This is a genomic window from Bradyrhizobium sp. USDA 4011 (assembly GCF_054063415.1).
In genome coordinates this window covers 1-114,935 of the sequence record NZ_JBSSGG010000001.1, presented here as the reverse complement: position 1 = coordinate 114,935, position 114,935 = coordinate 1, and the positions used below count along the sequence as shown (strand labels likewise).

The window sequence follows — 114,935 nt, the reverse complement described above, 5'->3', positions numbered from 1 at the left end:
GATTCGGCGGAGCCGCGAACGACAACGGCGCCTCCGGCAACGTGACCGTAAACATCTATAATGCGCCGGCGGGCTCGGATCCGCAGACCAGCGTCAGCCGGACGAACAACGGCAGCCAGGTGGACATCGTGTTCAAGAACGCCGTCACCGGTCTGATGGTGGACGACGCTGCGAAGAATGGCCCGATCTCTCAGGCCATCTCATCCCGTCAGCGCGGCTTCGGGAGCTAAACAATGGCCCTCCCGACCTGGCCGGCGGTCAATTATCGACCGCAGAAAAGCGGCTTCCAGATCCAGAAGCGTTTTCTTGATCCGATCGCGACCGACATGGATGGCGGCAATACCCGCGAGCGGCCGCGGCCCGGCGACAATGTCGGAACGGTTGTGCAGACGATCAACCTGACGCTTGCCGAGCATGACGTCTTCGTGGCTTGGGTCCGCGACACGATCGGCAACGGGAGCGGGCGGTTCACGGCGAGCATCTGGCTCGGATCGGCCTATGTCCCCAAGCCGTGCAAGTTCGCCAAGGGTGGCAAGCCGTCCTACGTTCCGGTCGGGACAAGGTATGTCGCCGTGTCCATGACACTGATGGTGTTTGACCTCTGATGGCGAGTCACAGCGAAGCCTTGCTTGAGGCATATGCGTCGTGTCCGCCGAGCGCGCGCGTCTATCACACGCTCGAGATATGGCAGTCGTCATTCGATGTTCCGGCGCGGGTTGTCGCCAATGTCGGCGACGATATGGCCTTTGGGCTCGAGGCGGGCGCGCCGCGCAACGCCGGTGAGACCGTGACATTCATCGCGTGTCCGTTCCAGGCCAGCTATCCGGAGCAGAAGGAAGGCCAGCCGCCGTCGACCACAATCAAGATCGACAACGTCAACCGCGAGTTGGTGCCGAAGATCCGCGCGGCGCAGGGGACGCGGGAATATATCCAGGTGCTTTATCGCGAGTACCTCGGCAGCGACCTGACCGAGCCGGCCTATGGGCCGATCGAATTCGAGCTGCGCAGCGTGCAGATGGTCGGGGCATCGCTGACCGGGACGGTCATGGTCAAAAACCTGCAGAACAAGCGGTTTCCGCGCGCCACGAAGAATTACGATTACGTGCAGTTTCCGTCCCTGCTCCCCTAGTGGCGGGACGTCCAGCAAGAGGTCGGCTCGTCCTTCGTTGGCGATAGTCTGCTCAAGCCCTGTACCCGTCTTGCTCGAGAATGTCAGTTTGGGGAGCAGCTCAACTTTCGCTTCCGCCGATCAATTTGTCAGGGTCGCCTCATGCTCGACAAGCGTCTGATAGCATTCGCACGACATTCGCTCCAAGGAGCCGCGGTCCAGTATTCTAATTACGCCTCGCGAGTAGGTGATAATGCCTTGATCCTGTATCTTGCGGGCCACCTCTGTCACAGATGTCCTTCGCACTCCCAGCATATCGGCAAGCAGTTCTTGCGTCAGCGTGATGGTATCGCTCGCTGCGCGATCGGCCGACTGCAATAGCCAACGGCAAAAACGTTGGTCGATTGGATGCAGCGCATTACAGGCTGCCGTAATGCGAGCTTGGGTTAAGAGGACTTCATTATAGCGTATGCAGAGGTCTCGTATCGCTTGGCTTGAGGCGACCGACCTCCTGAAAGCGGCTGACGAGATCCTGCTGGCTGTCATTGGCAGTTGAACGTTCACCCGGACGAGCGATTTGTAGAGACCCAATCCCGCCATTGCGCCAATTACGCCTTCGCGGCCGACAGTCGCGGTTTCGATAGCCTTGCCGTCACGCATTACCGCGAGGAACGAAAACATGCCGTACTGAGGGAAATAGACCTGTTCGACTTCGGTGCCTACCTCGTACACAGAAGTGCCTTGCGGCAACACCACGGTCGTCAGATGGACCGCGAGCGCACTAAACTCGCTGGGCGGCAGAGACGCGAGCAGCCTGTTGTCGAGCGGCGTGGGCGAAGGTGCGTGCAACTGCGGTATCCGTACCCGGTCGGTCGGGCGATATACCGCAGGGTGATGGGTGCGAGCTCCGAGGGGACGCTCCGCGCGGGATACGGGTTACATTAAGTGTACCGGCAGTCCGTGTCGGTCCGGTTTCCATCTTAAGCCGACCTTCTGCCGATTCACGCTGAGGTGCCTTGCTGTAAGGTCATGCGTGCTTTCCCGTCAGAAAGCTGGGGTCCGTCAGAGCCTGGTATGTCGGACTTCCGACAATGACATTGACTCAGATACAAGTCGGCTCTGCCGTAGCTCCGCCACTTCTTCTTATGTAATGGGCGCTTCTAGGAACGAAGAGTCAACAACCGAATTGGCCCCCTTGCACCGCCTATGTCCGGTTTCCGACAAAATACGAACAAGGTGAATCTGCGCTTGGATGCAGGTTCGAACGCGATCTGCGATTATTCGACGTTTAGTAGGGGCCGATGCAGCACTTAGCTGGCAGTCGCCCGGTTGTGCTCGTTGTCGAGGACGAGACGCTTCTGCGATGGCATGCCGTGGCAATGATCGAGGACGCCGGTTTCGATGTGATCGAGGCTGGAAACGCGGCCGAGGCTATTTCCGTGCTGGAAGTCCGTACAGACATTCGTGTGATCTTCACGGATATCCAGATGCCGGGTTCAATTGACGGGCTGCGGTTAGCCCACCTGGTGCGAAACCGCTGGCCGCCGATCAAGATCATTGCAACCTCGGGCCTACTGAGGCTTCGAGACTACGAGTTGCCGGAGGGCAGCCGGTTTTTGCCGAAGCCGTATTCCGTCGAGGCGATCACCGGCACGTTGCGGGAGCTATTGGACAAAGGGGCAAGCGGCGCCTAAACCCAACCGACGTCTTACTCCGGCGACCGGAGACCAGGTGACGTAAGCCATTCGTTTATGTGGGATGCCGTGTCCAACTGTCTGATCTTTTTAAGTAGCGCATCCCTGTCGGGACCACTCGCAAGATCGGCAATCTTTTCCTTCAGCCTAGCTCTCTCGGCCGCGATCTGATCTTCGAATTTGTGCGGTAAGGATCGGCGACGTTGCATGACACAAACTCCGACTTACGGCTCCTAATCCGTAGGGTTCGAGGACGGACTTTCCCAAGATAAAAACGCTATCCAAGTCTCGGTTCCAGGGTGATTGCCGAAGAGTGATCTGTCAGTCCGATTTCCGACGCTCCACTGAAATTGGCTGCTGCGGATGCACCGCGGATCTCCGCTATGGCTCAAAAGTGCCCCTTGCGGTCATCAAGCCGACCGACGTCCGCTCTTTCTCAATGAGCTGACCTACCGTCAGTTACCTGCTAAGCCGTTTGGAAAGTAACGTGCTCTTGCCCATTAATCGCTCCTCATTCCTGTCGCCCCTGATCGGCGAGCCGTGGGCCTGGCAGTCCCGCAACTGCTGGGATTTCGCCTGCCATGTGCAGCGCGAGCTGTTCGGCCGCGAGCTGCCGCGAGTGACAGTGCCGGACGGTTTTTCCGCGCGCTGGGCGCTCGAGGAGATCGCCGGGCATCCCGAGCGCGCGCTCTGGCGCGAGGCGCCGGAAGGGCCGGGCGGCCTGGTGACGGCTGCTGACGGCGCCCTGGTGCTGATGGCGCGCCTGCGCTTTCCCGCGCATATCGGCGTCTGGATGCAGCCCGAGGCGCGCATCATTCACTGCGACGGCAAGACCGGCGTTGCCTTCGAGACCGTCCTGGCGCTGCGCCAGATGGGCTGGAAAAAGCTTTCCTTCTTCGAGCCAAGGTAACATGCACAGATCTGTCAAACGATTGCGGGCGCCGGAGATCGGCGCGCCGCGGCCGCGCGCTCGCCGTGCGCGGCGCAAAGCCCGCCAGCCAGTGCTGCACCTCGTGATGCCCGGCCTCGAGGCCGGCCGCGCCGAGCCGCGCCCGCGGGAGACCGTCACGGCTTTCCTGCGGCGGACCGGCTGGGCTGTGTGCGATCGGGAATTCGGCTGGCAGTTCAAGAAAGGCCTGCCGACCGTCCTCGAGATCAACGGCGAGGCCGTGTTGCGCAAGGATTGGCGGTCGCGGCGTATCGGATCGGCCGACGCGGTTCGCTTCATGTCCTATCCGCTCGGTGGAAATGGCGGCGGCAACGCCGTCAAGCAGGTCATCGGCCTGGTCGCGCTGGTCGCGGTTTCGGCGTTCGCCATCTGGGCCGGCCCGGCGCTGTTCGGAGCTGGAACGTTTGGCGCCTATGCCACGACGGCGGCGATCGGCGTCGGCGGCTCGCTGCTCGTCAACGCCCTGGTTGCGCCAAAAGCCGGCGCGACCAATACGCCGTCGGCGACGCAGGACCAGATCTATTCGGTTGCAGCGCAGGGCAACGTCGCCAAGCTTGGCCAGCCGCTGCCGGTCTGGTACGGCCGCGTAAAGGACTATCCGGATTTCGCCGCGACGCCTTGGGGCGAATTCGTCGGCAATGACCAATACCTCAACGTGCTGCTGTCGCCGACCATGGGCAGCATGGAATATGAGGCGATCTATGTCGACGACACGGTCCTGTGGGACTCAACCAACGGGATCTCGGAGACCTTTCCGGGCGCGCAGATCGCGTTCTATGAGCCGGGCGCGACAGTCACGCTGTTCCCGACCAACGTCGACCAGTCCTCCGAGGTGTCCGGCCAGCAGTTGCCCGATGGCAGCGGCACGGCCGGCGGCTTCTTCGTGTCGCCGAGCGCTACGACATCGGGCGCCTGGCTTGGTCCGTTCGCGGCCAATCCGCCTGGCACGCTGGCGCAGTCGATCGCGATCGACTTCGTCCTGCCGGGCGGCTGCGCGACCTTCAACCAGGGCGCTAACGGCGCAAAGATCGGCTACGCCCGCATTCCGCTGACAGCGGAATATTGCCCGATCAACGACGCCGGCGCGCAGATCGGCGCGTTCCAGACGCTGTTCTCCGGCGTATTCCTGTACGGCAGCAGCAGCCCGATCCGCGACAGCCGCAAGGTCGACGTCCCGCCGGGCCGCTATGCCGTGCGCTTTCGCCGCGATGACGCGGCATTCAGCACGGAGCTCGGCAGCAACCAGGCCATATGGGCCGGGCTGCGCGCGTTCCTGCAGGGCAACAATTCGTTTCCCGACGTCTCGACGGTCGCGATCCGCCTGCTGGCCTCGCAGTCGACCCAGGGCGCTTACAAGTTCGGCGTGCTCGGCACCCGCAAATTGCTGGTGTGGAACGGCGCGAATTTCGTGCTGCAGGCGACGCGCAATCCGGCGTGGGCGTTTCTCGACGCCGCGACCAGCGCGCAATATGGCTCCGGCCTGCCGATCTCAAAGGTCGATTTCAACGCGGTCATGAACCATGCTATCGGCTGCGCCAACCGCGGCGACACGTTCGATTATCGCTTTACGACAGCGGTCGCGGTCCCGGATGCGCTCGACAAGATCCTGACGCCGTCGAGGGCGCGGCACTTCTGGCTTGGCGACACGATCTCGATCGTGCGCGACGAATGGCGCGACGTCCCGACCATGATGCTGAGCGATCGCGAGATCGTGCGGGATTCAATGCAGGTCTCGTTCCAGATGCTGGGCGAGGAAGATCCCGACGCCGTCATCGTCGAATATCTCGACGAGGAAACCTGGCTGCCGGCGCAGGTCCAGTATCCGCCGAACGCTATTGGGTTCACTGCGACATCCGCCGAGACCAAGCGCGTCGACGGCATCGTGAACCGCGACCAGGCATTCCGCGAATGTGCGTTCTACTACCTGCAATCGATCTACCGGCGCGAGACGGTGCAGCTCGACGTCGAATACGAGGGCAGGGCGATCACTTATGGCTCCGTGGTGCGGGTGCAGTCCGCGCTGCCGATGGCTTATGGCTATGGCGGCGCCGTTGTGGCTGTCGCCGGCCGCACGCTGACGCTCAATCCCGCGCCTGGCTGGGACGGCGGCCCGACCTATATTCGCTTGCGGCAGGCCAACGGCAAATCGTTCGGCCCGATCCTGTGCACGGAGGGCGCGGACGCATCGCAGGCCGTGCTCGACGCCGGAAGCCTGGCCGCGGCGCAGACCGCGCAAGCGACGACGCTCGGGGCCGTCCTGGCCCGCGAGGATGGCGGCGAAGATCCGTCGTTCGAGATCGGCAGCGGGGACAACCAGTCGCGGCTTTGCGTCGTGCTCAACGGCGCGCCGCATGGCGATCAGTGCACGCTGGGCCTGGTCGTCGACGACCAGCGCGTCCATGCCACCGATCTCGGCAATCCGCCGGTGCTGCCGAGCCCGCAGTTTCCGAGCAACGACAAGGTGCCGCTGATTGCCGGCCTCAATGCCAGTTTCGGGCAGGGCACCGCCGAGCCGATGCTGTCGGCGAGCTGGTTCCCGGCCGCCGGCGCGCTCTACTACATTGCCGATGTCTCCTATGACGCCGGCGCGTCCTGGGCGCAGGTCTATGAGGGCGCGGCGAACCAGTTTGACCAGGTCGTGCAGAACGCGGCACTCCGGCTGCGCGTCCAGGCCGTCAACTCGGCCTTGCGCGGTCCCTATTCGACGGTCGACCTCCAGGCTCCGACCATTGTCATCTCGGATGGCGCGGTCGCGTTGAAATCGCTGCAAGAGGGCATCAAATACGCCGTTACGACCCTGCAGCAGCAGCACGCGCAGGACATCGCGGATCTCGAGACCGCGATGTCCGACCAGATGCGCCAGGTCGCGGCGCGGATCACGCTCGCCAAGCAGGCAGGCAACCAGCAGGCATGGGACCAGCTGCAGCAGGTCGAGAACCTGATCCAGGTGACGGCCGATGGCATCAACGCATCGGTCGACGACGTCCGGACCATTGCCTACGACACCCAGACCGCCTTCGCCGATTACAAGGTCACGGTTGCCGCGCAATTCGGCGACCTCGATGCCTCCGTGACCGAGCAGGCGAGCGCGATTGCGGCGCTCGACGGCATCGTCGGCGCGAGCTGGGGCGTCAAAATCAATGTCAATGGCGTTGTGACCGGCAGCATTCGCCTCGACGGCGGTGCGAACTGGTCCGCCTTCATCGTGCAGTCCGATAAATTCCAGGTCCAGCTCCCTGGCTATAACGGCGGTACGGCGATTCCTGTGTTCACGGTCGGCACACTCAACGGCCAGCCGGCAACCGGCTTGTCCGGAAACCTCTATCTCGACGGTGCCATCTATACCCGCATGATCGGCGCCGGCCAGGTGACGGCCGTCAACATTGCGACGGGTACGATCACGTCAGACAGCGGCGTCATCGGCGCGCTCAGCGTCAAGAGCCTCAGCATCGGCGACAACGCGATCATTACGCCGATCGTGCAGGGCGTCAGTGCAATCGCCGTCGGCGGTTCGACGACGGTCATCGTGGGGACCACGCTGTTCCTCGACACGACCGGGTTGGCCGGCAAGACGATGACGCTCTACTTGAATTGTCCGCTCGTGGTCTATGAGTCGGGCAGCATCTCGACCTCGTGCACGTTTACCGCTTCGCTCAACGGCGCTGTGGTCTCGCAGTATGCATTCTCAGGCCAGAACGTGTCTTTCACTCCGACGCTTTCGGGGTCGGTGCAGATCACGGCAACGGGCGGCGTGATGTCGATCCCTGTCAGCGTGACGATGAGCAATCCAGGCTTTTGGGGCGTCGCATCCGGTTCGATGTTTGTGATGGCGGCAAAGCGATGACGATTATCCACTTCTGCAGCGCGACCGGCTACATCCGGTCGTGGGGAAATGCCGAGCCGATCGACGGCAAGAGCCATTTCCCCGATCACGGCATCCTGCTGACCGCAGGCGATCGCGACATCGATCCGCTCGAGCATATGGTCGACGTCGCGCTGGTCGGGCCGTTTCAGAAGCCGGAGGACGTGATCGTCGCGCGTCCTGCTGTGGAAAAGCGCGCGCTTCTGATCGAGCGGATTGCGCTCGCCGTCGTGCTCGCGGTTTCCGCGGAGCTGGCGTCGACCGATCAATACATGGTGCCGGATCGGCCGGTCCCGAACCGCGATGCATGGGCCGCGTTCCGCCAGGCACTCCGCGGCCTTTCCAATCTGCCTGACGCGCCGACGATGGCGCGCAACTGGCCGGCCCGGCCTGACGCTGGCGCCGCGCCGCCGCAGATCCTCGACCTGTTGGCGCAGATCGATGCGCTCGCACCAAGCTGATTTCGGAGAGACCGATCCATGCCGAACCTGATCTATGCGACTGGCACCGTAGCCATCGGCGCCGGCGGCGTTTCCGTTGCCGGCGCCGGCGGCCCGCTCTGGGCGTCGAACGTTCAGCAATTCGATAAGCTGATCGTCGACGGCTTCGCCGGCGTCGACATTCTCGGCGTGACCGATGACACCCATCTCGTCATCGCCAAGTGGCCGTTTGCAGCGGTGTCGGCCGGGACCACGTACCAGATCCTGCAGACCAGTCCGCTGCGCTTCAATGGCGCGCAAAGCTCGGCCGAGGTCATCCGCCTGACCGGCGCGCTCGAGACTGACGGCTTCTTTGTGTTCGTGCGTTCCGATCGAACGGAGCCCGATCCGTCGAAAGGCGACGAGGGACAATACGCGCGGCAGCCGTCGACCGGGAAGGAGTGGCTTAGGACCGGCGGCGTGTGGGTTTACCAGGGCGTCAACAAGGCGCTCGGACAGCCGGCGCCTTATGATCCCGCGAAAACATACGCCCTCAATGACGTGGCGACGTTGAACGGTTCATCGTTCGTTTGGAGCAATGCGACGCCAGGCTCGGGGCACGCGCCGCCTGATGCGACGTACTGGCAATTGCTGGCAGCCAAGGGCGATACAGGCGCGACGGGGCCGCTGCCGTGGCTGCAGACGGCGACGTGGGCAACGGGCACGGCTTACGTTGTCGGGCCTCCGGCCAGCGTCATCGTTCATCCGGTGACCAGAAACATCTATCAGTGCCTCGTCCCTCATGTCGCGGGCACGTTTGCGACCGATCTCGCCGCCGGCAACTGGCTCCTGATCGGCCAGAGCCTGACCGAAGGGACAAGCACGACTTCAAAAACGATCGGGTTGGGGAGCACTCTATTCGCGACCCAGGCGGGCCTGTCCTATTTGAACGGCGCGCGTTTGCGCGCATCGTCGAACGGTTCGATCGGCAATTGGATGGAGGGTGTCGTCACCTATGATCCATCGACCGGCGCGTTAATTCTATACGTTGACAAGACGAATGGAGCCGGCACGTTCGCCGACTGGAATTTCAATCGTGTTGGTCAACCGGGCGCCGGTGATCTTTCGTCGGCGAACAACCTCTCCGATCTTGGAAGCGCGCCGGCTGCGATTAAAAATCTCGGCATTCCAGGCCTCCTCAGTGGCTATCTTGCCGGATTGAAGATCACTTCGCCTGGCGCCATTTCGACCTTTAGCGTCAGTGCCGGCGTGGCCTGCGATCGAAACGCTGGTGACATGATCGTTCTCAGTGCTGCACTGACAAAATCTAGTGCGGCTTGGGCAGCTGGCAACAACAACGGCTGCCTCGATACCGGGGCGCTCGCGAACGGTTTCTACCATGTCTTTGTCATCAAAAATCCGACGACGTCGGTCGTCGATGTGCTGATGTCCAAGAGCGCCACCGCGCCGACCTTGCCTGGCGGATACACGTTGTTCCGCCGCATCGGCGTCGTGTGGTTCAATAGCGGCGTCAACTTCTCGAACCTCTTGCAGCGCGGCAGGGAGTTTTTCTGGCCCGGCTCGGCGCTGGATGTAAGCACGACGATCGGAACGACGTTGCAGACGTTCGCGCTCGCCAGTTGCCCAACTGGTGTCAGGGTGCAGGCCCTGCTGAACGTCATTGCGTGGAACAGCACTCAAAACACAACGTGGTGGACGCACGAAACCGGTCTGACCGACAACGCTCCAAGCTACTCGATCGGTGCAAACGGTTTGGAAGCCTCTACCGCGACTTCCGGCAACGCAGCCGACCTGCGCGTTTGGACGGACACGTCAGCGCAAGTGTGCGCGCGATCGTCCGCAGCCGGCACGTCATATCGCTGCTTTACGCGCGGATGGTTCGATCCACTGGAGTGATGACATGGGATTTGTACAGCGAAACGGTGATGGCGCCATCGTTGGATGGTTCGCTTGCCAGCAACCGGCGCCGATCGTGACCGAGCAGGTCGCGGATGATGACCCGGCCGTCATAGCGTTTTTAAATCCGCCGGCGCCGGTGCCTGCCTACTGCAGCACGCTCGGCCTGAAACGGGCCTTCGACGAGCTCGGCGTCGGCCTCTCCGACGCGCAAGTCGACCAGCTCTTAATTCGCGCAAACGCCCTGGTCTGATCGGGCCAGCTTCCGTTCTGGCTTTTTCACACCTCACGGCGCTCGGGTGACATGTCGTGCGAATAGCGGGAACGCTCGACCGGGGCTAGCAGGGCGGCCATTTTTAGTGCCTGTGGGTCTCGCTCGCCCTTGGCCGCGCGAGCAAGAATTTGCGAAGCCATATCGGCCATCATCGTCGATGTGCGCTTGGATTGCGGAAGCGTCGCGGCAGCCTCATCGAGGACTGCTTTCATCAACTCGATTAGCTCAGGCTGAAACACTGATCCCATGGCATTTTCCTCACGCTACGCCCCGCCACATTTTGCCTAATCGCTAAGCGTCCGTCTGTCCGATACCGCACAGGTGCATGCGTTTTGCTGCGATGCAACGTCACGCTGGGTTTAGGTGGGGTGACCGGCGCCACCGGACCAAACAAAAGGCAGATACCGAGCGGCTATGCCGTCTTCCTAAGTCCGTCTCTCCAGGTCGATTGATTTCGGATTGGAGGCGAGGATTTGGAATAAGGCCCGATCTCCCGCGTACTTCGCAGCTCGTCGCGTCTTTTCTCGTCCGGCTAGTAATATCTTGCCGGACGGGTCGCGAACCTCCCATTCCCAGCCGCGTCTATGGCGGTCAGTCAAGACGACTTCTAACATTGTCGGAAGCGCCTAAGCCGCGGCTGGTGATGGCCGTCGCGGAACATTCACGGCGCCCAGCGCCGGAAGAAGTATTGACCTCGATAGCATTTCTATCGCGGTCTGCTCCTCCGAAAGGCGCCTTTCCACGTATTGACGCTCAAGTGCGGAGAGCTGGGTTTCGAGCAATCTGCGGTACCGATGGATGTTATTGCGATGGGTCCGCAACAACGCAAAATCTTCGTCGGTCATCGTCGTCATCCTTTGACGGTCGATTAATTCCTTAAAATATGGGAGGGCCTTGCCCGGTCGAAAACTTAGATCACAAGCTTCGACTGTCAAGGCCGGCTTGGGGCGATGAGGCCACGCTGTCGCGGCCGCCCTCACTCTCTGCCAATACTCGGTAGCCGTGCTCCATCGCCGCCAGATAGCGGCGAGTGAAGTCGTCTGTGGCCCGCTCTTTGGCGTTCCGACAGTGCTCGGCTCGGTTCCTGCAATCTTCAGGCGTCATCGTTCCTTCGATCCTTTGCTGTCAACGAGCGGCCTGAACGCCCGTTCCTTTCCTCTCGACTTCCACAACAAGGATTACCCACGATGACCAACGCAGCGGTTTCTGCGAGCGCTATCGATTTGCATGGAATCTCCCGTGCGACCTTTGACTTGATCGTCAGCGCCGAGGTCACCAGCCCGTCCTGGTATTCAAAGCATCTGCGCGGCACGACTTGGCCTGGCGAACAGTCCGGCGTGACGATCGGCTGCGGCTATGACGTCGGCCAGGCGACGCAGCGGCAGTTCCTGACCGACTGGTCCGGCAAGATCCCGGAAGCGATGTTGAAGGCGCTGGCGAAGTGCTGCGGGGTCACAGGGCCGGCGGCGGAAAAGCTGGCGCGCAAGCTGCGCGGCGTCGTCGATATCCCTTGGGACGTCGCGCTCGAGGTTTTCTCGAGCCACGACATTCCGCGTTATCTGGCGATCTGTCGGCGGCTGCTGCGGGGCTTCGACGAGCTCTCGCCGGATTGCAAAGGCGTGATCCTCTCGATCGCCTTCAACCGTGACGCGGGCGGCTTCAACAAGCCGGGACCGCGCTGGTCGGAGATGCGGCAGATCAAGGCCGCGATCGGCAGCGGCGAGCTCGCCAAGATCCCTGGCCTGATCCGCTCGATGAAACGGCTCTGGCCTGACAGCAAGGGCTTGCGCATCCGCCGCGACGACGAGGCGGCGCTATTCGAGCACGGCCTCGCAACGTCGCATCCGCATGAGCATGCGAAGCTCGCGACGACGCCGGCGCCGGTCGATCCGGACGCCGTCGCCTATGTGCAGGGACGGCTGCGGGAGCTCGGCTATTACGACGTCGGCCAGGTCGACGGCGAGCAATCGCCGCAGGGGCGGACCGAGGGAATGATCCTGGCCTATCGCAACGCGCGGGGCCTGCCGCTGACGCCCGCGATCGACGACCAACTGATCGCCGAGCTCGGCAGGCCGCAGGCGCCGCGGCCGGTCGCCGAGACGCGGGCGAGCGCGACCGTCGAGGATCTCCGCGACGAGGGCTCGCAGACCATCGCGCTGACCGATCGAGCCAAGGGATGGGCCGGCAAGATCTTCGGCAGCTCGACCGGCCTCGGCGGCGCCGGCGTGCTCGCCTGGCTCACAGACCGCGCGACGCAGGTCTCGGCCGCAAAGGACGCGGTCGGCGCTCTCGGTCTCACGCCTGGCGCGATCCAGGCGATCGCGATCGGCGTCGCGGCCCTGGTCGTCGTCGCCGGCGTCGGCATCCTGGTCTGGTTCGTCGCCGACCAGCTCGAGCGGCGCCGCCTGGCTGACTATCGCGCGGGGAAGCACGCATGAGCTGGATCGTCGCAATCGTCATGCGCCTGGCGGGCGTCGCCGGCGTCAGCCTCTCGCCCTTTGCCGCCGGCGCGCTGTTCGCCGGCGGCCTGGCCGTCATCGCCGGCGGCGCCGCGATCGCCGGCGGTGCGCATCTCTACAACGCCGGCTTTAGCTCGGCGGATGCCAAGTGCGAGGCGGCGCAGGTCGCCGCGCAGAATGCGCAATTGCAGGCGCGCCTCGCCGAGAAGGATCGCCAGCTCATTTTCGCCAACGCTTTGCAGCAGCGCGACGCCAGGCGCGCCGCCGCGGCCGAGGCGCAGATCCAGTCTAACCAGGGGGCAATCGATGCAACGCCAGCTAATCCCAACAAGTGTTTTACTCGCGACATGTCTCGCCGGGTGCGTGGCGTCCGGTAGCGTCGACAGACTGCAGCCTCCGCCTCCGGACGCGCCGAACATTCCAGCGCTTCCGGCGGACGTTGCCGCCTGCGAGCGCGCGCCGGTCGATCCGCCGGATCGCGAGCTCGACGGCGGCGAGATCGAGCGGCTCTGGAAAACCGACCGCGCGGCGCTGGCAAAGGTCAATGCCTGCCTGCGTCGCGCCGTCTGCCAATACCAGGACGTTCGCGAGGGCATCGGCCGGGTCGAGGGCGTTGCCTGCGAGAGCGCGCCGCCGGCGGAAAAGCCGGCGCACGGTTTCAGCCTGTTCAAGCGAAAGAAGGCGCAATGAGCGACGCGGTGACATGGGGTGCGATCGCGGCTGCGATTGGCTTGCTACTGACGATCATTGGCTTCTGGACGCGGTATTCCGACCGCATCACCAAGGCCGAGGCCGCTGCGGGAGCGGCGGCAACTGCTGCAGCGTCGGCTGCGGCCGCGGCGGCCGAGGTCAAGCGCGAGGCGCGGGAAGCGGCCGAGGAAGCGCGCACGCTCGCCGCAAAGCTCTACCAGGTCGAGATCTGGGCGCGTGACGAATTTGTCCGCAAGACGAGCTTTGAGAACGTGATCCGGCGGCTCGAGGCGGGCTTCGGCGAACTCAAGAGCGACATCGGCGGTCGGCTCGATCGCATGACCGATCGGATCGAGACCATCAAGGCCGGGGCGCACCAATGAATCGAAGCCGCGGTGTTCCGCGGCAAGCAAAAAGTACGCCGCCGGTTTCAGAAATACGGGCCCGGCGGCGTTTATTCCAAAACCTGGGCCCTGAATTCCCAAGCGCGAGCAAACGTCAGAACCCATGCCAGGTTTCATATTTTTTGATCGTCAGGAATGGGCTCACGCGCAAGAGGGGGCAAAGGTTAGTTACGAAGAGCGGGAAAATCCGGGCAAGACTTCGGCCGAAAACCTGCGGGTAGGCTGACGCGGGCTAAGGAACAAGTGACAACGCCAGGAGTCATGGAAAATACTCCCGGCTCTCACACCCCCCACACACCGGTCGGGAGTTTGGAATGGCGACCTCGGCGTGCGTGGGCGCCGGGGTCGTTCTCGTCTCAGAGTACGGTCCGCGAACATCCGCGTTGCGCTCGTGTTGCGTGGATAGCGAGCGCTCCGCGCTGAGTACGCCGAAGCGAGACCTCGGGGCAGGGGGCCATGGGGTGAGGTCTCGCCGTCTTGCGGTAGTTGGGGTTCTCAGCCTTGGAGGAGCTGAGGCGTGTATCGAACCAGCGTTCTGCCCGTCCGTCAATGGTTATGGGCGGCCCTCGAAAAAGACCCCATGTGCATTGCCGCACGTCCAAAAAGGCAATTGTAGCGAGCGCTGCGCGTTGATACTACCCGACCCCACCGATTGCTCCCCCTGAAGGATTTTCTTGATGCGTCTGATTGCTTCGATCGCAGCGATGCTGCTCCTGGCTGGCTGCGGCTCCGACTTCACCTGCTCGTCGACCTCCGTGGTCGAGAAGCTCACTGACTTCTTTCGCGAAGCCCTAGCTCCAGTCGGCATCCCACCCGCATTCGATCCTGAGAAGACCGTCTATCGCTTCGAGGATGTCCGGCAGCAGGGCGGCAACGACCATCAACTCGCCTGCGCGGCCACCTTCTACAGCATCCTGGTTCCGCGCCCGGGCGCGAGCTACGACAAGCAGGCGCTGGATCAGGCCAACAAGATGGGGCAGCCGATCAACTACACCGTCGAAAAGCTCGACAAGGGCGGCGTGTACGTCACCGTCCGATAGCGGCAAGGGCTTCGCCCTCAAGAGCCGCAGTTCCGCTGCGACGCATAAATTCTAGCGAACGGCAGGGCGAGCTGGACGCCGATCTTGCGGGCGAGCTGGACTTCGATGAAGTCCTTCAGGCCGTCGGTGACCACGCGGCCCTCGGCGATCTTCCGCTCCAGCTCGCGGGCGATGTCTTCGCTGGCGTCCCTCGACCAGCCCTCGGCCGGATTGAACGCCACGATGCGCAGCACCTGCTCGTATTGGCCGCTGAGCAGGTCGTTGATCAGGGTTCGGTAGTCGACGTCCTCGTCGGTCTCGCGGAACGCTGCACCGGCCTGAAAGTCCTCTAGGACGAGGTAGAAATCCTTGTCGAGCCGGTCGTTCGGAACAATCGAGGGCGAGGCCATACGCTGGAACTCCACTGACCGAGACATAAGATAGGCGCTGGATCGTCAAGAAGCGAATCCGCCTCGGTCGCAATTCGAGCGGCTGTCGCACGATCCTGGCCATCAATGCCGCCAGCCGTTCTTGACGATGAGCGGTTTGAAACCCTTCGGCAGACGCGGTGTCTCGCGCTCGCCGAGTTGGTTACACTTGCTGCACGGTGCGCCCGCACCTCCGCATTTGCAGGCTCGATCGCCGAATGCCGGTCGATCCGGATGATTCTCACAAACCCATCCAGAGTCGCCACAGAGGACGCAGACCACGGTCATTCGAACCTCCGCAACATCGCTGGGTGGGTTCGGTTTTTGACTTTGATCCAGTTCTTCGATCGCCCGGCCGTATAGCCGCGGTCGCGATGTTTCGAGACCAAGCCTTCGAGGCCCATCAGGCAGGCATGCCGATAAAGTGCGGGGCCGATCTCGCCCTGCTCAAAGGGTGCAAGGTGAATGCCCTCGACACGCCGGGCAAGGATGCGGGCGAGGTTGGTCTTGCGGAGGTGCAGCGGCAGCTTGCGCAGATCGTCGCCTTCGAGCGCGAGAACATCGAAGGCGTAGAGTTGCACCTCGTCGTCATGCTTGCGTGAGTGCAGGCCGTTGAAATCAGAAACGCCGTCGACGCTGAGCAGCACGGCCTCGCCGTCGATGACAAAGCGGTCGCATCGGATGCGCAGCGCGGCCTCACGAATCACCGGAAAACGCTTGCTCCAGTCGTGGCCGTTTTTGGTGAACAGGCGGGCGACCTTGCCTTCGCGTTGGACAATCAGCCGATAGCCGTCCTGCTTGATCTCATGCAGCCAGTCTGCGCCGGCCGGCACGGTCGTCCCCGCGGTCGGAATGCATGGCTCGAACGGCCGGATAGGCATTAGCCCGCTTTGCGTCGCGGCTTGGCCGCAGCCTTCTTCGCCTTGGGGGATTTCGCCGCCGGCGCAGCCTTGCTGCCGTCCTGGATGCTCTGCTTCAAGGCGTCCATCAAATTGAAGACGTTACTCGGCGCGGGCTGTCTCGTAGTTGCAATGGGCTGCCCCTTGCGCTTCTGGTCCAGCAACTCCTGCAGCGCGTGTTCGTAGTGGTCCTCAAATTTATCCGGCTCGAAGTGTCCCGACTTCTGCTCGACGATATGCTTGGCCAGATCCAGCATATCCTTGGTGATCTTCACGTCTTGAATGTCGTCGAAATATTCGCCTGAATCGCGCACTTCATAGGGATAGCGCAACAGCATCCCCACCAGACCCTTGTCGCGGGCCTCCAGCGCTATGACATGCTCGCGATTGGTCAGCACGACGCGCGCGAGGGCGACCTTATCGAGCGAGCGGATAGTTTCCCGGATGACCGCGTAGGCGTCGTGGCCGACCTTACCATCAGGCACAATGTAATAGGGGCGGACGAGGTAGAGATCATCGATCTCCTTCTTCGGCACGAACTCGTCGATCTCGATCGTGCGCGTGGATTCGAGGGCTATATTCTCGAGTTCGTCCTTAGTGACCTCAAGATACTGATCCTTGTCGACCTGATAGCCCTTGATGATGTCTTCGTTGGCGACCTCTTCGCCGGTGTCCGCATCAACCTTGAGGTAACGGATCCGATGGCCGGTGTTCTTGTTGATCTGGTTGAAGCTGATCTTGTCGGATTCAGACGTCGCCGGGAACAAGGCGACGGGGCACGTGACAAGCGATAGCCGTAAAAAGCCCTTCCAATTGGCGCGCTGGGCCATACTCAAAAACTCCACTTGTACTCAATGACCCGAATATAGGCAGGGGCCGCGGGAAGTGGAGTCCGTCGGTCAGCATTCTGGGCAGGTATCGCCGACGCCGCGGAGCACTTCATCAATCGCGGCCTGGCTCTGCTCGGGCGTCGTGCCGGGGAAGGGATGGTTCCAAGCTGCCTCGCGGGCCCGGTTCCGTGCCTCTGGATCTGCACGGTCGATCGCATGGCCGTGGTGTTCGCACTCGCGCACCGCGTGATACTCGATGAGGGTCCCGATCGCCCAGCCCTTCAGGGTGCGATAAGCGGGGCGGGAGGTTCGGAGAGGCAGGCTACGTCGTGCATTGCTCTTCATGATGTGGTCTCGAATCGAACGACACCACTAATCATAGCACCAGGGTCAACGGCTTCTCCGCCGCGACAGCACTTATACCCGCTATGCAGGTTAGGAACCGATGCGGGTGGGTTGTGGTTCCCGATTTGCCGCAAGGAAATTGCGGCTTATTTGGAGGTGTGAATGGCAAAGAAAGTGAAGAAGACCGCCCGCGGTCGCAAGCAGGACCGGGCCCGTGTGGCCGGAGGCCAGGACTATGAGGTCCGCTACGAGGCGAAGAAGACCGGAAAGTCGGCTGCTGCAGTGAAAAAGGTGGTCAAGAAGGTTGGCAACAGCCGCAAGCGTGTCGAGGGGCGCCTTGGCTCTTCGGCGAAGAAAACACGGAGCCGTTAGGCGGCAGGTGCGGGCGGGTCCTCCTTGGCGGACCCGCGCGCAACGATCTTGAGCGCTCCGTCGGGCAACGGCCGCTGCAGCATCTTCGCCTCGTCCCATGGTGCACGCATCCAGACGTCGCGCTCCTCGTCGGTGGTCAGGATCACCGGCATGGCCTTTGGGTGGATCGGCGCGACGATTCCGTTCGGCTCGGTCGTCAGGAAACCATAGACCAGGTGAGGACCGGGGATTGGCTTGGACTTTGTGCCCCGCTCGCTCTTGAACTCGGTCCAGATGCCAGCGAAGGCCGTCGGAGGCTGATCGTCGTTTAGCGCGAACCAAACGACGTCCTTCTTCTTGGTCTCGGGGTTTGGCTCCGGCGCGTACTCGGCGAAGCTGTTGAACGGCACCAGGCAGCGGTTCTCAGGCTTCAGCCAACCGCGCCAGTGCGGCGACGACGTGTTGCGGATGTTGGTGACCGGAGGGCCGCCCGTGCGCGGTGGAGGCGGCATGCCCCAACGCATCAGAACCATCTCGCGCTTGTCACCGACATTGCGGACGACCGGGGCGGGGTAGTCTGGAAACACTCCCGGCATAGGCGCAAGGTTGCCAACGTAGCGGTTGACAACGCGGAACAGATTCAGGATCGCGGCTTGGTTGGTGGTGATGCTGTAGAGGTTGCACATAAAGTTGAGAAGATTCTGCCGAGGTTAGTCTTGGAGACCCATTTTGCGCTCGATCAGTGGTGTGCGCCATCCGACTTTCTTGGGGAGCGATTTGTTCTTTGTGCCGGTATCTGACTGTTGCGGAAGGAGGTTGGGAAGGCCGCGTTTTCATTTTGTTTAGGCGGAGGGAGAGCGCTAATCCTGCTGCATTCTTCTCGCGAGGCACGCAGCCTGCCATAGAGAGCTGCCATAACGGCCTCGAGGCTGTCGAGCCGCATTCGACTGAAGAGACGATCCGACACGCGTAACTTCTTTCTGTCCTTCGTCAACGGAAGCGCAGCGGTTGGGAGAAGGAAATAGTCGCGAATGCTGCTATTGCCACTGTCCATCCGAATCAAGAGCGTAAGTTCGGCCTTTTGGTACTTGAGCTTCCGTACCTCCCATCGGCGAGACCTGGTGTCACCGTCCGAAACGGCGCGCGCCACTGCTACCGATACAGTCAATCCTCCGGAAATCGTAACAAGGTACAGTTCGTGCAAAAATGAGGCGTTTACGCCGCGCCCTCTTAGATTGATGATGATATCATCGACCACCGAGCAGATCGTGCGATCAATTTCCACGGCGATCTCCATAAAGCGGTAACGATTGTCGGGCCTGTAGCCAACAAGTTCATAGGCCCTCATGAGAGACCCAAATCTTTTTGTGTATACAGCGGGGTGACGCACGCCCTTTGCCGCCTGGATGATGTGCACTGACAATCGGCCCTTTCGTCTCAGGAGAGCCGCTAAATCATCAAGCAACTGCTGATCAGTTTCCTTCCTGTTGTTTGCGACTTCAGCGAGCCGCTTTCGTGTCCGAGCGAAAAGGCGCGGATCGACGATGCCTTCGAAAGCGTTGTCGTGGCGGATCCACATTTCAGGCGGGTTGTCGACACGTCGCCCGGCAAGCTTCATTGAGCTGCGATTGAAAACGATATGACCCAAATAAATCTCATTCGCGAGGAGGTTGCTGACAGTCAGCGCGGTCCATCGTTTTCCGCCCGGACTTAATAGGCCTTCAGCGTTGAGTTCCTCCGCAATTTGTGTCCTATTTTTCCTGTGTATCGCGAACGACGAGAAGATGCGACGGACGATCCTGACTTCCGAGCTAGGTCCTCGGACGAGAACGACCCGTTCGGATTTCAAGTTCTTCTGCTGGCCGCGCTCCAGCGCGCCCTTTTGCTTACCGTTCGCGTCGACGAGCATCCGACGCAGCCCGTAGGGTGCCGCTCCGCCCCGCCAGTATCCTCGGTCGACGATATTCGATTGGCCCATAAATGTATTTCGCGACAGGTCCCGGCTGAAGCCAGCAGCCCGCGCGCGCGTCAAATTCTTGAGTATCACTGATGACAGGCTGCCATCGTTTTCAAATTCTTCAGAGCAATAGTGAACCGATATTCCCGCCCGTGTGCAGATGAACTCGTAGAAGGCGCTTTCGTCAGTGTCTTGAAACCGCCCCCAACGGCTAATGTCGAAGACGAGGACACAATCAAAATCCGATCGTCCACTGTCGACGTCATCAATGAGTTCCTGCAAACCTTTACGGCGGGCAATGGTAAGACCGCTGCGCCCTGGATCAGAATAAGTGCGGACGATTTCTATACCTCGGCGTGCTGCGTAGACAGCGATGGCGGCTACTTGAATATCGATCGAGTATTTTTGAGGGTCGGACGACATCCGCACGTATTGTGCTGCACGAAGCGTCGGGGGCGATTGCTGATGTACTTGGACGGCGGTGGTATCTGCAGGCCTTCGCCCGCGCGGCACCGTTGCACGTTCTCTGACCTTCGGAGAAGATGATCGTGGCCTAGGCACTGTCGAAGACCTGCAACCGTGCAACCGCCGCAGGTTGATAATGCCGACAATCCTACATGGTTCCTTGGACAAACCGGCACGAGCAGGCCTATCCCTGCGGTCTCATTCCCAAGTGGTGGCGCAAATGCTGCCATACATGCCCACGAGTCCATAAGGGCGCTGGTGCGCTTTAAACGAGCCTGTCTTTCCCGGCCTGCGTCATTCTGACGAATGTCCCGCTCTCGTGGTACTCGAGCCAGCCGTGGCCGATCGCATGCTGTAGTCCGGCCCAATATTCTGCCGGTGTCGCCTTGTCCTCATCGATCATCGGGCGGTTGATCTTCTCGATGTAGATCCTGCCGTCCTGGATGGGCTCAAAAGCCCGGGCGTGTTCCATGATCCTGCGGGCGGCTTTCTCGGGATTGGCGTAAGGACGATCTGCGGTGAGTTTCATCGGTCGGGAATCACGACTTCCATCCCACACTGAATGGCATCGCGTGACCGACCCTGTCATGCCAATTCGGAACGATGTTAACAGCGCCAGCGGCGCCGCAGACGGTGCACACCAGTCGCCAGCCAACGCGCGACCATGGCTGATCTTGGGGTAGGGCATCCAGCTTGAAATCGACCAACCGATCGCAACCGCCGTGGCACTGGATATTGCAGGTAACGTGGCCGTCCGCGAGCCAATCAGCCGGACTTCCCGGCGGGTAGCGGCCGGACCATTTCGAGTATCGACGCTGGTGCATGGCTGGATGATGGCGCCGATCGCATACGGAGAGAAGCCGCTAGGAATCGGTCGCCTATGGGTGGGGATCACCAAGGGTGGGTCAATCGTCTAGCGCGGTTGGCCCAGATGTTCTTGCGATGTCGTCGAGTGCTCAGAAATCCGCTTGGTCGCGTCGTGCTCCGTAACAAAGCCCTTGATAACTTCCGTTTCGCCATCGGGCCATAGAATATCGATCCTCCAACCGGCGCCGGGATTTTTGCAAGCCATGAAAGCCGGTAGCTGCTCGATCATCGGGGGACTATGCGCCGACGGTGGCCAGCTACAAGCCAGTGATCCTGCCACACTCCGCTTTTTGGCCCCGGTCCGCAAACCGACACCGCCGCGAATATTCGGCGCTGTGGCCTGTTCTGATAGTGGTTGAGTAGCTACACATAGAACATCTCAGCTCCGCCGCTTGGCAATTTACCGGTGACTGCGAGCATCACGCTCCCGCCTTCCACGAGGCAAGAAAGTGCGTCATGCAGCAACGGCATCCTGTCAAACATTCCACGTCGCTTTATCAACGCTTGAACGAAGAAGCGCAGCGCCGGCGCAAAGAGGCAAGAGGAACTCCACCGGGCATCGAGCGCGAACGACTCCTGCGCAAGGCGCGGCAGGCGGACAACGCCTCTCAGATGACTGAGTGGCTTTCATCTCGCGGTTTGCGAGCACCGATGTGATGGTCGATTACCGCTTCACGGCCGAGGCTTGCCCGTAGACGTCGGTGGCTGAGAGACCGAACGCGCTCCCGCCTGCATAATGAGGGAATCCGTGAGCGACTGCTTGATGTGTTCGGCCTGTTCCATCGTCAGTTTCTCGGCGAAACGGCCACCTTTTTCCAACTGCGCCGGTCCCTTGAGTTCTCGATCGTAAACCATCCAGTCGGTGCTTCCTCTTCGAACAATGAATCTGGCGTGTAGAGGTGGGGTGTTGTTCAATGATACCTCCCCGATTGGTCGGGCCGCTGGTCTCAGAATCACACACCAGGCGACAGTTTATTCCTGAACCGGGACACTGAAATTCCCGGCAGCAAGTCTCGTGCACGGTTCGTGCCATCGGCAAGATAGGATCGAGAATGATGCGCAGTCGCATTCAAACCTGCCGGACTTCGGCGGGTTTGTTCGGTTTGACGACTAGGTCAGTTCTTCATCGGCTCTACCGCGCCCCAGGCCACCAGGTCGACGGCGGGTTCATGACGGAGATCTTTGTGGTCCGGAGTGCCACGAGATGACTGCGCTTATACGGGTGGCCCTGCTGGCGGGAGCAGCCCTTGCACCGCATGTAGCGCTCGAGTTCGTGGACCGGCGTCCACTTCGCCGCCGGACGATATCCAGCGCGACAGTCTGGTGGGTCTCGCAGCCGAGGCACTTCACCTCGAGGTATCGGTAAGTCCGTTGAGCGCGTCGCCGAGCGCCGGGGAGGGCTGGGCCGGCCCTGGAAGGAGCATGCGGGCGTTCCATGCCTGGAAGGTCAATATGTCGGCGTCCCAGCGAGCATCGGCTGCCAGCTCGGCCAAATGCCGGACGGTGGCTCCGAACATATACTCACGGGACTTAAAGCCCATGGCGACCAAGGCCCCGCGAGACCAAAACCTTTCGGTCGCTACTGGATTGAGAGGTCGAGTGGTGATTGGGGGCCATGAGGCCCAGATTTTCCAGCAGAATGGATCGGACGAAAAGCCACCAGTAATCGCGGTGCTGATGCTCCGGCGAGCAAGGGATAGGTCAAGCTCCGCGCTTTGGAGGGGGCAGATCATGGCGGCTGGACGGCCTATGCAGCTCCGTCCGTGGGGCCACGAGGAGCAACGTCATGCTGTTGCGCGGCTAGGTTGCTTTTACGACTGCTGGTCGTTAGGAGTCTGATTCTGAAACGTATTTTTGTTCCGATCAGCACTTTGCCCTTGGGTGGCCTGTTGGGAGGATGAAGAATTCCGTTCAGATCTCCAGCTTTCTGCACGTTCAGAGGCTCGGGCTACGTCCCGCGCCAGCCAGCCTGGCCTTAGCTTTAATTCCGACATTGCGATCTCCTTTTGGCCAGAATAGACGAATCACCCAGCGATTGTAGGGTGTCATCCTTCCAATCTGTTGATTATCCAAAGGCGTAATGAATGAGTAATGAGGCAACGGCAACGACAAACCTCAGTTCCAAGGCTCTCTCATCGTCACTTCCCATTGAAGAGCATCCGGAACTTATCTTCGGGTTGGTAGGACCAATAGGTGTCGATCTCGAATCCGTAACCGAATGCCTTTCGATCGCACTAAGTGAGGTCGGCTACCATTCTGAGACGATCAGGATCACGGAATTAATGAAAGAGGTGGCGCTAAGCCTCCCTCTTGATGCAGCAGGCTATATCGATTCGTACCGCCAGCGAATTGATTACGCGAACAAAGTCCGAGAGGTCCTCAAACGCAACGACGCTCTGGCCATCCTTGCAATCAGTGCCATCCGCGAGTTTAGATTTGAGGCTACTGGAAATATCGATGAGCCAAAGCCAAAGCAAGCATATATCATACGGCAGTTCAAAAGACCCGAAGAAGTAAAGCTTCTGCGAAGCGTCTATGGTCGGCAGTTCATCCAGATATCGGCATATGCGCCGACCTCGTATCGAAAGAGGAGAATCGCAACAAAGGAGAGGCAATCAAAACGGAATCTCATTTCGCTTGTTGATGCCGAGAACGCAGCGAACTCTTTGGTTAAGCAAGATGAGATGGAGCAAGATCATGGCTTCGGCCAAAACGTGAGAGACGCCTTTCCGTTTGGCGACCTGTTTATTGAAGCTCCCGATAAAAAGTCTTGCAAGGAAACGGTCACGAGATTTGTCACGGCCCTTTTTGGCGACAATGAAGCATCACCGACTCATGATGAATATGGAATGTACCTTGCCAAATCGGCTTCGCTTCGTTCTTCGGCGCTAACTCGGCAGGTCGGTGCGGCGATCTTTCGGCGTACCGGCGAGGTCATTTCGCTCGGATGCAACGAGGTACCGAAAGCTGGTGGGGGCACGTATTGGAGCGGCGACCCCTCAGATATGCGCGATTTTGTCGGGGGGCGGGATCCGAATGACGAAAAAAAGACAGAGGTCCTTGTCGATCTTGTCGATCGGCTCATGAAACGCCAACTACTCTCGCCGCAATTCGTAGGCAACGAGGACGCCGCCGGCGTCGCGGCGAAACTATTGCTTGACGGCTCGAGGGACGGCGTCCGCGATTCTAAAGTCATGGACCTGATCGAGTTCGGCCGCGATATTCATGCTGAAATGTCCGCGATTACCGATGCGGCTAGAAAGGGGACGTCGATCGAAGGTGCGACGCTCTACTCGACCACGTTTCCCTGTCATCTATGTGCGAAGCACATTGTTGCTGCAGGAATAAAGCGCGTCGTTTATATCGAGCCATATCCCAAAAGCTACGCGGAGGATTTGCATTCAGATTCGATCGAGCTCGATGCTCCAGCGGACAGTAGGCGCGTAAATTTTCAACGGTTCATCGGCATCTCGCCGTACCGGTACCGTGATCTCTTCGAGAAAGGGAAGCGGAAATATCAGACTGGCGAGGCGCGAAAGTGGAGCCGCGGAGAAGGACAGCCAATGTTGGAAGTCATTTACCCAACCTACTTCAAAGCTGAGACTTTCGTCGTGGATCTCTTGAGTGTGGTGCTGAAGAGCGTGCCAGGAGCGACAAGATAGCTTGGCGGAGGGTCCGATTGAGGGCCGCTGCAGGGGCAGGGAGGGCAGGATGCCAGACTTCACAGTGATCGAGGGCAGCGGTCCCGACAAGGAAGAGCGCGAGAAGCAAGAGCAAGAGGCCAAACGGGAGCGCGCCCGTGAATTGGCGGAAAGCCAGTTCTCTTGGGAAGTCCGGGACTGCGCGGCCAATGTGCTGCGCATCGTGCGCGGCGCCGGGAAGAGGGGCGATCCCAAGGCGCTGGCACGATGCTAGTTACCCTTCGCCTTCAGCCCGATCTCGACCAGCCGGCGGATCGCCTCGGGGGAGTTCTCCAAAAGGTCTATCGTGCGCATAGCTGGGCTTGGTAAGTCACGTCCTGGATCGCCGCCAGGTATCGCTTGAGGGCATCAGCAAGATTGTCTTGCGCAACCCGTGCAGCCTCCGAAGCTGTCCTGAACTGCCCCGACGACGCGCGGCTTACGCCGCCCCAATCTAGCACTACTTTGGCAGAATGTGTTTGCGCCACTGTTTTTCACGGATTTTCTTTCGGCAATATGGGCACTGCTGAGGCGGGGGTCGAAGGATGAGATCAACGATGGCGTGACGTACGGCGGGCATGGTTGGCTGAGGCGGAGGCCCGTTGATTCTTTTTTTTCCGCCCCGCGTATGCGAGGCGACGATGTTGCAGGAAGGCGTAAGCAATCATTGTCATCAGGGCATGGCGATGAAGACCCTGCCAGGATCGCCCTTCGAAGTGATCAAGTCCGAGCTCCTCCTTCAACTGCTGATGCGCCTGCTCACAAATCCATCTTGCCTTAATGGTGGCGGCCAGTGTGCGCAGATCCGTCGTCGCAGGGAGATTGGCGAGATAGTATTTCTTTTCCCCCGAGGCACGTTGCTCGCCAATGAGCCAAGCTTCGTCGCCCGGGAGATGCTGCTGACCCTTATCCCATATCCGCTGCGGAGGGCCGTCGGCGGTGCGGACACGGAGAGCAGCAAATCGGGCTTTCAGCCGACCTTTCGTCCCGCTGCGCCAACTCACGGCTTTCCATTTGGCGCTGGCCAACATTTGTTCTGCCGCAATCGATAAGATATCGGGCACGTGGTGCTTTCGTGGTTTCCCGCGGACTTTGGTAATCGGCCAAATGAGCTTCACGTCGACCGGATACACCTTCAGGTGCCGAGGGATGCCGACAGCCCAGGCCAGCCCGCGCTCTGTTAGCCCTTGTCGAAATGGTGCGCTAAGTCCGTATCCTGCATCCGCCAGCACACATCCGAAGCGCACGTTGGCTGCCATCGCGCGGTCAATCTCGGCCAACGCAATTTCCGGCTTGGACCGTGGCGTTCGGTGTTCGACTGGCACGCGAGCGCGCTTCAAACGAGATACGTCGCTTGTCCAACTGTCAGGCAGAAAGAGACGTAACGCGACCATCACTGGCACTTCGCCGCGCGCAAGCGTCAAAGACACCAGCGTTTGGCAATTTGCCGTTTTGCCGAGAGCCGATGCGTATTGAGGCGCAACACCAACCGAGCGTTCGCCCTTCTTCGGCAGTGAGGTGTCATCAATAACCAGCACCGCGTCCCTGCCGCCGACAAGTCGGTCCGCCTGGTTGAGCAACTCCGTCTCCAGCGGCGTCGCGTCCCAGACACCGTCCGCAATGAAATGGTGCAGCTGATCGTAGTTGCCCGAGGCAAGGCGCTCCGCCATCGGCTGAACGCTCTTGCGATCGCCAGGACCGATTAGTCCCGCAACATACAGAGGACACATCCGCTGCCGAGTCTTATGACCCAGCCGGTCCAAGAACGGCATCAGCCAACGTTCGAGTTCGTCTTCCCATCCCGCCATGGTCAGCCCTCCAAGAGCCGACCACCCATGAATCATTGAAAAATTGATTCGGGAATCCTATAAAGCAAGGCAAAACCGACATTCTGCCAAAGTAGTGCTAGGTCGGATATCCGTTTGTTCGCACCACCAATGGCGATAACCAGCTGAGGCATCGCCGTAGCAATTGTCTCGCACTGTTGGCGGGTCTGAGCGGTTGCGGAATCGGGCAAGATGGCTCCAATAAGCACTGCGGCCGGAAGCCACAGTTTTCGCGCTGCATTCATAAAAGCGCTCCTTAAAAAGCGTAATCATCCTGCAACCGAAGAGCGAGTGCAAGGCCCGGGTTTTACGGAGTGTGAACTGGTTCACAACATGCCGAGATGCGACGGGCTGCTAAATCGGACGGGATTTACGCCAGGACATGGTAGTTCGAGCCCGACGGCTAGCTTTCTTTCAGGAGGCATCTCATTGAACACCCGGCTTGAAGCGCAGGGTTTTTCCATCGAACTCGATCACATCGCCGGTGATGGGAAGCCGGATACTGAATGGTCCAGAAATTCCTGGAGTGGTCTCGGTGTAACCAAGATTGCCACCAATCATTAGCGCCTGAGATGTGATGTGGTGTCGGATCTCTGAAACAGATTTCCCAGCCCTTTGCATGCCAACAGCCTGGTCGAACACGTCGCGAAATGTAGTCATTTCCGATCTCCGGTTTACGCCGGCATCTTCCGGCGCATCGCAAATCCAGTGCCGCCGATCGCCAACAGTGCCCCGGCGATCATCACCCAACGGCGCAATTGCAATGATAGCAGCAAGTCCTTTGCTATGGCTTACTTCAGGACATCGTACTCAGCCGCTACACCCTCCGGGTCGTTTTCCTCGAACCAGTTTTCTGCTGCCTCGATCGTTGCAAAGGCCCTAACATGGTCAGGATCGCCGACCTGCTTTCATCGCATCAGCCTGAACAGTTCGAGGACTTCGGTGACACGCAGCTAATCCAGACCGTGCTCGCACTTCACGACGAGTATGAGCGACGGCGAGAGAGGAGTGAGCGCGGCGATATAAGCCAAGAGGCGTCGCCCCCCTTGTTGGAAGGAGAGTCCGATCGAGCCTTTGCGTTGCATACCATCCATCGCGGTGCGCTCCAGGTAGCCGCTTCAGGACTGATCGGTCAGGACACGCAGCAAAGGGCTGGCGAGAGCGAGCTGCACCGCTGCACCGGGGGCTGACGATGTGGCAGCAATGGTTGGAAGACCGCGATCGGCGATTCCGGGAGAGGCAACACCAACCCGTATCGCAAAAAAGGTTCACCAATCTCGATAAGGAAACGCGCGCTCAGCGACCACCAAATGGAGGCCTGCAATCGGGAGATCGATCTGGCTTGGGAGTTGGCGGCCACAATGCCAACGACCATTGCCGGGATCTCCGCCGTGTTGGAGTACGTCAACCAGTTCGAGGCCGCCGGCGAAGAGTGGCCCAACGTCCACGACTGCACCGGTCCGAGGAATTGGCACTTCAAGCTGAGGCAAACCATGGCTCGGGCTGCGGCCAAGCTGAGTGGGGCCGCAGGCTTCGAGCAGGCCGAGGCTAGCGACGTCCAGCTGGTGCCGCACCTCGGCAGCGTCAACTGAGGCGACGGAAACCGGACGCTGAGCCGGTCGTCCCGGGAGATCAGCTAATCGGCCGCATCGATCATGAAGACGAAACTGGACAACTCGGGACAATTTCTTTAACGATTATGCTTAGACTGAAAAATGGGTGGGACGACCCCAATCATCCCACCCGTCGTTTCTACCAATGCCAATGTGATGCTACGACAACCGCCGCAATTCCGACCCGTCCAACGATGGCGAGGAGTTTGCGGCGTTTTCCTTTTTGCCGTTCTTTGTCCTCATCCTTCATAGCCTCAACCTCCCGCTTGATAAATACGGGAATCTCGGAATGTCGTCCTTGAGTTTGTAGACGCTCTACGTGCTCATGGATGCATTTCAGGATCGCATGTCGCGTTGATGCCTCCGGATAAAGGCGGAAGATCAACTCCTCAACCTCGACCGGCACCGACGCTGGTGGCGGCGAGGCGTTCCAAGGTTCTGCATTACGAGGCGGCATTCTGCCCCCCTCCTTTCGGCCACGAGAAAAAAACCGGGATCAGGCGGCCACTGATTCCCGGCTAGACTTCAGAAACAATGCATTTGAGGTCGCCAGCCGAAATGCCGTCCGGCCGTTGTGGGTGACGACAAAATGGTCGGCAGCTCGGCCCCGTGACGACCTGTCCTTCCCGATGTTGGCAATGAGACCTTTGCCTTCCAAAGCCACCATGGTCTTATAGATCATGGTTGTGTTCATCGCTTTGCGCTGGAATCGGTCTGTCAACTCGACAACGGTTCCGTAGTCGAAACCTTGGCCAACCGTTCGGTGCTCGTTGAAGAGACCGCACGCGAGTACGGTAAACTCGAACTTGTTGAGAGGCTCGACGAAGAGATCGTCTTCCAGCATTAGTGCGGCGATCGAGGAATCTCTCAACGTGCTGTGGATGATTGGCTCGATCTGCTCCAACACATCCGAAAGACATTTATCGAGAGAGTCGTTCTTCCAAGCGCGATCTCCGTCACCGCCGGAAGTTGATCGACCGCAGTTTGCGAACTGCGTCAGGTGATCCATGTAGCTCCTCCTTTTCTGAGAGCCCAAGCCAGTTCGGGCCTCACGCCGGGGGTGGGGCCGGCGCTCAACATGGTTAATTTTTTATGTTCGTAAAATCAAGGAACTTGCACGGCCGTGCAATCAACAGCTCGTGACGTTCGGCATAAGGGCGTGATTTGCGCCCCCAGCGCGCCCCCAGGGGTAAAATTTGTTGCGCGAATTGTTGCCTAAGCTATTGAGTTTGCTTGGTGAGCGCGGAGACAGCGCACTGGACCGGGAAGCAGGGGGTGGCGGGATACCAATCGACCCGGCGGCGGAACCGCGCAGGCGACCTCAGCCCGGGCACGAAGGGCTCAGAAGCGCATTTCAGCGCGGCGATCCGGCGTGCAGCCTAGCGATGCGGCGATCGAGGCTGCAACGATCGCAATGTTGACCGCGCCGGCCGCGAGAAGGCGGGAAGCGGCCGTCCCGCCCGTCAATAGCGGTCGCCGAAATGGTCTGAGGGCGGTTAGCTCAGCTGGTTAGAGCGCCTGCTTTACACGCAGGATGTCGGGAGTTCGAATCTCTCACCGCCTACCAGCTTCGCCGGTAGATCTATTGCCTTCGACCCAGGGTTGCGCTTCCATGAGCGCGAGTCGGGGGGAGAAACGATGTCTTGCGACGAATTGGCCCAATGTGGCCGATGGTTGGGCTTTGGCTGCTATCGCGTGTCAGCCGAAGGTCACGGCACGGGGCCGGTTGCATGGCCGTAGCATGCACCGTCTGCAACACAACCATTCCTCAGGAAGCGCGAGTTTGTCCTAGTTGCCAGACCGATGCTGGTTTTCCTAATGTTAGGCGGGCAGCGAAGCCAGAAGAGGCCGCGGCGCTAGCGGCGAGAATTGAGCTAGTGGATGCTAGTGCGGCCGCCAGAGGGGCTTCAGACGCGTTGGATCGTTTCGAGCAAGCGGTCGGTCGTTCGCATGCCGTTATGAACCGTCGTCTTGACGATCTGCACACATGGTCGGTCTCGGCGAGCCAATTTTTCGCGTCCTTCCACCCGCAGCTTCGGGATGGAGCTATCGCAGCTCGCGACAATGGTTGGGACGAACAGAGAACATCGGCCGAAAATACGGTCAGTCCTATCTATTTTGACAAGTTGCAAATAGCAGCTCTGTCATTAGATGACCTTGGCATGTCGTATTACGGAAAATACTGCGTCAGGCTGCGAGAGAAATTCATTTCAAAGAGAGCGTCAGTCTTTGAAGAAAACCCGTTCATTTTCTGTAAGAAGCATTCAATCGTATCGGGGGCCAGTGCTCCTCTAGGATACCGAGCGACCTGGGCGGATAGAGGGCGCCTGGCGAGAGCCAAACTCGGCAACGCGGTTAACAGCACTACGGCTACCCCGGAATTTCCCGACATCCTCATGAGCGCCGATCGGGGCAGTGACAAATGTGACTTCATTGAGGTGCACATTTATGAGAAAGTGGGAAGAGACGCGATCGAAGTAGTATCTGGGCCCGTCCCAAAGGAGGTCGAGGAACGCCTGCTTTGGAGGCAAGTTAAGCGAAAGCTCGAGCCCATCGGTGTTAAGATTCAAGAGCAATGATCAACGCAATCATTTCAGGAGAGGCTGGGACTTGTGCCGTCCTATCGCGGCTCCCGATCGTGTACGACTTGGAGGGCGAAAGCGTAGAGCTTTCTTCCAACGATCTGTCGGGTGTGTTTCGCGGGTGCACGGACACACAGAAGATCAAGGTCAAGACTACTGAAGAAGCTCTTGGAAAGTGCAGGGCTCTCCACAACTGTGATCGCGCCCTCCGCTTTGTGTTGCACGTTTTAGACGATCCAGGCGAGGATCGTTGGGAATTGGCGCAAGCCGCCGATGCGTTGCTGGAGGCTCCTGACGTCTTCGACTACGTGATCGGGTGCCTCTACGTGGACGCACTTCCGACAACAGATTCCGCGCAGGCTGCTTGCCAAGATCTGCATAATTTCAGTCGATTGAAGAATCTTCTGGAAGAAGTGCTTCGTGATCAGCTCCTAATCGGAAGAGTTCGCAAGCTTTTCGATGCTGCGGACAATTCGGAATTTGAGAGTGACGCCGTCTATCGGCGCTATCGCGAAAAAATCTTCAAGCTGGCGGCGCAGCGCGAGTTGGTCTGCTTGGTGCGTGACGGAAAGAGCATCGAATTCTTTCTGCTGCAGCTGAACCGCAAACTTCTCGGAATATCCGGGGCTCGGCGTGCGATTGAGACCTGGGCCGCCCCCTTCCGCGTACAGCGGAAGAAATTACCACAACTAGTTGTGGAGGAGTCTCTGGAGGACGCGGAGCATTCTGATCGCTCCAGTCGAAGCCGCGGCGTCTTCGAACGGATCACGACTCAGCAGGCAGAAATTGCAAGACGGCTGAAAGAGAGAGATATAGAGAACGCTCAAAAGTTCGCTTCCGAACTAATTCGGGGCCAAAAATCTCACTCCACGACAGAGCAGATAGCGAAGAGCTTGAGTAAACTAGCTCAGCTAGCGAAGACTAACGGCGTTCCGGAGTTGCAGCTTGAGTGGGCCAGAGCAGCAGTCGAGTGCAACCCAACCGATAGGATTACACATTCGCATTTGATCGACGCTTTAATCAGGCAGAACCGGCTCTACGAGGCATCCGAAGCAGTCGACCAGGCTGCGAAGCTCCATCAAGGTCTATTCGTCTTGAACGCCCGTGCGAGAATATTGCGCGCGCGCGGCGACTTCGAGGCGTCTCGCGCAATGTATCTGGAGGGCGCTGAGCAATTTCCCCATGATCCCGACTATGTCGTTGTAAGGGTCGGTGCTGCTGAGACGCTTCGGGATATGGGGCGCTACGATGAGGCATTGTTGGAATACACAAGGCTTACACAGGAATTTCCCACTGATGAAGTGCTTTGGTGCGGGTTAGCCTCCGTTCATCTGGATATGGGCAATTTCGATAAGGCGATCCAAAACTTTGGAAAGGCCCTTAATCGAGAGGATTCGGTTGCTCGCAGTGGAAGAGCGACGACATACAAGCAGGCGGGGCAGTTCGATCAAGCCCTTCGCCTTTACGATCAGCTTTTAAGAGAGTTTCCCAACGATATCGTTGTTCTTTGCGGCCGAGCTGAAGTCTTTCGCGTAAAGGGCGATCTCCCGTCTGCTCTGTCGTCTTATGAGCTTGCAATCGAGAGGAATCCGTTCTCGCCCGAGCCCGTTCGTGGCAAGTTTGAGGTTCTTCGCGAAAAGGGCGAACTTGTGGCTGCCGAACAGCTGCTCAACTCCGCTAGAGTACAATTTCCGCATGATCCGGGCTTGGCTTCACTTCACGCCGAGCTTCTCGAGAGCAAGGCCGCTTGGCACTTAGCTCTTTCGGCCCACGAGGACGTGCTAAAAAACTTCCCGCGTTCGGTTGGCGCCCGGCTAGGGCGCGCTCGCGTTTTGAACAGGTTGGGCCGATTGACGGATGCTCTCACTGTGTACGGCGCGCTACTTGCGGAACAGCCGTACTTGACGGCCGCGACTCTGGGCAGAGCATCGACACTTATCGAAATGGGAAACTTGGCGTCTGCTGAAGACATTCTGCGCCTACCGCGTGCACCGAAAAGCATATTTGAATGGCGAAAGCACTTCTTGCTGGCCTCGCTTTATCACGCACGAGGGGATTTTAAGAAAAGCAAGAATATGTTTGAAACGGGCGCTAGAAAGACGCCTTTTGTCAAAATCCGAAGACTGCACGCTGCGGCTCTAGCGAGAATGAGCCTTCGCCAAGGAAAGCCATCAGAAGCCGTACGCGTCGTGGACGCGCAGCCGAATGAGATTTCGAATGTTGTTCGCTTCCATGCGTTGGCAGCTTCGGGAAGGACAGAATTAGCGCGCGATGCCTGGAGTCGGATTACCGATCGAGATCCAAATATAGAGCTCGCCACCGAAATCGCCCGTCGATTCCGGATCGATGCTAATCCTCCGCAGCACGATTTGGATTGGATTTACAGGTTAGAGGAGCGCGCGCTTCTTCGCGAAGCTGCCTAAAACGTTCAATGACGGCGTAAACATCTTTCGCAACCGGCCAGCCAGCGCCCCGATCGGCTCACGACATGTTGATAACGGAGGCCACAATGTTGGTCAGCGAAATTATGGGTGATCGAGGGATCACGACGCGTCCTTTTCCAGCGGCTCGCATTTAGATCATGCGCCATTGAGTGCGCTGAGATGAGCTGTCAGGCAGGAACAAAAGGAGCGATCCGAGAATTTTCGGGCTTGGGCATCCGTAGCGCTGGGGATCTTTGGTGCGCTGATCGGCTTGGTGGCGATGCTAAAAAAGTAGGTTCCATGGGAATCGATCGCCATGTGAGCCACAAGACTTGTGCGTACAATGGGGTTAACCGCGCGCGAATGCAGTTGCGTTGTCAATAGCAATTCAATAGAAGGTCGCGTTCTGTTCGATGGCTGTTCGGCTAGCGTTCTGATCGCTCGAAACGCAAGATATTTGAGTTCTTTAGCTTTTTCGAATGCGGTTCCTCGTTTACACCGAGAGGGTCGGGAGTTCGAATCTCTCGCCGCCTACCACTACCTTCCTGATTTGCCTTGAGTTTCTTCTCTGGCTTGGCGCCGATGCGAGCGAGCTCGCGCGCATTCAACCGAACTTCAACAACAGACCCCATCAGTGGTTCTGGATCTGCTGCATGATGAAGTCGATGCCGAGAGCCACGAACGATTGAGACTCGCGCTAGTCTTGCGAACGCACCACGGCCTGCCAATAATCTTCTAGCGAGATGTATTGCCTGCCCGTGTCATTCAGATAGCCGATGGCCTGTTCCTTCGATGCGCGGGGCTTGGGTCTGGGGTGGATGATCGCGCTTGCAGCGCGACTAGGTTGGTTCGATACCGGCAGCTACTCCTGTTTCGTAATTATCGTAGCCGGTCTGTGACAGTGCAAAGCACCGTCGCGAAGATTGGCTCCTGGTTGCGCGGCATTCCATTGGGACGCCGTGTAAACGGTGCCACCATTGGCGCGGCAGTCAGAGAGAAAGTCCTGCAACCCGCGAGCATTTCCGGCCGGATTGTCTATGGGACCCTGATACGGGCCGGTCTGGGGCAGCCGTGGTTGTTGCGGTGCTTGTCCGACAAAAATCTGTACTCCACCTAGCGAAAAGACCGTTATTCCTCCGACCGCTAGGCCACCAAATAGCACTGGTACTAACAATTTCAGCATGAGGCCCTCCCTTGGGGTCGAGACGGGCGCGCGATAATCAACTCGTCACCTTATCCAAATTGGGCCACTGCTAAAATAGGCAAGGCCCAAGAGAATAGGTTGATGGACTGGAACATAATGTGAACATTGGCGCGATGCCTAAAACGGAACCCGACCTATCCAACGATCCCGGCCGCGTCGACGAGCAGCCGACCAAGCCATAGCGGCTTGCGCGGCGATGCCCGCGAGGCGGTTGTCGCCACGGAATTCCTTGAGCGGCGGTTGCAAGAATTGGCATCGACCGACTACGCGCGCGGGCGCGTGCTATCGCGCGAGCGAAAGGATTGGTTTGATTGACTTTGCCCCGCTCAACTGGACAGTCCGTTAACGCAAGCTCAAATTCATTGCTTCCCGAGCGACTGTTTCTTCATGGCGAGGTACTGATCGATGATCGATACTACCTTCCAATTGTGCCGGATGTGTTGCGTCTGAAACCGGCCGGGTGCCCTCGCACTAAGGCCGGCTCGCATGGCCTCGGGGGTTATAGGGGAGCGTGCGAACACCCGGTGCGAAGGGGTTCGAAGGAGTGCGAAAAATCCTACTTAAAAAGTTCGGGGCGCTTCTTCAAATCATCCCAAGTGATCGCATCTACGGGGATCTCCTTGAGGAATCGCTTCTCACCGTCTGCCTTTTTCTTAGCGTTTTGATCCCAAGCAGCTTGGCCGAACCGGCGGATAGCTTGATAGATTAGCGTAACGGTCGTGGGGGGGGTAGCGCCGTTCTCTGTAAGGGCGATTCTAAGGATGTCGTCCGCTGCGTCCCGGCTTTTGGTCTGATCCCAATAGAGGAAATCATGAAGAACGAACGCTGATATATTGCTGTCTCCTACAGGAAGTACCGATGAAAATGTATCTGGGAATCTATTTGGCGTGGTCAGAAACCCCGCAGGAATTACTACCGGTCCATACTTCTTCCCCTCATCAGAAGTTGGAGTCCAAGTGTACGCATTGCTCACAACAGCTAGGTTGGTGCTCAAAAATTGCAGTTTGAGGGTAGCGGTTGGCGCAATCGTTGTCGGGGCAGCGGGCGAGGCGACAGCCTCTGGAACGCGTGGGTTTGCAACCGCGCTCCGATTTTTCGGGGCATACCCAACTTCTTTGTATGCCCATTCGAGATGTCTCTCTATCTTTGCTATTTCGATTTCATCCCTATCCTTGGCGCCCGACAAGGTGCGCCACTTCTCTTCCATTATGTCGATATCCTTTCGTATTGCGTCCCGAGAAGCGACCAATGCTTTGTAGTATTGCTGCCAATCCAGTTTTGATTGCTCGCTCGCTACGTTCGCGAGGTACTGTGCGAATCGGATGCGCAACTCGATATCTTGGTTTAGACCGTTATTGATGAACTCCTTGTTGTAATCGTCTCGAAATGCCTGTTGCTTTGCTAAACGTTCTGCGTTGGATTTTGTGTATTCTAGAACGGCTGATGCTAGCTGAAACAGTGGCGGGATTGCCGCTATGGCCAAGGCAACGAATACGCTTCCCAGAACGAATTTTGTGTAGTCCAGTCGAGCCTTGTATCGTTCCAGAGCTAATTTCCGCCACTCAGTAGCATTTTGAGTGGTCAGCTTTTCCCGCTCCAATTGGCTTTGAGAAGTTAGCTTCTGCCGCTCGAGTTCGGTTTGAAGGGATAGCTTCTCCCGCTCAAAGGCTAGCTGTTCCTCTTCCATGCGCCGCTCCTGCAAAACACCGCATGGTTGCAGCTTAAGGCCGGCTCGCCAAGCCGAAAATTGGCTGGGCGAGGTGGGATGAGACTTTCAGTTTGGTGCGGGGACGAACACGTCATACCGCCGCGAGGGCGGTGCCTGCGTTTCGATCCGCAAGACACCGGCATCCAACAGCCGCCGCATGGCGTCAGCCATTTTTCGCTTGGTGTAGCCTTTCGCGTCAGGATGCTCGGACACCCGCGTTCTGCAGCCATGCCGCGGCGATCGCCGTCTCGGATAGGTTGCATGGCCTATGCCGCGGGCCGATGGATAAGCCGATAAGCCCGCCGGGCGTGAACCAGCGGGTTTTCTTTTAGTTTCGGCGCCGTGGGACCGCAGGGCGGACTGCTGGCTAGATGCCAATCACCAACGGCGGTATCCGCGGTGGTATCCGTAACCTCGATGCACGCCATAACCATAGCGACGCACACCGTAGCCACCATGATAGCCGTACCCGTACCCTCGGTAGACGGGTGCCGTGCGGACACAACCGCGCGCGCCGCAGACAACAGCGACGTTCTCGACGTTTGAAGCGGGGGAGAGCGGGGTAAACGGCATCGCGGACGCTGTTTCTCCCATAGCAACGCTGCCGAGGGCAGCAAGTGTAGCGAGCGCAAGTTTAAGTTTCATGGGGCTTCCTTCCCGTTGGCATCTTAGAGTGTCGGACACATTAGGAAGCCGAATGTGAACCGGGGATGAGTAGCCTGGTCGGTAGGGTGTTCGCCGGCCTGCTCGACGAGCCGATTCCAGGTTGTCTGCCCGACCAGGCAGCCGCCCGGATCTGAGCACCAAACGGCCGTCGGGTCACGCCGGCGGGTTAGTTCGCCTACTTCTCTTCTAGCGAGCGGGACTCAGCCAGCAGGTCTTCAATCCGCTCCCTTAGGGTCTTCTTCAGGTCCGAGCCCGGACGCGTTTCGTAATAGCTGATACGGGCGTGCTCCTCGATTTTGGCTTGGTCTGCCACCAGTGGCCTAAGGTCTTCAAGGGCTTTTAGGCTTGGACCGAGTGTTTGACGAAATCTCAGTCCAATTTGCCTGAGCTCGCCGATCGGGACGTTTGCGCTATTCGAAGGATTTACGCTCGCGATCGTGTTCTCGATCTCACGGCGAAGGGCGGAAAGCCGGTAGTGAAACTCAATCAAGGTCTGCGGAGCTTTCCCCGGCAATAGGGCAAGCTGGCCAGCGGTGGCACTGTAGATGGTCGGTACAGCAGGTGCGAACTTCCGCAGCTTCCCAGCGGACATCAAGCCTGGCGCGGAGTCCTTGGGCCAGTAAGCTTTCCAAGGCTTCTCGGAATCAAAAACGCAGCGAGCAACCAGGTGCGTCAATTCCGCGTACAGGACTCGAGCTAGATCTAGAACTTGCACCTGACGCTTACGGATCTCGACGAGGACGGATGTAATGATCGCCAGAAGAGCGCCGACGATGAGGAAGCCCGCCTTGGCTAGGTTCTCATTTGCAGAGGCGATTATGGCCCCTGCGATGCAGGCGCTAAGCAGCAAGGGACCCGTGATCCACCAAATGCTAAGCACTCGCATGCGTTCAGACACCCTCGGCCCTGGCCCGCTGAATTTCCGCCCCCGTCGGCCGCAGCAGGGCAAGCAAAGCCGGTAGGGCCCATGCCCCGACTGAAATAAGCGGCCTCGATGCTCCCCGCACGCGGATCGCTTTTCAGGTAGCTCCTATGTAGCGCAGCGCGATTTTAGGTTGATGGACCGCAGGAAGGTGTCCAGTCCGTTCTGACTGCAGTTTTTCTTCTCGCCGGCCTGTTGAGGCGTGTCGGCCCGTCCTGGCGGTGAGCTGTTTTCGGCAGCCGTTTTTCGCTTCGTCAATTGGTATTTTGTGTCTGCGGGATCATGCCAATGTCGAGAAATGATCTTCAACGGCTCCTTCCGCTGTTCGCTCGGACGGGGCGTGACAGAGACCTGGACGGGTGCTGTGGGGGCAGCAGTCGTTGCGGACGACGCATCAATTGTAACGGCGGCAACCTCGTACTCTTCCGCGGGTGCATTCACGAGGGCAGCACCGGTCGCCTGGGATTCGACTTTCAACGGAAGGCGGTCGCCCTTACCCGACGTCTCCGCCACGGGGTAGGTGGCTGTCGTCAGCGCTGCGGGCGCAGGATTTCTCCCGAGTGCTGCAACCGCACCCATTCCAACCAAGCCAATTATTCCAACAACAAAAATTCGGATCCACATGAATGGCTCCTGACCAACGCAATGAACGGCAAGGCTTCCGAAAAACCGCAGCCTTTCGCCAAATTTTGCTCAGAATAAGGCGGCTAAGGCATTGGCGAATAAGATGAAAACAACATGCCGTGGACGTTTCGTGCACGCCAACTCTGCGCGCCGGCCTTATGATCGAGTTTTTTTCACGCCTCCAAGGAAGCGCGATCGCGATTCGACCGCGTTAAGAGGTTTGCGGCCGCACTTCGCCGCGGCGCCGGCGATCAGGAGCGGCCGGATCAGGGACGAGCCGAGCGCGGGGTGCCGTTCTGGTAGAGGCCGGAATCCCGGCCGATCTCGAGCGCCGTCATCTCGCGATCGGCGGCGAGTAGGATGGCCAAGACGGCAGCTTGACAGGGTTGCAGCAGGGTGCAGCCAATTCACCGGCCGCTCCTGAAAAAGAACGGCCGCAGAACGGACTTTGTAAACTGGTTTACAATCTGGGCTCGGATGCGCCTGAATGCGCCTGGCCAGTCAGATGCTATGCCGTTGAGGTTACTGCGGTTATTTGGTGAGCGCGGAGGGACTCGAACCCTCGACCCCATGATTAAAAGTCACGTGCTCTACCGCCTGAGCTACGCGCTCACTCACCTGAACATCGGATCCGGACGCAGACCTTGAGCCGCTCCGGATCATGCTCCAGCCCGCGCTGTGTAGGGGGCAGGGCCCATCGGGTCAATAGCCGAAGGGCGGTCAATTGTGCGCCGTGACGGCGGATTTGCCGTTCCGGCGCCTCGGGTTAGGCCGGTTTCTTGAAGTCAGAGCCCCGTTCCGATTGAATCGGAACCGGGCTCTGGATTCTTGTTTTGACGCGTTTTCCTCACGCGAACCGGTACCCACTTCGCTCGAAAACGCTTTAGCTCAGCTGTCGTGGCGGATTTCCGAGCCGACCGGCTGCGACGGGGCGGCGACCGAGGGCAGGCTAACCGGGCGGAGCCCGATCAGTTCCGCCGTCCGGATCGCGCTGTTGCGCCAAAACGCGAACTCGTTGATCCGCGAATTCTCCAGGATCGCGATGGCGACGGCGGAGAGGAACGGCAGGCTTTCAAGCACCAGAACCGCGGCGAAGATGTAGATCTCGCGCACCTGCTTGTAGCCGTTGGTGACGACCAGCACGATGGCGCCGACCAGCAGCAGCACGCCGATCACGGCTTCCCAGAACGCCTGGAATTCGATCGACATCCGCGACAGGCCGCCCTTCGAGGTGCGGGCGAAGGCGAGATGCTCGGTGATCAGGCCCTGCGCCACCGCGCGCGACACCGTCCACTGCACGCTCATCGCCGCGATCATGGCACCCAGCATCTGGCCGGCCTTGATGTTCACGCGCAGCCGGTAGAGCGCGACGAAATGCACCAGCGAGACGATGAAGGAGGCGATGATCGGCAGGGTCAGGATCTTGTCGGGGATCGCGATGTCGGCAAAGGCGACGATCGGGACCCAGATCAGATTGAGGATCGCGACCACGACGCCGAGGCTTTCGGCCCCTAGCCAATTGAGCCAGCCGAGCGAGAACTCGCGGCGCTGGTCCGGCGTCAACCGGCTGGCGCCGGGCAGGAAGCGCCGCCAGTGCTTCTTGACGATCTGGAAGCCGCCATAGGCCCAGCGGTGGCGCTGCTTCTTGAAGGCCTCATAGGTGTCAGGCAGCAGGCCTTCGCCGTAACGCACATTGGTGTAATGCGTGAGCCAGCCCTGTTGCTGGATCGAGAGACCGAGATCGGTGTCCTCGCAGATCGTGTCAGAGGACCAGCCGCCGGCCTTGTCCATCGCGGCGCGTCGGATCAGGCACATCGTGCCGTGCACGATGATGGCGTTGAACTCGTTACGCTGGACCATGCCGATGTCGAAGAACCCGGCATATTCGCCGTTCATGATGTAGTGCATCAATGAGCGGTCGCCGTCGCGATGCTCCTGCGGCGCCTGGACCAAGCCGACGCGCGGATCGGCGAACGCCGGCACGAGGTCCTTGAGCCAGTCCGGATGCACGACATAGTCGGCGTCGATGATGCCGATGATCTCGGCATCCGCCGCGGTCCGCTCCATCGCAATCCGCAGCGCGCCGGCCTTGAAGCCCTGCACCTTCTCGGCATTGATGAACTTGAAGCGCTCGCCGAGCATCCGGCAGTGATCCTGGATCGGCCGCCAGAAGTCGGGATCGGGCGTGTTGTTGATGATGCAGACGCACTCGAAATTCGGATAGTCGAGCCGCGACACTGCATCGAGCGTCTGCTTCAGCATCTCGACCGGTTCGAAATAGGCCGGGATGTGGATCGAGACTTTCGGGAACGTCACATTCTCGCCCATCGTGGCGGGTGCGAGCGGCTCGCTCTTGCCGATCAGCCGGCGCGGGCCGCGGCCGAACGCCACCGCCGCGATCTCCTCGATCCGCGCCATCGCAATCAGGACCAGCGGAACCAGCAGCATCAGGCCGAGGCTGAGCGCGAAGGCCGAACCCCAGACGAAATAGTGCGTGGTCCAGTACGAGAACACGGTCGCAACCCAGGCGCCGACGCCGTTGGCCGCGGCCGACAGCAGCAGTGCCTGCATCACGGTCGGCTGGTCCAGCCGCAGGATCGGTAGCGACATGAACAGGCCGACCAGCACGGCGACCAGCGCGATCTTCCAGTAGTTGAGATCGGTGACCGGGCCGGTCCAGGCGAACTTCGCCTCGCGGTCGGCATTGAGGATGCCCCAGTAGGGACCGACGCCGCCTTCGAAGAACTTCCAAGGCTGATCGATGGCTTCGACGATGTTGTAGTCCATGCCGATGGCTTCGGCGCGCGCGACGAAATTGCGCAGCACCGTGGCCTGCTGGAACGGACCGGGCTCGGCGCTGCGCAGATTGTAGCCCTGGCTCGGCCAGCCGAATTCGGCGATCAGGATGCGCTTGCCGGGGAACGAGTCGCGCAGGAGGTTGTAGCGGTCGACCGCCTGATCCACCGCCTGCTTGTCGGTGAAGTTTTCCCAGTACGGCAGCACGTGCGCGGCGATGAAGTCGGACGAATTGGCGAGCTGCGGATGGTCGCGCCAGATGTTCCAGATTTCACCGGTCGTCACGGGAACGCTGACCGACTTCTTGACGCGCTGGATCACCTTGATCAGCCTGTGCACGTTGCTTTCGGCGATCGCCCATTTGACGGCTTCGGCCCGCTTGTCCTCGGGCTGCGTCTCCGCGTCGTGCAGGCGCTGCGCCTCCTCGCGGAGGATGCGCTCGGATTCCTCCGGCGGCACCCCGATCTCCGGAACCGAGCCGAGGTTTTCGAGCGGGACCTGCTCGCCGCGGAACACGGTTTCGTTGCCGACCACGATGCCGATGACGTTGCTGTTGCGCTTGGCAAGGTTGATCGCGGCTTCGATCTCGCGATTGTTGCGGTTGGCGTCCTTGTCGATCCAGGCGCCGACCGTGACCTTCATGCCGAACTCGGCGGCGACCGGCGGCACCAGCTCGTTGCCTTCGGTCGACGAATAGAGGCGGACCGCTTTGGTGAGCGTCGAGAGCTTTCGCAGGTCGGTGCGCACCTTCTCGCTGTCGGCGGCAACGTCCGCGACGGAGTGGCCGGACTCGAACGGGGCGTAGGACAGGCTCGGCAACGTGCCACGGAAATCGGGCGCCGACTGCTTCTCCTGGAAGAGACCCCACAGGGCAGCGTGGGCGGCGGTGACAAGCAACAGGACGGCGACGACGGCGCGCATCGCGGTTAAACCATACGGGGCCTGAGATTGAGGACTAAGCGAACCCGTCCCCTGGGTTCGACCAACATAGCGGCGGAGGGAAAGATATCTCCGCCATCCGATTTAACAACTGGTGTGCTGCGATGGCGTTTTAAGGGCGCAAGCCGTTCCAGCCGCGAAAAAAATCGCGGCCGGATCCGATCGTGCGATGCGGCTATTTCGATGCCGGCGCCGGTGTCGCCGACGGGGTCGGCGCAGGCGAGGGCGAGGCGGCCGGCGCAGGGGCGACATTGCCGGCCGTGGACGGCGGGGTAGGCGCGGCGGCTGCCGCGGCCTGCGGCTGGGCACCCGGATTGATCCAGCAGGCGTGGATGCGGCCATCGAGGCTGCCGCGCACCTTGTCGTCGATCTGGGCGCCGAACCGGGTCAGGCAGCGGAAGGCGGCCTGGACGTGGCCGCCGGGGCAGCCGAAACGGTCGTAGAGGTCGAGATGGCGGAAGGCGGTGTCGAGGTCGTCGTTCCACATCAGGCGGACCACGCGGCGGCCGAGCCAGACGCATTCCGGGTTGCCGGCCGGACCGTTGATGGCCTGCTGGGCCTCGACGAACTCCTCGACCTTGCGCTGGTTGGCCTCCCGCACGGCGTTGGCATTGGCGTCGGGCTGTCCAGGCTGCTGTTTGGCCTGGTCAGGCGGATTCGGCGTGCCGCTCTGGGCGAACGCGCCGCCGGCTCCGTTCAAGAGCGCAAGCGCTGTGACGAGGCCCGTTACGGCAAGATGGCGCAAAGCAGTGTTCTTCAACTCAAGCAGCCGTCGACGCATGCATTCCCCGATATGTTCCGGCCCCTGCGGGATCATCCTAACGGCTCGCGTGATGCCGTCCAAATAGGTCTCCAGTGCGGCGGAGACTCTGGCGGAATCCCATGACTGGAATTTGGTATTTTGTCCAGCAAACTCACAACTTTATCACCCCAGCGCAAAACTGTCGCAGGACAACCATGGTATTGACCGATTCCTGGACTTGGCAGACGGGCCGTGACCGGCTAATTCGACGGTCCCCCGGAGGATGGAACCGATTTCGCTTCGTACGCCGCTGGCGCTTCTCCTGATCTCGCTCGCCGTGATTGCATCTGTGTGGTGGTGGCTCGCCACGCCGATTACGCTCGCGCGCGCGCCGATCGATCCTGCCGCAAAGCTGCAATGCGTGTCGTACACGCCGTTCCGCGGCGCCCAGACGCCGCTCGATCCCACCACGCAGATTCCGGTCGAACAGATCGAGCAGGACCTCGCCGATCTCGCCAAGGTTACCGATTGCGTGCGGACCTATTCGATCGAGAACGGCCTCAACCAGGTCCCCGGCGTGGCGGCCAAGGTCGGGCTGAAGGTGATGCAGGGCATCTGGCTCAGCAGCAACCGCTTCAAGAATTTGCAGCAGATCGCGATCGCGGTCCGGCTCGCCAAGGAATATCCCGGCGTCGTCACCTCGCTGATCGTCGGCAACGAGGTGCTGCTGCGCGGCGAGATGACCGCCGCCGATCTTGCCGGCAACATCCGCGCGGTGAAGGCGGCGGCGGGCAATCTCCCGGTCACCTATGCCGACGTCTGGGAATACTGGGTGAAGAACCGCGAGATCTATGACGCGGTCGATTTTGTCACCATTCACATCCTGCCATATTGGGAGGACATCCCGGTCAAGGCGAAGTACGCCGCTGCGCATGTCGACGATATCCGCAAGCGGATGGCGGTGACGTTCCCGGGCAAGGAGATCCTGATCGGCGAGACCGGATGGCCGAGCGCGGGACGGATGCGGGAGGGCGCACTGCCGTCGCGCACCAACCAGGCGCGGGTGGTGTCCGAGATCCTCGACCTCGCCAAGCGCGAGGGCTTTCGGGTCAACCTGATCGAGGCCTATGACCAGCCCTGGAAGCGCAAGCTCGAGGGCACAGTCGGCGGCAATTGGGGCCTGTTCGATGCCGCCAAGCGGCAGGTGAAGTACCCGCCCGGCGTTGCGATCAGCAATTACCCCACCTGGAAGCTGCAGATGGCGGGCGGCATGGCGCTGTCTATCGCCACTTTCCTCGCGGCCTGGCTGACGCTGCGCCGCCGGCCCTGGACGCCGCGGCCATCGGCCTGGATCGCGGTCGCGATTTCGGCGACGACGGCGGGGACGCTGCTGGGGATCGCCGGCGACAAGATGTATTACGAGAGCTACGGCATCGGCGGCTGGCTGCATTGGGGCGTGCTGCTCGCGGCCGCCATTGCCTCGCCCTTGCTGACCGCGCATGCGCTGATCGCCGGGCGCTCGCTGCCGACCTTCCTGGAGTTGGTCGGGCCGCGTGACTATCGCGGCAAGGGTGCGATCGGCGCATTGCTCGCGATCGTGCTGGTCATCACCACGGTGATCGCAGCCGAGACCGCGCTCGGCTTCGCCTTCGATCCGCGCTACCGCGATTTCCCGTACGCTTCGCTCATCATGGCGGTGGTGCCGTTCGCGCTGCTCACCATGCTCAATCGCCCGAAGGAAGGCATCCGGCCGCTCGCGGAATCCGTGTTCGCCGGTCTGTTGGCGATTGCCGCCCTCTTCACGATCTACAACGAGGGCACGATCAACTGGCAGTCGGACTGGACCTGCGTGATGTACCTCTTGCTCGCCGCTACGCTGTGGCGGGCGCGGGCCGCGCAAAACCCAGGATAAACAAGCCGATCGCGAGCCCCGACAGCACGACGTTGTAGAGCACGATCCCGAGCCCGGCTGCGATCAGGCCAACGGTGAGCAGCACGATCGACGGTCGCGTCAGGTTCAGCACCGCAATCACCAGCGCGGTGATCCCGAACACCGAGTTCTTGAACAGCACGGTGGACAGCGCGCGGGCCTTGCACAGCATGGTCTGCGTGCCGGCGTCGCAGGCCAGTGCAACCGGCGAGAATTCGATGGCGAGATAGCGCACGTACAGTGCATAGCCGACGGTGACGAAGCCCACGACCATCAGGAACTGGACCTGATAGGGGGAGAGGCGGAAAGGAGGTTTTGTCATCGCGGCACTATGGTCGGGAACGGGGTTTCGGACAAGGCTCGGTCAGAGCAGCGAAATCGGTTGAGAATTTGGCCGCAATCCTTTGCCGGACATGATCATTGGCTGTTCCGCCGGAACATCGAGGAGATTGTCGTTGGCTCCGGCTTCTTTTCCTCGGCAACCGGCTGCGGCGGTGCGACCGTGCGCCTCGGCGCGGCCCGCCGGTGCGGCAAAGCCGGCTTGGCTCCGGCAGGCGGCTCGGTCAGGGCCAACCGCTGGCCGTCATAGATCGCCGTCTCGCAGGTTCGCTGGACCAGGCTGAGGCCGGCGCAAATCCTGGCGGCGGTCCCGGCGTCGTTCAGCGGCCCGGCCACGAGGCGCAACTGCATGCCGAGCCCGTTGCCGTTCTCCTTGATGACGATGATCGGCCGCAGCGCAGCCAGCGGCGCATTGGCCTTCGACTTCAAGAGGCTGCGCCACAGCGCGCGCAGTCCGTTGACCGAATTTGCCGTACCGAGATCGACGCCGAACTCGGTGCGCTGGATCTGCGCCCTCGGCGCCTCGTCTTCGACGTCGGAGTCCGGATCCCGGGTGATCATGAGCGGCGGGATCGGCGCGGCGTTGACGTCGCTCGAGGTCGGCGGCTTGGCCGCTTCGGTTGCTTTGCTCGGCGCAGGATCGCGCGATGCCATAAGCGGCTTGTCCGCAGCCGGCGTGGCCGCGGGCGCTGGCGCGGCCGCCTTTACTTGGTCGGTGCTGGCCGCGGCGGCCGCGGCGCTCATCGGACTGGCAACTGATGGGGCGGAGGCAGAGACCGGCGGCGAGCTCTCGGAGGCCGACGGCTTCTTGTCGGCCGCCATGGGCTTCTCGGCCGCTGCCACTGGTTTCTCGGCCGGTGCCGGCGCCTTGCTGTCGATGGATGCAACCACCTTGTCGGTCGCGGCCGGCTTGTCCAATGGGGCAGGCTGCGTCGTTGCGACGGCGGCAACGGCTGGTGCCGCCACTGCCGGCGCCGCATTGGCTGATGCAGGCGCCGTAGCAGGCGACGCTGCCGGAGTTGGTGGTGCCGGTACGGCCGCCACCGGCTGTTTCGCGATCGTGCCGGTCACGGAGTCGAGACCCTGTTCCAGCGTGGTGACGCGCGAATACAGCCGGTCGCGGTCGCCGTTGAGCGTATCGATCGCGGATGCCAGCCGCCGCGTCTCGTTGTGGCTCTCCTTCGCCAGCGTCTGCAGCTGCTGGGCCTGGCGCGCGATATCAGATGCGGCAGATGCGGCGACCTGGTCGCGCCGCAGCGTCAGCGCCGACTGGTTGGCAATCACGGCGATGGTGACGGCCCCGACCGCAGCCACGCCCCACGAGCCGAGCCGCCACAGCATGCGGCGATCGAAAGCATCCTCCTCGGCCAAAAAGCCGGTGGTGCTCTCGGTGTCGAAATCCGCCGCCAGATTGTCGGGATCTTTGGCCAAAGCCCGCTTGGCCCTCCTCAAGGCCCGCCGAATCACGAGGCAAAGATTAACAGGAAATGGACCGGGAACTTGAATCTGAGGGGCCATGGAGGCGAATCGGTTTCTTCTGCCGGGGAAAACAATTAAAGACGGCCTCGAAGAAAGCGATGCGCAGCTGACTGCGCGAACCGTCGAGGATGCTGAATGACTGCGCGAACGAGCCTGACAGTGGTGCTTGCGGCCGGCGAGGGCACGCGGATGCGCTCGTCGCTGCCGAAGGTGTTGCACCCGGTGGCCGGGCAGTCACTGCTGGCGCATGTGCTCGATGCCGCCGCCTCCGGCGAGGGATCGCAGCTCGCGGTCGTGATCGGTCCCGACCACGAGGCGGTCGCCGCCGAGGCGCGCCGGGTGCGGCCCGATGCGCAAACCTTCGTGCAGCGCGAGCGGCTCGGCACGGCGCATGCGGTGCTGGCGGCACGCGAGGCGCTCGCCCGCGGCGCCGACGACCTGCTGGTCGCGTTCGGTGACACGCCGTTGATCTCGGCCGAGACCTTTGCGCGGATGCGTGCGCCGCTACGTGACGGCGCTGCGCTTGCGGTGCTCGGTTTCCACGCCGCCGACCCGACCGGCTACGGCCGGCTGGTGACCGAGAACGGCAAGCTGATTGCGATCCGCGAGCATGCCGATGCCAGCCCCGAGGAGCGCAAGATCACGCTGAGCAACGCCGGCGTGATGGCGTTCGACGGCAGGAAGGCGCTCGCGATCATCGAGAAGATCGGCAATGCCAACGCCAAGGGCGAATATTATCTGACCGATGCCGTCGGCATCGTCGGGGAATTGGGACTGGAGGCCGTCGTGATCGAAACCAGCGAAGACGAAGTTCGCGGCATCAACACCAAGGCGCAGCTCGCCGAGGCGGAGGCCGTGATGCAGGCGCGGCTGCGCAAGCAGGCGCTCGAGGCCGGCGTGACCCTGATCGCGCCGGACACCGTCTATCTTGCCGCCGACACGGAATTCGGCAAGGACGTCATGATCGAGCCGTTCGTGGTGATCGGACCGGGCGTTACGATCGACGACGGCGCCGTGATCCATTCCTTCTCGCACATCGTCGAGGCCCGTATCGGCAAGAAGGTGTCGGTCGGTCCCTATGCGCGGCTGCGGCCGGGCACCTCGCTCGGCGACGGCGCGCGGATCGGCAATTTCGTCGAGACCAAGGCCGCGACGCTCGAGGCCGGCGTCAAGGTCAACCATCTCTCCTATATCGGCGACGCCCATGTCGGCGCCAATTCCAACCTCGGCGCCGGCACCATCACCTGCAATTATGATGGTTTCCTCAAGCACAAGACGCTGATCGGCGAGGGCGCCTTCGTCGGCACCAACACCTCGCTGGTCGCGCCGGTCACGATCGGCAAGGGCGCCTATATCGGCTCGGGCTCAGTCATCACCAAGGACGTCCCCGACGACGCGATGGCGCTCGAGCGCGGCGAACAGTCGATCCGCGAAGGCGCCGCCGCCCGCTATCGCGCGGCGAAGCTGAAGGCGAAGGCCGCGAAAGGGAAGTGAGGCGCCGTTGCGTCGCTGGCATGCGCCTGCCTGACGATGTCGTTGCTACGCATCCCAATCCAAGGTGTCATCACCCGCGCATGCGGGTGATCCAGTATTCCAGAGACGCCAGTGCTTGAGCCGAGTGACCGCGCCGTACTGGATCGCTCGGTCCCGTCTCCGCCAAGGCTTCGACGAGTCAACGAGTAACAGGCGCGCCGAAGCTTTAGCGGAGGCAGCGAGCCGGGCGATGACAGTGTGGGTGGGGACGCAGCTGCGCATCTCGCGACATGATCCGCCCGAGCTTTGCTGTTCGTTTCGCCGCTCTGAGACACACCGTGACAAAGCGCAGCGCCCCTCGATCGGGTGAGACGGGACAGTTCACGGCACTTGACAGGTTTTGGCTGAGTTGCCCGTCGGGTCAGCATGTCGCAGATGCGTCAGGCGGCACGCGCAGACTGATACTGGTCCGAGCCTTGAATCAGATTGTTCAGCATCTGACGTTCTTCCTCGATTCTTCGCGTGAACAGCTTCCGCTCGTGCTCCGACTTCGCAGTATCGAGCAGGAATTGATAATGGCCTATGATTTTTTCACTGCCACGTACGAGCAGACGCTGCAGTTCTGTCATGGCTGCACCCCGCCGGATCGGCTGATAATTCCATCGTCCGGTGGTCGGGCAACGGCGAGAGGCGGTATGTCGGCCACCAATGTCTGCATCGCCACCCTCTCTTCAGAAAGACGTCGTTCAATGAACTTGCGTTCCAAGTCGGAAAGCTCGGTATTGAGCAGCCGCCTATATCGGCCGATATTGTTCCGATGCGTGCGCAGCCGTTCGAGGCGCTCGTCAATCAATTCTGAAGTTCGCTGCTTCTCTTTGCTGAATCGTGACCACCAGCGCTCTTCAATCCTCTCGATGACTTGCTTCGGCAGTCTGATGCCGGTCATGGATCACCCCCCCTCCTATGCAGCAGCGACGTTGCGCAGCGTGGAGCGCAGCCGAGCCGGCCTTCCTCCGGGTGGTTCACGCGGATCGTCAAGGGCCCGCAGCGCGTCCAGGATATCGCTGACTGGAACCGGCGATCTGAGTTCTGCAGGAGCACGCAGTGCAGGATTGGACGCAACGGCGCAGGCATCCGAAGCCCAGGATGCCAGAATGGCTCTCTTCGTCGCCTTCGCCAGGTAGGGGTCGCGAACCAGATCGCGAGGATGCTCGTACTTTTGCCTGCCCCTTGTTGGCAGGCGAAATGCAAGGACGTTGTCAACAGGCGCGGTCGTCGGCCGCATGGGTGCCTCCATTCTCAGGACGAAATCGGAAATGAGGAGCCGCGCCCCAGCGGAGCGCGGCTATGCGGGTCGTCAGGCTGCAACGCCTTCCAACTGGCGCGTTGCCTTGTTTGGAAGCGTATTGATCGCAATTCGCCTCGGCTTCATGGCCTCCGGCACTTCACGGGCGAGCTCGATCTTGAGCAGGCCGTTGTCAAAGGCAGCGCTCTTAACCTCGACATGATCGGCCAGACTGAACTGTCGCTTGAAGCGACGGGTCGAGATGCCCTGATAGATATATTCACGTTCGGCCTTTTCGACCTTCGTGCCCTCGATGGTCAGAACGTTCTGCTCTGCCGTTACCGAGATTTCGTCAGGTGCAAAGCCGGCAACCGCGAGCGCGATCTGGTACCGATCTTCCGCAAGCCGCTCGATGTTATAGGGGGGATAATTGTCCTCGCCGGCACGCTGGACGGTTTCAGCGAGGTCAAAGAGCCGGTCAAAGCCGATGGCTGACCGGAACAGGGGAGAGAAGTCGTACGTGCGCATAGCCAAATCCTCCATAGAGCAAGATGGATATGAACGGCACCGGACACGACCGGTGCCCGTCTCGCCTGAACCCGATTGGCGTTCAGGAGCTAAGCCCGTGGGGGCCTAGCGAGAAAAAATTAGAAAACGGGTCTTCAAAGTCAAGAAGTGCATCGAAAAAAATCTTGGCCTTGGCCGGCTGCTTTCGGCAGCGCCTGTTGGGGATCCCGGGCAGCCGCTGCAGGCAAGGCAGGGTATTGGGTCCTTTGAGGACGATCAGGCGTTATCGAAACTGAGCGTCGAGCCGAAGCAGTTTCACGACGTCGTCGGCTACTACAACCGCTTCGACATCTTTGGCATCACGGTCGACCGCAGCCGGCTGACCCCGGCACGATTTCGCCACGAAGAACAGCCGATGGCGAAAGCGCAGGACGAGGCAATTCTGTCCATCGATGCTGACGCCGTATCGAATGGGCAGAGGCGCGATGCCAGGAGTTGACTAAAAAGCCAGATCTCATTTGGGTCCAATGCGGACATCGCGGAGCCCGGCGCTTTTGATCCGTGCGGAAACGAGCACCGTTGCCAATGCGGAAATGTATGGCTACGCTTTACCCCACGTTAAGCCCCCAAAGCGCTCGTTCGATCGGCCGGACGCTCATGCCCAAATTCCTTCGCATCGGAGTGCATCAGTCGAACGTGTCCGGATACACGTCAAAGGCATGGTGCATCCGCCGGGCTGGCTCGACGGTCTTCCTGAAATGGGGCGCCGTTGAGGTTCAGGGCGCCGGAGCCGGGCGAAAGGTCTCCTGGACGTTTCCACCGCAGGAAAAAACCATTCGCTGCCGCACGGTGCAGCGTGCCCAGGACTACACCAAGGCCGCAATCGCGCGGCGGCGCAGCCATCGCTATGAACCGCTGACGGGAAATATAGCGAACCGGCGTCGCTCCGCTGATCGAGGCTCGGAGCTCAAACAGGCGCTCGCCACCATCCTCTTCGTCGACATCGTCCGATCCACCGAAAAAGCCGCGCGGCTCGGCGACTCGCGCTGGGCAACGGTGATGAATCACTACTACGCCGCCGTTCGCCGGGAACTAAAGGCCTTGCGCGGCAAGGAGGTCGTGACGACGGGAGACGGTGTGCTGGCGACGTTCCGCGCGCCCGCTGCCGGGATCGGTTGCGCGACCGCGATCGTCAAGGCCGTGCGCACGCTGGGGCTCGAGATCAGGGTGGGATTACATGCCGGCGAATACAAGGTGAGCGGCGCGGAGGTCATCGGTCTCGCGTTTCACATCGGTGCGCGCGTCGCTGCCAAGGCACGGGCCGGCGAGGTGCTGGTCTCGAGCGCGGTCAAGGACCTGATGCGGGAGTCCGATATCCGTTTCAAGGATCGCGGCGCGCACCAGCTCAAGGGCGTGCCGGAGCGATGGCGGCTCTACCGGGTTGAACTTTAAGGCGTCCGGCAGGGATTCGACGCCGGTGTTGCGATCAACGCGGACGCAGCACGCTTGTGACGGCATGCGCTAACCCTTGCGGGTCGTGATGCTCTCTCGAATTCGTTCCAGCCAGCCGATCACGGCGCCGAGCGCCTGATCGCCCTTGCCGAGAAGCCCCGCCAGTTCGCGCTCCACACTGCCGCGTCGCGTGGAGTCGGGTTCGGGCAATGGCGGAAGAATGTGGGCGTAGTACGTCTTGTCGAGCACCCGGTGCAGCAGGCGTTCACCCGGGAATGGTTCGTCGTTGTTCAGGGCGCGCGCCCCCCTTCAGGATGGTGCGGATATCATATTGCGTGGGGCTGATGTCGGGCACCTGCTTGGGGAGTTTGAGCAGCGTGTACACCGCGACCCGCGCTGTGCGGACCGAGCTGTCCATTGTGAAGATGATGTCGTTCGAGGTTTCCACGAACTGGCCCATCAGCCCCAGATTGGTGCAGCCCGCGGGGACCGGATGCGGACGGTCGCCGGCCGCGCGGGGCATGAACATCGCGGTGATGTAGGGCATCAAGGCGAGGCGGGCCTTGGTGTTCGCCACCACGGCGTCCAGCTTGTCCTCGATGCCGAGGTGATAGCAAAGCTCCGCCAGGATTTCGCGGCCGGTGCAGGCCGGCATCGGCTTCTTGACGTAGTTGCCCTCCTTGTCCATCAGCAACGCATAGACCCAGACGACCAGGACGTCCTTGGGCTGGGTCGGAAAGTGCGGCTGCCGGTTGCAGGTGAAGCTGAGCACCCAATTGGAGTCGGTGAAGGTGATGATCCCGCCGGTGACCGTCTTGCCGGAATAGGGATCGTTGACCGAAAGCTCCTTCAGCCGGTCGACGAAGGGCGACGGCCTGCAGGTGAGGGTGACCGACTCCCACATCGACTTGTCGACATTGCCGTAGAATTTTTCGGGCTTGCCAAAGATCGGCGATTTCTTCGCCAGGTTCGTCCACAGCGTCCAGTCGCTGGCTTCGCCCGGATCATGCTTGCCGCGCGCAAGAACCGGGGCGTGGTCCATGTCGCCATAGGCGGTGCCTTCGGTCATCGATCCCGTGAGTGCAAAGACCAGGCCTTTCGGACCGATCGGAATCCTGGCGTCGACGCCGCCCACCTTGGCGTGGATCGCGGTCACCGTGCGGGCATCGCCCTCGACCTTGATGTCGAGATCGTGGACGCGCGTATCGAACTGCACCTTGACGCCGCGTTCGCGCAGATGGGTCACCAGCGGACGGACGAAGCTGTCGAACTGGTTGTACTTCGGAAAGATCAGCGCCGACATGTCGGTCAGCCCGTCGATTGCATCGAGGAAGCGATGCATGTAGAGCTTCATTTCGAGCAGGCTGTGCCAGTTCTCGAAGGCAAACATCGAGCGCCAGGGGAACCAGAAATTGGTCTCGAGGAAGCCCGGGCTGAAATATTGCTCGATGGTGATGTCGTCGAGATCCTCCTTGCGCTTCAGGAGCAGGCGGATGAGCTCCCATTGCTGCGGCTTCGACAGGCCGAGCGTCGAGAAGTCGCGGATCTGGCCGCGCCTGTGCATCAGCCGCGCCTTGGAGAAGTTCGGATCGTTGTCGTTGACGAGCCGGTATTCGTCGAGAACGCTGTATCCTTCGGGCAATTCGAGCGCCTGCACGTCCTGGAACATGTCCCAGAGATTGTCGTAGTTCCAGTTCATCTCGCGGCCGCCGCGGATGATGTAACCGTTCTCGGGATCGCCGGCGCCGTCGAGCGAACCGCCCTCGATGTGCATCGTGTCGAGGATGGTAATGTCCTCGCCCTTCATGCCGCCGTCGCGGATCATGTAGAAGGCCGCAGCAAGTCCCGCGATGCCGCTGCCGATGATCCAGGCCTTGCGGGCTTCGACCGGCCTCTTTGGCACCGGACGGTTGCGCATGTAGACGCCCATCATGTCCGGCGGCGGCAGCGTGTTGTGGCTGCTGTTGTGCCAGTAGCGCCTGGACGCGTCGGTTTCGACCTCGAAGGTGGGCGTGCCGGAAGCTGCGACATCAGTCATTGGCGACCTTTCTGGGTGATTGGCTTTCGCGATCTCCGTGGACCTGGCGCTGGCAGGTCGCCGTGTCATTTTCTGGCCCAAGCCCGGTTGCGGCGAAGATGTAGCGCCACGACCGGCGATGCTCCGTTAAGGGAGCGTGCCGCGGAGCCGGCAAATTTTCTGTGATTTGGGGACGTCGGCCGCAATGCGGTGCAACGCTACCGCGCACCGAGGATACGCTGCCACAGCATGCCGCCGACCACCTTCCAGCCGAGATAGAAATACAGCACGACCAGCGCGAGTTCGCGCCGCGTATCGAGGATGTCGAGTTCCGCCAGCACATCGAGGCACTGCGTTTCACGGTCGTGCGTGGCTTGCATCGGGGTACCTCCGGCGGCGGCACCCTCTCCGAAGGCCGTTAATGCTGCGTTGACGTGATCTGAGGTGTTTGCCGGTGGAGTTTTCACGTCGGCCTGCGGCCGCACGGCTTCGTATCGATGTTCAGCGGAAAGATGTTTTGGGGCGCTGTCTTTCTGTTTCGTCGGCCGCCGCCGGATGACGCGCTCTTGCCAAAGTAGTTAGCCACGATTAACCAGCCTTTCGCATCCACCTTGCCGTTTAAGACTGTCGCAATCGGCAATAATTATTGAGTATCTTGCGGCCGGCGATTCCCGTTAAGGGACCGTGTCGCCGCTTTGGCAAATTTTCGGCGATTATTGGGGACATTGAACCGCATGTGCGGCATCGTCGGCATTCTTGGACGCGCTCCGGTCGCGGAGCAACTGGTGGATTCGCTCAAGCGCCTGGAGTACCGCGGCTATGATTCCGCGGGTGTCGCCACGCTGGAGAACGGCGGCCTGGCGCGGCGCCGCGCCGAGGGCAAGCTGAAGAATCTCGAGGCCCTGCTGGAGGCAAAGCCGCTCGGCGGCCACACCGGCATCGGCCACACCCGCTGGGCCACCCACGGCAGGCCGACCGAGAACAACGCGCATCCGCACGCCACCGAACGCGTCGCCGTGGTGCATAACGGCATCATCGAGAATTTCCGCGAGCTGCGCGAGGAACTCGAGCACAAGGGCGCGGTATTTTCGACCGAGACCGACACCGAGGTCGTGGTGCATCTGGTCGACAATCTGCTCAAGGGGGGCGTCGCGCCGGTCGAGGCGGTGAGGGCGGTGCTGTCGCAGCTGCGCGGCGCCTTCGCGATCGGCTTCATCTTCGCCGGCGAGGACGATCTGATGATCGGCGCCCGCAACGGCCCGCCGCTCGCGGTCGGCCATGGCGAGGGCGAGATGTATCTCGGGTCGGACGCAATCGCGCTCGGGCCGTTCACCGATACGATCAGCTATCTCGAGGACGGCGACTGGGTGGTGCTGACCCGCAAGGGCGCGACGATCTTCGACAAGGACAACGCGATCGTCCACCGCGAGGCGATCAAGCACACGACCGCAACGGCTTTGGTCGACAAGGCCAATTATCGCCACTTCATGGCGAAGGAGATCCACGAGCAGCCCGAAGTGGTCGGGCACACGCTTGCGCGTTATGTCGACATGGCGACCGAGCGCGTCGACCTGCCGGTCAAGCTGCCGTTCGACTTCAAGGATATCCAGCGCATCTCGATCACGGCCTGCGGCACCGCGAGCTATGCCGGCTTTGTCGCAAAATACTGGCTGGAGCGGCTGGCACGCGTTCCGGTCGAGCTCGATGTCGCCTCCGAATTCCGCTACCGCGAGGCCCCGCTGCGCAAGGGCGACCTTGCGATCTTCATCTCGCAGTCCGGCGAGACCGCGGACACGCTGGCGGCGCTGCGCTACGCCAAGGCGCAGGGCGCGCACACGCTCTCGGTCGTCAACGTGCCGACCTCGACGATCGCGCGCGAAAGCGAGACCGTGCTGCAGACGCTTGCCGGTCCCGAGATCGGCGTCGCCTCGACCAAGGCGTTCACCTGCCAGCTGATGGTGCTGGCGTCGCTCGCGGTTGCCGCCGGCAAGGCGCGCGGCGAGCTGTCCGATGCCGACGAGGCCAAGCTGGTGCATGGCCTGGTCGAGATCCCGCGGCTGATGTCGGAGGCGCTCACGTCAGAGCCGCAGATCGAGAAGCTGGCGCGCGAGATCTCGAAGTCGCGCGACGTGCTCTATCTCGGCCGCGGCACCAGCTATCCGCTGGCGCTGGAAGGCGCGCTGAAGCTGAAGGAAATCTCCTACATCCATGCCGAGGGCTATGCCGCCGGCGAGCTCAAGCACGGGCCGATCGCGCTGATCGACGAGCACATGCCGGTCGTGGTGATCGCGCCCTATGACAAGGTGTTCGAGAAGACCGTCTCCAACATGCAGGAGGTCGCCGCCCGCGGCGGCAAAATCATCCTGATGACCGACGCCAAGGGCGCCGCGGAGGCGACCATCCAGTCGCTGGTGACGATCGTGATGCCGGACATGGGGGCGACCTTCGCGCCGATGGTCTATGCTGTTCCGGTGCAGCTGCTCGCCTATCATACCGCCGTGGTGATGGGCACCGACGTCGATCAGCCCCGCAATCTGGCCAAATCGGTTACGGTCGAATAGCCGCAAGTGACGCTGTCACGCAGCCCTTCAAAAACCTGCTAGAATGGCTTAGCTCAGAGGTCCTGCGTGCCGAAGTTCGGGGCAGGATCATCATCTCGCGCTAGCCTTTTGTTTATGCACGATCTTTTCGGAAATCCGCGGCGCACTTTCCGGATCATGCTGGTGAGGACGGCCGCTTCGACGATCTGGAACAGCAATGACGTCCAACAAAGTGCCTCCCCCCGCGCCAGGTGAACTGCCCCCGGACGCTCCCCGCGGGCTGATGGCGCGGTTCCGCAACTATTTCCTGACCGGCCTAGTGGTGGCCGGGCCGATCGCGATCACCTTCTATCTGACCTGGTGGTTCGTGAACTGGGTCGACAATCTGGTCCGGCCGTTCGTGCCCACCGCCTACCGGCCGGAGACGTATCTGCCGTTCGGGCTGCCCGGCTCCGGTCTGATCGTCGCCGTCATTGCGCTGACGCTGCTCGGCTTCCTCACCGCCAACCTGATCGGGCGGACCCTGGTCGATCTCGGCGAGCGGCTGCTCGGACGGATCCCCGCGGTGCGCGCGATCTATCGCGGCCTGAAGCAGGTGTTCGAGACGCTGTTCTCCGGCAACGGCTCGAGCTTCCGCCGCGTCGGCCTGGTCGAGTTTCCCTCGCCCGGGATGTGGTCGATCGTGCTGATCTCGCAGGCGCCGAGCGCCGAGCTCGCGGCCAGCTTGCCCGGCGAGGAGGAGCACATCTCGGTGTTCCTGCCGTGCGCGCCGAACCCGACCACCGGCTTCTTCTTCTACGTGCCGAGGAGCAAGATCATCGAGATCGAGATGAGCACCGAGGACGCCGCGACCCTGATCATGTCGGCCGGCGTGGTGCAGCCGGGCGCCAACGACCAGAAGCAGCGCGCCGCGGCGCTCGCCGGCATGGCCAACGCCGCGCGCGTCGCCAACCAGGCCTCGTTGCTGCCGGCCACTCAGCCCGCGCCGGCGAAGGTGGAGTAGGGGCTGGTGCGCCCATGCGGCGTGTCCAGCCGTACGATCGCGCTATCGCACCGTCATCCTGACAGCTTGTGAATCTTTTTGTTTCGCCAATTTCTGGTGTGTTGGCGGGATAGCCGAAGCTTCAGATTTGATGGCCTTGCAGGATGTTGTTGGCGAGTGCGTACCAGAGCACGACAGCGCGGACCTTTTCGATGCCGCGCACGGTCAGTTGCCGCAGGTTCCAGTTTCGCCAGCGGGCATGGATGCATTCGCAGATCGAGCGAAGCTTGTACTGAGCCTTGCCGGCCTCGCTAGCCATCCGAGCCCGCCAAGCCAGGACACCCGGGCCATCCCCGCGCCGCGGCAGGGAGGGATCGGTGCCGTGCTTGGATTGTGTCGGTGGACAGAAGACCTCAACTCCCTGGCTGTGCGCCCATTCGATGTCGTGGGCGCTGCTAAAGCCGCCGTCGACGAGATGGCGCCCCGGAAGACGACCAATCCGCACGCGCGTCCGCTCGAGCATCGGCCGCATGAGGCCGCGGTCTGAGCCGGCATTGGTGATCTCGAACCCGACGACGATCTGCTCTCCGGCCACGCTTGCCACTTGCAAATTGTACCCCGGGCGGAAGCCGCCATCGGCCATCTTCATGACGCGCGCCTGTGGGTCCGTGGTGGAGGCGCGCGGCTCCTTGGGCGTCTTGCCGTTGTTGCGCTCTTCCGCGCGCGCTTGACGCTGGCGCTTGATCTCCTCAAGCGCTGCCTGTGCCGCCTTCAGCCGCTGCGCGCGCTCACGTGCTGCGCGCTCCTTGGCCGCCTTGATGCGCTGGTTGCTCGCGTCGGAGCGCGCATCGACCTCTCGCTTGAGTTCCTCCACGACCCCCTGCGCCACCCCCAGATGCCGGTCGAGGGTTGCCTGGCGCCGGAACGAGGCTGCTCCGGCGCTCGCCCGAATCCGCACGCCATCCTGCGCCAGCGTGTCGAGATCGACTAAGCCGACTTCGGCCAGCGCCGCCAGATGTTCTGCCAGCAGCCGGTCGAGCAAATCGGCATATCCGACCCGGAAGTCCGCCAGCGAGTGATAATTCACCGACACCCCGCCGCACAGCCAGCGATAGACATCGTGGCTCTCGCACAGCCGCTCCAGAGCCCGGGCACTCCCCACCCCCTCGCTGGTCGCATAGAGCCACAGCGCCAACAAAAGTCGCGGCGAGGTCGCCGGATGACCAGGCCTGTGGCCCCGGGCCTTGATCCGATCCTCAAGCTCGCTCAGGTCGAGACCTTCGACATAGGACCAGATCACCCGCGCCGGATGACCCTCCCCAATGAGGCTCTCGATATCGACCGCTCGCAGCTCAACTTGATCGCGCTTCGGTTCGCGCAGCCGCGGCGAGCCCAACGGCGCCCCATCAGTTTGCGGCTTCGACCGCTCAGGCAGTTCTCCGAACAGCTTGTCCCCGGCCATCTTCCATCCCCCGCAACTCGCTCCGTGCAGAGAATCACATCCCGACCGAACCGGCTACATCGGCAGTCTAAAACAGGAAAAATTCACACGCTCTGAGGAGCGCGCTCTTGCGCGCGTCTCGAAGGATGAATCGGCCCCGCTGGTGGCCGTCGATCCTTCGAGACGCGCTTTGCGCTCCTCAGGATGACGGGACGGATGGCGGCGTCTGTCGCGTTGAATCACCCCGCGCCGATCAGCGGCACGGCTTCGTCGCGCTCATAGAGATAGAGCAGGCAGCGCAGCGCTTCGCCGCGTTCGCCCTTCAGCTTCGGATCGTCCTTCATGATCCGCAGCGCCTCGTCGCGGGCCTGGGCGATGAGCTGGCCGTGCACCTCGGAGCGCGCGATGCGATAGCCGGGCAGGCCGCTCTGGCGGATGCCGAGCACGTCGCCTTCGCCGCGCAGCTTCAGATCTTCTTCGGCGATCCGGAAGCCGTCGGTGGTCTCGCGGATCACCTTGAGCCGCGCCTTCGACATCTCGCCGAGCGGCTCCTTGTACAGCAAAAGGCAGGTCGAGGCCTCCGAGCCACGGCCGATCCGGCCGCGCAGCTGGTGCAATTGCGCAAGACCAAAACGTTCGGCGTTCTCGATCACCATGATGGTCGCCGCCGGGACATCGACGCCGACCTCGACCACCGTGGTTGCGACCAGGAGCCCGATCTCGTGCGCGGCAAATTGCGCCATCACGCGATCCTTCTCTGTGCCCTTCATCTGGCCGTGCACCAGGCCAACGCGATCGCCGAACCGCTTCTGCAGGCTCTCGAAACGCTCGGTCGCGTTGGTGAGGTGCTCGGTACCCTCGGCTTCGGATTCATCGACCAGCGGGCAGATCCAGTAGACCAGCTTGCCCGCGCCGAGCGCGCGGCCGACGCCGTCCATGACGTCCTCGATCCGGCTCATCGGCACCGCGCGGGTGTCGATCGGCTGCCGGCCGGCGGGCTTTTCGCGCAGCTCCGAGACGTCCATGTCGCCGAAATAGGTCAGCACCAGCGTGCGCGGGATCGGCGTGGCGCTCAGCACCAGCACGTCGACGGCCTCGCCCTTGGAGGTCAGTGCGAGACGCTCGCGTACGCCGAAGCGATGCTGCTCGTCGACCACGGCGAGCGCCAGCGCCTTGTAGATCACGTCGTCCTGGATCAGCGCGTGGGTGCCGACCAAAAGGTCGATCTCGCCGGCCTCGAGCCGCGCCAGCAGCTCGCGGCGCTCCTTGCCCTTCTCGCGACCGGTGAGGATGGCGACGCGCATGCCGGCACTCTCCGCGAGCGGCGCGATGGTCTTGATGTGCTGGCGCGCCAGAATTTCGGTCGGCGCCATCAGCGCGGCCTGCTTGCCGGCCTCAGTGACGGCGGCCGCCGCCAGCAGCGCCACCACGGTTTTGCCGGAGCCGACATCGCCCTGCACGAGGCGCAGCATCCGCACCGGCTGTTGCAGGTCCGCGATGATTGCCGCGACCGCGTGCTGTTGCGATTTGGTCAGCGCATAGGGCAGGGCGTCGATGATCCGGTTGCGCAGATGGCCGTCACCGGCATTGCGGACGCCGGCGGGGCGGCGCAGCGTGGCGCGGATCAGCGCCAGCGCGAGCTGGCCGGCGAGCAGTTCGTCGAACGCGAGCCGCGACCAGAACGGACCATCGGGCAGGATGTCGGTCAATTCGACCGGAACATGGACGCGGGTCAGCGCCTCCCTGATCGGCGGAAAGTTGCAACGGCGCAGCACCTCGGGGCTGATCCACTCCGGCAGGTCCGGCAGCTTGGTCAGCGCCTGCGCGATGGCGCGGCGGAGCGAGCCGATCGCGAGCCCCTCGGTCAGCGGATAGACCGGGTCGATGCCGGAGAGTTTTGCGAAGCCGGCCTCATCGACGACGCGGTCGGGATGCACGATCTGCGGGATGCCGTCATACATCGCCAGCGTGCCTGAGACGTAGCGCTTCTCGCCGACCGGCAGCAGCTTCTCGACATAGCCGGGCTGGGCGCGGAAGAAGGTCAGCACGACGTCGCCGGTGTCGTCGCTGGCATAGACGAGGTAGGGCGCGCGCGAATTGCGCGGTGGCGGCGGACGATGGCGGTCGACGGTGACCTCGAGCGTCACCATGGTTCCGACCGCGGCGTCGCGGATCTTCGGCCGTGCGCGCCGATCGATCACGCTCGCCGGCAGGTGCAGCAGCAGATCGACCAGTCGCGGTGTCTCGCTGCGGTCGAGCAGATAGCGCAGCAGCTTGTCCTGCTTCGGGCCGACACCCTGGAGGGTCGTGACCTGGGCAAACAGCGGATTGAGCAGGCTGGGGCGCATCGGTGTCCTCTGCACGCGACTCACGTCATGCGCGGGCTTGACCCGCGCATCCATCTTCAAAAGAGGATGGATTGCCGGGTCAAGCCCGGCAATGACGGCCTGCGCCCAAGGCACGCGCCCAAGGCACGCGTCCAAGGCACAGCTGAACGGCTGGCCTGAAAGGTATCTCCAAAACGCGGCGAAAGAGGGCTGACATCGGCCGTCGCCATCGCTATATCAAGCCCCGCCCGGCACGTCCGGGCTTTTGGCGTTCGATGGATTTTGGGACATGACGGGATCGACACGATCGAGCCACGGGCTCGATGACCGCCGCAAGCGGCTTTTGTTTCGCTGCTGGCATCGCGGCACCCGGGAGATGGACCTGATCCTCGGACGCTTTGCCGATGCGACCATCGCGGACCTTTCCGACCAGGAGATCGGCGAGCTCGAGCATCTGATCGAGGTGCCGGATCCCGACCTCTACGCTGCACTGACTGGCGACAAGGTGCTGGCGGCCGAATATGCCACCGCGCTGTTTGCCCGCATCAAGGCGTTCCAGGTCGCGGATCCCAGCGCATGAAGCAGCCGATGAAATCGCCGGCCGCGATGCTCGCGCCCGGCCGGGTGCTGACCATCGCCAACGTCGCCGAGGGCGCCGAAGGGCTCGTCATCTCCGACCTGGCGCGCGCCATTGCCGCGCAGCCGAAGCGGCCGGCGGTCAGCCTCGCCGTGGTGTGCCGCGACGGCGCGCGGATGCAGCAGCTCGCCCGCGCGCTGGAATTCTTTGCACCCGATATCGCTGTCATGCAGGTTCCAGCCTGGGACTGCCAGCCCTATGACCGCGTCTCGCCGCATTCCGGCATTCTGGCGCAGCGGCTGACTGCGCTCGCCAAGCTGTCGCGGCTGGTCGGCAGCGACAAGCCGCTGATCGTGCTCACAACCGTGAACGCCGCCGTGCAGCGGGTGCCGGCGCGCGATCAGGTCGCGGCGCAGGCGCTGTCGGTTGCGCCCGGCAATGTGGTGCCGATGGACTCTGTCGTCGCGTGGCTCGAACACAATGGCTACACCCGCTCGTCCACGGTGCGCGAGCCCGGCGAATATGCCGTGCGCGGCGGCATCCTCGATCTGTTTCCGGCCGGCCTCGACCAGCCGGTGCGGTTCGACTTCTTCGGCGACTCTCTCGAGTCGATCCGCACCTTCGATGCCGAGACCCAGCGCACGCTGCTCGACATGCGCGGGCTCGATCTGGTGCCGGTGTCCGAATTCCAGCTCACGACCGAAACCATCCGCCGCTTCCGCATGGGCTATGTCGCGGCGTTCGGCGCGCCGGGACGCGACGATCAGCTCTATGAAGCGGTCTCCGAGGGACGGCGCCATCCCGGAATGGAGCACTGGTTGCCGCTGTTCCAGGAGCGGATGGACACGCTGTTCGACTATCTCGACGGCGCAACGATCGCGATCGAGCCGCAGGGCGAGGACGCCGCGCGCGAGCGCTTCACGCAGATTGCCGACTACTATGACGCGCGGCGCGAGGCGCTGGAGCATCCGGGCAGCGGTGCGATCTACAAGCCGTTGCCGCCGGACAAGCTCTATCTGTCCGAGGCCGAATGGACCCGGCTGCTCGGCGAGACACCGCTGGCGCGGCTAACGCCGTTCGCCGTGCCGGAAGGTTCGCCCGACGTGTTCGACGCAGGCGCACGGCAGGGCCGCAATTTCGCGCCGGAGCGCGCCGACGGCAATGTCAACGTGTTCGAGGCCGTCGTCGGCCATATCGGTACGTTGCAGTCGCAGCGCAAGAAGGTCATCGTCGCGCTGTGGAGCGAGGGCTCGCGCGACCGCATGGGCGCGATGTTGCGTGACCACAAGCTGCTCAACGCGACCAGCGTCAACACCTGGCGGATCGTGCAGGCGACCCCGCGCAACGAGACCATGCTGGCGGTGCTCGGCATGGAGTCCGGCTTCGAGACCGACGAATTCGCCGTCATCAGCGAGCAGGACATTCTCGGCGACCGCCTGGTGCGGCCGCGCAAGGCGAGCCGCAAGCTCGACAATTTCATCTCCGAGGTGACGAGCCTTGCGACTGGCGATCTCGTGGTCCATGTCGAGCACGGCATCGGCCGCTTCGTCGGGCTGCAGACGCTGGAAGTCTCCGGCGCGCCGCATGACTGTCTCGAACTGCATTATGCCGCGGAGACCAAGCTATTCCTGCCGGTCGAGAACATCGAGCTGCTGTCGCGCTACGGCTCCGACAGCGCCAATGTCGAGCTCGACCGTCTCGGCGGCGGCGGCTGGCAGGCGCGCAAGGCGAAGCTGAAGAACCGCATCCGCGAAATCGCCGGCGAATTGATCAAGATCGCGGCCGAGCGGCAGCTGCACGAGGCGCCGAAATTCCCGTTGCAGCCGCACGTCTATGACGAGTTCTGCGCGCGCTTCCCCTATGAGGAGACCGAAGATCAGTTAGGGGCCATCAACTCGACCTTGAAGGACCTCGAAATCGGCCGCCCGATGGACCGCCTGATCTGTGGCGACGTCGGCTTCGGCAAGACCGAGGTGGCGCTTCGCGCGGCGTTCGCCGTGGCGCTCGAAGGCCGCCAGGTCGCGGTCGTGGTGCCGACCACGCTGCTGGCGCGGCAGCACTCGCGCACCTTCACCGAGCGGTTCCGCGGCTTCCCGGTCAACGTGGCGCAGGCGTCGCGGCTGGTGTCGACCAAGGAGTTGAACCAGGTCAAGAAGGGGCTCACCGACGGCAGCGTCGACATCGTCGTCGGTACCCATGCGCTGCTCGGCAAGGCCATCAAGTTCAAGGATCTCGGCCTCTTGATCGTCGACGAGGAGCAGCACTTCGGCGTCAGCCACAAGGAGCGGCTGAAGCAGCTGCGCGCCCAGGTCCATGTGCTGACGCTGTCGGCAACCCCGATTCCGCGCACGCTGCAACTGGCTTTGACCGGCGTGCGGGAGCTCTCGATCATTGCCTCGCCGCCGGTCGATCGCCTAGCGGTGCGCACCTTCGTGGCGCCGCATGATCCCCTGATGATCCGCGAGGCGCTGCTGCGCGAGCGCTACCGTGGCGGGCAGGCGTTCTATGTTGTGCCGCGGATCGAGGATCTCGCCGGCGTCAAGGATTTCCTCGACAAGAACGTGCCGGAGATGAAGGTCGCGGTCGCCCACGGTCAGATGCCGCCGACCGTGATCGAGGACATCATGTCCGCGTTCTACGACGGCAAATACGACATCCTGCTCTCGACCACGATCGTGGAGTCCGGTCTCGACATCCCGAATGCCAACACGCTGATCGTGCACCGCGCCGACATGTTCGGTCTCGCCCAGCTCTACCAGCTGCGCGGCCGTGTCGGGCGATCGAAGCTGCGCGCCTATGCGCTGTTCGCGCTGCCGGCGCAGCAGAAGATCACGGCGCAGGCGGAGCGGCGGCTGAAGGTGTTGCAGTCGCTGGAGACGCTCGGCGCGGGCTTCCAGCTCGCCTCGCACGATCTCGACATCCGCGGTGCCGGCAATCTGCTCGGCGAGGAGCAGTCCGGCCACATCAAGGAAGTCGGCTTCGAACTGTACCAGTCGATGCTGGAGGAGGCGATCATCAACCTCAAGGCCGGCGTCGCCGAACCCGCCGCCGACCGCTGGTCGCCGCAGATCACGATCGGCATGCCGGTGCTGATTCCCGAGGACTACGTCAACGATCTCAGCGTGCGGCTGTCGCTCTATCGCCGCCTCGCCGATCTCGAGACCGACGACGAGATCGACGCCTTCGCCGCCGAGATGCGCGATCGCTTCGGCGTGCTGCCGGACGAGGTGCGCTACCTGTTCAAGGTCGCAGCGATCAAGGCCTACTGCCGCAGGGCCAATGTCGGGAAGGTCGATGCCGGCCCGAAGGGCGCCGTGATCGCGTTCCGCGACAACAGCTTTGCGCATCCGGAGCGGCTCGTGATGTTCATCCGCCAGCACGGCCAGGCCGCCAAGGTGCGGCCGGACATGAAGGTGGTGTTCTTCCAGGACTGGGAGACGCCGGAAGAGCGGCTCGCCGGCACCACCGAGATCCTCCGCCAGCTCGCGGGTCTCGCGGAAAGCAAAAAGGCGGCGTGAGGTTTCGGCCTCCGAGTTGCCGGGCAGACTTATGCAGACTTATTGGGAGTCGGAATCGCGATCGACACCACGACGATCAATGGCGGCCGACTGACACTTGACGGCGGCTCAACCGCAAGCGGCAGCACCAGCGACACGACGATCAAGAACGGTAGGTTTCAGTACAACTCAAACGACTGCAACAACAGCCGAGGCGCCTGCGGCAGCGCAGTCGCGTCCAACACCCGCGGTGAAAGCGGCCCCGAACAGATCATTGGATTTCTTAGGGCTGCCACCGCGATCGTCAGAGCAGACTTCGCCCGAGGCAAGCTGGTGCGGCGCTGGGATGCTGTTCATCGTTGTATGTTGTTTTGTTCCTGCGATTCCGGAGCAGCCCCGAAGGGGTACTCGCCAAGGTTTCGTTGACGAGGTTGTCAATCTCGCCTAGTTTTTTCTCACATTTCGAGCAGTTGCTTTGTATTTCAGTACGGGGGTTTTTCGTGAATGCGATTAGCGTCGCGCCGGCGATTGCGCTGAAGCGCCCGGCGGACCATTTGCCGGAACATCCCAATGTCATCGTTGAGCGTTCGACTGACGCCGCGCCAGTCGTGGTGACTTTTTCATTGGTCTGTCGAGCGGCCTGTCGTGGCTTGCACGGGCGTCGGGAACGCCGGTCATCATGATCAGTGGGCTCACCCATCCCACCAACGCATTTGTAACGCCTTACCGCATTGTCAATTTTCACGCGTGCAACGGTCGCTGGAACGATGCGCGGATGCGTTTCGACCAGAAGGATTTCCTGTGGCGTCCACGGCATGCGAATTCACCGCGGCAATTTGATGCACGCGGCGGATTACGGCCGATCACGTCAAGCAGGTTATTCAGCGCATACCGGAATTTCCGGTCGGTGCCAGAGCATAGTGCGTAAAGGATATCGACGCCGACGGGCATCGATGCCCGAAACCGGCAAATGAATTTTATTCTGGCCTAGAGGCAGAGCCATGCAGACGATTTCCAGCGGCGTGACCGTTACTGTATCTTCTGGCACTGAATCCGGCGATACAGTCCTGACTGGCGGCACGCTGATCATCGAGTCCGGCGGCAGCGCCACTGGAACGACTGTGTCGGGTGGCGACGAGGTGATTTCGAGCGGTGGTGTCGACAGCGGCGCCACAATTCTGTCCGGCGGCAGCCAGAATATCTCCAGCGGCGGTCTCGGCGTCTCGGGCACGGTGTATGCAGGCGGCGCGATCAACGTTTCCTCGGGCGGAGAGGCGTCGTTCATTACCGTGTCGTCGGGCGGCACGCTGAACGTTGCCGGAACGGTGACAAGCCACGTTGAGGTCTATTCGAGCGGCCTTGTAGTGATCGCTTCCGGCGGCATCGAAACGGGCGCCCCCGGCAGCGACGAGACGATTGTGTCGGGTGGCACGGTCAGCGTGACTTCGGGCGGCCAGTTGTCCTACTTCACGGTCAGGAGTGGCGGCGTTGTCACGGTCGACTATGGCGCGACGATCCACGACTTCGGCGTCAGCGGTGGCGGCGTCCTCAATCTCGCAGGTTCCCAGACCAGCAACTCGGAGGTCTTCGCCGGAGGCACCGAGAATGTCCTTTCGGGAGGCAGCGCACAGAACTTCGATGTGTCGGGGGGCACGCTGAACGTGCTTTCTGGCGGCAATGTGCAGGACTTTACGGTGTCGGGAGGCTCGCTCAATGTCCTCTCCGGAGGCCTGTCCGAGTTCTTCACCTTGTCGTCAGGCGCCTCGGCCAGCGTCGCAACCGGCGCCGCCGTTCACGATCTTACTGTATCGAACGGAGCAACGCTCAGCCTCCTGGGTACGGCGACGAGCTACGTGTTCATTGCGGACGGCGCCACCTTGAACGTCTCTGCCGGCGGTGCAATCAACGGATCATTGGATCCATCCGCCCTGCCAACGGTCACCGTCGTCGGCACAGTGAATGCGTCCGCGGGTGCCTCCGTCAGCTACGTTGCCGTCAACAGCAACGGCGCCCTGAACTTGCAGGCCGGCGCATCCGCGCATGACATCGATGTGAGGGCCGGGGGCCAATTCAATCTCGCGGGAAGCACGACCAGCAACATCAACATCTACCAGGGCGGCCTGGAAACCGTTTCGTCCGGAGGCGCTGCGAGCGGCGTCAATGTCTTCGGCAGCGGTGAGCTCGACGTCCTTGCCGGCGGATCGGCAAACGCCACGATGGTCGATGGTGGCCTGCTGAAGCTGTTCTCAGGCGGGTCCCTCAGTGGCGTTTCGGTCACCAATTTCGGCGCTGTGGAACTGGTCAGCGGAGCGTCCGTTTCGCAGCTTTCCAACACCACTTTCGGTGCCGGCACCTACCTTGAGGTGGGGCCTGGCGCTGTCGTAAGCGGCTACTCGGTGGGTAGTGGCCCGATCCTCGACGTTCTGTCGGGCGGCTCAACCTCCGCCATCACCGTCACCGCGAACGGGACGGAGAACGTGTTCGCGGGCGGCACGGCCCTCGGCACCTTCATTGGCAATGGCGGCTTCATGGAAATCGGCATTCCGTCGTTGCAGGGATCGGGTGGTTCGGCGGGCGGAACCGCGAGCAATACGACCGTGGTGGGCGGTCAGCTGGATGTGAACTCCGGCGGCCTCGCGGTGTCCACCATGATTGCCGACAACGGCGGCGCGAAAGTCACCTCGGGCGGTGCAGTATCCGGAACGACGATCTCGAACTCCGGCGGCATGACCGTGCTGAGCGGCGGCACGGCGGCCGGCACGACGGTGCTGGGCGGCGGCTACTTCCAGCTCGGCGAAGGACCGCTCAGCGGTAGTCCCGGTTCGGCTGGTGGCAGCGCGACGGGCACCGTCCTGTCTGGCGGATTCGAGGCCGTCTTCAGTGGTGGAGTCGATTCCGGCGCCACGATTCTGTCGGGTGGCAATCAGACGATTTCCTCTGGTGGCGTCACCACTGGCGTCATGGTTACAAGCGGCGGTGTGTTGAATGTGTCGGCCGGTGGTTCGGCTGCGGCGGAAGTGGCAAGCGGAGGTGTTGAGAATGTTTTGTCTGGCGGCCTGACGTTCAACACCGCGGTCTCCAGCGGCGGCGCCTTGAATGTGTCCGCCGGCGCGACGGCGCACGACGTCACCCTGTCGGGTGGCACGCTCAATGTGCAGGGCAGGATCACCAGCAATGTCACCATTCAGAGTGGCGGCCACGAAATCGTTTCTGCAGGTGGCTCCGTCACCGGCGTTACCGGTTCGGGGACCGCAATTTCCGGGCTGGTCGACGTTCTCTCCGGAGCGTCTTTCGAATATGCGACAGTCTTCAATGGCGGTGACCTGAATGTCTCGTCCGGCGCGACGGCGGACCATATCTCCGTCTCGAGCGGCGGCATCTTCAACGTTGGCGGCACGGTTCTGAGCAATGTCTCGGTGTTTGCCGGCGGCATCGAGAACGTATTCTCCGGAGGTGTGGTCACCGGCGTGACCGGCTCCGGAACCGGGATTTCGGGCGGCAGGGTCAACGTGTCGTCGGGAGGCGCAATAGACCACACGACCGTCATCAGCGGTGGCGTGCTGAACATTGCGTCTGGAGCTGCGGCGCACGACATCGCGGTGTCGAGCGGTGGCGCGCTCAACGTTGCCGGCGCGGTGACGAGCAACGTCGCGGTCTTTGCCGGAGGCAATGAGATCGTGTCCTCTGGCGGCTCTACGGGGCCGGTCACGATCTCCGGCGGCGTGGTCGAACTGCAGGCCGGCAGCGTCGCGAACGGCGGCATCACCTTCAGCGGTTCCGGCGGTCAGCTGAAGATCGATGGCAACTCCCTGGCCGGCACGACCATCAGCAGTCTGGTGCTGGGCGACAGCATCGATCTGGCAGGCCTCAATTTCGTATCGGGTGGGTCGGCGACCTTGCAGGCCGGCAACATCCTGCATGTCACCGAGGGAGCATCCTCCTTCGATCTGCAGCTTGATGCGATACCCGGCGTGCGGTTCAGCGTCGGCGCGGATTCCGGCACCGGAACGCTGGTCACGACGCGTGCCGATATCGCGCCGGTCACGTCAGCGTCCAACATCCACGCGGGCTCTGGCCAGACCTCCGTGCTGGCTTCCAGCCTCTTTACGGTGTCGGACGCCGATGGCGATCCGATCACCACCTACGCGTTCTGGGACACCCAAGGTCACGGACACTGGGTCGTCAACGGCGTCGTCCAGGCCACCAATGCCGAGATCGATGTTGCGGCGGCGAACCTGTCGCAGGTGAGCTACGTCTTCGGTCCAAGCGGATCGACTGATACCCTTCTCGTTCGAGCCAATGACGGCACGGTTTGGGGCGGCTGGACTCAATTTACGGCCAAGGCATTTGGCGACACCGCGCCGACCGTGAACGCAGCCAACGTGACTGCGGCGCACGGTCAGACGTCGATTGCTGCATCGAGCCTGTTCACGGTGAGCGATCCGGACGGCGACACGATGACCCAGTACGCGTTCTGGGACACCCAAGGTAACGGACACTTTGTCGTCAACGGCGTCGTCCAGGCCACCAATGCCGAGATCGATGTCTCGGCGGCGAACCTGTCGCAGGTGAGCTACGTGTTCGGTCCCGGCGGTTCGACGCCCGATACGCTCTGGGTGAAGGCCAATGACGGCAGCATGTGGAGCGCCTGGAAGAGCTTCACGGCAACACCGGGCCCCGACACGGCCCCGGTCGTGACGGCGCCGAACGTGACCGCGGTTCACGGTGAGGCGTCGGCGCTCGCCTCGAGCCTGTTCACGGTGAGCGATCCGGACGGCGACACGATGACCCAGTACGCGTTCTGGGACACCCAAGGTAACGGACACTTTGTCGTCAACGGCGTCGTCCAGGCCACCAATGCCGAGATCGATGTGTCGGCGGCGAACCTGTCGCAGGTGAGCTACGTGTTCGGCCCCGGCGGTTCGACGCCCGATACGCTCTGGGTGAAGGCCAATGACGGCAGCATGTGGAGCACCTGGACCGCATTCACGGCAACACCGGGCCCCGACACGGCCCCGGTCGTGACGGCGCCGAACGTGACCGCGGTTCACGGTGAGACGTCGGCGCTCGCCTCGAGCCTGTTCTCGGTGACGGACGCCGAGCACGATACGATCACCCAGTACGCGTTCTGGGACACCCAAGGTAACGGACACTTTGTCGTCAACGGCGTCGTCCAGGCCACCAACGCCGAGATCGACGTCTCGGCGGCGAACCTATCGCAGGTGAGCTACGTGTTCGGCCCCGGCGGTTCGACGCCCGATACGCTCTGGGTGAAGGCCAATGACGGCAGCATGTGGAGCGCCTGGAAGAGCTTCACGGCAACACCGGGCCCCGACACGGCCCCGGTCGTGACGGCGCCGAACGTGACCGCGGTTCACGGTGAGACGTCGGCGCTCGCCTCGAGCCTGTTCTCGGTGACGGACGCCGAGCACGATACGATCACCCAGTACGCGTTCTGGGACACCCAAGGTAACGGACACTTTGTCGTCAACGGCGTCGTCCAGGCCACCAATGCCGAGATCGATGTCTCGGCGGCGAACCTGTCGCAGGTGAGCTACGTGTTCGGCCCCGGCGGTTCGACGCCCGATACGCTCTGGGTGAAGGCCAATGACGGCAGCATGTGGAGCGCCTGGAAGAGCTTCACGGCAACACCGGGCCCCGACACGGCCCCGGTCGTGACGGCGCCGAACGTGACCGCGGTTCACGGTGAGACGTCGGCGCTCGCCTCGAGCCTGTTCTCGGTGACGGACGCCGAGAACGATACGATCACCCAGTACGCGTTCTGGGACACCCAAGGTAACGGACACTTTGTCGTCAACGGCGTCGTCCAGGCCACCAACGCCGAGATCGACGTCTCGGCGGCGAACCTATCGCAGGTCAGCTACGTGTTCGGCCCCGGCGGTTCGGCATCCGATACGCTCTGGGTGAAGGCTAATGACGGCAGCATGTGGAGCGCCTGGAAGAGCTTCACGGCAACACCGGGCCCCGACACGGCTCCGGTCGTGACGGCATCGAACGTCAGTGGCATTCATGACCATTCGGTGGCGGCGTCGACCCTGTTCTCGACCACCGATGCCGAGCACGACACGATCACCCAGTACGCGTTCTGGGACACCGGCGGCAATGGCCACTTTGTGGTGAATGGTGCCATCCAGGCCGCCAACGTCGAGATCGATGTTGCGGCGGCGAACCTCTCGCAGGTCAGCTACGTGTTCGGCCCCGGCGGTTCGGCATCCGATACGCTCTGGGTGAAAGCCAACGACGGCAGCGAATGGAGCAGTTGGAAGTCGTTCACGGCCACCGCAACCAACCAGGCACCGACGGTCTCGGTCGCCAACGTCGTGACGGTCTCGGGGCAGACCTTTGCTGCCGCGAACCTCGTCACTGCGACGGACGCCGACGGCGATGCCATCACGAAATATGCGCTGTGGGATTCCAACACCAACGGGCATTGGAGCGTTAACGGAGCTGCGCAGGCCGTGAATACCGAGATCGACATCACTGCGGCGCAACTTTCCCAGACCACCTATCAGGCCGGCTCGGGGACCGACCAACTCTGGATCCGTGCGTATGACGGCATTGCGTGGGGAGCCTGGCAGTCGTTCAACGCGACGGGCGAGAGCTCCACCAATGCCACCATCGCAGCGGGCGCGACCCTGGAATTGCCGGCGGCCTCAAACGCCGCCGTGATGTTCCAGGGCTCGGCGGGGACGCTGAAGCTCGACAATTCCGCGAGCTTTAGCGGAACCGTCGCCGGGATGACCGGTTCGGACGCGATCGATTTCGCGAATATCAGTTTCGCGAACGTTCACACGCCGACCTTTAGCGGAGACTCATCGCACGGAACGCTCACGGTGACGGACGGCACCGTCACGGCGAGCATTGCCCTGCTCGGCAACTACATGGCCTCGACCTTCACGACCTCGAGCGATGGCCATGGCGGTACCCTGGTTGTCGATCCGCCGGCGATGCAGGTCAGCCAGCTGGCGCAGCCACAGCATGCGTGAGGCTTGAAGATGAGGCATGCGGAGCCGCCGAGATAAGGTGGCTTCGCCTGCCGGCGATGCCGCGCAGTGACGGCAGCGACTGACAAGCGGCATAGAGCTTGTTACGACGCCGCGCGTTCCGGCCGCGACGCTCGTCCGTCGTCCATTACGTGCGGATCTACCGCGATCGATTCGTCGGCTGTGCCTGGGCTTGGTGCTGAGGAGCGTGAACCCACACCGTGATGCATCACGGTGCGGATGAATCATTTCACTCCAGAAACATTTGCTCTGGCCTGAAGGGACAGGCCCAGCTCACCGAGAGCGAGTCGACATGTGAGGCGGGGCGCGCCGATTCCAGAATGTGAACAACAGGCGAGGAACATTGGACATTTGCCACCCTGACCTTGACGGCCCTTGCGCGAATTGTAAGCTGATCGCGTTTTTAGTTCAGATCGGCGATTTGTAATTTTGGATGACGTAGCAACTTGAATCTGGTTCGCGTCCCGCCAGCATTTCAACTGCTCTCCAAAACTCGGTTATCAAGACCCCGCGCCAAGTGAGTTGGTGAGGGCTAGCGGGCGTTTGCTTCAACTGTCGGGCGATCGGCCGGACTCGGCCGCGGGCGCGAGTTGCCGGACAGGTTTATTGGATTTCGAGATCAGTTTTTTCGGGGGAGGGGTTGATGGGTGTGAACGTTGGCAGCGGCAGCAGCGTGTCTGTGTCCGACACGCAAAGCGGCAATACGGTCCAGGACGGCGGCACGCTTTACGTACTGAACGGCGGGTACATCAGCAGCACCCTCGATGTTGGCACCGTCGTTGTTTCCTCCGGCGGCACCGATTTCGGCGACACCGTATCCTACGATTCGAATGGTGCCGCGCAGTTGTACGTTCTCGGCACCTTGATCAGCGCCGTGATCGACGGCGGCAACGCCATCCTCGGCTTCAGTTATGCCCCTTCATACACGACCGGAGTTGGAACCGCGATCGACACCACGATCAGTGGCGGCCGACTGACAATCGACAGTGGTTCAACCGCAAGCAACACCACGGTCGACAGCGGCGGCAGGCTAGACCTGTTCGGCGGCACGGCCAGCAACACCACCGTCAATGGTGGAGGCGTGGACATCTATGGCGGCACCGCCATCGGCACGACGATCAAGAACGGGGGGCTCGAGTACGTCACAAACGACTACAATAACAACCCTGGCGCCTACGGCAGCGCAGTCGCATCCAACACCACTGTGATGGGAAGCGGTTCCGAACAGATCGTTGGATTTCTTGGGGCCGCGACGGCGGTCAACACCGTCGTCGACGGCGGTACGCAGTACCTCGGCTATACCGCCTTCGGAAGCGCCGGTTCTGGTTTCGCAAGCAATACCACCATCACCAACGGTGGAATTCAGTATGTTGCGCCATACGGCCTCGCTAATGCGGGCGGCACAGCCGTCAACACGACGGTCACCGGCAGCGGCAGTATCCAATATGTCGGCAGTGGCCAATACAGCGGAAGCGCAACGGCGATCTCCACGACGCTGATCGCGGGCGGTGAACAGATCGTGTGGGGCGGCGGCCCGTACAGCCCCATTGCCAGCAGCACGGTGATCGGTTCCGGCGGTGCCGAGATCGTTTCATCCGGCGGCATCGCCAGGACCACGGTGATCAGCGCCGGCGGCACCGAGACCGTGATGGCGGGCGGCATCGCCAGCAGCACAGTGATCAGCTCCGGTGGCACCGAAGTCGTTTCGTCCGGCGGCACCGCAAGCGGCATCGTCCTCGATAGCGGCGGGACCCTGATTCTCATTGCTGGCGCCAATGTCACGAACGTGACCAGCAACGGCGGCACGATCGTTCACCAAACCGCCCCTGTGACTGTAAGCAGCGGATCGTCCTACACCGTATCGAGCGGCCAAACCGACACCGGCGATACCGTGCTCAATGGCGGTTCGATGTTCGTTGCCTCCGGCGGGTCGGCCATCAGCACCGCCGTCAGCAGCGGCGGGCTTCTGACTGTCAACAACGGCGGCAGCGACACAGGCACGACTGTCTCTTCCGGCGGCACCGAAGTGGTTGCCGGCAGCGATGCGAATGCCGTCGTTGCAAGCGGCGCGACGATGTTTGTCAGCAGCGGCGGCACAGCCAGCGGAACGCTCGTATCCGGGGGAACGCTCGACGTGCTGGCTGGCGGATTTGCCACCGGGACGACGGTCTCGGCGGGCGGCACGCTGAATGTCACGGGGACCACATCCAACACGGTCTTGGTGTTGAGCGGTGGCATCGAGAACGTCTCGTCCGGCGGCGTCATCCAGGGCACCGTCAGCGGCACGGCCGGCACGGGAACATTCGTCGCAGCCGGAGCAACGCTCAACGTTCTGGCCGGAGGCTCGGCCAGCATGATCAACGTGTCCGGCACGCTCAACGTGCGGGGCAAGATCACCAGCAATGTCACCATTCAGAGTGGCGGCCACGAAATCGTCTCTGCGGGTGGCTCCGTCACCGGTGTCACTGGTTCGGGTACCGCAATTTCCGGCGTGGTCGACGTTCTCTCCGGAGCTTCGTTCGAATATGCGACCGTCTTCAGTGGCGGTGACCTGAATGTCTCGTCGGGCGCGACGGCGGACCATATCTCCGTCTCGAGCGGCGGCATCTTCAACGTTGGCGGCACCGTTCTGAGCAATGTCGCGGTCTTTGCCGGCGGCATCGAGAACGTGTTCTCTGGAGGTGTGGTTACCGGCGTGACCAGCTCCGGAACCGGGATTTCGGGCGGCACGGTAAACGTGTCATCGGGTGGCGCGATAGACCACACGACCGTCAGCAGTGGCGGCATGTTGAATGTCCTGTCCGGGGCGATGGCCCATCATGTTGCCGTCTCCAGCGGCGGCACGTTCAAAGTGGCTGGCGCAGTGACCGGCAACGTGACGGTGTTTGCCGGCGGCACGGAAGTCGTTTCCTCCGGCGGGTCGACGGGTCCGGTGACGATTTCGGGCGGCGCGGTCGAGTTGCAGGCCGGCAGCGTCGCGAGCGGGGGCATCACCTTCAGCGGGTCCGGCGGTCAGCTCAAGGTCGACGGCACGTCGATGCCGACGACGACCATCAGCGGGCTGGTTCTCGGCGACAGCATCGATCTGGCCGGGGTGACGTTCTCCTCCGGCGGGTCGGTGACCTTGCTCCCGGGCAATATCCTGCAAGTCACGGAAGGCGCTTCCTCCTATGACCTGCAGCTTGATCAGACGCCTGGCGTGCGGTTCAGCGTCAGCACGGATTCAGGCATCGGCACGCTGGTCACGACGCGTGCCGATATCAGTCCGGTCACGTCAGCGCCCAATGTACAGGCAACCGTGGGCGAGAGTTCGGTGGCGGCTTCCAGCCTTTTCACTGTGTCGGACGCCGATGGCGATCCCATCACCCAATACGCGTTCTGGGACACGCAAGGTAACGGACATTGGGTCGTCAACGGCGTCGCGCAGGCCACCAACGCCGAGATCGATGTTGCGGCGGCGAACCTGTCGCAGGTGAGCTATGTCTTCGGTCCAAGCGGTTCGAGCGATACCCTTTACGTTCGCGCCAATGACGGCACGGTTTGGGGCGGCTGGACCCAGTTTACGGCAACCGGATTTGTCGACACCGCGCCAACCGTGAACGCCGCCAACGTCACTGCGGCGCACGGCCAGACGTCGATTGCCGCATCCAGCCTGTTCACGGTGAGCGATCCGGATCACGACGCGATCACCGAATACGCCCTGTGGGACACCGGGGGCAGTGGCCATTGGGCGTTGAACGGCGTGGCTCTGCCCGCCAACACCGAGATCGATATTACCGCGGCGCAGTTGTCGCAGCTGAGCTACGTGTTCGGGCCGCCAGGGTCAGCCCCCGATACGCTGTTCATCAAGGCGAACGACGGAACGTTGTGGGGAGCCTGGAAGTCATTCACGGCGGGACCGGGGGTCGATACCGCTCCGGTCGTTTCGGCCACGAACGTGACGGCCGCCCATGGGCAGACGTCGGCTCTTGCGTCGAGCCTGTTCTCGACCACGGATGCCGAGAGCGATCCGATCACCCAGTACGCGTTCTGGGACACCGGCGGCAACGGTCACTGGGTGGTGAATGGCGTCGCCCAGGCCGCCAACGCCGAGATCGATGTTGCCGCGGCGAACCTGTCGCAGGTGAGCTACGTGTTCGGGCCCGGCGGCTCGATGCCCGATACGCTCTACGTGCGGGCCAACGACGGCAGCCTGTGGGGAGCCTGGAAGTCGTTCACGGCAGCACCGGGGGTCGATACCGCTCCGGTCGTGACGGCCGCGAACGTGACGGCCACCCATGGGCAGACTTCGGCGCTCGCCTCGAGCCTGTTCTCGACCACGGATGCCGAGAGCGATCCGATCACCCAGTACGCGTTCTGGGACACCGGCGGCAACGGCCATTGGGTGGTGAATGGCGTCGCCCAGGCCGCCAACGTCGAGATCGATGTGTCCGCGGCGAACCTGTCGCAGGTCAGCTACGTGTTCGGGCCCGGCGGCTCGATGCCCGATACGCTTTACGTGCGGGCGAACGACGGATCGAAGTGGAGCACCTGGACCGCATTCACGGCAACACCGGGTCCCGACACGGCTCCGGTCGTGACGGCATCGAACGTGGCCGCGGTTCATGGTGAGACGTCGGCGCTCGCCTCGAGCCTGTTCTCGACCACGGATGCCGAGAGCGATCCGATCACCCAGTATGCGTTCTGGGACACCGGCGGAAGTGGCCACTGGGTGGTGAATGGTGTCGCCCAGGCCGCCAACACCGAGATCGATGTTGCCGCGGCGAACCTGTCGCAGGTCAGCTACGTGTTCGGCCCCGGCGGCTCGACGCCCGATACGCTCTACGTGCGGGCGAACGACGGATCGAAGTGGAGCACCTGGACCGCATTCACGGCAACACCGGGTCCCGACACGGCTCCGGTCGTGACGGCCGCGAACGTGACCGCGGTTCATGGTGAGACGTCGGCGCTCGCCTCGAGCCTGTTCTCGACCACGGATGCCGAGAGCGATCCGATCACCCAGTATGCATTCTGGGACACCGGCGGCAACGGTCACTGGGTGGTGAATGGTGTTGCCCAGGCAGCCAACGTCGAGATCGATGTTGCCGCGGCGAACCTGTCGCAGGTCAGCTACGTGTTCGGCCCCGGCGGCTCGACGCCTGATACGCTCTGGGTGAAGGCCAATGACGGCAGCATGTGGAGCGCCTGGAAGAGCTTCACGGCAACACCGGGCCCCGACACGGCTCCGGTCGTGACGGCGCCGAACGTGGCCGCGGTTCACGGTGAGATGTCGGCGCTCGCCTCGAGCCTGTTCTCGACCTCGGATGCCGAGAGCGATCCGATCACCCAGTACGCGTTCTGGGACACCGGCGGCAACGGTCACTGGGTGGTGAATGGCGTCGCCCAGGCGGCCAACGTCGAGATCGATGTTGCCGCGGCGAACCTGTCGCAGGTCAGCTACGTGTTCGGTCCCGGCGGCTCGACGCCCGATACGCTCTACGTGCGGGCCAACGACGGATCGAAGTGGAGCACCTGGACCGCATTCACCGCAACACCGGGTCCCGACACGGCTCCGGTCGTCACCGCATCGAACGTCAGTGGCATTCATGACCATTCGGTGGCGGCCTCGACCCTGTTCTCGACCTCGGATGCCGAGAGCGATCCGATCACCCAGTACGCGTTCTGGGACACCGGCGGCAATGGCCACTTTGTGGTGAATGGTGCCATCCAGGCCGCCAACGTCGAGATCGATGTTGCCGCGGCGAACCTCTCGCAGGTCAGCTACGTGTTCGGCCCCGGCGGTTCGACATCAGATACGCTCTGGGTGAAAGCCAACGACGGCAGCGAATGGAGCAGTTGGAAGTCGTTCACGGCCACCGCAACCAACCAGGCACCGACGGTCTCGGTCGCCAACGTCGTGACGGTCTCGGGGCAGACCTTTGCTGCTGCGAACCTCGTCACTGCGACGGACGCCGACGGCGATGCCATCACGAAATATGCGCTGTGGGATTCCAACAGCAACGGGCATTGGAGCGTTAACGGAGCTGCGCAGGCCGCGAATACCGAGATCGACATCACGGCGGCGCAACTTTCCCAGACCACCTATCAGGCCGGCTCGGGGACCGACCAACTCTGGATCCGTGCGTATGACGGCATCGCGTGGGGAGCCTGGCAGTCGTTCAACGCGACGGGCGAGAGCTCCACCAATGCCACCATCGCAGCGGGCGCGACCCTGGAATTGCCGGCGGCCTCAAACGCCGCCGTGATGTTCCAGGGCTCGGCGGGGACGCTGAAGCTCGACAATTCCGCGAGCTTTAGCGGAACCGTCGCCGGGATGACCGGTTCGGACGCGATCGATTTCGCGAACATCAATTTCGCGAACGTCCACACGCCGACCTTCAGCGGAGACTCATCGCACGGAACGCTCACGGTGACGGACGGCACCGTCACGGCGAGTATTGCCCTGCTCGGCAACTACATGGCCTCGACCTTCACGACCTCGAGCGATGGCCATGGCGGTACCCTGGTTGTCGATCCGCCGGCGATGCAGGTCAGCCAGCTGGCGCAGCCACAGCATGCGTGAGGCTTGAAGATGAGGCATGCGGAGCCGCCGAGATAAGGTGGCTTCGCCTGCTGCCGACGCTGCCCCGCACAGCGATCGCGCAACTGACAAGCGGCATAGAGCTTGTTACGACGCCGCGCGTTCCGGCGTGCCGAACAGGCGTCCGAGCAGCGAGAGGGCGGAATCGCCCGGCAGAAGCGTTGCGATGCTGACGGCCGGCTCGGCCCTGGTGTCGCGGCGGCCGTTCTGGGTGTGGCGCATCACGCTTGCCAATCGCCGCGTGATCGCCTGGGCGTTGCGCAGGTCGGTCCCGGCGAACGCCACGACCAGCGAGCGGTCGTCATGCACCGCGCCGAAATCGGTCTGGCGCATCAGCCGGCTGATGATCCGCGCACCGTCGAATTGCGCGCGCGGCTGCGTGTTGTCGAAGGTGAACCGCGCCACCGAGAGCGCGCCGCCACGCTCGGCGGTCTGGTAGACGGCGGTCGCGAAGTCGCGTTCGAATGCAGCCTTGGTGAGCAGGCCGGTGCGGGGATCGATCAGGCCCTTGGCGTCGATCGCCTTGAGCATGCGGCCGAGCCGTGCCTCGAAGGCGTGCTGCCGGATCATCGGCAACGCCATGTCGGCGACGCGTGTCGGCCCGGCTGTGACGATCTCGAGATTGGGCAGCTCGTAACGTGGCGTCAGCTCGCCCGAGGCGACGATCACGGGCAACGGGCGGAAGCGAACATCCTCGGTCAGCACCGTCAGGAACGCATCCATCACGCGCGGGGTGAAGCCTTCGGCCAGCACGATGCCGTCGATGTCACGGTTGGAGAGGTGCTTTGCGGCCGCCTCGATGCTCAGCGCGCCGACCACGCCGGCGCGTTCGCCGAGCGCGACCGACAGGGCCGGGTAGGCGCCGCCGCGACCGATCAGGAGCGCGGTGGCCTCTCCGACCGGATCGATATCGGATAATGCGATCGGCGTCGGCGGCACCAGGCGGCGCATCACGGTCGCATGCAGCGCGCGAACGCGTAACGACGCGTTGAGCCGGGCGACCAGGCGATCCGGCATGCCTTTGTGCTGGAAGAACGCGATGGCGGTGTCAGGCAGGGTGGTCGCTGGATCGACCGCGATCAGCGGCAGATAGGGCGCGCGGGCCGCCGCGCGCTTGGCGAGGCCCGCCAGGGTGACGAAGTCGACGCCCTCTGCGGCCGCGATGATCGCGGCCGGCTTGACCTGCTCGATGGCGCGTCCGACCTCGCGCCAGTCGGTGACCACGACCGGAAACAGCTTTGTCTCATCGAGGACCGCGGCAAACGGCGGCTTTGCCGACGCCGATACGATGAGGACCGGACCTTGTTGAGACATTCGAACGCTCGAAACCAATGCTTAAGATCAGCAAACGGCTTCGATGCTAGTTGGCATGGCTTAATGCGGCGTCAACACAATGCTAAGACTAACGCAATGATAAGATTCTAAGGCATTCCCGTGCCGCTGCGGTCGCGAAATGCTTCGACCATCAACGGGTTAAGCCCAAGTTCGGTCAGGGCGTCGCGGGCCCGCGCATTGTCCTGAGCCCGTCCGGCCAGCCGGTGGCCGCTCAGGCGGTCGGGCAGTGCCGTCAACAATGCGCCCTGGCCGAGCCGGCGCGACCACTCCTGCAACTCCTGGGCAAGGAAGCGGTAGCCGCCGACCGTCATGACCCCCGACGGCGGGGCGGTAATGTTGACGGCGCCGGTCGCGCGGTCGACCCGCGCGGCATATTCGGTGTCGACGTAATCACGCGGCGGTGGCGCAGTCAGACTGTCGCCCGGGGCCGGCGGCGGCGCGTAGGCGGCGACCGGCACCATGGGGCCGCGCAGGCCTAGCGTGCCCTTCGGGGTCAGCAGGATCTCGCCGGCGATCGACGCGCCGGGAGCCTCCCGCGGCGCGCTGTGCGGACCGGGCTTGATCGGAGCCGGCGATCCATCCTCGGCGTTGCGGCGGGCGCCGAACAGCCCGGCCTCGCCGAACAGATAGACGTCGGTCAGGCTCACCCGCCGCGAGGTCCAGTGCGCACTGGAGGCAACCTGCTCCGGCGTCCGCCAGAGGCCGATCGCGTTGCGCAGGGTGGGCAGGCGCTCCGAGAGGCCGCACTCGTCGAGCCGTAGCGCGAACTGCGCCGGCGCGATCAGCGTGTCGCAGCCGTGTTCGTTGAACTGGGTTTGGAACGCTTCCTCGTCGAACGGGTGATGCATGACGAGCGTTCCGCCCGACAGCAGCCAGCTCACCAGCGACGAACAGATGCCGGCGAACGACATCGGCGCGAATGCCGACATGATGGTCGCGCCCTGGGCCAGGTCGCTCTCCAGCGACATCGCGAGCCCGCCGGCGATCAGGCCGAAATGCGCGCGCGGCACCGGACGAAAACCCCCGCTGGTGACGTCGAAGGAGATCAGCGCCGGCTTGCGGCCGTCCTGGATCATCGGGCGCGAGGTCCGGGAGTCCCGCAGGATCGCGTCATCGAGCGACGCCATGCCTTCGGGCAGATCGGTGCCGAACCCGCAGACATGGCGAATCGAAAAAGCTTCCGCCGCGGCGTTCATGGCGATGTCGGCGTAGGAGACGCCGTCGATCCTGCCGCAGGTGACGATCGCCCGCGCCGCAGTGCGGTTGAGCACGGAGGTCAGCTCGGCCTGCCGCCACAATAGCGGCAACGGCGCCACCACAAGGCCGACCCGATAGGCGGCGAGCACGGTCAGGGCGAATTCGATCGTCGAGGGAAGCTGTACCGCGATCACCGTATTGGCCGGCAATCCGCTCTCGACGAAGTGGGCGGCGATCGCCGAGATCGCGCGGTCGGCCTGGGCATAGGTCAGGCGTTTGGGGGGCTGTCCGGTGACGCGCTGCTTGTTGATCGGGTCGACCAGCGCCAGCGCCTCGGGTTGCCGGGCCAAACTGCGCTTGAACAGCGTATCGAGCGTGGGCGAGGTGATCGACTGGTTCACAGGTTCAACGTCGGTTGCATCGCTTCGATCAGGTCGGATCATGCCGCGTCGGGTCGCAGATCACTTGGCAGCTCACTTGGTATCTCACTTGGATTGCGCGCCGGGCTTCTGCCACCAAGTCTCCGGCAGGTAGCCCGTCAACGCCGTGGCCGAAGGCCGTTCTATCCGATTCCAGCGCGCGATCCATTGCTCTCCCAAGTTAAATAGGGGGATAGCGTAGAAGCCGGACATCAGGGCCCGATCCAGCGCCCGCACCGCCGAGACGAAGGCCGGCCGCTCCCGCGCCGCGAGCAGCGCGGCGATCGTGGCGTCGATGGCCGGATCCTTAGCGCCCATGTAGTTGCGGGTGCCCGGCACGTCGGCTGCCTGGCTGCCCCAGTAGAACCACTGCTCGTTGCCCGGCGACAGCGACTGGTCCCAGCGAATGGGGATCATGTCGAAGTCATAGGCGACCCGGCGCTGCTCGAATTGCACCGCGTCGACCACCCGGACCGCGGCGTCGACGCCGGCCCGCTTCAGGTCGCGCTGATAGGCGAGGGCGATCCGTTCATGCTCGCGTGTCGTCACCAGGATTTCGATCCGGAGCGGCGTCCCGGTCGAGCGCTGCTTCAGCACCGTGCCGTCGAGCGCGTAGCCCGCCTCCGACAGCAGCGCGAGCGCGTTGCGCAGAACGGCGCGGTCGCGGCCTGAGCCGTCGGTGTCGGGGAGGCGATAGCGGCCCTCGAGAATGTCGGGCACAATATGCGACAGATACGGCTTGAGGAGATCGCGCTCGCGGTCATCGGCCGGGCGGCCATAGGCGGACAATTCCGAGCCGGCGAAATAGCCGCCGGCGCGCGAGTAGAGTCCAAAATAGTAATTGCGGTTGATCCATTCGAAGTCGAACAGCATCAGCAACGCCTGGCGCACCCTGACGTCGGCAAACTTCGGCCGCCGGGTGTTGAACACCAGGAATTCGGACGGATCGGGCGTGCCGATCTTGATGGTGTCGCGGATGACGTCGCCGCTTCTCGCGGCGGGAAAGTCGTAGCCGTCATGCCAGCGGAGCGGCTCGGGCTCTGTCCTGAAGTCATAGAGGCCGCGCTTGAACGCCTCGAACTGGCCGTTGGCGTCGCGATAGTAATCAAGCCTGATCTCGTCGAAATTCCAGAGGCCGCGGTTCACCGGCAGGTCGCGCCCCCAGTAATCCGGATTGCGGGTGAAGGTCACGCTGCTGCCGGGCTTGACCGCCGTCACGCGGTACGGGCCGGAGCCGATCGGCGGCGCCAATGTGGTCTCCTCGAATTTGGAGACGTCGGTGGCGTGGCGTGGCAGGATCGGCATCAGGCCGAGGATCAGCGGCAATTCGCGGTCTGCAACGCCGCCAAAATCGAACCGCACCGTGAGCGGGTCGAGCACCTCGGCCTTTGCGACTTTCGAATAATACTGGTGATGCAGCGGACGGCCGTGATCGCGCAACAGTTCGAGCGAGAACACCACGTCGTCCGCCGTGACCTCGTGCCCGTCGGAGAAGCGCGCGCGAGGATCGATGTGGAATGTCACATAGCTTCTGGCATCGTCGGTCTCGACGCTGCGGGCAAGCAGGCCGTACAGCGTGAATGGCTCGTCATTGTTCCGCACCATCAGGCTTTCATAGACGTAGCCGCGCTCGTAGGCGTAGCCCCGGAGTTGCTGCACCGCGAGCCCCCTGACAATCAGGGGATTGAGGCTGTCGAAGGTGCCGTCCCGGGGGCTCAGGACCAGACGGCCGCCCTTGGGGGCGTCAGGATTGGCGTAGGGCAGGTGGCTAAAGTCGGCTGGCAGGGCGGGCGCGCCATGCATCGCGATGGCGTGGCTCTCGGTGGCGGCCGCGGGGGCAAGCGCGCTGGTCAGGAATGCCAGCACAAGCCAGGTGGCCGCCAACGGGACGCGCCAACCGTGCCCGGGAACACGCGCGTGAGGCGCCGGATTTGATTCGCGAAACGTCACGCCCGAGGTTTATCACAGGGCGCTGAAACTCGCCGTGACATGGGCGCAAATACGCTTGTCGGCATTGATCTTTCCGCGCGCCGCTGTATTGAAGGCGTGCAATTTGAAGGTGGCAACGCCTGTCACGTATCCGCCTCAATTGACTAGGAGACAGCCGCCCAAACGGCTATGTGTCGGCGCCTGCAGCGGTTTCGGGCGCTGCCGTTCAGAAAGGGTTTTCCGCAATGAATTTCCGTATCTTGGCCGCCCCGGTCCGGCCGCATGGGCGAATTGTTGCCCTGATGGCGGCGACGGCATTCTCTGCAGCGCTCCTGGTTCCTGCCGCTTGGGCCCAGCAGCCGGCAGCGCCGGCGGCACCGAAGGCAGCGCCCAAGGCAGCACCCAAGGCAGCTCCGAAGGCGCCGGCCCCGGCAGCCCAGGCACCAGCCGCACAAGCACCGGCCGCAGGTCAGGCGCCCGCCGCGGCCGCCCAGCAGCCGCCCCAGGATCAGCAGATCCAGCTGATCTACGCCCCCTGGACCAAGTTCTGTCTGAAGGGCCAGGAAGCCAACGCCAAGCAGGTTTGCTTCACCGGCAAGGACGGCCGCATCGAGTCGGGCCAGCCGGTGATCGCCGCCGTGATCATCGAGCCGGAAGGCGAGCCGAAGAAGATCCTGCGCGTCACGCTGCCGCTCGGCATGCAGCTCGTGCACGGCACCCGCATCATCGTCGACGGCAACCCGCCGCAGCAGGCGCCCTATGTGATCTGCTTCCAGAACGGTTGCATGTCCGACTATGAAGCAACCCCCGAGCTGATCGCCAACATGAAGAAGGGCCAGAACCTCGTGGTCCAGGCGATCAATTCGAACGGCGCGCCGCTGACGCTGCCGCTGCCGCTCAACACCGAATTCGCCAAGGCCTATGACGGCCCGCCGACCGATCCGAAGGTGTTCGAGGAAAACTCGAAGAAGCTGCAGGAAGAGTTGCAGAAGCGCGCCGAAGAACAGCGCAAGAAGCTGGAAGGCGCGGGCGGTGCCGCTGCGCCGGCTCCAGCCAATCCGGCAGCCAAGTAAAAACGTCGATCACGCGTTCAAGAAAGCGCGAGACCCTCGCAAGCAAAAGGCGCCCGGAAGGGCGCCTTTTTTGTCATGCGAAACGGGCTGGCTGATGGCAGCCTGCCGCGCTGGTGACCGTGCCCATCGTGTGCGATGGTGGCTCAAGGCAAATCGATTGCGCCGAGCCGCGTCGTCGTTGCCTTGTCCGGACAAGTCCGGCGTTGAAGCCCAAGCATAAATCCGTCACGGGAGGCCAGACGAAAGCGCGGCACGCGCGCCTTCGATGCGCAAATGCGCGCGTGGTTCTGTGCGAACCCTGGCCGCCGTGCGGACGCGTGATGGCGCGATGCGACTGGACCTTGCCTGGGTCGCAAGCCTGTCCGCTGTTCGCAATCATGGAAGTCTCCCAATGTCCCAGCGAGTCAACACGCAGCGGCGGGAACCGCTCTCCCGGCCTTCGGAGCCGCCGACCGGCCGTGCTTCGGCCGATGCCGGCGGGCGCCTCAACCAGGACAACGTCCCCGGTGCCTTCCATCCGGGCATCGTTCATCTCGCGCTGGCGATGGGCGGGTTCGCGATCGGCATCGCCGAATTCGCGACCATGAGCCTGCTGCCGTTCTTCGCCCACGATCTGCACATCAGTGAGCCCCAGGCCGGTCACGCGATCAGCGCCTACGCGCTCGGCGTCGTGGTGGGCGCGCCTGTGATCGCCGTGCTGTCGGCGCGCATGGCGCGGCGGACGCTGCTGATCGCGCTGATGGGCTTCTTTGCGCTGATGAACGGCCTCTCGGGGCTCGCGCCCGACTACCACACCATGCTGGTGCTGCGCTTCCTCGCCGGGCTGCCGCATGGCGCCTATTTCGGCATCGCCATGCTGGTCGCGGCCTCGCTGGTCCCGATCGACAAGCGCACGGCGGCCGTCGGCCGCGTGCTGCTCGGCCTCACCATCGCGACGACGATCGGCGTGCCGCTCGCAAATGGCGTGGGGCAGGCGATCGGCTGGCGCTGGGCGTTTGCGATCGTTGCCGGTCTCGCGCTCCTGACCGCCATCCTGGTCCTGATCTTCGCCCCGCGTGACGTCGCCGACCGCAAGGCGAGCCCGTTGCGCGAGCTCTCGGCGCTCGGGCGCAAGCAAGTCTGGCTGACGCTTGGGATCGGCGCCATCGGCTTCGGAGGACTGTTCTCGGTCTACACCTATCTGGCGTCGACCATGCTGGCGGTGACGCACACGTCGCCCGCGGTGGTGCCGGTCACGCTATGTGTGTTCGGCGCCGGCCTCACCGCCGGCAACATCATCGTGCCGCGCTTTGCCGATCGCGCACTGATGGCGACCGCGGGCGGCCTGCTGCTGTGGTCGGCGGCGACGCTGGCATTGTATCCGCTGGCGGCGGCGAATTTCTGGACGCTGAGCGCCGACGTGTTCCTGATCGGGCTGGGCGGAGCGCTCGCCACCGTGTTGCAGGCCCGGCTGATGGATGTCGCCGGCGAAGCCCAGAGCCTCGCTGCGGCGCTCAACCATTCCGCCTTCAACGTCGCCAATGCGCTGGGGCCGTGGCTCGGCGGAATGGCCGTCGCAGCCGGCTACGGCTGGACCTCGACCGGTCTCGTCGGCGCCGGACTGGCGCTGGCGGGTTTTGCGGTCTGGGCGATTGCGGCGCTGGCTGCGCGTGAGGGGGTATGAGCAGGCTGGAAGTCGCGCCGTGGCGTCCGTCGCCGGACAGGCGCCGCGCGTCAGTTCAGCGACGGATTCCGCGGACGGTAGCCGCCCGACTTGTCCTTCACGAAGATCTCCGCCACCTGCGAGTGCCGGATCGGCTCGCCGGAATCATCGGGCAGCAGGTTCTGCTCGGACACATAGGCGACGTACTCGGTCTCCGAGTTTTCCGCGAGCAGATGATAGAACGGCTGGTCCTTGTGCGGCCGCATGTCCTCGGGGATCGACAGCCACCATTCCTCGGTGTTGTTGAACTCCGGGTCGATATCAAAAATCACGCCCCGGAAGGAGAACACCCGGTGACGGACGATCTGCCCGATCTGGAATTTGGCGGTGCGCGCTTTGATCATGGTTCGTCGATAGACCAACATTGTGGCCGATGCTAGGGGCTAAGCCTCGAATTAACCCCCCGGTTTACCGATTCCAGCCGGGCCGAAACGACCCGAAATCCGGCCGAGAAACTACTTTCAGAATGATTGATATCCTCAATCTGGCGTTGCCGTATTTCGGCTTGATCTTTATCGGCTACGCGTGCGGAAAGGCCAAGGGTTTGCCCGAGAGCGGGCTCGCCTGGATGAATTTCTTCCTGCTTTACGTTTCGTTGCCGGCGCTGCTGTTCGGGATCATGTCGAAGACACCGTTCGCCGAGCTGAACAACCCGCCATTCCTGATCGCCACCACGCTCGGAACCGTGATCGCGTTCTTCCTGGCGATGGTCGCAGGCAAGCTGATCGGAGGGCTGTCGCTGCGCGAGGCGACGCTGGCCGGCCTGTCGGGCGCCTACGGCAATATAGGCTATATGGGGCCTGGCCTGGCGCTCGCCGTGCTCGGCACCAAGGCAGCGGCGCCGACCGCGCTGATCTTCTGCTGCGACAGCATCTTCCTGTTCTCGATCGTGCCGCTCCTGATCGAACTCACCGACCGCGATCATCCCTCACTGCTGCATGCGTTCGGCGTGGTGCTGCGGCAGATCGTGCAGAACCCGCTGATCATGTCCGCGGTGTTCGGCGCGCTGGTCGCCGCGTTTCACATCCCGATTCCGGTCGCGCTCGACCGCACCATCCAGTTCCTGCAAAACGCCGCCGCGCCGATGGCGCTGTTCGTGCTCGGCATCACCGTGGCACTGCGGCCGTTCGAGCGGGTGCCGTGGGAGGCGCCGGGCGTGGTCGCGATCAAGCTTCTGATCCATCCGCTGCTGGCCTTCGGACTGATGCTGCTGTTCGGTCCGTTCGCGCAGCCCTGGGCTGCGACCGCGGTGCTGATGGCTTCGCTGCCGCCGGCGCTCAACGTGTTCGTGATTGCACGGCAGAACGACACCTGGATCGAGCCGGCGTCGGTCGCGGTGCTGATCGGCACCTTCGCCTCGGTGGTCACGCTGACCAGCGTCATGTGGTTCATCCAGAGCGGACGGCTGGTGTTTCCCTAAAGCATGATCCGGAAAAGTGAGAAGCGGTTTTCCGAAAAGATCATGCTCAAACAAGGAGCTAAAGCGCGCGATGACGATTCAAGCTGATCTCATCGCGCTTTAGAGGAACGCTACCTCCGCCATGACGGCGCGAGGCCCTCGCGCATCGCCAGCCGCCGCAGCGGGCCGAATGCGCCGAGCAGGTGCAGGCCGGCGGCACGCGCGGTCTGCATGCCGAGGAAATCGCTGAGCAGCGACCGGTTGGCGATGTCGATCGCCCAGGTCCGGCTGGCGACATCGGGACGCCGCGCCGCCTGGTAGCGCGACAATACATTTGGCGCGCCGGGATCCTCGCCGCGGCCGATTGCCCGGCCTGTGATCTCGGCGATGTCGGCGGCATCGCGCAGCCCCATGTTGAGCCCCTGCGCGCCGATCGGCGGCAGCACATGGGCGGATTCGCCGACCAGCGCGATCCGGTTCTTGGCGAATTGCCTCGGCCGCTCGATGGCGAGGGGAAACACGTGGCGGCCGCCCTGGACCTCGACGCGGCCGAGAATCGAATGCGACTGCCGCTCGGCCGCTTCGGACAATTCGTCGTCGCCAAGCGCCTTCAGCCGTTCGGCTTCCTTGGGCGCCGAGACCCAGACCACGCTGCTGCGGTTGCCGCTGAGCGGCACGAACACGCAGGGGCCGTGCTCGGTGTGAAACTCGGTCGAGATGTTGTTGTGCGGCCGGCTGTGGCTGATGTTGAAGGTGAGGGCGGATTGGCCGAGCTCGCGGCTGACCACCTCGATGCCGGCGGCCTCGCGGGAGAGTGAATTGCGCCCGTCGGCGCCGACCACGAGCCGGGCCGACAGCGACTGGCCCTGCCGCGTCACCACCGTGACGGCAGTATTCTCCGGTTGCACCGAAGCGGCCTCGTCGTCGAACCGCGTCAGCGCGGCCATCTCGCCGGCACGCTCCTCGAGCGCTGCGACCAGCGAGCGATTGTCGATGTTGAAGCCGAACTGCTCGCGGCCGATCTCGTCGGAGGAGAACCGCACTTCCGGGGCGCGGATCAGGCGGCCGGTATCGTCGACGAGGCGCATGGTCTTGAGCGCGGCGGCCTTGTCGCTGCAGCGCCGCCAGACGTCGAGCCGCTCCAGGATCTCGGTCGAGGCGCCGAGCAGCGCGGTGGTGCGGTTGTCGGCATAGGGGGCGCGGCGCGCCAACAGCGCGGTCCGCGCGCCGGCGTCGGCGAGGGCAATCGCAGCCGTCAATCCGGCCGGGCCGCCGCCTATTACGATAACGTCATAATCCATGGAGCTGTCGGTCATATCAGGACATTTGACATGCCTGGCCCGATTTTCAAGCCATCGGTAACCACCAAGAGTTTCCAACAATCTGCGCGGCGGAACGCCGCAAGACTGCATATGCAAAGCTGGCCGATTCCTGATAGCACTTCGGCCGATGGAGCACTCGAGCCAGCCGGATGCGTTGCCAGAACGGATGCGGACCGCCGCATTCTCCGTTCATATCTTCACGGCGCTCGGCGCCGGGGTGGCACTGCTGGCGATGCTGGAGGCGGTGCGCGAGCACTGGGCCAACATGTTCGCCTGGCTCGGGGTCGCGCTGATCATCGACGGGATCGACGGCCCGCTGGCGCGCCGGCTCGACGTGGTGCGGCTGCAGCCGAACTGGTCGGGCGAGGTGCTCGACCTGGTGGTTGATTTCGTCACCTATGTGTTCGTGCCGGCCTATGCGATCACCGCGAGCGGCATGCTGCTGCCGGTGGCCGCGCCGGTCCTCGGCGTCGGCATCGTGGTCTCGAGTGCGCTGTATTTCGCCGACCGCCGCATGAAGGCCGACGACAACCATTTCCGCGGCTTCCCGGCGCTGTGGAATGCGGCGGCGTTCTATCTGTTCCTGCTGCATTTGCCGCCGGTGCTGTCGACGATCGTGGTCGCGCTCCTGATCGTGTTGACCTTTGCGCCGTTCCATGTGCTGCACCCGTTCCGCGTGGTGCGGCTGCGCTGGCTCACGCTGTGGCTGCTCGGCGCCTGGGCGCTGCTCGGCATGTACACGCTCGCCAACGATTTCATGGTCGGAGCCCCGGTCACCTTCGGTCTCTGCGCCATCGCCGTCTACATCGTCGGCAGCGATACCCTGATCCGCCGGATGAAAGCCTTCAGAGCATGATGCAATTGATCACCAGCCCGGAAGCCTGGGCGGCGCTGCTGACCCTGACCGCGCTCGAGATCGTGCTCGGCATCGACAACGTCATCTTCCTGTCGGTGCTCGTCTCGCGGATTCCGCAACCGCAGGCCAACCGCGCGCGGCAGATCGGCTTGCTGCTGGCGCTGGTGTTCCGCATCATCCTGCTCAGCGTTCTGGTCTGGCTGATCGGGCTGACGCAGCCTGTGATCACCATCGAGAGCGTCGCGCTGTCGTGGCGCGATATCATCCTGATCGGCGGCGGCCTGTTCCTGATCGCGAAAGCGACCCACGAGATCCACGGCGAGGTCGAGGCGCGTGACGCCGAGGAGAATGGCAAGCCGAGCCCCAACGCGTTCTTCTGGGTGATCGTGCAGATCATCATCATCGACCTGGTGTTCTCGCTGGATTCGATCATCACCGCGATCGGCATGGCGCAGGACATCGAGATCATGATCGCGGCGGTCGTGATCGCCTGCATCATCATGTACGTCTCGTCGGGACCGGTGGCGCGGTTTGTTGCGGAGCATCCGACCACCAAGATGCTGGCGCTGGCGTTCCTGGTGCTGATCGGCGTGGCGCTGGTGGCTGACGGCTTCAAATTCCACATTCCGCGCGGCTACATCTATTTCGCCATCGCATTCTCGGCGGCGGTCGAGATGTTCAACGTGCTGGCCAAACGCAACCGCAAGAAGCCGGCCGGCTAAAGGGCATGATTTTTTCGGAAAACCGCTTCGCACTTTTCCGGATCGTGCTGTAGCCCCGGTTCCGGACGCTTGGTTGACAAGCCGGCGCCGATGGCATTCGCTCGTTTGACGTTGAGATCTGAGGGAGCGACGACATGACCAAGGCTGTGCGGGTGCACAAGGTGGGGGGCCCTGAGGTCCTGACCTATGAGGATGTCGAGGTGGGGGCGCCGGGGACCGGCGAGGTCCGCATCCGCCAGCATGCGGTCGGGCTGAACTTCATCGACGTCTATTTCCGCACCGGCCTCTACAAGGCGCCCGGCCTGCCGTTCATCGCCGGCAACGAGGCCGCGGGCGAAGTCGTGGCCGTCGGTCCGGGGGTGACCAATTTCCACCCCGGCGATCGCGTCGCCTACTACTACAACCTCGGCGGTTACGCCTCCGAGCGCGTCATCCCGGCCGACAAGCTGGTCAAGTTGCCCGACCATATCACCTACGAGCAGGGCGCCGTGCTGATGCTCAAGGGGCTCACGGTCTGGTACCTCCTGCACAAGACCTTCAAGGTCGAGCAGGGCCATCGGGTGCTGATCCATGCCGCAGCCGGCGGCATCGGACTGCTGGCCTGCCAGTGGGCCCACGCGCTCGGCGCGCATGTCATCGGCACCGTCGGCTCGAAAGCGAAGGCCGATATCGCGCTAGCCAATGGCTGCGACCACGTCATCCTCTACAACGAAGAAAACTTCGTCGAGCGCGTCAAGCAGATCAGCCGCGGCGAGCTCTGCGACGTCGTCTATGACGGCGTCGGCAAGACCACGTTTCCGGGATCGCTGTCGTGCCTGCGGCCACGCGGCCTGTTCGTCTCGTTCGGCAACGCCTCCGGCCCGGTGCCGCCGTTCCCGCTCGCCGAGCTCAACAACCACGGTTCGCTGTTCGCGACGCGGCCGAAGCTCAACGACTATGTCGGCACCCGCAAGGAATTGCTCGAAGGCGCCGACACGCTGTTCGCCGCCGTGATCAACGGCAAGCTGCACGTGCCGATCAACCACGCCTATGCGCTCAAGGACGTCGCCAAGGCGCATACCGATCTGGAGAGCCGGGCGACCACGGGGGCGGCGATCTTGAGGCCGTAAGTCTCTCCTCGTCATTGCGAGGAGCTCGCGACATAATTGCAAAGCAATTTTGCGCTGAAGCGACGAAGCAATCCATTGTCCCGCACGCATGGAGGGATGGATTGCTTCGCGGAGCCTGTCATCCGGCGGCGCTTCGCGCCGACCGGGTGGCTCGCAATGACGATCGGGAGACGGCTACGCCACCCGCCGCGCCGCGCCGACTTTCGTCAGCACGGTATCGAGGCAATCAATCACCGCGGTAACCTCCTCGCGCGTTACGTTGAGCGCCGGCATGAAGCGCAGCGTGTCCGGCTGCGGCGAGTTCACCAGCACGCCGGCGGCGAACGCCTCGGCGACGACGGCCGCGCCGATCGGCATCTTGAGATCGAGCGCAAGCAGCAGACCGCGGCCTCTGATCTCGCCGAGCCCGTGCCGTGCCGACAGCCGCTGCAATTCGCGCTCGAGCAGCAGGCCGGTGTCGGTGACCGATTTCAGGAAATCGGGCTGGCCGATCTGATCGAGCACGACAAGCCCCGCGGCGCACATCAGGGGATTGCCGTTGAAGGTGCCGCCCTGATCGCCGTGATCGAAGCACGAGGCATGTTCGGTCGCAAGCAGCGCTGCTAGCGGCACGCCGCCGCCGATGCCCTTGCCGAGCGTCATGATGTCGGGCTCGATTCCGGCGTGCTCATAGCCGAACAGCTTTCCGGTCCGGCCCATGCCGGTCTGGATCTCGTCGACGATCAGCAGCAGGCCACGCTGCTGAGTCAACGCCCGCAACTCTCTGAGGAACGCGTCGGTCGCCGGCCACACGCCGGCTTCACCCTGGATCGGCTCCAGCATGACGGCGACCGTCGACGCCGTGATCAGCTGGCGAACCGACTCGATGTCGTTCAGCCGCGCTTTCCGGAAGCCAGAGACTTTCGGCTCGAACAGCGGCTCGAACGCCTTCTTGCCCGACGCCGACATGGTCGCGAGCGTGCGGCCGTGGAAGCCGCCTTCGAAGGTGATGATCTCGTGCGCGCCACCCTTGTACTTGGCGCCGAATTTGCGCGCGAGCTTGATCGCGCCTTCGTTGGCCTCGGCGCCGGAATTGGCGAAGAAGACCTGATCGAAGCAACTCTTGTCGACTAGCATCTTCGCCAGTTTCAGGCTCTGCTCGTTGTAGAATGCCGGGCTCGGCGTCAAGAGCCGCCTGGCCTGCGCGGCCAGCGCGTCGGCCACGATGACCGGCGAGTGGCCGAGCGGATTCACGGCCCAGCCCTGCACGAAATCGAGATAGCGGTTGCGGTTGGCGTCCCACAGATACGAGCCTGCGCCGCGCACGAACACGACCGCGGGGCGAGCGGTGATGTCCATCAGCGCATCGAACGGATGGGTAGCGTTGGTCATATCGATCTCCTCTGGGGTCGGTGTGGGGATTAAGGGCAGGCCAAAAAGCAAGAAGGCCGCGCTTTGGGGGCGCGGCCTTCTCGAAAACCTCAGCTGATTTTAGCTAATCAGCGATGGCGTCGGACACGGCGCAGCCCAGCATCGTCGCGGGTGCGACGACGGTTGATGGCGCGGCGGTGGGTCCGGTTCAGCTTCATGGCGCAGGGCCATACAGCCGAAGGGGCGGCAGTGTCAAGCGGGTCAGAATCCGGCGACGCTGCCGTGCAGGTCGTATTGGTCGGCGCGCTCGATCTTGGCGGTGACGATCTCGCCGACCTTGAGCGGGCGGCGGCTGGTCAGATAGACCGCGCCGTCGATCTCGGGCGCGTCGGCCTTTGACCGGCCCTTGGCGACCGTCGGCCCGACCTCGTCGATGATCACCTGCTGGCGGGTGCCGACCTTGCGCTTGAGGCGCCGGGTCGAAATCTTCTGCTGGCGCGCCATCAGCGCATTCCAGCGCTCCTGCTTGACCTCGTCGGGCACGGCATTGCCGATTGCGTTCGATGCGGCGCCGGCAACCGGTTCGTATTTGAAGCAGCCGAGGCGGTCGATCTCCGCTTCATCCAGCCAGTCGAGCAGATAGGCGAAGTCGGAATCGGTCTCGCCGGGGAAGCCGACGATAAAGGTCGAGCGCAGCGTCAATTCGGGGCACTGCTCGCGCCACTTCTGGATTCGCGCCAGCGTCTTCTCCTGGGCCGCCGGACGCTTCATCGCGCGCAGCACGTCGGGGCTCGCATGCTGGAACGGGATGTCGAGATAGGGCAGCACCTTGCCTTCGGTCATCAGGCCGATGACCTCGTCGACATGCGGGTAGGGGTAGACGTATTGCAGCCGCACCCAGGCGCCGAGCTCGCCGAGCTCCTTGGCGAGATCGTAGAATTTGGCGCGTACGCTGCGATCCTGCCAGGGGCTCTCGGCGTATTTCAGGTCGACGCCATAGGCCGAGGTGTCCTGCGAGATCACAAGCAATTCCTTGACGCCGGCCTTCACCAGCTTCTCGGCCTCGCGCAGCACGTCATTGGCCGGCCGCGACACCAGATCGCCGCGTAGCTTCGGGATGATGCAGAAGCTGCAGCGATTGTTGCAGCCCTCGGATATCTTCAGATAGGCGTAGTGGCGCGGCGTCAGCTTGACGCCCTGCGGCGGCACCAGGTCGACATGCGGGTTGTGCGCGGGCGGCAGCGCGCGATGCACGGCGTCCAGCACGCTCTCGTATTGCTGCGGCCCCGTGATCGAGAGCACGCCGGGATAGGCCGCCTCGATCTGCTCCGGCTCGGCGCCCATGCAGCCGGTGACGATGACCTTGCCGTTCTCGGCCATGGCCTCGCCGATCGCCGCGAGCGATTCCTGCTTGGCGCTGTCGAGGAAGCCGCAAGTGTTGACGATGACGATGTCGGCGCCGTCATGCTTGCGCGCCAGCTCATAGCCTTCCGCGCGCAGCCGGGTGATGATGCGCTCGGAATCGACCAGCGCCTTGGGGCAGCCCAAGGACACGAAGCTCACTTTCGGCGCGGCGGCCTCTTGCATATCTCTGAATCTGCCTGATTGATGGGCAGGAGCTAGTCCCAATTGCCGAGAATTACAACCCTTTCCGCACCGTCCCGGCGTGATATGGATGGTTCTTGCCGGGCTTTAAGAGTGGTCGATGAGCGCTGAATCGTCTCCTAAGATCGTCATCGTCGACGAGAGCCCGGTCCGTGCGGCCATCCTCGAGGAGGGACTGCGGGAGGCCGGCTATACGGACGTGGTCCATATCAGCGAGATGCAGAGCCTGCTGTCGCGGATCTATGCGCTCGACCCCGAGATCATCGTCATCGACCTCGAGAACCCCAGCCGCGACGTGCTGGAACAAATGTTCCAGGTCAGCCGTGCCGTCCGCCGGCCGATCGCGATGTTCGTCGACCAGAGCGACGCCGCCTCGATCCAGGCCTCGGTGGAGGCGGGCGTCTCTGCCTATATCGTCGACGGCCTCAAGAAGGAGCGGATGAAGCCGATCCTCGACCTCTGCGTCTCCCGCTTCAATGCCTTCGCCAAGCTGCAGGACGAGCTCGACCGCACCAAGCATGCGCTGGAGGAGCGCAAGGTGATCGACCGTGCCAAGGGCATCCTGATGAAGGTGAAGGGGCTGACCGAGGAAGAGGCCTACGTGCTGATGCGCTCGACCGCAATGCGCGAGAAGAAGAAGATCGGCGAGATCGCGCAATCGATCCTGACGGCGTCGGAGCTCTTGAAATGACCACACCCCTGCACATCGGATTCATTCCGCTGGTTGACGCTGCCGCCCTGATCGTCGCGGTCGACAAGGGATTTGCGGCGACGGAAGGCCTCGATGTTACGCTGGTACGGGAAGTGTCGTGGTCGAACGTCCGCGACAAGCTCAATATCGGCCTGTTCGACGCGGCTCATCTGCTGGCGCCGGTGGCGATCGCATCACACCTCGGGCTTGGCCACGTCAAGGTGCCGATCGCTGCGCCCTTCAGTCTCGGGCTCAACGGCAATGCCATCACGGTATCGCCGGCGCTGCACGCCGCGCTGATGGAAGAGATCGACGGCGATCGCTTCGACCCGATGGCGACCTCGCGCGCGCTTGCCCGCGTCGTGGCCAAGCGGCGCAAGAGCGGGGCCGAGCCGTTGACGTTCGGCATGACCTTTCCGTTCTCGACCCACAATTATCAATTGCGGTTCTGGATGGCCGCCGGCGGCGTCGATCCCGACGAGGACGTCCAGCTCGTGGTGCTGCCGCCACCCTACATGGTCGACAGTCTGGCCAACGGGCATGTCGACGGGTTCTGCGTCGGCGCGCCCTGGAATTCGATCGCAGTCGATCGCGGCGTCGGCCACATCCTGCACTTCGTCTCGGACATCCTGCTCAGCGCGGTGGAGAAGGTGCTGGCGGTGCGCCAGAGCTGGTCGGAGAAGCATGCCGATGTCGTGGCATCGATGGTGCGTGCACATCTGCGCGCCGCGGAGTTCATCGAGCAACCGGAAAACCGGCCCGAGGTCGCGCGCATCCTCAGCTCACCTGAGCGGCTCGGCGTCGACGCCGGCGTCATTCAGCGCACGCTCGACGGCCGGCTGAAGATCTTGCCCGACGGCACCATGCGCGAAAGCAGTCGCTATTTGCTGGTCGGGCGCGAGGCGGCGGCGCGACCGGACCCGGGGCAGGCGGCCTGGCTCTACGCGCAGATGGTTCGCTGGGGCCAGACACCGTACCGGCCCGAGGCACTTAAGGCTGCCATGGCGGTGTTCAGGCCGGACCTCTACGACGCCGCAGCCGGGCGCGCGGCTGGCGCCTCCAACGCCATCGGTGCGTTCGCCGGTCCGCCGTTCGACCCGAACGACGTTCCTGGCCATCTGGCGGCCTTCAAGATCGGGCGCTGGAAGCCCTGAGCGCGGTGCAGCGGCCGCCACCTCCGGCTCCTTTGCATGGGGTTGTTTTCGAGATTTTCGGTTATTGCGGGCTGGCGCGGGTTCCCGACGCCTCGAATTGCGACGAATAAGATTCTCGGCCGAGCGCACGGGAAAGAAATTTCCTCTCGGAACCGTGTTCCCGAAGGCGGCGGCATCGCTATTTTTGCTGCCCGCTTGAATCGGCGTGCGAACGCTATTCCATATGCTTGAGAATGGGGCGTTGGAGATCGACCATGCGCGAGCTATCGGCGGAAGCCCGCCTGCACTTTTACGCGCGGCACATTTCAAGGAAATCCGGGACCGGAATTCAGACTGCGGCGCTCTACAGCGCCTTTGCGGTGATCGCGGCCATCGTGTTCGGCACGCTGTCCGTCCACCCGTTCTGAGCCCTTCTGAAAATTCAAAAGCCGCCGTCTGATGGCCTCAGGCGGCGGCTTTGTGTTGTCTGGATGCTGACGGCTCAGTAGCCGTAGCCCGGTCCATATCCGTAGCCGTAGCCATATCCGCCGCCGCAAGTGTTGCAGGTCGGCTGGACCGGCGCGTAGTAGGAATAGCCCGGCGAGACCATCTGCGTGCGTTCCTGGGTGGCGTATTGCGGCGCGATGCGCTCATAGGCGACGCCTTCGGGCGCGACCATCACGGTCTTCGGCACCATCACGGTACGATACTGCGCCGGCGTGCGATGCGCGATGACGCGGCCCGGCGACACCATCACGGTCTCCTGCACGGTGCGATACTGCGGCGGCACGGTCTGCACCTGATAGCAGGTCGTGCAGGGCTGGGGCGGCGGCGTATAGCAGCTGTAGCAGCCGGCGGAGGCCGCGCTGCTGAAGGCGGCCGTGGCCACCGCAGCAATTGCGAGGGAGAGGCTGGTGCGGAACATGCTTTCGTACCCAATTTCCTGAGAGGACAATCAAAGGCTCGGAAGCTGCACCTAGCAATCAAACGGCAAGTTTGGGTTTAAGAAGACTCTTAACGGAATCTAAAAGGGTCGGCGCGGCGGCCGGCCCTTGGCAGTCGACATGTTCGCGGCTCAGTGCGCGGTCTTGAACGGCGCGACCGTGATGCCGGCCTTGCTCAGCGCCTCGCGCAGGCCGCGCGCAATCTCGACGGCGCCATGCGTGTCGCCATGGATGCAGACGGTATCGGTCTGCATCTTGATCACCTTGCCGGTGACCGAGACGACCGCGCCATCCTGCACCATCCGCACCACGCGCTCGGCGATCGCCTCGGGATCGTGCAGCACCGCGCCGGGCTTCTTGCGCGACACCAGATTGCCGTCGTCCTCATAGGCGCGGTCGGCAAACACTTCGTGCGCCATCCGCAGATTGGCGGCTTCGCCCGCGCGCACCAGCTTCGAGTTGGCTAGCACCACGAACACGAGGCTCGGGTCGACCGCCTTGATTGCATTGGCGATCGCGCGCGCGGTCATGTCGTCCTCGCAGGCGACGTTGGAGATCGCGCCGTGTGCCTTCACATGGGTGACCTTGTGGCCGGCCGCGGTTGCGATCGCCTGCAGGGCGCCGATCTGATAGGCGATCAGGTTCTCGATCTCGGAGGATGTCAGCCCCGGCATCGGGCGGCGGCCAAAGCCATGCAAGTCGCGATAGCCGGGATGGGCGCCGACGCTGACGCCGCGCGCCTTCGCGAGCTCAACGGTCTTGCGCATGATGTCGGCGTCGCCGGCATGGAAGCCGCAGGCGACGTTGACCGAGGTCGCAAGCTCGATCATCGCGGCATCATTGCCCATTTCCCAGGGGCCAAAACTTTCGCCGAGATCGCAATTGAGGTCGATGGTTGCAGTCATGACGATCGATCCGTTTGTTGTTCGTATTCGATTCAGGGTAGCGCAACTTGCCAGGTCGACACATCGACGGCGCTGACGGCCTGACCCGCGACATTCGCATCCCGCAGCGCCTCGATGTTGAGACCGAAATCGTCGATGCCGCGGAGGCGATCGGGCAGCGAATGCAGCAGCGCGTGGAACTTGATCGCCTCGGCCTGCGCCTCCGCCATGGTCACGGCCTTGAAGCGGAACGGCCGGCCGGCGGAGGTCTGCGCGAAGCGGCCAAGATCGGCCGTGATCACGGTCGCGATCTTTGGATAGCCGCCGCTGGTGCCGCGGTCCGGCATCAGCACGATCGGCTGGCCATTGCCGGGCACCTGGATGCTGCCGTTGACGGTGCCGTCGGAGACGATGTTGTGGCCGTCGCGGTGCTTGATGACCGCCCCTTCGAGCCGGTAGCCCATGCGGTCGCTGGTGGCCGAGATCTTCCACTCGCTGTCGAGGAACAGCTGCTTGTTTTCCGCGGTGAACTCGTCGTCCTGCGGGCCGAACACGATGCGGATCGGCGCATCGGTCGCGGCCGGCAATTCGATGCGGCGCTCGGCGGCACCGCTGGCCGCCTGCGTCTTCAACTCGTCGCCGCTTTGCAGCGGCCGCGGGTAGGGGCTGCCGAGCCCGGCCCGGGCATTGACGGCGAGGCTGCCGAACATCGGCTCGCCCTCGATGCCGTGCTCGATCGCGAGATAGCTGAACGAGCCGCCGCGCGCAAAGCCGAGATTGAGCGTCTCACCGTCGGCGAGCGTTGCCGAACTGTCGAAGGCGACCGGCCGGCCACCGATATCCGCATTGCGCGATGCGCCGGCGAGCCCGATGCGCACCGCGCCGCCGCGCGCGGTGAAGGTGGCGCCGAATGGACCGATTTCGACCGCGGCGGCGAACGGCTCATTGCCGACCAGCGTGTTGGCGGCCGCCAGCGAAAGCCTATCCATCGCGCCGCTCGGCGTCAGGCCGTAGCGCTGCGAGCCCGGGCGTCCGCCGTCCTGTACCGAGCTGGCCGGGCCGATCGAGGTGACGACGAGCTTGCTCATGGCGTCACCAGTTCCGCGACGAACGCGCCGGCCTCGGCGGCGCGGTCCTGTTCAGCAAAGGTCTTGGCATCCACTGCCGTGAAGCTGACGGCATCGCCCGGCTCCAGCAGGAAGGTCGGATCGCGATGCAATTGGTAGGTTCGCACCGGGGTGCGGCCGAGCAGGTGCCAGCCGCTCGGGCCGGCGAGGCACTGCACGCCGGTCTGGATGCCGCCGATCGAGATGGTGCCGGCCGGGGTCACGAGCCGCGGCTCCTTGCGCCTGGGCAGATGCAGGAACTTGTCGAGCCCGCTGAGATAGGACCAGCCGGGCGTGAAGCCGATCATGGCGACGCGGTAGTCGCCGGCGGCGTGGCGCGCGACGATCTCATCGGGCGTGGTCTGAAGTGCCTTCGCCACATCCTCGAGATCGATGCCGTGCTCGCCGCCATAGGTGATGGGGATCCGCCAGCGCCGCGTTCCGCCTTCGGTCGGCGGTGCCTTGGCGGCGCGCGCAAGCAGCTGCTCGCCGAGCGCATCGAAGGTGATCTGCACGGGATCGTAATGCACCAGCAGCGACCGGTAGGTCGGCACGGTCTCGGTGATCCCGGCGATCGGCTCGGCTGCGATCACGCGGTCGAGCGCGAGCACCCGCCGGTTGGCGGCGTCGTCGATGGTGCGGCTGTATTCCACCGTGATGGCGCTGTCGCCACTCGGCAAAAGGCGGGGAGGACTTAAGGGTTCGGCCATCGGCTCAAGCAGATTGGGTCGGCCATCAAGCTAGCGTGTTTCTACTCAAAACGGAATTCGCTTCGTGCAAAATGATGTAGCAACTTCAATAAATTAATCGGCATGCCGGCGATAAATTCAGGTGATCGCAGCTTTTTCGCGCAGCCCTTGACGCAGGGCCTTCGCCCGGCAACATGCGTCGGTCTTTTCCTCCCATCGGAGCAAGCTTTCCAGATGTCACTGTCCGCCGAAGCGATCGCGACGCTGTCGCACGTGTCCACCGCCACCATCACCACGGTCTTGCTCAAGAAGGGCCTGCGCAACATCTGGATGCGCGGCACCAAGCCCTTGAAGCCCGGGCAGAAGCGGCTGGTCGGACCGGCCTTCACGCTGCGCTTCGTGCCGGCCCGCGAGGATCTGGCGACGCCGGAATCCTGGTCGTCGCCGATCTCGACCCGTACCGCGATCGAGGCGATGCCGGTGGGCTGCATTGCCGTGGTCGATGCCATGGGCATCACCGATGCCGGCATTTTCGGCGACATCCTCTGCGCGCGCATGGTCAAGCGCGGGGTGGCGGCGCTGATCACCGATGGTGTGGTGCGTGACGTCGAGGGCGTGCTCGGCACCGGCCTGCCGGTCTGGTGCGACGGCTACGCGGCGCCGCCGTCGGTTGCAGGTCTGACCTTCGTCGGCTGGGGCGAACCGATCGGCTGCGGCGGCGTTGCCGTGTTTCCGAACGACGTGGTGGTGGCCGACCAGGACGGCGCAGTGCTGATCCCCCAGGCGTTCCTTGACCAGGTGCTGGCCGAGGGACCCGAGCAGGAGCGGATGGAGGCCTGGATCGTCAACGAGGTGAACAATGGCGCCCAGCTGCCCGGCCTCTATCCAATGAATGCCGAGACCAAGGCGCGCTACGCCGCGACCAAGAAATAACGTCAAGAGAGGGAGGTAACCCCATGGATATCCACGTTTCCGGCTCGCGGCCGACCCGCCGCGCGCCGAAGGAGAACTTCACCGGCAGCGTGCTGCAGGACCCGATCAACATGGCGCCGGCGCCGGCGCGGCTGAATGCTTCGCGCGTGTCATTCGAGCCCGGTGCGCGCACCGCCTGGCACACCCATCCGCTCGGACAGACGCTGTACGTGATCTCGGGCATCGGCCGCGTCCAGGCCAAGGGCGGGCCGATCCGGGAAATCCGCCCCGGCGACGTCGTCTGGATCCCGCCGAACGAGAAGCATTGGCATGGCGCCTCGCCGGACAACAGCATGACCCACATCGCCATGCAGGAGGCGCTCGACGGCGTCTATTCGACCTGGATGGAGCACGTCACCGACGAGGAATACAACGGCAAGGTCGGCTGAGGCGCGGTTGCCAGCCAGAAAGGAAGCCTCGCTCTTGAGCGGGGCTTTTTTACTTTCGGCAAGCAGCCCGGATGCAGCGTGGTGCAATCCGGGGGCAATCCCTGTTGCGTGAAAGTCCCGGATTCCGCTTCGCTGAATCCGGGTTACGATTTCGTGTCAATCAAGTTCGTCTGTATCCAGGTCAGGCCGCCGAGCGCTTGACGCAGCCTATTCAAACCACGCGGCATAGATCTTCGCGTAGCTGCCGTCTTCGCGCGCGATATGGAGCCACTGGTCGACAAACGCCTTCAACGCGACGTCGCGCTGCATCCAGTAGGCTTTTTCCGCGAAGTCGAACGGCTTGTCGGGATGCACGGCGCAGAGCACGCCCGGATGCAGCTTCTGCTGATAGCGCGTCTCGGACGCGTCGGTCATCATCAGGTCGGCGTCACCCTTGGCGATCTCGTCGAAGATTTTGGTGTTGTCGTTGAAGACACGGATGTCGGCGGCCTTCACGTTGGCGCGCGCAAAGCGCTCGTTGGTGCCGCCAGGATTGACGATGACACGGGTGCCGGGCTTGTCGATCTCGGCGATCGTCTCGAATTTGCCCTTGTCGGCGCAGCGCGCGATCGGCGTCTTGCCCTCGCGCATGATCGGCGTCGAGAACAGGCCCTTCTTCTGCCGGTCGAAGGTAATGGAGACGCCGCCCATCGCGATGTCGAAATTGTCGGCCTCGAAATCCTTCATCATCTGCGGCCACGATGTCGGCACGAACTCGACCTTGACGCCGAGCGCCTTGCCGAGCGATTGCGCCATGTCGACGTCGAAGCCGCGAAACGCGTTCGTCTCCCTGTCGAGCGCCGTGAAGGGCAGGTAGTCGCCGGTCATGCCGACGCGCAGCGTGCCGCGCTTGACGATCTCATCGAGCCGGGACGGTGCCGGCTGCGCTTGCGCGGCAGAAACTAGCAAAGCGAGAGCGAGGCCGGCCAGCGCGCGAAACATCAAGTTTTCTCCATCCGCTCTTTTGCGATGCCCGTGAGCACGTATCGCGTGTCAGGCCTCGTGGCGGTCCTTGCTCGCCTGAAGGGCGGCCGCCGTGCGGCTGACGATCTCGTGCTTGAAATGCTCGAAGCGCCGCCGCGCTTCGACCTCGCGATCGTCGACGAATTTGATCGCGGCGTCCCTGTCCATCGGGCCGTTGACCAGCGGCGTCGATCCTTCGCCGACGGTCTCGTCGACATAGTATTGGGCGCCGTCCTCGCGCACCGTCCAGCGGAAGCGCAGCGCGGCCATCGGGCCTGGTCCGGACTTGGAATAGCCATTGGCGTCGATCGGTTGGGGCGGCTGGATCGGCTCCGGCACGCTCGGCTCGGGTTCGCTCAGCTCGGTCTCACTCGGCTCAGACTGTTCGACCAGCAACTCGGGTTCCTCGATCGGCGGCGGCTCGACTGTCGTCGGCTCGGCAGGCGCGATCTCGACGGACACGGTCTTGATGGACACCGCCTCGACGGTGACGACCTCGACGGACGATGGCAGGGGCGGTGGCATCGCTATCGAGACCGGCGGCTCCTCCGCAGGCTCGGATGCCTGGTCCGCCGTCTTGTCGGACGACTTGTTGTCCGACGACTTGGACTTGTCGGGAGGCGTCGTCGTCTGATCGAGAATGCTCGCGATTGCGGCGAGCGCATTGTCGGTCGGGTCACTCACGGTTCGGTCTCCCAGGCATGACGCCGGCGGAATCGTGCCGACGCCCTTCCTATCTACCTGATTGGACTGCCCTTTGTCGCGCCCGATTGAGCTAGGCGCAGACCGGCGGATGCCGGTCCTTCCAGGGACGAGCCTGTTCGAGCTGACCGGCCAGGCGGAACAGCAGTCCTTCCTCGCCGAGCTTGGCCGCGAACATCATGCCGAGTGGCAGGCCGGCCTTGTTCCAGGCCAGCGGCACCGACATTGCCGGCTGCCCGGACATGTTGAACATCGAGGTGCCAGGCATGTAGCGGCGCAGCACCGGCGCGATGTGCGTCAGGTCCTCGGACATCGTGTTCAACTCGCCAATGCGGAGCGGCGGCGCGCACAAGGTTGGGCTGAGGAAGATGTCGCAGCCCTCGAAGAAGGTCGCAAGCCCGCGCGAGATCTGGAATGCTGCAAGCTGCGCGGCGACGTAGTCGGCGGGGGTCATCTTGACCGAGTTCTGACCGCTGGCGAGCGTCAGCCGCTCGACATCGTCCGACGTCAGCGTGCGCCCGACGCGCTGTTCGAGCAGGCGGATGGTCAGCGCCGTGTTGCCGCCCACGATCGTCGTCATGACCGCGGCGGGATCTGCGGCAAGCGGCGGCGCGCGCTCCTCGACATGATGGCCGAGGCCCGCGAGCAGCTTGGCGATGTCGCGGACCGCCGCGGCGATCTCGGGATCGATCGCATCGCCATAGGGCGACTTGTCGGTGAAGCTGATGCGCAGATGGCCAGGGTCGCGGCCGACCTCCTGGGAAAACGGCCGTTCCGGCGGCGGCGCGACGTAGAGGCTCGACGGCTCAGGACCATGGATCGCATCCATCATGACCGCGCTGTCGCGGACGCTGATGCTCAGCACATGGCCGACGGAGAAGCCGCCCCAGCCCTCGCCGCGATCGGGACCGCACGGGTTGCGGGCGCGCGTCGGCTTCATGCCGAACACGCCGGAGGCGGAGGCGGGGATCCGGATCGAGCCGCCGCCGTCGCTGGCATGCGCAACGGGCAGGATGCGCGCCGCGACCGCAGCCCCCGCGCCGCCGGACGAGCCGCCGGAGGAATGGTCGAGATTCCAGGGATTGCGGGTCGGACCGAACAGACGGGATTCCGTAGTCGGCATCAGGCCAAATTCCGGGCTCGCGCTCTTGCCGAAGATCGCAAGACCCGCATCGAGGAAACGCTGGGTCAGCGTGCCATTGTGATCGGCAACGAAGTCCTTCAGCAGGCTGGCGCCCGACGTGGTGCGGGTGCCCTCGAGCAGGTCGAGATCCTTCAGCAGGAACGGTACGCCGGTGAAGGGGCCGTCAGGCAACCCCTTGGCGATCTGGCGCTCGGCGTAGTCGTAATGCTTGACGACGACTGCGTTGATCTTCGGATCGACGGCGGCCGTGCGGGCGATTGCCTCGTCGAGTAGCTCCTTTGCGGTGACGTCCTTCTTGCGGACGAGCTCGGCGAGACCGACCGCGTCGTAGTTGCCGAATTCCTTGAAAGCCATGTGCATGCTCCGCATCGCCGGGCCGACCTCGCGGGATCGGCCGCGGCGCCAACGAGAAAAGCTGAAAGCTCAGCCGAGGACGTCCTGATTGATCACGTTCTGGCGCAGCGGATTGCCGTCCAGCACGCTCAGGATATTGCGCGCGGTTTGCTCGCTCATGCGATCGACAGCCTCTACCGTCACGCCCGCGACGTGCGGTGCCATGATCACATTCGGCAGGGCGTGCAGGGGCTGGCCGACTGGCGGAGGCTCGACCTCGAACACGTCGAGGCCGGCGCCGGCCAGCTTGCCCGACACCAGCGCGTCGTGCAGCGCCTTCTCGTCCACGATGCCGCCGCGGGCGGTGTTGATGAGATAGGCGGTCGGCTTCATCAGCCTGATCCGTGCGGCGTTGAACAGGCCGACCGTCTCGGGCGACTTCGGGCAATGGATTGTGACGAAATCCGCCCGCGGCAGCGCCGCTTCGAGGCTCGGCACCGCCTCACAGCCGGCCGCGGTGATCTCGCTGGCCGCCTTGTAGGGATCGTAGATCAGCACGTTCATTTCCATCGCAAGGCAGCGCTTGGCGGTGCGGGTGCCGATGCGGCCGAAGCCGACGATCAGGACCGTCTTGCCGTAGAGATCGAACGGCAGCACGCCGAGCCGGCTCGCCCAGGTGCCATCCTTGACCATCGCGTGCATTTCCTGCGCGCGCTTGGCCAGCGTCAGCATCATGAACAGGGCGTGCTCTGCGACCGACGGCGAGTTCGCGGTACCTGCAACCATCAGCGGCACCTTGCGGCGGGACAATGCCGGCACGTCGACCGCGTCGTAACCGACGCCGATCCGTGTCACCACCAACATGCCCTTGGATGCCTCCAGCTCCGCCTCACCGAAGCGGGTCGCGCCGAGCGCCACGCCATGGACCGGCGCATGCTGCGCCAGCATCGCCTGGAAGTCCTTGGCCGAGATCAGGTTGGGAAATTCGACGAGTTCTACATCATCCCGTTCATTGAGGAGGGCCCGTGCCCCCGGAGACAGAGTCTGGGTGATGAAAATCTTCTTCTTGTTGGTCGCCATTTCCTGCCCTTGAGGTTCTTGTGCGCCGTCAAAGCACGGCGCCGGTCACCTCGTTTAGCAAATGCATATTGTTGAGGTCCACAGCCAATCGGAGCGGGCTGCCATCCCGCGCGCCGGCATTGGGATTGACCCGGCCGCAGAGCTGGGAGCCCTCGAGCGTGAAGTAGACCAGCGTCTCCATGCCCATCGGCTCCGTGACGTCGAGCATCGCATCGAACGGCTCGATACCGGGCTCGGCGTGCGGCCGCGCCTCCATGATATGCTCGGGCCGCAGACCCAGCAGCAGCTTGTCGGCGCGGGAAAGGCCCTGGTAGCGGGCGGCGCGCGCCGGCGGCAGCGGGAAGGAGAGCCGATCGGTCAGCCGCACGTTGAGCTTGCCACCGACGTCCTCGAGCCGGCACGGCACGAAGTTCATTGCGGGCGAGCCGATGAAGCTTGCGACGAAGCGGGTCGCCGGCTTGTGATAGAGCTCGTTGGGCGTGCCGATCTGCTCGATCCTGCCGTGGTTCATCACCACCACGCGATCGGCCAACGTCATCGCCTCGACCTGGTCATGGGTGACGTAGACGGTCGTGGTGCGGACCTTCTGGTGCACCTTCTTGATCTCGATCCGCATCTGCACGCGCAGCTTGGCATCGAGGTTGGACAGCGGCTCGTCGAACAGGAACACCTTCGGGTTGCGCACGATCGCGCGTCCCATCGCGACGCGCTGGCGCTGGCCGCCGGAGAGCTGCTTCGGCTTGCGGTCGATCAGGTCGGTGATGTCGAGCATGCGGGCGGCTTCCGTCACCCGGCTCTTGATCTCGGCCTTGGGGTAGTGCTTGAGCCGCAGCCCGAACGACATGTTCTCGGCGACGGTCATGTGCGGATACAGCGCATAGTTCTGGAACACCATCGCAATGTCACGGTCCTTCGGCGGCACGTCGTTGACGACATCGCCGCCGATCATGATATCGCCGTCGGAAATGTCCTCGAGGCCGGCGATCATTCGCAGCGTCGTCGACTTGCCGCAGCCGCTCGGCCCGACCAGCACCACGAACTCATGGTCGGCGATATCGAGGTCGATGCCGCGCACCGCCTCGACCTCGTCGTAACGTTTCACCACCTTGCGCAAACTGACGTCGGCCATGAATCCTACCTTTGTCGCGTTCAACCTTTTGTCGCACCGGCGGTCAGGCCGGCAATGTAGTAGTCCATCAGGAAGGCGTAGATGATCAGCGGCGGCGCGGCGCCGAGCAGGGCGCCGGTCATGATCTGCCCCCAGTTGAAGACGTCGCCCTTGATCAGGGTCGTGATGATGCCGACCGGCAGTACAAGCTGATCGGTCGAGGTGGTGAAAACCAGGGGATAGAGGAACTGGGCCCAGGAGACAGTGAAGGCAAAGATCGTCGCCGCGATCAGGCCGGGCAGGGCGACCGGGATGAAGATCCGCGTCAGCGTCTGGAACCAGCTCGCGCCGTCGATGATCGCGGCCTCGTCGAGCTCCTTCGGGATCGAGGCGAAATAGCCGATCATGATCCAGGTGCAGAACGGCACCGTCAGCGTCGGGTAGATGAACAGCAGTACGTACCAGCGGTTGATGAGCTGAATGCCGGTCCAGTCGCCGATTACCGCGAACATCTTGAACAGCGGGATGAACAGCAGGCTGTCCGGAATGAGGTACGTCAGGAACACCCCGGTTGCGAGCGTTGCCGAGCCCCAGAACTTCATCCGCGCCAGCGCAAAGGCAGCCGGCACGCTGATCAGCATCGTGATGGTGACCACGATGATCGAGACCCAGGCCGAATTCCAGAAGAAGCGCAGGAACTGGTTCGACGTCAGGAGTTGAGCGTAGTTCTCAAGTGTAGGGTGGTACACCCACCACGGATTGGTCGCTGCCGAGATCTCCGCGCTGCCCTTCAGGGAGGTGATCAGCATGTAGAGCGGCGGCACCAGCGAGAAGATCGCAAACAGCGTCAGGAAGAAATAGGACCAGCGCAGCGCCCAGGTCCGGTCGCGGCTCATGCTGCCGTATTTGACCTTGCGGGTCGGTCCGGACTTGTCGATCGTCACTGTGCTCATCAGGATTCATTCCCGCGTTTGGTGATGTCGCGCAGGATGAAGATCGCCGCGACCGCGAGGATCGGCACCATGAACAGCGAGACGCTGGCGCCGAGCGGAATGTCGCTGCCCTCGATACCGACGCGGAACGCCCAGGTGGCGAAGATGTGGGTGTGGTCGAGCGGCCCGCCTGCGGTCAGGATGCGCACGATGTCGAAATTGGCGAAGGTTACGATCAGCGAGAACAGCGTCGTGATCGCGATGATGTTGCGCATCATCGGCAAGGTCACGTACCAGATCCGCTGCCACCAATTGGCGCCGTCGATCGCGGCCGCCTCATAGAGCTGCTCGGGTACCGATTTCAACGCCGCCAGATACATGATCATGAAGAACGGCGCGCCGTACCAGACATTGACCAGGATGACCGAGAAGCGCGCCCACATCGCGTCGCCGGTCCACGGGATCGGGCCGAGCCCGAAAAACGAAAGCGTGTAGTTGAAGGCGCTGTAGGACGGGTCGAACAGCCACAGCCAGGCCAGCGTGCTCATGGCCGGCGGGATCACCCATGGCACCAGCAGCATGCCGCGCCATTTGCGCTGCTTGTTGGCCGGGACGTTGTGCACGAAATGCGCGACGATGAAGCCGATCAGCGCCTTGAAGACCACCGCCGAGATCGCGAAAATGCAGGACTGCTTGACCACCAGCCAGAAGGTCTCGCGCTTGAACAGGAACTCGAAGTTGCCAAGGCCGACGAACTTCGTCATCGCCTTGTTCAGCGTCGCCAGATGCAGCGAGTAGATGGCCGGATAGATCACCAGCACGCCGATCAGGAGGATCAACGGCAGCGCCATCAGGAATGCGGACATCGACTTGCGCCGCAGCGCGTTGCGCAGCCCGCCGCGCCGTCGCCCGCTCTGAGCTGCGGCTGTGCGGTTGGATTGGAATGCGACGTCAACCATAACGCAGTCCCTCGCGCGGGTTGGTTGCACGGCTCGCCGGTTCGGCGGCCGGGATGTGAAGACGAGACCTCGCGCGGCCGGCACTACGGGCGGTCGCGCGTAAGCTCGCTCGTCGTCAGCTTCGCATGAAGCCTTCGCACTCGCCCTCGGCCCAGGCGAGTGTCTTCTCCATGCTTTCACCCTGGTAGTAGCGCAGGCACATCTTGGTCAGGGTGGCCTGGAAGTAGATCTGCTGCGCAACCTTGGGCGGCGCAGGCGAGGCCGCCATCGACAGCGTCTGATGATGGTAGGGATTCGGATAGTGGTAGAGCGTGCCCTTCGGCGGCGCTTCCTCAGCCCAAACCTTCAACGTTGTGAGCTTCTCATAGGCCGGCAGGTCATATCCGCCGCTTGCGACCACCATCTTTTCGATCGATGCGGGTTGCGACAGGAAGGACAGCAGGCTCTTCGCCGCTTCCTTGTTCTTCGAGAACGACCAGATCGACCAGAAGAACGGCAAATAGGGCGCGAAGCGTCCCTTCGGCCCGGCCGGGAACCCATGCGTCCAGCATTGCTCTGCGACCTGCGGAGCATCGCGCTTGGCGACCGCCCAGGCGCTCGGCGGGTTCATGATCATCGCACCCCTGCCCGAGACCAGCCACTTGTTGTTGGACGCATCGTCCCATGCAGAAACATCGGGCGGCAGGAAAGCGAGCAGTTTCTTGTAGAATTCGAGCGACTGGCGCACCGCGTCGGTCTTTACGGTGAGGTTGCCCTTGGCGTCGACCAGCTGCGCGCCGAACGAGTGGAAGATCGCGCCGGCGGTGTCGACACTGTCGCTGGTTTCGCCGAGACCGATGCCGAACGGGAAGCCGGCCTTGTGGCAGGCTTCAGCTGCCTTGAGGAACGTATCGAGGGTCCAGTTGTCCGCTTTCGGAGGGCTTCCGGCCGGATACATTTCCTGCACGTCGATATTGGCATACTTCTTCATCAGGTCGATGCGCGAGCAGGGACCCTTGATCTGGCTGCCGACGCTGGCGGGAACGCCGAGCCATTTGCCGTCGGCCTGGCCGAGATACTTCACTGTACCGTTGACGTCGCCGTTCAACTTGATGAGCGGGTCCATGATGTCGTTGACCGGCTCGAGCAGCTCGGCATTGGATTGCGGCCACCACGTCGGCATCTGGAAGATATCGTGACCGGATTTCGCCTGCGCCTCGGCGGCGATGGTGACGATGTTCTTGTTGCCCTGGCTGGTGATGTAGTCGATCTCGACCTCGACTTTTTCCTTGGCGCCCCATTCCTTGACGAGTTCGGTGGACGCACTGTTCGCGCCCGGCACCCAGTGATCCCAGAAGCCCATCGTGAGCTTTCCGGCTGCGTAGGCGCCACGTACGTAGGGGGCTGTAATGAGCGCCGCCGATGACAGCGCTGTCGCTGCAACGAATTCTCGGCGCGAAAGCTTCTTCCGTGACATGGCATTCCCTCCCTGGTAGCCGACGGACAAAGACTTTTTGAATCCCGTTGTTGTTTTTGTGCGTCGCGTTCGCGCGACGTCGCGGGATTTCGTTCACAGTGATCAGAACAGAATTGCCGGCTGCTGTCGAGAAACGAGATGCCCGTGCCACGTAGTACTAACGTTGTGGTCAAATCGCAGGCAGAGTCATCGGCATCGCTGCAGTTGCCCATCGTTTGCCGCGCGTCCGGTGATCATGCTGCGACGCACGCGGAGGTCGGCGCAGCGATGCTTGCAGACGGTGCGCGGTTGAGCCGCAGGTTTCCGGCCAAGCCCTGACCGAGCCGTGTTTCGTCATGTTGACGGCCGGCGCGACCGATAGACTTGCCGAAGCCGGAAACGATAAACTCCGGATTCGTCGAACCTGCCCGCCGCGTCAGTCCAATCCACCATCGATCACGGAGACCCGATCATGCTCATCCCGGTAGCGAAGCTGCGAGCGCAATGGAGATTGTGCGCTGCGGTTGGGGCCGCCGCCGTCACGCTGCTTGCAGTGCCTCATATGGTCGATGCGCAGATCGTGCAGGGCGTCGAAAACGGCGCGCGCGAAGGCAACAAGGCCGCCGGACCGGTTGGCGGCGTTCTGGGCGGAGCAATCGGCGGCGTCGTCGGGGTGGTGACCGGCGTGACCGGGGTCTTGACCGGCAACAGCAACGCCAACCCCAATGCCGGCAACGGCAAGAATGCACAGCCTCCGGCGTCCGGCGACAAGCAGGGCGCCAAGGCCGCCAAATCGGCCAAGGCCGCCGCCAAGGACAAGGGTGCGAAGCAAGCGCCGACCGTGCTGACCCAGGCCGGCGCACCGCAGCTCACGGCCGAACAGATCGTCGCGAACAGCGACGCCAACATCGAGCGGATCAAGAAGGAGCTGAACCTGACGCCGGAGCAGGAGAAGAATTGGGCCGGCTTCAACAGTGCGATGCACTATCTCGGGCACAATGGCGCCGACCGCCTCAACCTGCGCATTGCACGGGCGCAGCGCGATCCGCCCGACGACATCATCGAGCAGATGCGCAACGAGGCCCAGTTCCTCAATGACCGCGCAGTCGATCAGCGCAGCGTCGCCGACGCCGCCGAGCCGCTCTATGCGAGCCTCGACGACAAGCAGAAACAAATCTTCATCAACGAAATGGTCCGCCTCAGCCACGAGCGCGGGCTCGACTAGGGCCATTTCCGACGGCGAAGTGGGGACGAATAGCCGGGCCACCAGGCCCTGGGGTAGGTTAAAGGCGCAGCACCCGGCTATTCTGCCGCAGCGGCGCGGCCCGGTTAATTCGTCATTCAATGTTGAAGAAAAACGGACCGGATCACGCCCGAGTGATGGCCGAGTCAGGGCCTTGTCGGGAACCGTCTTGCTGACATGAAAATTTGGCCGGCACACGCGCCGGCCAATTGTTGAGCTGCGGAACAATCCGGCGAAGGCTGCTCAGCCCTTCGGGAAGTTCAGTTCCACGCCGACGCCGTCGGGATCGTAGAGGAATATCTGAGTGTCGCCGGTGCGGCGGACGATCGCCATTCTCGAGCCCGAGCACACCGCAATAGAACGCCTTGGTCTTCTCCAGGTCCTGCGGTTCGATCGTGAAATGCTGTAGTTCCCCAAGTGGCATGGTTCTTCTCCCTGAGAAATCGGGTTAAGCGAAGCTGAGGCCGGCATCGACGCCCAGCATCCAGGCGCCGACGGTCTCGAAATGACTGAAGCGGCCCTGCAGTTGCTGGGTCACGGTGTGAATGTCGCGGAAGCGCCGCTCCAGCGGATGGCCGTCGAAGATCGCGGTGGCGCCGGCCGTGTTGTAGGCGAAGTCGACGGCCTCCCGCGCCTTGTGGATGGCGTGCGTTGCCGCCATCCGGATCGTCATGCGCTGCGCGACCGTAATGCTGTGCCCGACAACCAGGTCCTGCCAGATATCCGCCATCGACTGCAGCAGGAAGGCGCGGGCGGCGCGCAGATTGACTTCGGCCTGGGCGATGCCGGATTGCACCACGGCTGTCGCGAACGGCAAGCCCGCACCGACGCGGGGTTCATCTGCACGGGCGCGATAAGCAAGTCGGCTTACTGCTGCGCACAAATCGCGGTGCGAAAGCCTGATGCAGACCTCGGGAGCCGTTGACTCCTGCAATGCCGATCGCCCACGTTTGCGTGAGGAACGCTTGAGGGGGGAAGGCCGGGTGGACGAAAAGCGCAAGCATCCGCGAACCGAGGTCAATGAACCCGGCTATGTCTCGTCGGGCGGTTCGGTCATGCATTGCACGATCGTGAACATGTCGCCGGAGGGGGCCGCCATCGAGGTCGAGAATCCGGCCTTCGTCCCGCACCGATTCCGCCTCGTGATGGCCCGGGACGCCTCGGTTGTCTATGAGTGCCAGGTGATCTGGAGCAAGAAGACGCGGATTGGAGTGAGTTTCGTGACGACTGCGTGAGCGCGGCAACCTCGTGGGGACGCCATGACCGATCGAGCGAGGGTGGGGGTGGCTTCGTTGCTGGAACAGCAGGTGAGGCGCCGATGACTCCGGAACCCGCAACGATCTGCCTCGGCTGCTGGCAAAACCTGCATATGCCGATCCCGCTGCGCGGTCCCTTGTCGGCGCCGTTCCGCCTGTTCGGTATCCGGCCGAGCCGCATGAACCCGAACACCTGCACGATCTGCGAGATGGCCTTCTCGAAGATCATGAAGGCACGTGCCGTGACCATCGACGCCACCATCCTGTTCGCCGATTTGCGCGGCTACACGACGCTGACGCAGACCATCGCACAGGACGGACTGACATCGCTGCTCGATGCGTTCTACGACGACTGCGCCGCCGCGATCTGGCGCTATGACGGCATTCTCAACAAGACGATCGGCGATGCCGTGTTCGCGATCTTCAATTTTCCGGTGCGCCGGGACGACCATGCCGTGCAGGCCTTGCTGGCAGCGCGCGACATCCAGCGCCGCTTCCAGGAGAGGCACGACGCCCTGGCGCGGACGATCGGCGCCGGCGACATCGAGCTCGGCATCGGGATCGGGATGGACAGTGGTGACACCAACTTCGGAGAGTTCGGCCGGACCCATCGCGACCTGACGGCGGTCGGCACGGTGGTCAATCGCGCGGCACGCGCCCAGGCGCTGGCAAAATCCGGCGAGATCCTGGTCACGGCGGCCGTGCGCAGTCGAACCCGCGACATGATCACCGCGTCCGGTTCCGATTATACACTGAAGGGCTTCGACCAGCCGGTTACGCTGTTTTCTGCCTGAATTGACGCGGCGCAAAAAAGACGGCTCCAGCGTGCCATTGCGCGCCGAAGCCGTCGGGATGGTCGTTTGCCGATTACGAACGTCGCCACAACGCCGGACCGGCGGCTTCGTTCCCGCCCGCGTGAAATCCTTTTGAACCGGGTCAGCGCCACATGCCGCGCATCCGGGCGCCGATATCGATCGGCGGCGCGTGGCTGGCGGAGGAGGCCTGCGCGGCCGCGGCGCGCGGCCAGCCGGTCCGCTCGAACATCGGCAGCAGCCGCTCCGGGATGAAGCGGGTGCGCGAGGCGTACATATGGCGGTTGCCCTTGGCGGCCTGGCCGTGGACGAAGAAACGCTGCGGTAGCAGCAGATGCAGATCGTCCTTGGCGCGGGTCATGGCGACATAGAGCAGGCGGCGCTCCTCCTCGAGTTCGGCGGACGTGCCGGCGCCGAGATCGGAGGGCATGCAGCCGTCGACGACGTTGAGCACGTAGACGGATTTCCATTCCTGCCCCTTGGCGGAGTGGATGGTCGACAGGATCAAATAATCCTCGTCGAGCAGCGGCACACCGGCCTGGTCGCTGGTTGCATCGGGCGGATCGAGCGTGAGCTCGGTGAGGAAGCGTTCGCGTGACGGATAGCCGGCGGCGATCTGCTCGAGCTGAATGAGGTCGGCGCGGCGGACTTCGCTGTCCTCGTGGATTCGATCGAGATGCGGCTCGTACCAGAGGCGCGCGCGTTCGATGTCGACGGGCCATTCCGAGTAGCGGAGGTTCTCGATCGCCTCGACGAACAGCCGCCAGTCGGCGCCGGCGCGGGGCGGGGCAGGCAGCGCAACCAGTGCCGCGATCGGATCGGCGGCCTCAGCCATGCGGTCGAGCACGCGCTGCGCCGAGGCCGGCCCGACACCAGGCAACAGATGCAGGATGCGAAAGCCGGCGACCCGGTCGCGCGGATTGGCGGTGAAGCGCAGCAGCGCCAGCATGTCCTTGACGTGCGCGGCATCGAGGAATTTGAGGCCGCCGAACTTCACGAAGGGAATATTGCGGCGGGTCAGCTCGACCTCCAGCGGACCGCTGTGCGAGGAGGTGCGGAACAGCACCGCCTGGTGCTTCAACAGCGCGCCTTCCTCACGGTTGGCCAGCACCTGCTCGACGATGTAACGGGCTTGATCGGCTTCGTCGCGGATCGTGACGAGCAGCGGCTTGCGGGTCGAGGTCCGATCGGTCCACAGGTTCTTGGCGAAGCGTTCCTTGGCGAGCGAGATCACGCCATTGGCGGCCGCCAGGATCGGCTGCGTCGAGCGATAGTTGCGGTCGAGCGTGACGATCTCGGCGGCCGGGCTGAACTGCGCCGGGAAGTCGAGGATGTTGCGCACGGTGGCGGCGCGGAACGAATAGATCGACTGCGCGTCGTCGCCGACCACGGTGAGCCCGCGTCCGGCCGGCTTGAGCGCGAGCAGGATGGAGGACTGCAGGCGGTTGGTGTCCTGATATTCGTCGACCATCACATGGTCGAAGCGGCCGCCGATCTCCTCGGCCAGCGCAGTGTCCGTCACCATCTGCGCCCAGTAGAGCAGAAGGTCGTCGTAATCGAGCACGTTCTGCCGCTGCTTGGCTTCGACATAGGCCGCAAACAATTGCTTCAACTCGCTGGCCCAGCCGGAGCACCACGGGAAGAACTGGCCCAGCACGGCCTCGATCGGCATCTCAGCGTTGACACAGCGCGAATAGATCGCAAGGCTTGTGCCTTTGGCGGGAAACCGGCTTTCGGTGCGGGAGAAGCCGAGATCGTGGCGGACCAGGTTCATCAGGTCGGCGGAATCCTCACGGTCATGGATCGTGAAAGCCGGGTCGAGGGCGATGCGTTCGGCGAATTCCCGGAGCAGCCGCGCCCCGATGCCGTGGAAAGTGCCGGCCCAATTCAGCGCATCGGTCATGACGGAGGCGCGATCGCCGAGCACGCGCCGCGCGATGCGTTCGACGCGGCCGGCCATCTCGGCGGCTGCGCGTCGCGAAAAGGTCAT

At 63.0% G+C, this 114,935-nt stretch carries 96 protein-coding genes, 2 tRNA genes and 2 pseudogenes (1 of these 100 running past the window's edge); 46 read left to right on the top strand and 54 right to left on the bottom strand.

Translation table 11 applies throughout. The features are described 5' to 3' along the window. The 3 genes in view from ACVW1C_RS00500 to ACVW1C_RS00490 are tightly spaced (at most 3 nt apart) and all read left to right on the top strand, a layout consistent with a single transcriptional unit that may run on beyond the window. A protein-coding gene (locus ACVW1C_RS00500) for a phage tail length tape measure family protein (RefSeq protein ID WP_456756698.1) crosses the window boundary here: on the top strand, positions 1–230 show its 3' portion. The gene continues 3,604 nt to the left of window position 1, outside the view; 230 of the gene's 3,834 nt are visible here — the last part of the coding sequence; its start codon lies beyond the left edge, outside the window; its stop codon occupies positions 228–230. Between the two features lie 3 nt (positions 231–233). Continuing rightward, the gene (locus ACVW1C_RS00495) at positions 234–605 is read left to right on the top strand and encodes a hypothetical protein (protein WP_456756697.1); all 372 of its coding nucleotides are present in this window, start codon (positions 234–236) and stop codon (positions 603–605) included. Continuing rightward, positions 605–1,129, top strand: a complete 525-nt coding sequence (locus ACVW1C_RS00490) for a DUF1833 family protein (protein ID WP_456756696.1) — start codon at positions 605–607, stop codon at positions 1,127–1,129. Before ACVW1C_RS00495 ends, ACVW1C_RS00490 begins: the two co-directional genes overlap by 1 nt. A 120-nt stretch (positions 1,130–1,249) precedes the next feature. On the opposite strand, the gene ACVW1C_RS00485 is transcribed toward ACVW1C_RS00490, so the two are convergent. Beyond that, entirely contained in the window at positions 1,250–1,957 is a 708-nt protein-coding gene (locus ACVW1C_RS00485; RefSeq protein WP_456756695.1) for a Crp/Fnr family transcriptional regulator, read from the bottom strand. A 452-nt stretch (positions 1,958–2,409) separates the two neighbouring features. Here ACVW1C_RS00485 and ACVW1C_RS00480 point away from each other — a divergent pair, with 452 nt between their 5' ends. The 6 genes from ACVW1C_RS00480 (at position 2,410) to ACVW1C_RS00455 (ending at position 10,202) form a co-directional block, all read left to right on the top strand. Next, positions 2,410–2,802: a response regulator gene (locus tag ACVW1C_RS00480; RefSeq protein WP_456756694.1), complete on the top strand. Its 393-nt coding sequence runs from the start codon at positions 2,410–2,412 to the stop codon at positions 2,800–2,802. A 487-nt stretch (positions 2,803–3,289) separates the two neighbouring features. Then, positions 3,290–3,712 (top strand): hypothetical protein, encoded by a 423-nt coding sequence (locus ACVW1C_RS00475; protein ID WP_456756693.1) that lies wholly within the window; start codon positions 3,290–3,292, stop codon positions 3,710–3,712. 1 nt (position 3,713) lies between these two features. After that, complete coding sequence (locus ACVW1C_RS00470; RefSeq protein WP_456756692.1) at positions 3,714–7,595, top strand: host specificity factor TipJ family phage tail protein; 3,882 nt, start codon at positions 3,714–3,716, stop codon at positions 7,593–7,595. Next, complete coding sequence (locus ACVW1C_RS00465; RefSeq protein WP_456756691.1) at positions 7,592–8,074, top strand: phage tail assembly chaperone; 483 nt, start codon at positions 7,592–7,594, stop codon at positions 8,072–8,074. Before ACVW1C_RS00470 ends, ACVW1C_RS00465 begins: the two co-directional genes overlap by 4 nt. An 18-nt stretch (positions 8,075–8,092) precedes the next feature. Then, entirely contained in the window at positions 8,093–9,949 is a 1,857-nt protein-coding gene (locus ACVW1C_RS00460; protein WP_456756690.1) for a hypothetical protein, read from the top strand. A 4-nt stretch (positions 9,950–9,953) separates the two neighbouring features. Continuing rightward, positions 9,954–10,202, top strand: coding sequence for a hypothetical protein (locus tag ACVW1C_RS00455; protein ID WP_456756689.1), 249 nt, complete (start codon positions 9,954–9,956; stop codon positions 10,200–10,202). Between the two features lie 26 nt (positions 10,203–10,228). Here ACVW1C_RS00455 and ACVW1C_RS00450 read toward each other — a convergent pair whose 3' ends face one another. Further along, positions 10,229–10,471 (bottom strand): hypothetical protein, encoded by a 243-nt coding sequence (locus ACVW1C_RS00450; RefSeq protein ID WP_456756688.1) that lies wholly within the window; start codon positions 10,469–10,471, stop codon positions 10,229–10,231. Positions 10,472–11,410: 939 nt separating this feature from the next. Between ACVW1C_RS00450 and ACVW1C_RS00445 the strand changes: the two genes are divergently transcribed. The 5 genes from ACVW1C_RS00445 to ACVW1C_RS00425 all read left to right on the top strand — a co-directional run bounded on the left by ACVW1C_RS00445 (position 11,411) and on the right by ACVW1C_RS00425 (position 14,816). Then, positions 11,411–12,661, top strand: coding sequence for a peptidoglycan-binding protein (locus ACVW1C_RS00445; protein ID WP_456756687.1), 1,251 nt, complete (start codon positions 11,411–11,413; stop codon positions 12,659–12,661). Next, on the top strand, positions 12,658–13,059 hold the full coding sequence (locus tag ACVW1C_RS00440) for a hypothetical protein (RefSeq protein WP_456756686.1): 402 nt from the start codon (positions 12,658–12,660) through the stop codon (positions 13,057–13,059). Before ACVW1C_RS00445 ends, ACVW1C_RS00440 begins: the two co-directional genes overlap by 4 nt. Beyond that, positions 13,046–13,372, top strand: coding sequence for a hypothetical protein (locus tag ACVW1C_RS00435; RefSeq protein ID WP_456756685.1), 327 nt, complete (start codon positions 13,046–13,048; stop codon positions 13,370–13,372). Before ACVW1C_RS00440 ends, ACVW1C_RS00435 begins: the two co-directional genes overlap by 14 nt. After that, positions 13,369–13,755, top strand: a complete 387-nt coding sequence (locus tag ACVW1C_RS00430; RefSeq protein WP_456756684.1) for a hypothetical protein — start codon at positions 13,369–13,371, stop codon at positions 13,753–13,755. The genes ACVW1C_RS00435 and ACVW1C_RS00430 overlap by 4 nt, the downstream gene beginning before the upstream one ends. 698 nt (positions 13,756–14,453) lie before the next feature. Beyond that, positions 14,454–14,816 carry a hypothetical protein gene (locus ACVW1C_RS00425; protein WP_456756683.1) on the top strand — a complete coding sequence of 121 codons (363 nt, stop codon included), beginning with the start codon at positions 14,454–14,456 and terminating at the stop codon, positions 14,814–14,816. 17 nt (positions 14,817–14,833) lie between these two features. On the opposite strand, the gene ACVW1C_RS00420 is transcribed toward ACVW1C_RS00425, so the two are convergent. The 4 genes from ACVW1C_RS00420 to ACVW1C_RS00405 all read right to left on the bottom strand — a co-directional run bounded on the left by ACVW1C_RS00420 (position 14,834) and on the right by ACVW1C_RS00405 (position 17,297). Beyond that, the gene (locus tag ACVW1C_RS00420) at positions 14,834–15,205 is read right to left on the bottom strand and encodes a hypothetical protein (RefSeq protein WP_456756682.1); all 372 of its coding nucleotides are present in this window, start codon (positions 15,203–15,205) and stop codon (positions 14,834–14,836) included. A gap of 302 nt (positions 15,206–15,507) precedes the next feature. Continuing rightward, positions 15,508–16,056, bottom strand: coding sequence for an ATP-dependent DNA ligase (locus tag ACVW1C_RS00415; protein ID WP_456756681.1), 549 nt, complete (start codon positions 16,054–16,056; stop codon positions 15,508–15,510). Positions 16,057–16,103: 47 nt separating this feature from the next. After that, on the bottom strand, positions 16,104–16,952 hold the full coding sequence (gene ku / locus ACVW1C_RS00410; RefSeq protein ID WP_456756680.1) for a non-homologous end joining protein Ku: 849 nt from the start codon (positions 16,950–16,952) through the stop codon (positions 16,104–16,106). A 69-nt stretch (positions 16,953–17,021) separates the two neighbouring features. Beyond that, positions 17,022–17,297, bottom strand: coding sequence for a hypothetical protein (locus ACVW1C_RS00405; protein ID WP_456756679.1), 276 nt, complete (start codon positions 17,295–17,297; stop codon positions 17,022–17,024). A gap of 162 nt (positions 17,298–17,459) precedes the next feature. Between ACVW1C_RS00405 and ACVW1C_RS00400 the strand changes: the two genes are divergently transcribed. Beyond that, positions 17,460–17,669, top strand: coding sequence for a DUF3606 domain-containing protein (locus ACVW1C_RS00400; protein ID WP_456756678.1), 210 nt, complete (start codon positions 17,460–17,462; stop codon positions 17,667–17,669). Here the strand turns inward: ACVW1C_RS00400 and ACVW1C_RS00395 are convergent. The 3 genes from ACVW1C_RS00395 to ACVW1C_RS00385 all read right to left on the bottom strand — a co-directional run bounded on the left by ACVW1C_RS00395 (position 17,666) and on the right by ACVW1C_RS00385 (position 20,968). Continuing rightward, positions 17,666–18,334: an SOS response-associated peptidase gene (locus ACVW1C_RS00395; RefSeq protein ID WP_456756677.1), complete on the bottom strand. Its 669-nt coding sequence runs from the start codon at positions 18,332–18,334 to the stop codon at positions 17,666–17,668. The two genes, ACVW1C_RS00400 and ACVW1C_RS00395, sit on opposite strands and share 4 nt — an antisense overlap. Before the next feature lie 53 nt (positions 18,335–18,387). After that, complete coding sequence (locus ACVW1C_RS00390; protein WP_456756676.1) at positions 18,388–20,034, bottom strand: recombinase family protein; 1,647 nt, start codon at positions 20,032–20,034, stop codon at positions 18,388–18,390. Positions 20,035–20,335: 301 nt separating this feature from the next. Next, positions 20,336–20,968, bottom strand: coding sequence for a hypothetical protein (locus ACVW1C_RS00385; protein WP_456756675.1), 633 nt, complete (start codon positions 20,966–20,968; stop codon positions 20,336–20,338). A 425-nt stretch (positions 20,969–21,393) separates the two neighbouring features. On the opposite strand from ACVW1C_RS00385, the gene ACVW1C_RS00380 reads away from it, so the two are divergent. Continuing rightward, complete coding sequence (locus ACVW1C_RS00380; protein WP_176529947.1) at positions 21,394–21,594, top strand: hypothetical protein; 201 nt, start codon at positions 21,394–21,396, stop codon at positions 21,592–21,594. 15 nt (positions 21,595–21,609) lie between these two features. Here ACVW1C_RS00380 and ACVW1C_RS00375 read toward each other — a convergent pair whose 3' ends face one another. Further along, positions 21,610–21,852 carry a hypothetical protein gene (locus ACVW1C_RS00375; RefSeq protein WP_456756674.1) on the bottom strand — a complete coding sequence of 81 codons (243 nt, stop codon included), beginning with the start codon at positions 21,850–21,852 and terminating at the stop codon, positions 21,610–21,612. Positions 21,853–22,069: 217 nt separating this feature from the next. Further along, positions 22,070–22,478: pseudogene (locus tag ACVW1C_RS00370) on the bottom strand (hypothetical protein). A gap of 543 nt (positions 22,479–23,021) precedes the next feature. Here ACVW1C_RS00370 and ACVW1C_RS00365 point away from each other — a divergent pair. Together ACVW1C_RS00365 and ACVW1C_RS00360 are read left to right on the top strand one after the other, a co-directional pair. Beyond that, positions 23,022–24,599 carry an anti-phage dCTP deaminase gene (locus ACVW1C_RS00365; protein WP_456756673.1) on the top strand — a complete coding sequence of 526 codons (1,578 nt, stop codon included), beginning with the start codon at positions 23,022–23,024 and terminating at the stop codon, positions 24,597–24,599. Positions 24,600–24,648: 49 nt separating this feature from the next. After that, positions 24,649–24,852 carry a hypothetical protein gene (locus tag ACVW1C_RS00360; protein ID WP_456756672.1) on the top strand — a complete coding sequence of 68 codons (204 nt, stop codon included), beginning with the start codon at positions 24,649–24,651 and terminating at the stop codon, positions 24,850–24,852. A 316-nt stretch (positions 24,853–25,168) separates the two neighbouring features. Here the strand turns inward: ACVW1C_RS00360 and ACVW1C_RS00355 are convergent, their stop codons facing one another. From ACVW1C_RS00355 to mprA, 4 genes are all read right to left on the bottom strand, one after another. After that, the gene (locus ACVW1C_RS00355; RefSeq protein WP_456756671.1) at positions 25,169–26,461 is read right to left on the bottom strand and encodes an IS701 family transposase; all 1,293 of its coding nucleotides are present in this window, start codon (positions 26,459–26,461) and stop codon (positions 25,169–25,171) included. Then, the gene (locus ACVW1C_RS00350; RefSeq protein ID WP_456756670.1) at positions 26,458–26,688 is read right to left on the bottom strand and encodes a hypothetical protein; all 231 of its coding nucleotides are present in this window, start codon (positions 26,686–26,688) and stop codon (positions 26,458–26,460) included. Before ACVW1C_RS00350 ends, ACVW1C_RS00355 begins: the two co-directional genes overlap by 4 nt. 181 nt (positions 26,689–26,869) lie before the next feature. Beyond that, entirely contained in the window at positions 26,870–27,103 is a 234-nt protein-coding gene (locus ACVW1C_RS00345) for a hypothetical protein (protein WP_456756669.1), read from the bottom strand. A gap of 14 nt (positions 27,104–27,117) precedes the next feature. Further along, positions 27,118–27,186, bottom strand: a complete 69-nt coding sequence (gene mprA / locus ACVW1C_RS00340) for an MprA protease, GlyGly-CTERM protein-sorting domain-containing form (protein ID WP_456762970.1) — start codon at positions 27,184–27,186, stop codon at positions 27,118–27,120. A gap of 141 nt (positions 27,187–27,327) precedes the next feature. On the opposite strand from mprA, the gene ACVW1C_RS00335 reads away from it, so the two are divergent. Both ACVW1C_RS00335 and ACVW1C_RS00330 read left to right on the top strand, forming a co-directional pair. After that, on the top strand, positions 27,328–27,633 hold the full coding sequence (locus ACVW1C_RS00335) for a hypothetical protein (protein ID WP_456756668.1): 306 nt from the start codon (positions 27,328–27,330) through the stop codon (positions 27,631–27,633). Between the two features lie 171 nt (positions 27,634–27,804). Then, the gene (locus tag ACVW1C_RS00330; RefSeq protein WP_456756667.1) at positions 27,805–28,035 is read left to right on the top strand and encodes a hypothetical protein; all 231 of its coding nucleotides are present in this window, start codon (positions 27,805–27,807) and stop codon (positions 28,033–28,035) included. A 160-nt stretch (positions 28,036–28,195) separates the two neighbouring features. On the opposite strand, the gene ACVW1C_RS00325 is transcribed toward ACVW1C_RS00330, so the two are convergent. Together ACVW1C_RS00325 and ACVW1C_RS00320 are read right to left on the bottom strand one after the other, a co-directional pair. After that, on the bottom strand, positions 28,196–28,513 hold the full coding sequence (locus ACVW1C_RS00325) for a hypothetical protein (protein ID WP_456756666.1): 318 nt from the start codon (positions 28,511–28,513) through the stop codon (positions 28,196–28,198). Between the two features lie 39 nt (positions 28,514–28,552). Then, the gene (locus ACVW1C_RS00320; RefSeq protein ID WP_456756665.1) at positions 28,553–29,065 is read right to left on the bottom strand and encodes a hypothetical protein; all 513 of its coding nucleotides are present in this window, start codon (positions 29,063–29,065) and stop codon (positions 28,553–28,555) included. A 481-nt stretch (positions 29,066–29,546) separates the two neighbouring features. On the opposite strand from ACVW1C_RS00320, the gene ACVW1C_RS00315 reads away from it, so the two are divergent. The 3 genes from ACVW1C_RS00315 (at position 29,547) to ACVW1C_RS00305 (ending at position 33,061) form a co-directional block, all read left to right on the top strand. Then, positions 29,547–29,623: transfer RNA gene (locus ACVW1C_RS00315), tRNA-Val, on the top strand. Positions 29,624–29,972: 349 nt separating this feature from the next. Beyond that, positions 29,973–30,635: a hypothetical protein gene (locus ACVW1C_RS00310; RefSeq protein WP_456756664.1), complete on the top strand. Its 663-nt coding sequence runs from the start codon at positions 29,973–29,975 to the stop codon at positions 30,633–30,635. Next, a complete protein-coding gene (locus ACVW1C_RS00305) occupies positions 30,632–33,061 on the top strand; it encodes a tetratricopeptide repeat protein (protein ID WP_456756663.1) in 2,430 nt (809 codons plus the stop codon). Before ACVW1C_RS00310 ends, ACVW1C_RS00305 begins: the two co-directional genes overlap by 4 nt. Positions 33,062–34,821: 1,760 nt before the next feature. Here the strand turns inward: ACVW1C_RS00305 and ACVW1C_RS00300 are convergent. The 6 genes from ACVW1C_RS00300 to ACVW1C_RS00275 all read right to left on the bottom strand — a co-directional run bounded on the left by ACVW1C_RS00300 (position 34,822) and on the right by ACVW1C_RS00275 (position 42,701). Further along, entirely contained in the window at positions 34,822–35,952 is a 1,131-nt protein-coding gene (locus ACVW1C_RS00300) for a DUF1353 domain-containing protein (protein ID WP_456756662.1), read from the bottom strand. An 862-nt stretch (positions 35,953–36,814) separates the two neighbouring features. Then, positions 36,815–37,489 (bottom strand): hypothetical protein, encoded by a 675-nt coding sequence (locus ACVW1C_RS00295; protein WP_456756661.1) that lies wholly within the window; start codon positions 37,487–37,489, stop codon positions 36,815–36,817. Between the two features lie 180 nt (positions 37,490–37,669). After that, entirely contained in the window at positions 37,670–38,185 is a 516-nt protein-coding gene (locus tag ACVW1C_RS00290) for a hypothetical protein (protein WP_456756660.1), read from the bottom strand. Positions 38,186–38,721: 536 nt separating this feature from the next. Next, a tRNA-Lys gene (locus ACVW1C_RS00285) sits at positions 38,722–38,797 on the bottom strand. Positions 38,798–39,073: 276 nt separating this feature from the next. Continuing rightward, positions 39,074–41,902 carry a glycosyltransferase gene (locus tag ACVW1C_RS00280; protein ID WP_456756659.1) on the bottom strand — a complete coding sequence of 943 codons (2,829 nt, stop codon included), beginning with the start codon at positions 41,900–41,902 and terminating at the stop codon, positions 39,074–39,076. A 193-nt stretch (positions 41,903–42,095) separates the two neighbouring features. Then, positions 42,096–42,701: a beta-1-3, beta-1-6-glucan biosynthesis protein gene (locus ACVW1C_RS00275; RefSeq protein ID WP_456756658.1), complete on the bottom strand. Its 606-nt coding sequence runs from the start codon at positions 42,699–42,701 to the stop codon at positions 42,096–42,098. A gap of 244 nt (positions 42,702–42,945) precedes the next feature. Between ACVW1C_RS00275 and ACVW1C_RS00270 the strand changes: the two genes are divergently transcribed. Next, positions 42,946–44,574: a glycoside hydrolase family 17 protein gene (locus ACVW1C_RS00270; protein WP_456756657.1), complete on the top strand. Its 1,629-nt coding sequence runs from the start codon at positions 42,946–42,948 to the stop codon at positions 44,572–44,574. On the opposite strand, the gene ACVW1C_RS00265 is transcribed toward ACVW1C_RS00270, so the two are convergent. Next, positions 44,534–44,914: a hypothetical protein gene (locus ACVW1C_RS00265; RefSeq protein ID WP_018271584.1), complete on the bottom strand. Its 381-nt coding sequence runs from the start codon at positions 44,912–44,914 to the stop codon at positions 44,534–44,536. The two genes, ACVW1C_RS00270 and ACVW1C_RS00265, sit on opposite strands and share 41 nt — an antisense overlap. A 95-nt stretch (positions 44,915–45,009) precedes the next feature. Beyond that, a complete protein-coding gene (locus ACVW1C_RS00260) occupies positions 45,010–46,362 on the bottom strand; it encodes a hypothetical protein (protein ID WP_456756656.1) in 1,353 nt (450 codons plus the stop codon). 183 nt (positions 46,363–46,545) lie between these two features. Between ACVW1C_RS00260 and glmU the strand changes: the two genes are divergently transcribed. Continuing rightward, entirely contained in the window at positions 46,546–47,904 is a 1,359-nt protein-coding gene (glmU, locus tag ACVW1C_RS00255; protein ID WP_456756655.1) for a bifunctional UDP-N-acetylglucosamine diphosphorylase/glucosamine-1-phosphate N-acetyltransferase GlmU, read from the top strand. Positions 47,905–48,323: 419 nt separating this feature from the next. Here glmU and ACVW1C_RS00250 read toward each other — a convergent pair whose 3' ends face one another. The 3 genes from ACVW1C_RS00250 to ACVW1C_RS00240 all read right to left on the bottom strand — a co-directional run bounded on the left by ACVW1C_RS00250 (position 48,324) and on the right by ACVW1C_RS00240 (position 49,696). Next, positions 48,324–48,512 carry a hypothetical protein gene (locus tag ACVW1C_RS00250; protein ID WP_456756654.1) on the bottom strand — a complete coding sequence of 63 codons (189 nt, stop codon included), beginning with the start codon at positions 48,510–48,512 and terminating at the stop codon, positions 48,324–48,326. Further along, positions 48,509–48,829 (bottom strand): hypothetical protein, encoded by a 321-nt coding sequence (locus tag ACVW1C_RS00245; RefSeq protein ID WP_456756653.1) that lies wholly within the window; start codon positions 48,827–48,829, stop codon positions 48,509–48,511. Before ACVW1C_RS00245 ends, ACVW1C_RS00250 begins: the two co-directional genes overlap by 4 nt. Positions 48,830–49,240: 411 nt before the next feature. After that, positions 49,241–49,696 (bottom strand): Hsp20 family protein, encoded by a 456-nt coding sequence (locus ACVW1C_RS00240; RefSeq protein WP_456756652.1) that lies wholly within the window; start codon positions 49,694–49,696, stop codon positions 49,241–49,243. Between the two features lie 636 nt (positions 49,697–50,332). Here ACVW1C_RS00240 and ACVW1C_RS00235 point away from each other — a divergent pair. Further along, entirely contained in the window at positions 50,333–51,127 is a 795-nt protein-coding gene (locus tag ACVW1C_RS00235; RefSeq protein ID WP_456762969.1) for an adenylate/guanylate cyclase domain-containing protein, read from the top strand. 69 nt (positions 51,128–51,196) lie between these two features. Here the strand turns inward: ACVW1C_RS00235 and ACVW1C_RS00230 are convergent. Beyond that, a pseudogene (locus tag ACVW1C_RS00230) lies at positions 51,197–53,165 on the bottom strand (oleate hydratase). Between the two features lie 197 nt (positions 53,166–53,362). Continuing rightward, the gene (locus ACVW1C_RS00225) at positions 53,363–53,524 is read right to left on the bottom strand and encodes a hypothetical protein (RefSeq protein ID WP_456756651.1); all 162 of its coding nucleotides are present in this window, start codon (positions 53,522–53,524) and stop codon (positions 53,363–53,365) included. A 354-nt stretch (positions 53,525–53,878) separates the two neighbouring features. Between ACVW1C_RS00225 and glmS the strand changes: the two genes are divergently transcribed. Together glmS and ACVW1C_RS00215 are read left to right on the top strand one after the other, a co-directional pair. Beyond that, complete coding sequence (gene glmS, locus ACVW1C_RS00220) at positions 53,879–55,705, top strand: glutamine--fructose-6-phosphate transaminase (isomerizing) (RefSeq protein WP_456756650.1); 1,827 nt, start codon at positions 53,879–53,881, stop codon at positions 55,703–55,705. Between the two features lie 196 nt (positions 55,706–55,901). After that, positions 55,902–56,687, top strand: coding sequence for a DUF502 domain-containing protein (locus ACVW1C_RS00215; RefSeq protein WP_456756649.1), 786 nt, complete (start codon positions 55,902–55,904; stop codon positions 56,685–56,687). A 121-nt stretch (positions 56,688–56,808) separates the two neighbouring features. Here ACVW1C_RS00215 and ACVW1C_RS00210 read toward each other — a convergent pair whose 3' ends face one another. Together ACVW1C_RS00210 and recG are read right to left on the bottom strand one after the other, a co-directional pair. Further along, positions 56,809–58,128, bottom strand: coding sequence for an IS1182 family transposase (locus ACVW1C_RS00210; protein ID WP_456756648.1), 1,320 nt, complete (start codon positions 58,126–58,128; stop codon positions 56,809–56,811). Between the two features lie 218 nt (positions 58,129–58,346). Continuing rightward, complete coding sequence (gene recG, locus ACVW1C_RS00205; protein WP_456756647.1) at positions 58,347–60,455, bottom strand: ATP-dependent DNA helicase RecG; 2,109 nt, start codon at positions 60,453–60,455, stop codon at positions 58,347–58,349. Between the two features lie 268 nt (positions 60,456–60,723). Here recG and ACVW1C_RS00200 point away from each other — a divergent pair, with 268 nt between their 5' ends. Both ACVW1C_RS00200 and mfd read left to right on the top strand, forming a co-directional pair. After that, positions 60,724–61,014 (top strand): FAD assembly factor SdhE, encoded by a 291-nt coding sequence (locus tag ACVW1C_RS00200; protein ID WP_176531287.1) that lies wholly within the window; start codon positions 60,724–60,726, stop codon positions 61,012–61,014. Beyond that, positions 61,011–64,529: a transcription-repair coupling factor gene (gene mfd, locus ACVW1C_RS00195; RefSeq protein WP_456756646.1), complete on the top strand. Its 3,519-nt coding sequence runs from the start codon at positions 61,011–61,013 to the stop codon at positions 64,527–64,529. Before ACVW1C_RS00200 ends, mfd begins: the two co-directional genes overlap by 4 nt. Positions 64,530–64,812: 283 nt before the next feature. Here mfd and ACVW1C_RS00190 read toward each other — a convergent pair whose 3' ends face one another. Further along, entirely contained in the window at positions 64,813–65,325 is a 513-nt protein-coding gene (locus ACVW1C_RS00190; protein ID WP_456756645.1) for a hypothetical protein, read from the bottom strand. Positions 65,326–65,509: 184 nt separating this feature from the next. On the opposite strand from ACVW1C_RS00190, the gene ACVW1C_RS00185 reads away from it, so the two are divergent. Together ACVW1C_RS00185 and ACVW1C_RS00180 are read left to right on the top strand one after the other, a co-directional pair. After that, positions 65,510–71,515: a hypothetical protein gene (locus ACVW1C_RS00185; RefSeq protein ID WP_456756644.1), complete on the top strand. Its 6,006-nt coding sequence runs from the start codon at positions 65,510–65,512 to the stop codon at positions 71,513–71,515. A gap of 661 nt (positions 71,516–72,176) precedes the next feature. Next, a complete protein-coding gene (locus ACVW1C_RS00180) occupies positions 72,177–78,095 on the top strand; it encodes an AIDA repeat-containing protein (RefSeq protein ID WP_456756643.1) in 5,919 nt (1,972 codons plus the stop codon). 105 nt (positions 78,096–78,200) lie between these two features. Here the strand turns inward: ACVW1C_RS00180 and ACVW1C_RS00175 are convergent, their stop codons facing one another. From ACVW1C_RS00175 to ACVW1C_RS00165, 3 genes are all read right to left on the bottom strand, one after another. After that, positions 78,201–79,427: a GGDEF domain-containing protein gene (locus ACVW1C_RS00175; RefSeq protein WP_456756642.1), complete on the bottom strand. Its 1,227-nt coding sequence runs from the start codon at positions 79,425–79,427 to the stop codon at positions 78,201–78,203. A gap of 107 nt (positions 79,428–79,534) precedes the next feature. Next, positions 79,535–81,046, bottom strand: coding sequence for an AMP-binding protein (locus ACVW1C_RS00170; protein ID WP_456756641.1), 1,512 nt, complete (start codon positions 81,044–81,046; stop codon positions 79,535–79,537). An 84-nt stretch (positions 81,047–81,130) separates the two neighbouring features. Beyond that, positions 81,131–82,867 carry an extracellular solute-binding protein gene (locus tag ACVW1C_RS00165; RefSeq protein WP_456762968.1) on the bottom strand — a complete coding sequence of 579 codons (1,737 nt, stop codon included), beginning with the start codon at positions 82,865–82,867 and terminating at the stop codon, positions 81,131–81,133. Between the two features lie 371 nt (positions 82,868–83,238). Here ACVW1C_RS00165 and ACVW1C_RS00160 point away from each other — a divergent pair, with 371 nt between their 5' ends. Together ACVW1C_RS00160 and ACVW1C_RS00155 are read left to right on the top strand one after the other, a co-directional pair. Beyond that, complete coding sequence (locus ACVW1C_RS00160) at positions 83,239–84,066, top strand: invasion associated locus B family protein (protein WP_456756640.1); 828 nt, start codon at positions 83,239–83,241, stop codon at positions 84,064–84,066. 391 nt (positions 84,067–84,457) lie between these two features. Continuing rightward, complete coding sequence (locus ACVW1C_RS00155; protein ID WP_456756639.1) at positions 84,458–85,729, top strand: MFS transporter; 1,272 nt, start codon at positions 84,458–84,460, stop codon at positions 85,727–85,729. A gap of 50 nt (positions 85,730–85,779) precedes the next feature. On the opposite strand, the gene hspQ is transcribed toward ACVW1C_RS00155, so the two are convergent. Further along, positions 85,780–86,112 (bottom strand): heat shock protein HspQ, encoded by a 333-nt coding sequence (gene hspQ / locus ACVW1C_RS00150; protein WP_024584048.1) that lies wholly within the window; start codon positions 86,110–86,112, stop codon positions 85,780–85,782. A gap of 122 nt (positions 86,113–86,234) precedes the next feature. Here hspQ and ACVW1C_RS00145 point away from each other — a divergent pair, with 122 nt between their 5' ends. Beyond that, positions 86,235–87,188 (top strand): AEC family transporter, encoded by a 954-nt coding sequence (locus ACVW1C_RS00145; protein ID WP_456756638.1) that lies wholly within the window; start codon positions 86,235–86,237, stop codon positions 87,186–87,188. A gap of 110 nt (positions 87,189–87,298) precedes the next feature. On the opposite strand, the gene ACVW1C_RS00140 is transcribed toward ACVW1C_RS00145, so the two are convergent. Further along, entirely contained in the window at positions 87,299–88,483 is a 1,185-nt protein-coding gene (locus ACVW1C_RS00140; RefSeq protein ID WP_456756637.1) for a UbiH/UbiF family hydroxylase, read from the bottom strand. A gap of 133 nt (positions 88,484–88,616) precedes the next feature. Between ACVW1C_RS00140 and pcsA the strand changes: the two genes are divergently transcribed. From pcsA to ACVW1C_RS00125, 3 genes are all read left to right on the top strand, one after another. Beyond that, positions 88,617–89,345, top strand: a complete 729-nt coding sequence (pcsA, locus tag ACVW1C_RS00135) for a phosphatidylcholine synthase (protein ID WP_456756636.1) — start codon at positions 88,617–88,619, stop codon at positions 89,343–89,345. Next, positions 89,342–90,067, top strand: coding sequence for a TerC family protein (locus tag ACVW1C_RS00130; RefSeq protein WP_456756635.1), 726 nt, complete (start codon positions 89,342–89,344; stop codon positions 90,065–90,067). The genes pcsA and ACVW1C_RS00130 overlap by 4 nt, the downstream gene beginning before the upstream one ends. A 134-nt stretch (positions 90,068–90,201) precedes the next feature. Then, complete coding sequence (locus tag ACVW1C_RS00125; protein ID WP_456756634.1) at positions 90,202–91,176, top strand: quinone oxidoreductase family protein; 975 nt, start codon at positions 90,202–90,204, stop codon at positions 91,174–91,176. Positions 91,177–91,350: 174 nt separating this feature from the next. Here the strand turns inward: ACVW1C_RS00125 and ACVW1C_RS00120 are convergent, their stop codons facing one another. Both ACVW1C_RS00120 and rimO read right to left on the bottom strand, forming a co-directional pair. Next, positions 91,351–92,547: an acetylornithine transaminase gene (locus ACVW1C_RS00120; RefSeq protein ID WP_456756633.1), complete on the bottom strand. Its 1,197-nt coding sequence runs from the start codon at positions 92,545–92,547 to the stop codon at positions 91,351–91,353. Between the two features lie 240 nt (positions 92,548–92,787). Beyond that, complete coding sequence (rimO, locus tag ACVW1C_RS00115) at positions 92,788–94,113, bottom strand: 30S ribosomal protein S12 methylthiotransferase RimO (protein WP_456756632.1); 1,326 nt, start codon at positions 94,111–94,113, stop codon at positions 92,788–92,790. A gap of 118 nt (positions 94,114–94,231) precedes the next feature. Between rimO and ACVW1C_RS00110 the strand changes: the two genes are divergently transcribed. The 3 genes from ACVW1C_RS00110 (at position 94,232) to ACVW1C_RS00100 (ending at position 96,383) form a co-directional block, all read left to right on the top strand. Further along, positions 94,232–94,822, top strand: a complete 591-nt coding sequence (locus tag ACVW1C_RS00110; protein ID WP_456756631.1) for an ANTAR domain-containing response regulator — start codon at positions 94,232–94,234, stop codon at positions 94,820–94,822. Further along, positions 94,819–95,976: a CmpA/NrtA family ABC transporter substrate-binding protein gene (locus tag ACVW1C_RS00105; RefSeq protein ID WP_456756630.1), complete on the top strand. Its 1,158-nt coding sequence runs from the start codon at positions 94,819–94,821 to the stop codon at positions 95,974–95,976. Before ACVW1C_RS00110 ends, ACVW1C_RS00105 begins: the two co-directional genes overlap by 4 nt. Before the next feature lie 254 nt (positions 95,977–96,230). Further along, positions 96,231–96,383, top strand: coding sequence for a hypothetical protein (locus ACVW1C_RS00100; protein WP_456756629.1), 153 nt, complete (start codon positions 96,231–96,233; stop codon positions 96,381–96,383). A gap of 74 nt (positions 96,384–96,457) precedes the next feature. Here ACVW1C_RS00100 and ACVW1C_RS00095 read toward each other — a convergent pair whose 3' ends face one another. The 4 genes from ACVW1C_RS00095 to pxpB all read right to left on the bottom strand — a co-directional run bounded on the left by ACVW1C_RS00095 (position 96,458) and on the right by pxpB (position 99,599). Further along, on the bottom strand, positions 96,458–96,880 hold the full coding sequence (locus ACVW1C_RS00095; protein ID WP_456756628.1) for a hypothetical protein: 423 nt from the start codon (positions 96,878–96,880) through the stop codon (positions 96,458–96,460). Positions 96,881–97,030: 150 nt separating this feature from the next. Continuing rightward, a complete protein-coding gene (locus ACVW1C_RS00090; protein ID WP_456756627.1) occupies positions 97,031–97,804 on the bottom strand; it encodes a LamB/YcsF family protein in 774 nt (257 codons plus the stop codon). A 32-nt stretch (positions 97,805–97,836) separates the two neighbouring features. After that, positions 97,837–98,871: a 5-oxoprolinase subunit C family protein gene (locus tag ACVW1C_RS00085; protein ID WP_456756626.1), complete on the bottom strand. Its 1,035-nt coding sequence runs from the start codon at positions 98,869–98,871 to the stop codon at positions 97,837–97,839. Beyond that, entirely contained in the window at positions 98,868–99,599 is a 732-nt protein-coding gene (gene pxpB / locus ACVW1C_RS00080) for a 5-oxoprolinase subunit PxpB (protein ID WP_456756625.1), read from the bottom strand. Before pxpB ends, ACVW1C_RS00085 begins: the two co-directional genes overlap by 4 nt. A 213-nt stretch (positions 99,600–99,812) precedes the next feature. On the opposite strand from pxpB, the gene ACVW1C_RS00075 reads away from it, so the two are divergent. Further along, complete coding sequence (locus ACVW1C_RS00075) at positions 99,813–100,511, top strand: ribonuclease activity regulator RraA (protein WP_456756624.1); 699 nt, start codon at positions 99,813–99,815, stop codon at positions 100,509–100,511. 23 nt (positions 100,512–100,534) lie between these two features. Continuing rightward, positions 100,535–100,939: a (R)-mandelonitrile lyase gene (locus ACVW1C_RS00070; protein WP_146985948.1), complete on the top strand. Its 405-nt coding sequence runs from the start codon at positions 100,535–100,537 to the stop codon at positions 100,937–100,939. 207 nt (positions 100,940–101,146) lie between these two features. Here the strand turns inward: ACVW1C_RS00070 and ACVW1C_RS00065 are convergent, their stop codons facing one another. The 8 genes from ACVW1C_RS00065 to ACVW1C_RS00030 form a co-directional block, all read right to left on the bottom strand. Beyond that, positions 101,147–101,920 carry a transporter substrate-binding domain-containing protein gene (locus ACVW1C_RS00065; RefSeq protein WP_456756623.1) on the bottom strand — a complete coding sequence of 258 codons (774 nt, stop codon included), beginning with the start codon at positions 101,918–101,920 and terminating at the stop codon, positions 101,147–101,149. 51 nt (positions 101,921–101,971) lie between these two features. Then, on the bottom strand, positions 101,972–102,625 hold the full coding sequence (locus ACVW1C_RS00060; RefSeq protein ID WP_456756622.1) for a hypothetical protein: 654 nt from the start codon (positions 102,623–102,625) through the stop codon (positions 101,972–101,974). Positions 102,626–102,716: 91 nt separating this feature from the next. Further along, positions 102,717–104,141: an amidase gene (locus ACVW1C_RS00055; RefSeq protein ID WP_456756621.1), complete on the bottom strand. Its 1,425-nt coding sequence runs from the start codon at positions 104,139–104,141 to the stop codon at positions 102,717–102,719. 69 nt (positions 104,142–104,210) lie between these two features. Then, positions 104,211–105,200 (bottom strand): hydroxyacid dehydrogenase, encoded by a 990-nt coding sequence (locus ACVW1C_RS00050; RefSeq protein ID WP_456756620.1) that lies wholly within the window; start codon positions 105,198–105,200, stop codon positions 104,211–104,213. Positions 105,201–105,228: 28 nt separating this feature from the next. Next, the gene (locus tag ACVW1C_RS00045) at positions 105,229–106,329 is read right to left on the bottom strand and encodes an ABC transporter ATP-binding protein (protein ID WP_456756619.1); all 1,101 of its coding nucleotides are present in this window, start codon (positions 106,327–106,329) and stop codon (positions 105,229–105,231) included. A 20-nt stretch (positions 106,330–106,349) separates the two neighbouring features. After that, positions 106,350–107,261 (bottom strand): carbohydrate ABC transporter permease, encoded by a 912-nt coding sequence (locus ACVW1C_RS00040; RefSeq protein ID WP_456756618.1) that lies wholly within the window; start codon positions 107,259–107,261, stop codon positions 106,350–106,352. Then, positions 107,261–108,199 (bottom strand): carbohydrate ABC transporter permease, encoded by a 939-nt coding sequence (locus tag ACVW1C_RS00035; RefSeq protein WP_456756617.1) that lies wholly within the window; start codon positions 108,197–108,199, stop codon positions 107,261–107,263. Before ACVW1C_RS00035 ends, ACVW1C_RS00040 begins: the two co-directional genes overlap by 1 nt. A 115-nt stretch (positions 108,200–108,314) precedes the next feature. Continuing rightward, on the bottom strand, positions 108,315–109,655 hold the full coding sequence (locus ACVW1C_RS00030) for an ABC transporter substrate-binding protein (RefSeq protein ID WP_456756616.1): 1,341 nt from the start codon (positions 109,653–109,655) through the stop codon (positions 108,315–108,317). Between the two features lie 451 nt (positions 109,656–110,106). Between ACVW1C_RS00030 and ACVW1C_RS00025 the strand changes: the two genes are divergently transcribed. Beyond that, positions 110,107–110,859 carry a Spy/CpxP family protein refolding chaperone gene (locus tag ACVW1C_RS00025; RefSeq protein ID WP_456756615.1) on the top strand — a complete coding sequence of 251 codons (753 nt, stop codon included), beginning with the start codon at positions 110,107–110,109 and terminating at the stop codon, positions 110,857–110,859. A 466-nt stretch (positions 110,860–111,325) separates the two neighbouring features. Here the strand turns inward: ACVW1C_RS00025 and ACVW1C_RS00020 are convergent, their stop codons facing one another. Then, positions 111,326–111,694, bottom strand: coding sequence for a hypothetical protein (locus ACVW1C_RS00020; protein WP_456756614.1), 369 nt, complete (start codon positions 111,692–111,694; stop codon positions 111,326–111,328). A 166-nt stretch (positions 111,695–111,860) separates the two neighbouring features. Here ACVW1C_RS00020 and ACVW1C_RS00015 point away from each other — a divergent pair, with 166 nt between their 5' ends. Further along, the gene (locus tag ACVW1C_RS00015) at positions 111,861–112,112 is read left to right on the top strand and encodes a PilZ domain-containing protein (RefSeq protein WP_420971588.1); all 252 of its coding nucleotides are present in this window, start codon (positions 111,861–111,863) and stop codon (positions 112,110–112,112) included. 83 nt (positions 112,113–112,195) lie between these two features. Then, positions 112,196–112,927 (top strand): adenylate/guanylate cyclase domain-containing protein, encoded by a 732-nt coding sequence (locus tag ACVW1C_RS00010; RefSeq protein ID WP_456756613.1) that lies wholly within the window; start codon positions 112,196–112,198, stop codon positions 112,925–112,927. A 142-nt stretch (positions 112,928–113,069) separates the two neighbouring features. Here ACVW1C_RS00010 and ACVW1C_RS00005 read toward each other — a convergent pair. Then, a partial coding sequence (locus ACVW1C_RS00005) for an ATP-dependent helicase (RefSeq protein ID WP_456756612.1) occupies positions 113,070–114,935 on the bottom strand: 1,866 nt, incomplete at its 5' end.

What these genes read in the sequence shown, in the direction of transcription:
- ACVW1C_RS00495 (WP_456756697.1), top strand. Translation starts at nt 234, where the DNA reads ATGGCCCTCCCGACCTGGCCGGCGGTCAATTATCGACCGCAGAAAAGC.
- ACVW1C_RS00490 (WP_456756696.1), top strand. Translation starts at nt 605, where the DNA reads ATGGCGAGTCACAGCGAAGCCTTGCTTGAGGCATATGCGTCGTGTCCG.
- ACVW1C_RS00480 (WP_456756694.1), top strand. Translation starts at nt 2,410, where the DNA reads ATGCAGCACTTAGCTGGCAGTCGCCCGGTTGTGCTCGTTGTCGAGGAC.
- ACVW1C_RS00470 (WP_456756692.1), top strand. Translation starts at nt 3,714, where the DNA reads ATGCACAGATCTGTCAAACGATTGCGGGCGCCGGAGATCGGCGCGCCG.
- ACVW1C_RS00465 (WP_456756691.1), top strand. Translation starts at nt 7,592, where the DNA reads ATGACGATTATCCACTTCTGCAGCGCGACCGGCTACATCCGGTCGTGG.
- ACVW1C_RS00460 (WP_456756690.1), top strand. Translation starts at nt 8,093, where the DNA reads ATGCCGAACCTGATCTATGCGACTGGCACCGTAGCCATCGGCGCCGGC.
- ACVW1C_RS00455 (WP_456756689.1), top strand. Translation starts at nt 9,954, where the DNA reads ATGGGATTTGTACAGCGAAACGGTGATGGCGCCATCGTTGGATGGTTC.
- ACVW1C_RS00450 (WP_456756688.1), bottom strand. Translation starts at nt 10,471, where the DNA reads ATGGGATCAGTGTTTCAGCCTGAGCTAATCGAGTTGATGAAAGCAGTC.
- ACVW1C_RS00445 (WP_456756687.1), top strand. Translation starts at nt 11,411, where the DNA reads ATGACCAACGCAGCGGTTTCTGCGAGCGCTATCGATTTGCATGGAATC.
- ACVW1C_RS00440 (WP_456756686.1), top strand. Translation starts at nt 12,658, where the DNA reads ATGAGCTGGATCGTCGCAATCGTCATGCGCCTGGCGGGCGTCGCCGGC.
- ACVW1C_RS00430 (WP_456756684.1), top strand. Translation starts at nt 13,369, where the DNA reads ATGAGCGACGCGGTGACATGGGGTGCGATCGCGGCTGCGATTGGCTTG.
- ACVW1C_RS00425 (WP_456756683.1), top strand. Translation starts at nt 14,454, where the DNA reads ATGCGTCTGATTGCTTCGATCGCAGCGATGCTGCTCCTGGCTGGCTGC.
- ACVW1C_RS00420 (WP_456756682.1), bottom strand. Translation starts at nt 15,205, where the DNA reads ATGGCCTCGCCCTCGATTGTTCCGAACGACCGGCTCGACAAGGATTTC.
- ku (WP_456756680.1), bottom strand. Translation starts at nt 16,952, where the DNA reads ATGGCCCAGCGCGCCAATTGGAAGGGCTTTTTACGGCTATCGCTTGTC.
- ACVW1C_RS00405 (WP_456756679.1), bottom strand. Translation starts at nt 17,297, where the DNA reads ATGAAGAGCAATGCACGACGTAGCCTGCCTCTCCGAACCTCCCGCCCC.
- ACVW1C_RS00400 (WP_456756678.1), top strand. Translation starts at nt 17,460, where the DNA reads ATGGCAAAGAAAGTGAAGAAGACCGCCCGCGGTCGCAAGCAGGACCGG.
- ACVW1C_RS00395 (WP_456756677.1), bottom strand. Translation starts at nt 18,334, where the DNA reads ATGTGCAACCTCTACAGCATCACCACCAACCAAGCCGCGATCCTGAAT.
- ACVW1C_RS00380 (WP_176529947.1), top strand. Translation starts at nt 21,394, where the DNA reads ATGCAGCAACGGCATCCTGTCAAACATTCCACGTCGCTTTATCAACGC.
- ACVW1C_RS00365 (WP_456756673.1), top strand. Translation starts at nt 23,022, where the DNA reads ATGAGTAATGAGGCAACGGCAACGACAAACCTCAGTTCCAAGGCTCTC.
- ACVW1C_RS00360 (WP_456756672.1), top strand. Translation starts at nt 24,649, where the DNA reads ATGCCAGACTTCACAGTGATCGAGGGCAGCGGTCCCGACAAGGAAGAG.
- ACVW1C_RS00355 (WP_456756671.1), bottom strand. Translation starts at nt 26,461, where the DNA reads ATGATTCATGGGTGGTCGGCTCTTGGAGGGCTGACCATGGCGGGATGG.
- ACVW1C_RS00350 (WP_456756670.1), bottom strand. Translation starts at nt 26,688, where the DNA reads ATGAATGCAGCGCGAAAACTGTGGCTTCCGGCCGCAGTGCTTATTGGA.
- ACVW1C_RS00345 (WP_456756669.1), bottom strand. Translation starts at nt 27,103, where the DNA reads ATGACTACATTTCGCGACGTGTTCGACCAGGCTGTTGGCATGCAAAGG.
- ACVW1C_RS00335 (WP_456756668.1), top strand. Translation starts at nt 27,328, where the DNA reads ATGGTCAGGATCGCCGACCTGCTTTCATCGCATCAGCCTGAACAGTTC.
- ACVW1C_RS00330 (WP_456756667.1), top strand. Translation starts at nt 27,805, where the DNA reads ATGCCAACGACCATTGCCGGGATCTCCGCCGTGTTGGAGTACGTCAAC.
- ACVW1C_RS00325 (WP_456756666.1), bottom strand. Translation starts at nt 28,513, where the DNA reads ATGCCGCCTCGTAATGCAGAACCTTGGAACGCCTCGCCGCCACCAGCG.
- ACVW1C_RS00320 (WP_456756665.1), bottom strand. Translation starts at nt 29,065, where the DNA reads ATGGATCACCTGACGCAGTTCGCAAACTGCGGTCGATCAACTTCCGGC.
- ACVW1C_RS00305 (WP_456756663.1), top strand. Translation starts at nt 30,632, where the DNA reads ATGATCAACGCAATCATTTCAGGAGAGGCTGGGACTTGTGCCGTCCTA.
- ACVW1C_RS00300 (WP_456756662.1), bottom strand. Translation starts at nt 35,952, where the DNA reads ATGGAAGAGGAACAGCTAGCCTTTGAGCGGGAGAAGCTATCCCTTCAA.
- ACVW1C_RS00290 (WP_456756660.1), bottom strand. Translation starts at nt 38,185, where the DNA reads ATGTGGATCCGAATTTTTGTTGTTGGAATAATTGGCTTGGTTGGAATG.
- ACVW1C_RS00280 (WP_456756659.1), bottom strand. Translation starts at nt 41,902, where the DNA reads ATGCGCGCCGTCGTCGCCGTCCTGTTGCTTGTCACCGCCGCCCACGCT.
- ACVW1C_RS00275 (WP_456756658.1), bottom strand. Translation starts at nt 42,701, where the DNA reads ATGCGTCGACGGCTGCTTGAGTTGAAGAACACTGCTTTGCGCCATCTT.
- ACVW1C_RS00270 (WP_456756657.1), top strand. Translation starts at nt 42,946, where the DNA reads ATGGAACCGATTTCGCTTCGTACGCCGCTGGCGCTTCTCCTGATCTCG.
- ACVW1C_RS00265 (WP_018271584.1), bottom strand. Translation starts at nt 44,914, where the DNA reads ATGACAAAACCTCCTTTCCGCCTCTCCCCCTATCAGGTCCAGTTCCTG.
- glmU (WP_456756655.1), top strand. Translation starts at nt 46,546, where the DNA reads ATGACTGCGCGAACGAGCCTGACAGTGGTGCTTGCGGCCGGCGAGGGC.
- ACVW1C_RS00250 (WP_456756654.1), bottom strand. Translation starts at nt 48,512, where the DNA reads ATGACAGAACTGCAGCGTCTGCTCGTACGTGGCAGTGAAAAAATCATA.
- ACVW1C_RS00245 (WP_456756653.1), bottom strand. Translation starts at nt 48,829, where the DNA reads ATGACCGGCATCAGACTGCCGAAGCAAGTCATCGAGAGGATTGAAGAG.
- ACVW1C_RS00240 (WP_456756652.1), bottom strand. Translation starts at nt 49,696, where the DNA reads ATGCGCACGTACGACTTCTCTCCCCTGTTCCGGTCAGCCATCGGCTTT.
- ACVW1C_RS00235 (WP_456762969.1), top strand. Translation starts at nt 50,333, where the DNA reads ATGCCCAAATTCCTTCGCATCGGAGTGCATCAGTCGAACGTGTCCGGA.
- ACVW1C_RS00225 (WP_456756651.1), bottom strand. Translation starts at nt 53,524, where the DNA reads ATGCAAGCCACGCACGACCGTGAAACGCAGTGCCTCGATGTGCTGGCG.
- glmS (WP_456756650.1), top strand. Translation starts at nt 53,879, where the DNA reads ATGTGCGGCATCGTCGGCATTCTTGGACGCGCTCCGGTCGCGGAGCAA.
- ACVW1C_RS00215 (WP_456756649.1), top strand. Translation starts at nt 55,902, where the DNA reads ATGACGTCCAACAAAGTGCCTCCCCCCGCGCCAGGTGAACTGCCCCCG.
- ACVW1C_RS00210 (WP_456756648.1), bottom strand. Translation starts at nt 58,128, where the DNA reads ATGGCCGGGGACAAGCTGTTCGGAGAACTGCCTGAGCGGTCGAAGCCG.
- recG (WP_456756647.1), bottom strand. Translation starts at nt 60,455, where the DNA reads ATGCGCCCCAGCCTGCTCAATCCGCTGTTTGCCCAGGTCACGACCCTC.
- ACVW1C_RS00200 (WP_176531287.1), top strand. Translation starts at nt 60,724, where the DNA reads ATGACGGGATCGACACGATCGAGCCACGGGCTCGATGACCGCCGCAAG.
- mfd (WP_456756646.1), top strand. Translation starts at nt 61,011, where the DNA reads ATGAAGCAGCCGATGAAATCGCCGGCCGCGATGCTCGCGCCCGGCCGG.
- ACVW1C_RS00190 (WP_456756645.1), bottom strand. Translation starts at nt 65,325, where the DNA reads ATGCCGTGGACGCCACAGGAAATCCTTCTGGTCGAAACGCATCCGCGC.
- ACVW1C_RS00185 (WP_456756644.1), top strand. Translation starts at nt 65,510, where the DNA reads ATGCAGACGATTTCCAGCGGCGTGACCGTTACTGTATCTTCTGGCACT.
- ACVW1C_RS00180 (WP_456756643.1), top strand. Translation starts at nt 72,177, where the DNA reads ATGGGTGTGAACGTTGGCAGCGGCAGCAGCGTGTCTGTGTCCGACACG.
- ACVW1C_RS00175 (WP_456756642.1), bottom strand. Translation starts at nt 79,427, where the DNA reads ATGTCTCAACAAGGTCCGGTCCTCATCGTATCGGCGTCGGCAAAGCCG.
- ACVW1C_RS00165 (WP_456762968.1), bottom strand. Translation starts at nt 82,867, where the DNA reads ATGCATGGCGCGCCCGCCCTGCCAGCCGACTTTAGCCACCTGCCCTAC.
- ACVW1C_RS00160 (WP_456756640.1), top strand. Translation starts at nt 83,239, where the DNA reads ATGAATTTCCGTATCTTGGCCGCCCCGGTCCGGCCGCATGGGCGAATT.
- ACVW1C_RS00155 (WP_456756639.1), top strand. Translation starts at nt 84,458, where the DNA reads ATGTCCCAGCGAGTCAACACGCAGCGGCGGGAACCGCTCTCCCGGCCT.
- hspQ (WP_024584048.1), bottom strand. Translation starts at nt 86,112, where the DNA reads ATGATCAAAGCGCGCACCGCCAAATTCCAGATCGGGCAGATCGTCCGT.
- ACVW1C_RS00145 (WP_456756638.1), top strand. Translation starts at nt 86,235, where the DNA reads ATGATTGATATCCTCAATCTGGCGTTGCCGTATTTCGGCTTGATCTTT.
- ACVW1C_RS00140 (WP_456756637.1), bottom strand. Translation starts at nt 88,483, where the DNA reads ATGACCGACAGCTCCATGGATTATGACGTTATCGTAATAGGCGGCGGC.
- pcsA (WP_456756636.1), top strand. Translation starts at nt 88,617, where the DNA reads ATGGAGCACTCGAGCCAGCCGGATGCGTTGCCAGAACGGATGCGGACC.
- ACVW1C_RS00130 (WP_456756635.1), top strand. Translation starts at nt 89,342, where the DNA reads ATGATGCAATTGATCACCAGCCCGGAAGCCTGGGCGGCGCTGCTGACC.
- ACVW1C_RS00125 (WP_456756634.1), top strand. Translation starts at nt 90,202, where the DNA reads ATGACCAAGGCTGTGCGGGTGCACAAGGTGGGGGGCCCTGAGGTCCTG.
- ACVW1C_RS00120 (WP_456756633.1), bottom strand. Translation starts at nt 92,547, where the DNA reads ATGACCAACGCTACCCATCCGTTCGATGCGCTGATGGACATCACCGCT.
- rimO (WP_456756632.1), bottom strand. Translation starts at nt 94,113, where the DNA reads ATGCAAGAGGCCGCCGCGCCGAAAGTGAGCTTCGTGTCCTTGGGCTGC.
- ACVW1C_RS00110 (WP_456756631.1), top strand. Translation starts at nt 94,232, where the DNA reads ATGAGCGCTGAATCGTCTCCTAAGATCGTCATCGTCGACGAGAGCCCG.
- ACVW1C_RS00105 (WP_456756630.1), top strand. Translation starts at nt 94,819, where the DNA reads ATGACCACACCCCTGCACATCGGATTCATTCCGCTGGTTGACGCTGCC.
- ACVW1C_RS00100 (WP_456756629.1), top strand. Translation starts at nt 96,231, where the DNA reads ATGCGCGAGCTATCGGCGGAAGCCCGCCTGCACTTTTACGCGCGGCAC.
- ACVW1C_RS00095 (WP_456756628.1), bottom strand. Translation starts at nt 96,880, where the DNA reads ATGTTCCGCACCAGCCTCTCCCTCGCAATTGCTGCGGTGGCCACGGCC.
- ACVW1C_RS00090 (WP_456756627.1), bottom strand. Translation starts at nt 97,804, where the DNA reads ATGACTGCAACCATCGACCTCAATTGCGATCTCGGCGAAAGTTTTGGC.
- ACVW1C_RS00085 (WP_456756626.1), bottom strand. Translation starts at nt 98,871, where the DNA reads ATGAGCAAGCTCGTCGTCACCTCGATCGGCCCGGCCAGCTCGGTACAG.
- pxpB (WP_456756625.1), bottom strand. Translation starts at nt 99,599, where the DNA reads ATGGCCGAACCCTTAAGTCCTCCCCGCCTTTTGCCGAGTGGCGACAGC.
- ACVW1C_RS00075 (WP_456756624.1), top strand. Translation starts at nt 99,813, where the DNA reads ATGTCACTGTCCGCCGAAGCGATCGCGACGCTGTCGCACGTGTCCACC.
- ACVW1C_RS00070 (WP_146985948.1), top strand. Translation starts at nt 100,535, where the DNA reads ATGGATATCCACGTTTCCGGCTCGCGGCCGACCCGCCGCGCGCCGAAG.
- ACVW1C_RS00065 (WP_456756623.1), bottom strand. Translation starts at nt 101,920, where the DNA reads ATGTTTCGCGCGCTGGCCGGCCTCGCTCTCGCTTTGCTAGTTTCTGCC.
- ACVW1C_RS00055 (WP_456756621.1), bottom strand. Translation starts at nt 104,141, where the DNA reads ATGGCTTTCAAGGAATTCGGCAACTACGACGCGGTCGGTCTCGCCGAG.
- ACVW1C_RS00050 (WP_456756620.1), bottom strand. Translation starts at nt 105,200, where the DNA reads ATGGCGACCAACAAGAAGAAGATTTTCATCACCCAGACTCTGTCTCCG.
- ACVW1C_RS00045 (WP_456756619.1), bottom strand. Translation starts at nt 106,329, where the DNA reads ATGGCCGACGTCAGTTTGCGCAAGGTGGTGAAACGTTACGACGAGGTC.
- ACVW1C_RS00040 (WP_456756618.1), bottom strand. Translation starts at nt 107,261, where the DNA reads ATGAGCACAGTGACGATCGACAAGTCCGGACCGACCCGCAAGGTCAAA.
- ACVW1C_RS00035 (WP_456756617.1), bottom strand. Translation starts at nt 108,199, where the DNA reads ATGGTTGACGTCGCATTCCAATCCAACCGCACAGCCGCAGCTCAGAGC.
- ACVW1C_RS00030 (WP_456756616.1), bottom strand. Translation starts at nt 109,655, where the DNA reads ATGTCACGGAAGAAGCTTTCGCGCCGAGAATTCGTTGCAGCGACAGCG.
- ACVW1C_RS00025 (WP_456756615.1), top strand. Translation starts at nt 110,107, where the DNA reads ATGCTCATCCCGGTAGCGAAGCTGCGAGCGCAATGGAGATTGTGCGCT.
- ACVW1C_RS00010 (WP_456756613.1), top strand. Translation starts at nt 112,196, where the DNA reads ATGACTCCGGAACCCGCAACGATCTGCCTCGGCTGCTGGCAAAACCTG.